The sequence below is a fragment of the Mycobacterium sp. BMJ-28 genome, assembly GCF_054404835.1.
In genome coordinates this window covers 3966879-4079473 of the sequence record NZ_CM136783.1, presented here as the reverse complement: position 1 = coordinate 4079473, position 112595 = coordinate 3966879, and the positions used below count along the sequence as shown (strand labels likewise).

The following is a 112595-nucleotide window of genomic DNA, read 5'->3' as shown; positions in this document are numbered from 1 at the left end:
GTGCGCAAACATCACGGCGACACGCTGTTGTACCTCCACGAGACGATCAACCTCGGGTCGGGACGCAGTGACGAGTTCACCGACCGATTCAACGACGTGTATCACCCGATGATGTCGGAGCTGGATGCGCGACTGTTCGCCCTCTGGGAAACGACGCCGTACAACGGTAATTGGCCGCAGGTGACCGTCATCTGGGAGATCGACGCCTTCGCCGACTACGCCCGGATCGGCCGTGAGCAGGCCCGCGGCGGCAGTCAGCACGGTGCGGCCACCACGTGGTCGCGGTATCTGGCCGGTATCGGTGCCCGGGGGGAGGGCCGAATCATGTACCCGGGCCCCTCCAACAGGACCCTCGCCGAGCTCACCGAGGCGGATTTCACTGCGGGACTGGTGATTCAGGAGATCATGCAGACCAAGCCCGGCAAGCAGGACGACTACATCCGGGAGTTGGAACGGCTGTACGTGCCGTGGTCGGAGAGCACGGGCAAGCGCTGGCTCGGTTCGTTCACCACCACGTTCCGGTTCAACGAGGTGATCCACTACTGGGCACTCGACGGTGACTGGGACTGCTTCGACAACCACTACCCGTCCTGGACCGAACACCCGCCCGCCGAGATCGTCACCTGGATGAGCGTGGCCCCGGCATTGCGCGACGGGTGGGAGGATTCGATCCTCGCGGCCCTGCCACCGTCTCCACTGCAATGACCGAATTCAGTTACGACCCGTTCGATCCGGCAGTGATGGCAGACCCGTTGCCGTACTACCGGGTGCTGCGCGACGAACACCCGGTGTACTACCTGCCGGAGTGGGACACCTATGCGCTGTCCCGGTTCGCCGATATCTGGGACGTGCTCGCCGTCAACGACGGCACCTTCGTCGCATCGGAGGGAACCCTGCCCGCGGCAACGGTTCTGACGAAACACAACGACGGCCCGGTGCCCGACCCGGCGCTGCATCCGATGCCGTTCCACGCCAACTTCGACACCCCGCTGTATGAACAGGTGCGGCGCTGCACGTCGGCACCGTTGCGCCCACGCGCCGTCAGCGGCCTGGCCGACCGGATCCGGACGCTGGCCAACGAACGCCTCGACGCGCTGCTGCCGCTGGGCACCTTCGACCTCACCCAGGACTACGGCGGGATCGTCGCGGCGTCGGTGGTATGCGAACTCCTCGGCCTGCCAACCGAACTGGCCGCCGACGTGCTCGCCACGGTGAACGCCGGCAGCCTGGCCCAACCCGGCAGTGGGGTCGAGGTGGCCACCGCACGGCCCGGCTACCTGGAGTACCTGACACCTGTGGTGGCGGCCCGGCGAGCCGGGCGCGGCGAACCGCTGGCGATCGCCGACGCGCTGCTCAATCACCGGCTACCCGATGGTTCCGCGTTCAGCGACATGGAAGCCGCCGTGCAGATGCTCGGCGTCTTCATCGGTGGCACCGAGACCGTGCCCAAGATCGTTGCGCACGGGCTGTGGGAACTGCACCGCCGTCCCGAACAGCTGGCCGCGGTGCGCGCCGACCCGGCAGCCAACGTGCACCGAGCCCGGGAGGAGATGATCCGTTATTGCGCACCGGCGCAGTGGTTCGCCCGCACCGTGCGCAAGCCGTACACCGTGGCAGGCACCACCATCAACCCCGGACAGCGCATCATCACCCTGCTGGCCTCGGCGGCCAGGGACGATCGCGAGTACCACGATCCCGATGTCTTCCAATGGGATCGCCCGATCGAGCGGATCCTGGCGTTCGGGCGTGGCATGCACTTCTGCCTCGGGGTGCATCTGGCCCGCCTCGAGATCGGCATCATGGTGACCGAATGGCTCAACAGAGTCGGTGAATACCGGATTCTCGAAGATGCCGCCCTGCGTCCGCCATCCAGCTTTCAATGGGGCTGGAACAACATTCCGGTGGAGGTGGGCTGACATGTGGGGATACCGACTTGTCGCGCCCTATACGTTCGAACGGATCGACCTCCCGGAACCCGCGGCCCCGGGGACCGGCCAGGTGCTGTTGCGGTTCCTGGCCGCCGGAATCTGCGGCAGCGACCTGCCCGGCTTCCGGGGCACCCAGGGCAAGCTGCCCGGCGACACCGGATGCCGTGCCGCCGAGATGGACGGATTTCCGGTCCACGAAATCGTCGGGGAGGTGCTGGCCAGCGCGCACCCGGCGCACCAACCGGGCGACCGGGTGGTGGGCTGGGCTTCGGGATTCGACGGACTGATGGCGCAGGTGGTCGCCGACGGCGACGGATTGGCCTGCTATGACCCGGCTCTGGCACCGCAACACGCAATCGGGCTACAGCCGCTGGCCTGCGTGCTGTATGCCGCCGAGCAACTCGGCGATCTCAGCGGCAAACGCGTCGCGGTGATCGGGCAGGGTTCGATCGGGCTGCTGTTCTGCTATGTGGCCAAGGCCTTCGGCGCCGCACACGTCACCGGGGTGGACCCCGTCGACAGGTCCGGGCTGGCCGCACCGTTCGGGGTCGACACCATGGTGCGGGCCACCAGTGACCGGTGGGTCCGGCATCTGGACCCCGCCGCCCGGCCCGATATCGTCATCGAAGCGGTCGGCCATCAGGTGGCCACCCTCGGTCACGCGGTGCAGGCGGTCGGATTCGGGGGCACGGTGTTCTATTTCGGCGTCCCCGACGACGACAGCTACCCGATCAGCATGCGGACCATGTTGCGCAACAATCTCACCCTGAAATCCGGTGTGACGCTGGATCGCCGGCGCGTACTTGCCGAGGCCGACGCGTTCGCTCGCGAGCACCCAGACCTGCTACCGGCCTACCTCACCCACACGTTCGCCGTCGACGATGTGCAGGCCGCGTTCGAGCTGGCCTGCAGGCCGGAGCCGACGCGGGTGAAGATCGCGATCGTGCCATGAATTCCAGACTCCAGGACGCCTTGGCAGCCCACGATCACCTCTGGGGCGGCTGGGTGGTGGGACCCACCATCGCGGGCCCGGAAGAATTCGCCGACGCCGGCTACGACTACGTCGGATTCGACGCCCAGCACGGCTATCTGGACGACGCCGACATCGCCCTGCTGCTGCGCCGGCTCGAACACGTGCCCATCGCGACCGCGGTGCGGCTGCCCTCGGCGGACCCGGCGCCGATCGGCCGGGTGCTGGACGCCGGTGCCGACGCCGTGATCATCGCGATGGTGGAGTCGCCCGAGCAGGCCGCGGCCGCCGTGGCCGCCACCCGCTATGCGCCGGCCGGGGTGCGCAGTTTCGGGCCGCTGCGCGCCGGCCTCGGCCACGACACCGCCGTGCTGCAAGCGCGAGCCGGCGTCTACGTGATGATCGAGACGGCACGCGGGGTGGCGGCCCTGGGCGACATCTGCGCCGTGCCCGGTGTCACGGGTGTCTACGTCGGGCCCGCCGACCTGGCCATCTCGATGGGGGTCGGCCCGGCGCAGATGTGGACCCACCCCGAGGTGACGGCGGCGATCACCGCCATCCAGCGGGGCGCCGCCGCGGCCGGCCTGATCACCGGCGTGCACGCCGGAACGGGCGCACGCGGAAAAGCCATGGCACAGCTGGGTTTCCGGATGATCACCCTGGCCTCGGAATCACAGGCCCTGCGCCGCGGCGCGGCAGCGCATCTGGCCGATGCGCGCGACGGCGAACACCCCACCGAACAGCCAGGAGGATATGCATGACCGCGACACCGGTGGCGCTGGTGACCGGGGCGGCCCGCGGCCAGGGCGCGGCCATCGTCGCGCGCCTGCACGCAGCCGGATTCCGCATCGTGGCCTGCGACGTCCTCGCCGACGAACTGCGGTCCAGTACGGCGCAATTCGGTGACGCGGTGATCAGCGTCGCGCTGGATGTCACGTCCGAGCCGCAGTGGGCGGCAGCGGTGGCGACGGCCGTCGAGCGTTTCGGCATGTTGACGACACTGGTAAACAACGCCGGTGTGCTGCACCGGGCGGCGTTGACCGAGGAGACCGCCGAGGGTTTCGAGGGCAGTTGGCGGGTGAACTGCCTGGGTCCGTTCCTGGGCATCCAGGCCGCGCTGGCGGCGCTCAAAGCAGGCGGAAGCACGATGGGCGCGTCGATCGTCAACACCTGCAGCACCAGTGCCATCCGGCCGTTTCCGCATCACACCGCCTACGGATCGGCCAAGTGGGCGCTGCGTGGCCTCACCCAGGCCACCGCCGTCGAACTCGCGCCATCCGGCATCCGGGTCAATGCGGTCTTTCCCGGCCCGGTGGCCACCCCGATGCTCGACGACCGCACTCAGGAGCGGCTGGCGGCCCACGGCAGGCTGGGAACCGCCGCGGAGATCGCCGACGCGGTCGCATTCCTGGTGTCGGCCCAGGCCTCGTTCATCACCGGCTCCGAACTCGTCGTCGACGGCGGCCAGATCCTGAAGATCGGCTGAGGTCGATGACTCTCTCGATCGGCATCATCGGTGCGGGACCCGGCGGACTAGCGCTGGGAATCTTCTTGCGTAAAGCGGGATTCGAGAACTTCACCATCTTCGACCGGGAGGACGGCGTCGGCGGTACCTGGCGGATCAACACCTATCCCGGGCTGGCCTGCGATGTGAAGTCACACCTGTACTCGTTCTCCTTCGAGCTGAATCCGGACTGGTCGCGACTGTGGTCCGGGCAGTCGGAGATCCTGGCCTACTTCGAAGAATGCGCGCGGCGCCACCGTCTCGAGCCGCACCTGCGGCTGGGCACCGAAATCGTCTCGGCCACCTGGAATCCCGGTATCTCGGCCTGGACGGTGACCACCGCCACCGGCGAACAACACACCTTCGATGTGGTGGTATCGGCGATCGGGCTGTTCACCCAGCCGTTGATGCCCGCGCTGACCGAGGAAGAACCCTTCACCGGCACTGTCATGCACACCGCGCGGTGGGATCACAACGTGGCCCTCGACGGCGCCCGGGTCGCGGTGCTGGGCACCGGATCCACCGCTTCGCAAGTGGTTCCGGAGCTGGCCAAGGTGGCCGACAAGGTGTACTCGGTGCAGCGCTCGGCCACCTGGATCCTGCCCAAACCCGACCGGCCCTACACCGCGCGGGAACGGTGGGTGTTCCGGCACATACCACTGGCCAAGAAGATCTACCGGACCCGGCTGTGGCTGCGCAGCGAGGCCAATATCTCGGTGATCGAGGATGGCAGCGACAAGACCCAGGAGTTCCGGGCGCTTGCGCTGAACCTGCTGGAAAGCACCGTGGCCGACGAAGATCTGCGCCGCCGGCTCACCCCGGATCATCCGCTCGGCTGCAAACGACTGGTGTTCTCCTCCGATTTCGTCCCCACCCTCACCCGGCCCAATGTCGAAGTCGTTGCGGGCCCTGCCACTTCGCTGCGGTCGCGATCACTGGTCACCGCGGACGGCCGCGAACTCGACGTCGACGTCGTGGTGTGCGCCACCGGGTACGCCGCCGCGGACTACCTCGGCCAGATCGAGGTCACCGGCGAAGACGGAAAAACCCTGCGGGACACCTGGAGTGACGGTGCCTACGCGTATCTGGGCATGGCCGTGCCCGGCTTCCCGAACTTCTTCATGTTGTACGGCCCCAACACCAACGTCGGGTCCAACAGTGTCATCTTCATGCTGGAGGCCCAGGCGCGCTATATCGTGGCCGCCCTGCGCCACCTGCGGCGCAGGCGCAAGAACTACGTGGCGGTGCGGCCGCAGGCGATGGACGAGTTCGTGCGCCAGGTCGACGGCTGGATGCAGGGCACGGTCTGGCTGACCAGGTGCAACAGCTACTTCCGCGCCCCCAACGGCCGGGTGGTCACGCAGTGGCCCCGCAGTGCCAGGGCATTCTGGAGAATGACCCGGCGGTTCGACGCCGCGCCGTACTCGTTCGACGGCCCGCGCTGATGGATATCGCCGGCCGTCTCGACCCGGGGCTGCGCCACCTGGCCGCATTGCGGACGGATCTGTCCAGCGAGGCGCTATCCCGGGCGCGGGCGTCCCTGGATGCGCGGCGCCGGGATTCGGCCCGCGGCGTGGACACCTCCGGCGTGCAGATCACCGAGGAATTCGCGGGAACCATCCCACTGCGGATCTACCGCGCCGGCGCGCCCGTGGTGCTGTATTTCCACAGCGGAGCGTTCGTGCTGGGCAATCTGGACACCGAACACCGCCAGTGCGTCGAATGGGCGCGCCGCGCCTCGGTCACCGTCGTCTCGGTGGATTACCGGCTGTCCCCGGAACATCCGTACCCGGCCGCCCTCGACGACGCCGTCGCCGCACTGGATTGGGTGGTCGAGCACGGCGCAGCCCTCGGCATCGACGGCAGCCGGGTCGCGGTGGCGGGCAGCAGCGCCGGCGGATCTCTCGCGGCCCGGCTGGCGCAATGGGCCGCCGACGGCACGGTGGCACCGCTGGTGTTCCAGCTGTTGCACCAGCCGGTGCTGGACAACCGGCACACCCCGTCCAAGGACGAGTTCGACACCACACCCGGATTCGACGGTCCGGCAGCGGCATTGATGTGGCGGCATTACCTGGCCGGCGAGCCGGTGCCCGCCGGTGCAGCGCCGGGCCGCCGCGACGAACTGGTCGGGCTGGCGCCCGCCTTGATCACCTGCTCGGAGTTGGACCCACTGCGCGACGAGGCCGTCGACTACGCCCTGCGGCTGATGTGGGCCGGTGTGTCGACCGAGTTGCATGTGTTCGCGGGGACGTGTCACGGCTTCGATTCCCTCGCCCCGGACTGGGAGACCAGCGCGCAACTTGTCGCGATGCAGGCGGCGGCGCTACGCCGCGCCCTGTACGGCTAACTCCCGCGCGACGGCGGCGTGATAAGCGTCGATATGCGCCGGATTGACGATCCGGAAGAAGCCGTCGGACATCGGGGCGTCCCGATAGGCCTCGATGGTCATGGTGCGCTTGAACAAGGTGAGGTCGGCTCCGGGGCGGCTGAAGTGATACTCGATGGTCATCCGGCCGTCGAATCCCGTCTCGCCGGCGCTGTCCTGCGACAGCCGGCCCACCGAACTGAAGACCCACATTCGCGCCCTGGTGGCGATCGCCAGCTGCCAGGTGAAGGTGCGGTCGGCGTGCGGATGCGATTCCTGCCAGGTGTCACCGACTTCGAGCACCCCGGTGCCGGGCAGTCCGCTGATCCGCGGGGCGTTCGGGTACGTCTTGGTCCAATTGGCCGGGTTGGTGACGAAGTCGTACACGGTTTCCGCGCAATGGTGCAACAAGGTCTCCGAGCTGGTGGTCACGATGCCCATGGGCGCACCTCTTTCGTCGGTCGGGGGTAGGTCAGGCGTGGCAGCCGCAGTCGGCTGCCGAGCCCGCGGGCAGCTCGGCCAGCACCTCGGTGCGGGTCTCGTCGAAACTCAGCATCCCGCGGATCGGGGTGGACTCCGGCAGTGGGTCGTCGTAGCTCCAGGCGATATCGGCGACGGTCACCTCGTCGATGTGGGCCGACCAGTAGGTGGCGTATCCCTTGTAGTTGCAATAGCTGGTGGTGGCCGAACGGGCCAGCAGCTCGGTGTGCACCAGCGCGGGATCGACGTAGAGCCGCGGGGCCAGCGCGGTCTCGAACAGTGCGACGGTGTCGGTGGTATCCACCAGCACGGTGCCGGCCACGCTGACCCGAAGGCCGCGATGGCCGGGCCGGCAATCCACCCGGTGATAGGGGTTGGGTGGGTAGTGCACCAGGGTGCGGCCCTCCTCCAACCAGGTGTCGACCCCGTCCCAGGGGACGTGCACGTAATCCGGATGCTCGGGCACCGCTTCGGTGGGCAGACCGGCGACCTCGGCCGCCGGGAATGCGTACCGCAGCGGCTGATCGCGGCGGTGCACCAGGAGCGCATTCTCGGTGTCAATGACGCTGCGGCCGTTGACCAAAGCCTGCACCCTGCGCGGGTGCGGCTCGATGAACACCGCACCGTCCGGCAGCGGGGGATGGGCCCATCCAGCCGGGTCCCTGCCCAACGGGCCGCGTCCGGCGTACAGGCTCATGGCTACTCCCGTGGTTCGGCGCTGTCACCCACAGAGCTTTACAGAAAGCGATGAAAATGTCACGCTGTTGGCATGCCTCGAATGCCCAGGGCCCAGCCATTTCACTTCGAGATCGACCGCGGAGTGGGCGTGCGCGCCTCCGCGACGACGCTGCTGTCCTATGAGCTGACGGTGTTCGCCCAGGATTCGCAGGACGCGGTGCGCCACGCCGGTGGCTGGATGTGCGACCGGGTCCGGGCCGGCTGGAAGGTCACCGTGGTGCTGCCGCGGGACGCCGACAATCGCGCCCTGGACATCCTCGGCGTCCGCACCTGCACCGCCGCAGCCGGATTCGAGGATCTGGTGGGCGCTCCGGCGCTGGCGGTTTCGGCGCACCTGTTCGCCACCGATATGCGGCTGCGGCGCTCGGTGTTGCGTGCGCTGGAACGCGGCAGCGCGGAGGTGACCCTGTGGGGCGACGCCGACGGGCACCGGCAGGCCGGACCGGTCACCGACGTCCGGTATCCGCTCAGCCCGGCGGCGCGCGCGTTCAAGACCCAGGCCCTGCTGGCGGCCTGCGTTGGGTCGGGGTCGGTGGCCGGCACCGAACACTTCCACAGCTGCGCCCCGTGGTACCCGCTGGACGGTCCCGACCTGATATCGGCTGGCTAGCTTTAGTATTCGGGGATGACCGAACTGCTCGACCGGCTGATCTCGGCCGTCGGCGCCCCGTATGTCAGCACCGATCCAGAGGTGCTCGCCGGACGCACCGTCGACCACACCGGGCGTTACCGGGGCGAGGCTCAGGCCTTGGTGCGTCCCGGTGACGCCGCCGAGGTCGCGGCCGTACTGGCGGCTTGCCGGGCGGCCGGCGCCTGCGTCACCGTGCAAGGGGGTCGGACGTCATTGGTGGCCGGCACCGTCCCCGAACACGACGATGTGCTGCTGTCCACCGAGCGGCTGACCTTCCTCGGCGAGGTCGACGTGCCGGAACGTCGGGTGACCGTGGGCGCAGGGGTCACCCTGGCCGCGGTGCAACGCGCGGCCACCGCGGCCGGGCTGGTCTTCGGGGTGGACCTGGCGGCCCGCGATTCGGCCACCGTCGGCGGCATGGCGTCGACGAATGCCGGCGGCTTGCGGACCGTGCGGTACGGCAACATGGGCGAGCAGGTGCTCGGGCTGCAGGTGGCCCTGCCCGACGGCAGCGTGCTCGCCCGGCACAGCCAGGTGCGCGCCGACAACACCGGGTATGACCTGATCGCACTGCTGGTCGGCGCCGAAGGCACCCTCGGTGTGCTCACCGAACTGGATCTGCGGCTGCATCCGGCGCCGGCGCACCGGGTCACCGCGATCGCTGGTTTCGACGACCTGGCGGCCCTCGTCGAAGCGGGCCGCGCGTTCCGCGACGCCGAGGGAATCGCGGCGCTGGAACTGCTCGATGCCCGCGCGGCCGCACTGACCGCCGAGCATCTCGGCATCGGCGCGCCGGTTGACGGTGCGTGGCTGCTGCTGATCGAGCTGGCCGCGGCCGGCGATCCCACCGAGCGGCTGGCCGAACTGCTCGACGTGCCAGGGCTGCGCGGGGAACCCGCAGTCGGCATGGACACCCTTGCCCAGCAACGGCTTTGGCAGGTCCGTGAGTCGGTGGCCGAGATTCTCGGTGTGTACGGGCCGCCGCTGAAATTCGATGTGTCGCTGCCGCTGCACGCGATCGCCGATTTCGCCGCGGCCGCCGACGCCGTGGTGGCCGAACACGCTCCCGACGCCATCCCGGTGCTGTTCGGCCATATCGGGGAGGGCAATCTGCACCTGAACCTGGTGCGCTGCGCACTCCGCGGAGAACAGGAGCGCGACCTTTATTCGGCGATGATGGCCCTGATCGCCGCGCACGGCGGCAACGTGTCCTCCGAGCACGGTGTCGGCAGCCGGAAACGCGATTATCTGTCCATGTCGCGCACCGACGCCGATATCGCGGTGATGCGCGCGGTGAAGTCGGCTTTCGATCCCACCGGATTTCTCAACCCGGCGGTGCTTTTTCGCTGACGGTCAGCGGTACCAGCCCGAGCGGCGGGCCCACCAGTCGCGGGCCACCACGCCCAGGATGGCGACGGCGAACAGGATCAGGAACACATCCTCGACGTGACCGACGTGATTACCCCGCAACATGCCCAGCAGGAAGATGGCGGACAGAATGCCGCCGATGTGAATCCAGGTGTGGTTTTCCTTCGACCAGCCCCACGCGGCGGACGGCACATCTTCCACGTCGACACCGCTGTGTCGCTCGACCTCGGTGTTGGCCACGGTTGCTCCTCGTCGGTCCGGACTTTCTGGTTGGCCATTCTGGCACACCCGTGCGATCTCGCCCGACCGGCCGCCGGTTGTGGGTACTTTCCCAAGATGGCAGGCCGTCGCGTCAAATCCGTAGAACAGTCCATCGCCGACACCGACGAACCCACCACCCGGCTGCGCAAGGACCTCACCTGGTGGGATCTCACGGTGTTCGGGGTGTCGGTCGTCGTCGGCGCCGGCATCTTCACCGTCACCGCGTCCACCGCGGCCAACATCACCGGGCCGGCCATCTCGGTGTCGTTTCTCATCGCGGCGCTCACCTGCGGCCTGGCCGCGCTGTGCTACGCCGAGTTCGCCTCGACGGTGCCGGTGGCCGGTAGCGCGTACACGTTCTCCTACGCGACCTTCGGCGAATTCGTCGCCTGGATCATCGGCTGGGACCTGGTCCTGGAATTCGCCATCGGCGCCGCCGTGGTCGCCAAGGGCTGGTCCAGTTACCTGGGCACCGTGTTCGGGTTCACCGGCGCCACCGTCGAGGTCGGGTCGCTGACGCTGGACTGGGGTGCGCTGCTGATCGTCGCCGTGGTGGCCACCCTGCTGGTCTTCGGCACCAAGTTGTCCTCGCATGTCAGCGCCGTCGTCACCGCCATCAAGGTGGCCGTCGTGCTGCTGGTGGTGATCGTCGGGGCGTTCTACCTCAAAGGTTCCAACTACACGCCGTTCATCCCGCCCCAGGAATCCGGCGGCGCGGCCGAAGGCGGCCTGGACCAGTCGGTCTTCTCATTGCTCACCGGCGCCGCCGGCAGCCACTACGGCCTGTACGGGGTGCTGGCCGGGGCCTCCATCGTGTTCTTCGCCTTCATCGGTTTCGACGTGGTGGCCACCACCGCGGAGGAGACCAGGGAACCGCAGCGCGACGTCGCCAAGGGCATCCTCGCGTCCCTGGCCGTGGTCACCCTGCTCTACATCGCGGTGTCGGTGGTGCTGTCCGGGATGGCGTCGTACCTCGACCTCAAACAGGCCGGCGCGGGGCACCCCAATCTGGCCACCGCCTTCGAACTCAACGGTGTGCACTGGGCGGCCAAGGTGATCTCGATCGGCGCACTGGCCGGGCTCACCACCGTGGTGATGGTGCTGCTGCTCGGGCTCTCCCGGGTGCTGTTCGCGATGTCCAGGGACGGGCTGTTACCGCGGGAGCTGGCCCGCACCGGCCCGCGCGGCACCCCGGTGCGGGTCACGGTGCTGGTGGCGGGGCTCACCGCGGTGGCCGCGTCGGTGTTCCCGATCGGCAAGCTCGAAGAAATGGTCAACGTGGGCACGCTGTTCGCCTTCATCCTGGTCTCGGCGGGGGTGATCGTGCTCCGCCGCAGCCGGCCCGATCTGCGGCGTGGGTTCCGGGTCCCATGGGTGCCCGTGCTACCCCTGGCCGCCATCGCGGCCTGCGCCTGGCTGATGCTCAACCTCACCGGTCTGACCTGGCTGCGGTTCGGTGTCTGGATGGCCCTGGGCGTGGTGGTCTACCTGGCGTACGGCCGCAGGCATTCGGTGCTCGGCCAACGCCAAGAGGTGCTGCGCTGATGCAGTTCTGGAGCGGCACCGCGTTCATGGACACCGCGGCGGCGCTGGGGTTGGCCCCGCTGCTCGACGATGCCGGTTTCGACGGACTGATCAGCGCCGACCATCTGGTCTATCCCCGCGACCTGAAGTCCGAATACCCCTCGCCACAAGGCGTTCCACCGTGGCAACCGGAGACCGCGTGGCCGGACTCGTGGGTGTTGATCGGCGCGATGGCGGCGTTGACCACCCGGCTGAGATTCTCCAACGCGATCTACGTCGCGCCGTCGCGACCCCTGGTCCAGGTCGCCAAACTGGTGGCCACCGCATCGGTGATCGCCGGCGGCCGGGTGTCGCTGGCCGTCGGCGCCGGGTGGATGCGTGAGGAGTTCGAGCTGCTCGGTCAGGACTTCGACACCCGCGGAGCACGGCTGGACGAGATGATTCCCGCCCTGCGCGAATTGTGGCGCGGCGGATGGGTGTCCTGGCACGGCGAGCACTACCGGGTGCCCGAGCTGATGCTCGAACCGCACCCACCCGCACCGGTGCCGATCCTGTGCGGCGGCGAGTCCGAGGCCGCGCTGCGCCGGGCCGCCCGGCTGTGCGATGGGTGGGTCGGTACCGCCTACCCGCTCGACGAGGCGGTGCGATATGTCGACCGGCTGACGGCGTTGCGTCGCGAGTACGGCCGCGAGAACGAGCCGTTCGAGATCATGCTGGCCCTGCTCGAGGTGCCCACGCTGGACGTGTTCCAGCGGGCGGAGGAGGCCGGGATCACCGCGGTGATGTGCGCACCCTGGTTCGGGTCTGATGACAGATCGGGCGCGATCGCCAGGTTCGCCGACGAGGTCATCACCAAGATGCGCTGACACCGTGGGCCGTGAAACATTGTGTTCGTGACGTACCCCCGCGACATGGTCGGCTACGGGCCGCACCCGCCCGACCCGCAGTGGCCCGGCGGGGCCAGGATCGCCGTCCAGTTCGTGCTCAATTACGAGGAGGGCGCCGAGAACTCCGTGCTGCACGGTGACGCCGGCTCGGAGACCTTCCTGTCCGATGTCGTCGGCGCGCAGGCTTTCCCCAACCGGCATCTGAGTGTGGAATCGCTCTACGAGTACGGCTCGCGGGCCGGGTTGTGGCGGGTACTGCGGACCTTCGAACGACGCGGCCTGCCGCTGACCGTGTTCGGGGTGGCGATGGCGCTGGCCCGCAATCCCGAGGCGGTGGCGGCCTTCACCGCGCGCGGCGACGAGATTGCGTGCCATGGATTGCGTTGGGTCAGTTACCAACTGGCCGATATCGACACCGAACGCGAACACCTGCTCGAAGCGGTGGCGCTGATGACCGAACTGACGGGCGCACCGCCGCTGGGCTGGTACACCGGTCGCGACTCGCCGCAGACCCGGCAGTTGGTCGTCGAACACGGTGGCTTCCTGTACGACTCGGACTCCTACGCCGACGACCTGCCGTACTGGACGCAGGTCGGCGGCACGGATCACCTGGTGGTGCCCTACACCCTGGACACCAATGACATGAAGTACGTGTCGACCAGTGGATTCCCCAGCGGCACAGAATTTTTCACCTACCTGCGGGACGCCTTCGATGTGTTGTACGCCGAGGGTGAGGCCGGTGCGCCGAAGATGCTGTCGGTGGGTCTGCACTGTCGACTGGTGGGCCGGCCCGCCCGGATCGCCGCGCTGGAACGGTTCCTCGACCATGTCCAGGGCCACGACAAGGTGTGGGTCACCCGCCGTGTCGACATCGCCCGGCATTGGATCGAACACTTTCCGGCTCAGTGATTGAAGATGACGAACAAGCCGGTGATCTTGTCGTCGGCCACCACGAAGTAGTTGGTGAGTATCACCTCGTCGGGCAGGTTGGTCTTGTCGAAGTCGCCGTCGTAGCGGCCCCGCACCACCGTCACCCCGGGCAGTACGACGGCGTCGGTGACGGCGATCGTGATGTGGTCGCCGACGATCTCGTCGGTCACCCAGGCGGTGATCGCCTCGGTTCCCCAGATCTCGCGATGGTTGTCGTTGACGAGTGCGCCGTCGGCGAACGTGGCCATCACGCGGTCGATGTCGAACGCATTGACCGCGCTGAGGTGTTCGGCGATGAGAGCGGGTAGTTGTGTTGTCATGCCGCCAGCGTCGGGTGTGCGGCAACGGGAGGGTCAAGTGACCGGCGCGGTGTTGACCCTCCCGTAGGGGGAGGCCGCAGACTGGCCGCATGCCTGACTCCTCCGACACGGTATCCATCGGTGATTTCTCCCGGATGACGCAGTTGAGCGTCAAAACCCTTCGCCACTATCACGACATCGGGCTGATGGCGCCCAGCCATGTCGACCCCGGCACCGGCTACCGGTACTACTCGTACGACCAGTTGCCCACCGCCGCGGTGGTGCGCCGGCTGCGCGCGCTGGACATGTCGATCGCCGACGTGAAGGCGGTGCTGGCGGCCGAACCCGCGGGCCGAAATGTCCTGATCGGTACCCATCTGCAGCGGTTGGAGGCGCAGCTGGCAGACACCAGAGCGGCGGTCGACGCGCTGCGCGACATCCTCGACCCGCCGCGGGGTGGGTGGAATCTGGAGCATCGCAGCGTGCCCACGACGGGTGCGGTGGCCGTGCACGACAACGTGGACCGCGACGACCTGCCGACCTGGTGGGAGGGCGCCGTCGCCGAACTCCAGGCAACCGTGCGCACCCAGCGCCTGACCCAGACCGGGCCGCCCGGAGCCCTGTTCGGTTTCGAGATCTTCGACCGGGACCACGGACCGGCGACCGTGTTCATCCCGGCGACCGGACCGGTCCGGCCGGTCGGCCGGGTAACCGAATACATCGTCCCGGCAGCCGAACTGCTGGTCGTTCGCCACGACGGACCGCACGACGACGTGGACCTCGCCTACACCGAACTGGGCAGCTACGCGACCCGGCACGAGATCAGCGTCGACGGCCCGCTGCGCGAGTATTACCAGCGGTTCGCCTGGGACACCCCGGATGCGGCGCAGTGGCGGACCGACCTGTGCTGGCCGATCTTCCGGTCCGACCGCGGCGGCCGGCGATGACCGCCGAGGCACGCCGGGCCGTGGTGACCGGCGCGACCAAGGGCACCGGTGCCGCGGTGGTCGATTGGTTGCAGCAACGAGGCATCGCGGTGACCGCCGTGGCGCGGAACCGGCCGGTGACCGTCGCCGCCGAGCACTTCGTCGCCGCGGACCTGACCACACCCGAGGGCGCGGACCTCGTCGCCGACGAGGTCCGCAGCCGGGGCGGGGCGGACATCCTGATCCACGTTGCCGGCGGTTCCAGCGCCCCCGCGGGAGGGTTCGCCCAACTCGGCGAAGCGGATTGGGCCCTTGAGCTGCAACTCAACCTGCTCGCCGCCGTCCGGCTGGACCGGGCGCTGCTACCGGCAATGATCGCCGGTGGCAGTGGGGCGGTGGTGCACGTGGGATCCATCCAGAGCCGGGTGCCGCTCTACGACGGCACTCTCGGCTACGCGGCGGCCAAGGCCGCGCTGCGCGCCTACAGCAAGGGGCTGGCGAACGAGCTGGCGCCCAAGGGGATCAGGGTCAACACCGTGTCGCCGGGTTTCATCCGCACCGATGCCGCCGACGCACTGGTGGCCCGCATCGCCGCGGCCGAAGACGGCGACCGCGGCGCCGCATTGCAATCGCTGATGGCCGCGCTCGGCGGCATACCGCTGGGCCGGCCCGCCCATCCCGCCGAGGTCGCCGAGGTCATCGGCTTCCTGGTGTCCGATGCCGCCGGTTCCGTCGTCGGCGCCGATATCGTCGTCGACGGCGGGACCGTACGCACGGTGTGAGGTCACCGATCCTCGAACCGGAACACCGCCAGCCGCCCGGCCAGCGCCTCGAACTCCGCCGGTGTGCCTTCGACGACCAGCCCGGAACGCTTGGCGAATCCGACACCGACCGGCACCTTCTCGGCGAAGGCGCGCAGCACCGGCCGGGACTGTTCGGCGGTCAGTTCGACGATGCGTACCCGGCGGGCGCGCCGGCCCCTGGTCAGCACCCCGGCACCGGCGGCGCGCGCATTGGCAGCCCAGTCCGCACCCGGGTACCCGGCCACCGTGTACAGCGCGCCGTCATGCCGAAACGGTGTCATCGGGGTGGCCCGCGGTCGGCCCGATCTGCGGCCGGGCACCGTGAGCACCTGGGAGGGGCCGGCCGGCACCCCCAGCCTGCCCAGGACGACCACCAGTTTGTTCATCGATTTCAGCCACCTCGGCGGTGTGGGGTCAGACATGCTCGGCTCCTTGGTATTCCGCGAACATGGCGCGGTTCTCGGTGACCCACTGCGCGAAGGTGGTGGCGGGCCGGCCGAGGATCCGTGCCACGTCGTCGGTGACCGGTGCCGGCCGTCCCACCCCGGCCTCGAGCAGACCGATATAGGCATCGGCGAACGTGGCGGGAAACCCGATGGCGGCGAAGCGTTCCCGCACCGCGTCGGGAGGCAGTTCCGCGTAACTCAGGTCGCGGCCCAACACGGTGCCGATCGTGTCGACCAGTTCGGTGTTGGTGAGCGATTGCGGCCCGGTCAGCGGGATCCGCTGCCCGGTCAGCTCGTCGGTCAGCAGGGCCCTGGCCGCCACCGCGGCGATATCGGTCTCGGCGATCACGGCGGTGGCCGCCTGCGCATACGGTCCGCGCACCACGTCGCCGGCCCGGATCTGACCCGACCACATGCCGGCGAAATTCGAGGCGAACACGGTGGGCCGCAGGCTCACCCACTCCAGGCCCGAGCCCACCGCGAGCTGTTCGCACTCGCGGTTGCGATCCCCGCGCACCCGGGACGGCTGGCGCGCGTCGTCGTCATCGGCGTTGATCGCCGACAGCGCCACCAGTTTGCGCACCCCGGCGGCCCGGGCCAGCTCCACGGTGGCCTCGAGTTCGCCGATGAGTGCGCGCGAGTTGAGGAACACCGCATCGGCTCCGGGCAGCCCCGCCGCGGCGGTGGGCACCGCGCTCACCCGGGACGTACCGGCCCAAGCCGAGCGACTCACGGCACGGACCGCCACCCCGGCGTCGATCAGATGGTTGACGAGTGGGCGGCCGATGTTGCCGGTCGCCCCGGTGACCAGAATTGTTTTCATGCCGACAAGGACGGGGCGACCCTGGCCAAAAGTTACCGTAACTTTTCCCGGCGCGAGATCGTCATAACACCATGACCGACTCCATCGACACCGCGTGGCGCGACCATCACGCTTACCTGGTGAACCTCGCCTATCAGATGCTCGGCGATGTCGGTGAAGCCGAAGACCTTGCGCAGGAGGCCTTCCTGCGGCTGTCCCGCAGCGCGGACGCCATCGACGATCCGCGGGCCTGGTTGACGGTGGTGACCGGCCGGCTGTGCCTGGATCTGCTGCGCTCGGCACGGGTGCGCAGGGAACGTCCGGCCGATGCCGGTCTGCTGGAGGCAGGCGGTGGCGCGCCCGATCCGGCCGACCGGATCACCCTCGATGACGAGGTCAGTAGGGCACTGCTGAGGGTGCTGAGCACGCTCAGTCCGGGGGAGCGGGTGGCCTTCGTGCTGCACGACGCGTTCGGTATCCCGTTCGAGGAAATCGCCGAGACGGTGGGCCGGCCGGTCGGCACCTGCCGGCAGCTGGCCCGGCGGGCCAGGGCGAAGATCGCCGGCTCGCGACCCCGGCTGGGCGAGGTGACCCGGGCCGAACACCGGCGTGTCACCGAGGCTTTCATCACCGCCTGCGCCAACGGTGACCTGGCCGCGTTGACCTCGGTGCTGGACCCCGAAGTGTGGGGAGTGGGCACGGTGCTGGCCGACCCACCCGTGCCCGACCAGGTCAACCACGGCCCGCACGAAGTCGCGGTGAACCTGCTGCGCTACCTGGGGCCGGGTGCCACCGTGGTGTCCGCCGCCGAGCCGGTGCTGCTGGGCTTCGACCGCGGCCGGCTGTTCGCCGTGGTGGTGCTGACCTTCCGCGACGATCGCGTGCTGAAGATCGAAGCGACCGCCGACCCTTCGGCGCGTCGATGGTAGCCGGGGCACGAACGGCGCCCCGTGCGCTGCGGGGGCTTGCGCCGCGGGACGCCGCTCGTGAGTTCCGTTGGGGTGCAGACGGTTACGCCGGGGGCATCAGCACCGTGTCGATCATGTACACCGTGGCGTTGGCGGTCTTGACGCCACCGCACACCAACCCGGCGTCGTTCACCTTGAGCTCCGGGCCGGACCCGGTCACGGTCACGGTGCCGCCCTGCAGGGTCTTGTGCTGCCCGGTCACCTGTGCGGGACCGGCCTGCCCTTCGACCACGTGATAGGTCAGGATCTTGGTCAGCAGGCCCGAATCGGTCTTGAGCTTGTCCAGGGTGGCCGGATCGATCTTGGCGAAAGCGGCATCGGTCGGCGCGAACACCGTGAGTCCGGGGTTGCTGTCCAGCGTGTCGACGAGGTTGACGTTCGGGTTGAGCTTGCCGGACAACGCCGCGGTCAGGGTCGTGAGCATGGGATTGTTCGAGGCCGCCACGGCAACCGGATCGCGCCCCATACCGGTGACCGAACCCGGTCCGCCGGGCACCTGCTCGGCATAGGCGGCGCAGCCTGCGCCCACCGGGCCGTCGGCGGGGGCCATCGATGGCGACGCCGGTGACGTCATCGCCATGCTGGTGCTGGTCTGCGGTGCGGCGGACGCGTTGGTGGACGAATCCTTCGAACAGGCAATGCCTCCGAGGAGGGCGACCGCCGAAAGTCCGATCACCGCGAGTGTCTGCGATTGGGCTTTGTTCATCACTGTCAATACTCGAATCTGTCGGGGAGCGGTCTTTTGGGGTCGCCCTCACGGATGTATTCGGTGCGATCCGCGTCACGGATGGGTGGCCGGCCAACCCGACTCCGGGGCGTCCATCCGGCGCCGGTCCCGCCGCCGGCCGTTCGTCGCGGCACAATGGTGCGGTGACCAATGAGCGTGTGCGGGTTCTGCTGCTGGGCAGCACCGGGTCGATCGGTACCCAGGCGCTCGACGTCATCGCCGCCAATCCGGACCGCTTCGAGGTGGTCGGATTGGCCGCCGGTGGCGGCAACGCCGACCTGCTGGCCCGCCAGGCCGCCGAGACCGGTGTGCGCAACGTCGCCGTCGCCGACCCGGACGCCACCATCGAGGCCGCCTACCGCGGGCCCGACGCCGCCACCCAGATCGTGGCGGATACCGAGGCCGACGTGGTGCTCAACGCCCTGGTCGGTGCGCTCGGCCTGAAACCGACCCTGGCGGCCCTGCACAGCGGGGCCCGGCTGGCGCTGGCCAACAAGGAGTCCCTGGTCGCCGGGGGGCCGCTGGTACTGGCGGCCGCCGCACCCGGGCAGATCGTGCCGGTGGACTCCGAGCATTCGGCGCTGGCGCAGTGCCTGCGCGGCGGCAGCGCCGACGAGGTGGCCGCCCTGGTGCTGACCGCCTCCGGTGGCCCGTTCCGCGGCTGGACCGCCGAGGCGCTCGAAAGTGTCACCCCGGAACAGGCGGGCGCGCACCCGACCTGGTCGATGGGCCCGATGAACACGCTGAACTCGGCCTCGCTGGTCAACAAGGGGCTGGAGCTGATCGAGACGCATTTGCTGTTCGGTATCGACTACGACCGCATCGAGGTGGTGGTGCACCCGCAGTCCATCGTGCATTCGATGGTGACGTTCACCGACGGCTCCACGCTGGCCCAGGCCAGTCCGCCCGACATGAGACTGCCGATCGCGCTGGCGCTGGGCTGGCCGGACCGGGTGCCCGCGGCGGCCCCGGCGTGCGACTGGACCACCGCGTCGACCTGGACGTTCGAGCCGCTGGACGCCGAGGTGTTCCCTGCCGTGGAACTGGCACGCGAGGCCGGCCGGCGGGGTGGCAGCCTCACCGCGGTCTACAACGCGGCCAATGAGGAGGCCGCCGCGGCCTTCCTCGCCGGCCGTATCGCTTTCCCCTCGATCGTGCGAACTGTTGCCGACGTGCTGCACGCCGCAGACCAGTGGGCCGCCACACCCGCTACCGTGGAAGAAGTACTCGACGCGCAGGACTGGGCCAGGGCCGCAGCCCGGCGCCTCATCCTCACCGAACCGACGCAGGAGGTCACCGCAGCCCGATGATGTTTGCTATCGGCATCGCGTTGTTCGCGCTGGCCATTCTCGTCTCGGTGGCCCTGCACGAGTGCGGTCACATGTGGGTGGCCCGCGCCACCGGAATGAAGGTGCGCCGCTATTTCGTCGGCTTCGGTCCCACGCTGTGGTCGACCATGCGGCCGAACCGGCTCGGTTACACCGAGTACGGCGTCAAAGCCGTCCCGTTGGGTGGTTTCTGCGATATCGCCGGCATGACCTCGGTGGAGCCGTTGGCCCCCGACGAGGAGCGCCATGCGATGTACCGGCAGAAGGTGTGGAAGCGCGTTGCCGTGCTGTTCGCCGGCCCCGGGATGAACTTCCTCATCGGTCTGGTGCTCATCTACGCCATCGCCGTCATCTGGGGCCTGCCCAACCTGCATCCGCCCACCACCGCCATCGTCGGGCAAACCGCCTGTGTGGCACCACAAGTCAGTAAAGACGGGGACAACCCGTTCGGGCCGTGCCCGGATCCGGGGCCCGGCCCCGCCGCACGGGCAGGGATCGCACCCGGCGACACCATCGTCAAGGTGAACGGCACCGACGTGTCCACCTTCGCCGATATGGCCGCCGCCATCCGCAAGCTGTCCGGCCCGGTGCCGGTGGTCTACGAGCGCAACGGTGAGCGGATCGCCACCGTCGTCGACGTGGCTCGGACGCAGCGCTACGCCGACAAGGACGCGGCGAACACCGTGACCGTCGGCGCCATCGGGGTGAGCGCGGCCGCGCCGCCCGGGCCCACGCAGTACAACCCGCTGACCGCGGTCCCGGCCACCTTCTCGTTCACCGGTGACCTCGCCGTCGAGCTCGGCAAGTCGCTCGCCAAGATCCCCACCAAGGTCGGGGCCCTGGTGCACGCCATCGGTGGTGGTGAACGTGACCCGGAGACACCGATCAGCGTGGTGGGCGCCAGCATCATCGGTGGCGACACCGTCGACCACGGGCTGTGGGTGGCGTTCTGGTTCTTCCTGGCCCAGATGAACTTCGTGCTGGGCGCGGTGAACCTGATTCCGCTGTTGCCCTTCGACGGCGGGCATATCGCCATCGCGGTGTTCGAGAAGATCCGCAACATGATCCGCGCCGCGCGCCGCGTCGACGCGGCCGCACCGGTGAACTACCTCAAATTGATGCCCGCCACCTACGTCGTGCTGGTGGTGGTCGTCGGATACATGTTGTTGACCGTCACCGCCGACCTGGTCAATCCCATCAGACTTTTCCAATAGGAGACCATCGTGACTTCCATCGGCCTGGGTATCCCAGCCCCGCCGCCGCCGACCCTGGCGCCGCGCCGCAAGACGCGTCAGCTCATGGTGCGCGACGTCGGAGTGGGCAGCGAGTACCCCATCGCGGTGCAGTCGATGTGCACCACCAAAACCCACGATGTGAACGCCACGCTGCAGCAGATCGCCGAGCTGACCGCGTCGGGCTGTGACATCGTCCGGGTGGCGTGCCCGCGCCAGGAGGACGCCGACGCGCTTTCGGTGATCGCGAAGAAGGCGAACATCCCCGTCATCGCCGATATCCACTTCCAGCCCAAGTACATCTTCGCGGCGATCGACGCCGGCTGTGCGGCGGTGCGGGTGAATCCCGGCAACATCAAAGAGTTCGACGGCCGCGTCAAGGAGGTCGCGAAGGCGGCCGCCGCCGCACACATCCCGATCCGGATCGGGGTGAACGCCGGCTCGCTGGACAAACGGATGATGGAGAAGTACGGCAAGGCCACGCCGGAGGCGCTGGTGGAGTCGGCGCTGTGGGAGGCCTCGTTGTTCGAGGAGCACGGTTTCGGCGATATCAAGATCAGCGTCAAGCACAACGACCCGGTGATCATGGTCGAGGCCTACGAACAACTGGCCGCCCAGTGCGACTATCCGCTGCACCTCGGCGTCACCGAGGCCGGGCCGGCCTTCCAGGGCACCATCAAGTCCGCCGTCGCGTTCGGCGCGCTGCTCTCGCGCGGCATCGGCGACACCATCCGGGTGTCGCTGTCGGCCCCGCCGGTCGAAGAGGTCAAGGTGGGCACCCAGATCCTGGAGTCGCTCAACCTGCGCCCACGCGGACTGGAAATCGTGTCCTGCCCGTCCTGCGGGCGCGCCCAGGTCGACGTCTACACCCTCGCCAACGAGGTTTCCGCCGGCCTCGAGGGGCTCGACGTGCCGTTGCGGGTCGCCGTGATGGGTTGCGTGGTGAACGGCCCCGGCGAAGCCCGCGAGGCCGACCTTGGCGTCGCCTCCGGAAACGGTAAGGGCCAGATCTTCGTCAAGGGTGAAGTGGTCAAGACCGTGCCGGAGGCGCAGATCGTGGAAACGCTCATCGAGGAGGCCATGCGCATAGCGGCCGAGTTGACCCCGGACGCAAGTGCCAGCGGTTCGCCCGTCGTGACCGTAAGCTGAAGTCTGGCGCTGTGAGCGGGGTCACCCCGGTCAGGTTCGCCGCTCGGTTCGGGTTCGTCCAGAAAGAATCTCTATGTCGGCTCCGCCGCTGTACCGCCTCACCGATGAACGCCGTGTCTCGGTGGTGCGCGACCTCGGCCAGGTGCGCGAGGTCCTCGACGAGGACCCGGTCGGTTCCTGCATGGTGGCGTGCCGGGTGCTCGACTACGGTATCGACCCCAGCGCCATCGGCGGGGAGTTGTGGACGCGGCGCCAGGCCAGCGAATCACTCTGTTACGCAGGGGCCAATCTGATACCGCTGCGTGGCGGGCCCGACGATCTGGCCGCGTTCGCCGATAAGGCGCTCAGTGCGCCGCGCCGATGTTCCTCGCTGGTCGGCCGGTCCGAACTGGTGCTGCCGTTGTGGCGGCGGCTGGAGGCGGGCTGGGGCGCGGCGCGCGATGTGCGCGACGAACAACCGCTGATGGCGCTGTCGTCTGCGCCGCTGTGTGCCCTCGACCCCGCGGTGCGCCCGGTGCGGATGGAGGAACTGGACGCCTACCTGGTGGCCGCCATCGAGATGTTCATCGGCGAGGTCGGAATCGACCCGCGGATGGGCGACGGCGGGCGCGGTTACCGGCGCCGGGTGGCCGGCTTGATCGCCGCGGGCCGGGCCTGGGCGCGGTTCGAGGACGGCCAGGTGGTCTTCAAGGCCGAGGTCGGTTCGCAGTCCCCGACAGTGGGCCAGATCCAGGGTGTCTGGGTGCATCCGGACTTCCGCGGCCGCGGCCTCGGCGCGGCGGGCACCGCGACGCTGGCCGAGGCCGTGCTGCGCGGCGGGCGGACCGCCAGCCTCTATGTCAACGGTTACAACCATGTCGCCCGCGGCGCCTACGCCAAGATCGGCTTCACCCAAGTGGGCACGTTCGCCACCGTGCTGCTGGACTGAACGCCCCGATCTCGCAGTATCACGGCCGGGTCACGGTGCGCCTCCACCCACGACGGTCGCCATACTTTTAACATTTGCCTCAATGGCAACAATTTCCTCATCAGTCTCGCGGGTCGGTGCTGCCGTCATGGCCGTCGTCGCGACCGCCGCCATGCTGAGCGCGTGCACACCCAAGCCGAACGGCCCGGAGCCGACCGCCGAGTCGTTCTTCGCCGCGCTTGCCGCCGGAAATACCACGGCGGCAGCCGATTTGGCCGATCATCCGGCCCAGGCGCAGGCCGCGCTCAACGAGGCGTGGTCGGGCCTGCAGGCCAGCAGGCTGGACACCCAGATTCTGGGCTCCAAGTACGCCGAGGACACCGGCACCATCAAATACCGGTACAGCTGGCACCTGCCCAAGGATCGGGTGTGGACCTACGACGGCGAACTCAACATGATCCGCGAGGAAGGGCGCTGGCAGGTGCGTTGGAGCGCCACCGGTCTGCATCCGCAGCTGGGGGAGAACCAGACCCTGGCGCTGCGCGCCGATCCGCCGCGACGGGCCTCGGTCAACGAACGCGGTGGCTCCGACGTGCTGATCCCGGGGTATCTGTACCACTACACGCTCGACGCCAGGGTGGCCGGCGCCGATCTGATGCCGACCGCCCGCGCGGTGGTGGACGCGCTGCGGCCGTTCGACAACACCCTGGACCCGCAGCGCTTGGCCGAAGAGGCGAGCTCGGCGACCAAGCCGATGGACCTCATCACGCTGCGCAAGGACGACAACGACCGGGTGTCGGCCGCGATCGGCAAGCGCCCGGGCGTGGTGATCACCCCACAGCCCGAGATGATGCCGACCGACCCGCGGTTCGCCCCGGCCATCGTCTCGGAAGTGAAAAAGGCGGTGGCCGCCGACCTGGTGGGCCAGGCCGGCTGGCGGGTGGTCACCGTTAACCAGAACGGGGTGGATCTCGACGTCCTCAACGAGGTCCCCGGAAATCCGGCGCCCTCGGTGACGATCAGCCTGGACCGCGCGGTGCAGAACTCGGCACAGGACGCGGTGAACATGGTCGGCAAGAAGGCGATGATCGTGGCGATCAAACCCTCGACGGGCGAGATCCTCGCGGTGGCGCAGAATCCCGCCGCCGACGCCGACGGGCCGACCGCCACCATGGGTCTGTACCCGCCGGGATCGACGTTCAAGATCGTCACCGCGGGCGCGGCGATCGAACGCGACATGGCGACCCCGAACACGCTGCTCGGCTGCCCCGGCACCCTGGACATCGGGCATCGCACCGTCACCAACTACAACGCCTTCGATCTGGGCACCGTGCCGATGTCGCGGGCCTTCGCCAACTCCTGCAACACCACCTTCGCCGAACTGGCCAGCACCATGCCGCCGCGCGGCCTGACCCAGGCCGCCGCCCAGTACGGTCTCGGTTCGGATTTCGTGGTGGACGGGATCCCGACGGTCACCGGGTCGGTGCCCCCGACGGTGGACCTGGCCGAGCGGACCGAGGACGGTTTCGGTCAGGGCAAGGTGCTCGCCAGCCCGTTCGGGATGGCGCTGGTGGCGGCCACCGTCGCGGCCGGGAAAACACCTGTGCCACAACTGATTCTGGGACGCCAGACGCAGATCAGCGGTCCCGCGCCGCAGATCTCACCCAAGATGCTGGATGCGGTACGGCCGATGATGCGGCTGGTGGTGACCAACGGCACCGCCAAGGAACTCAACGGGCTCGGTGATGTCCGCGGGAAGACCGGCGAGGCCGAGTTCAACGGCGGATCGCACGCCTGGTTCGCCGGTTACCGCGGTGACCTGGCGTTCGCGGCGCTGATCGTCGGCGGCGGCAGCTCGGAGTACGCGGTCCGGATGTGCCGGGACATGCTCAACGGCCTGCCGCCGGACTACCTGGCTTGAGCTCTGGCTTGAGCTGGGTAGCCTGACAGGTAACCATGACAGGCATCGACGATCACGCGGCGCTGCGCGTCTCCGACGCCGACCGCAACGGCACGCTGCGGCGGCTGCACAATGCGGTGGCCCTCGGGCTGATCGACATCGGCGAGTTCGAGGAACGCTCGGCCCTGGTGTCCCGTGCCCGGCTGTACACCGATCTCGACGCGCTGGTGGGCGATTTGCCCGGGCCGGGCGCCATCGTCACCTCGGCGGCCGACCGGGTGGAACTGCGCGGGGTGATGGGTTCGCTGAAACGCCAGGGGGAGTGGGTGGTGCCCACCCGGCTGGCCCTGCACCGCCGCGTGGGTTCGGTGGACCTCGACCTGACCCAGGCGCGCTTCGCCGGCCCGATCATCGTGGTGGAGCTCGATCTCAAGTTCGGCGGGCTGGACATCCGGCTGCCCGGGGGCGCCAGCGCGTCCATCGACGATGTCGAGGTGGTGGTGGGCAGCGCCAACGACCATCGCCGCGATGCGCCCGCAGAAGGCACCCCGCACATCATCCTGACCGGGAAAGTGGTCTGCGGGTCGGTGGACATCCGGGGGCCCCGGCGGTCCTGGGTACCGCCCCGGCTGCGTCAGGTCAACGGGGTTCGAGGACCGCGAAAGTAAGCGTGGCCCGGGCGGCCAGCCGGTCCCTGTCGACGTCGATCACGTCGACCGCGGTGACGATCAACCGCCGGCCGGCCCGCACGATGGTCGCCTCGGCGCGGGCCGTGCCCATCACCGGCGCCAGGAAGTGGATGTTCAGGTCGGCGGTCGTGACGTCGTGGCCCACGCCGGTATGCCGACCGGCGAGCATCCCGGCGGCGATGTCGATCAGGGTGGCGACCAGGCCGCCCTGCAGCGCACCGCGCACGTTCGCCAGATCGGGACGATTGGTCATCTCCAGGACCAACCGATCGGCGGTCGCCTCGACCTCGCGGTAGTCGAGCCGGTTCAGCAGATGCTCTTCGCTCATCGCCGTACGGTAACACCATTACCGCTGGTGAAAGACGTGTACCCGGTGCTGCAGCGGACCAGTGGCCCGGCGATTAGGCTGAACGGATGTCTGTCCGCTCCGCCCTGCAGCCCGGTGAGCTGTCCCCGACCCTGCCCGTGCCGAAATCCATCCCACGCCCGGAGTACGCGTGGCGGCCGACCGTGGTCGAGGGCCACGAACCATGGGTGCAGACCCCAGAGGTGATCGAGAAAATGCGGGTGGCCGGACGCATCGCGGCCGGCGCGCTGGCCGAGGCGGGCAAGGCGGTGGCCCCCGGCGTCACCACCGATCACCTGGACCGGGTGGCCCATGAGTACATGCTCGACCACGGCGCCTATCCGTCCACCCTGGGTTACAAGGGCTTCCCGAAGTCGTGCTGCACCTCCTTGAACGAGGTGATCTGCCACGGTATCCCGGACTCGACGGTGATCGAGGACGGCGACATCGTCAACATCGACGTGACCGCCTATATCGACGGTGTGCACGGCGACACCAATGCCACCTTCCTGGCCGGCGACGTGTCCGATGAGCACCGCCTACTGGTGGAGCGCACCCACGAGGCGACCATGCGGGCCATCAAGGCGGTCAAACCAGGCCGGCAGCTCTCGGTGGTGGGCCGGGTCATCGAGGCTTATGCAAACCGGTTCGGCTACAACGTCGTTCGCGATTTCACCGGCCACGGAATCGGCACCACGTTCCACAACGGCCTGGTGGTGCTGCATTACGATCAACCGGCCGTGGAGACGGTACTGGAGCCGGGGATGACCTTCACCATCGAACCGATGATCAACCTGGGCTCACTGGACTACGAGATCTGGGACGACGGCTGGACGGTGGCCACCAGCGATCGCAAGTGGACCGCACAGTTCGAGCACACCCTGGTGGTCACCGCCGACGGCGCCGACATCCTGACCCTGGTGTGAGCGCCGGCGGCGCCCTGCTGGTGGCAGGCACCACCTCGGATGCCGGCAAGTCCATGGTCGTCGCCGGACTGTGCCGGTTGTTGGCCCGCAACGGAACACGCGTCGCACCGTTCAAGGCGCAGAACATGAGCAACAACTCCGCCGTCACCGTCGAAGGCGGTGAGATCGGCCGCGCCCAGGCCATGCAGGCGGCCGCCGCGGGCCTGGCGCCCAGCATCCGGTTCAACCCGATCCTGCTCAAACCGGGCAGCGACCGCACCTCACAACTGGTGGTGCGAGGACAGGTCGCGGGCACCATGGCGGCCGGGGACTACTTCACCCGGCGCACCGAGCTGGCCGGGGTGGTGGCCGGCGAATTGGCCTCGTTGCGAAGCGAATTCGATGCAGTGATCTGCGAGGGCGCGGGCTCACCCGCCGAGATCAACCTGCGCGCCAGCGATCTGGCCAACATGGGCCTCGCGCGCGCCGCCGGCCTGGCCGTGCTGCTGGTCGGCGATATCGACCGCGGCGGTCTGCTGGCCCATTTGTTCGGCACGGTCGCGGTGCTGGAGCCCGAAGACCAGAAACTCATCAGCGGCTTCCTGGTCAACAAGTTCCGCGGCGACCCCGCGCTGCTGGCGCCCGGGCTGGATCAGCTGCAGACGCTCAGCGGGCGGCCCACTTTCGGAGTGGTCCCGCACCTCGACTCGCTGTGGTTGGACACCGAGGATTCGCTGTCCGTGACCGCCGGCAGCACGCTGGGCGAACCGGCCGCGCCACGCGGGTCGGACTGGTTGCGCGTGGCGGTGGTCCGGCTGCCGCGGATTTCCAATTCCACCGATGTGGAGGCGCTGGCCTGCGAACCCGGGGTGCTGGTGCGCTGGGTCGCCGACCCCGCCGACATCGCCGACGCCGACGTGGTGGTGCTACCCGGCAGCAAGGCCACGGTGTCGGACCTGGGTTGGTTGCGCGAACGCGGGCTGGCCGCGGCAGTGGCGACGCACGCCGCGGCGGGACGCCCGGTGCTCGGGGTGTGCGGGGGTTTCCAGATGTTGTGCCGCCGGATCGAGGACGACGTGGAGTCGCACGCCGGTGCGGTGGACGGCCTCGGCCTGTTGGACGCCGACATCGTCTTCGCGCCGGCGAAGACGTTGCGGCACTGGGAGTCCCCGCTGCACGGATATGAGATCCACCATGGCCAGGTGCGCCGGTCCGGGGCGCAGGACTGGTTGGGGGTGGGGATCCGCAGCGGCGCGGTGTTCGGCACACATTGGCACGGGCTGCTGGACAACGATGACGTGCGCCGTGGCTGGCTGACCGAGGCCGCCGCCGCGGCGGGCCGCACCGGGTTCGTGGTCGCCGGCGACACCGACGTACGTGGTCGCCGCGACCGGCAACTGGACCTGATGGCCGACGCCCTCGCCGCGCACGTCGACCTCGATGCGGTGTTCGCACTGCTGGACGGGCCCCCGGCGCGGGCCGTCATCGCCACGGCGATCACCGGCTGACCGCCCGCCCAGTTCGGCTGGTCCCGGCACCGGGTCGTCACCGGGACGAGCCGTCGGTAGCCTGAGCCGATGATCGCGCGGCTGGTGCTTGCGGCGACGGCGGTGACGCTGGCCGGCTGCGCGCACGTGGTCGGGGGAACACCGGCCTGGCCCGGAGCCCGGCTGGAGAAGGTGGTGCTGACCGCCGCGGACTTCCCGGCCGGCGTGCTGTACGACCGCCTGGTCGAACAGGCCGGCGACCCCGATGGCGCCGGTGGACCGCCGGCGATGCTGTCCACTCCCGAGGGCTGCAGCGACGGGTTCACCCGGGTGATCGCCGCGTCGGCCGAGCGCGGGCCCGGCAGCGCCGCCAAGTACGCGGTGACCTACGACGGGGCCAGAATGGTCGTCACGGTGCTGAGCTGGCAACTGGATCTGGACGCGATCGCGGCAACCGCGCAGCGCTGTGCGCGCTACCAGACATTCTTCGACCGGGCGTCGCCCGGTATCCCGATCACCACCACCGGGCTGCGCACCGACCGCCCCGCGGCGCTGGTCTACGAGCAGACCATGCAGCTCGGCGCGGAGCGCAGCAGTGTCTACTTCTCGTTCGAAAACCTCGGCCCCACGGCGGTTTTCGCCGTGGCCTTCCCCACGCCGGACCCGGCCGTGACGGCGAAAGCCACCCTGCCCAAGACCTTTCTGGAGGTCGTCGGCAAACAAGCGAACCGCATCGGCGAAGGCTGACGGCCCGGTTACAGACCGGCCAAAACGGCACCGCCGAATCGGTTCATGTCCTAGCGTGACGCAATGTCTTCGACCATGGTGACCGTCGACGGGGTGCCCGTCGCCGTCGAAGTGGCGGGTCCGGACAAGGGCGGGGTGGTGGTGCTGCTCGGCGCCGCCCAACCAGGCGCGCGCGCCTACGACGCCGTGTGCCAGCGGTTGCACACCGCCTCACTGCGGACCATCGTGATCTACCCCGACCCACGGCTGACGGCGAACGGGGTGGTCGGGGTGCTCGATGCCCTCGGCGTCCGGTGGGGACTGCTGGTGGGCGACCGCCTCGGCGGCGAATTGGCGTGGGAACTGGCGGCCACCCGGCTGGACCGGTTCATCGGGCTGGTGGTGATCGACCGCGGGCATCCCCGGGTGGCCGACCACGCCGGGGTGGTCCGCGACGAGCGCTGTCCGCCGGTGGAGATGAACACCACGATGCTGGTGAGCAACGCCGCCGCGCGGGCGGTCGGACAGGCCAGCCAGCGGTACGTCTACGGCGAGTACCGGCTGGTGGAGCTGCTCAGCCGGCGCGCCGCGGGGGAGTCCACCGCCCAGGTCGCGGCCGAAATCGTGCTGCGGACCAGCACCTGGTGAGTCACCGTCGTCACCGCTCCGACGTCCGCTACGCGTCGTCGGTGACCAGCGTGTCCCCGCTGGCATCCACCTGCTTCACCGGGCCGGTGAACCAGTGCTTCACCGATGCATGCCAGTAGATGTAGAGCAGCACCAGCACGGCGCCGACCAGGATCGGGGTGTAGTTGACGAACTTCCACTCGAAGCCGGCATCCCATGGCGCACCACCGACCGAGGTGGGGAACATCGCGATGATCGACGTGATGACGATCTCGGCCAGGGCCAGCGGTGCCATCCATTTGTGGTGCCCGCGCAGGTTCCACTTGCCCAGCGGGAAGTCGTCGCCGGCCTTCCAGCGGTAGTAGATCGGCACGGCGAAGCACAGGTACAGCCCGACCACGCCGATCGACACCACGGCGAAGAATGCGACCGGTACCGGTGCGCCGTTGATATCCACCTTGACCAGCGCGGGCAGGGTGAGGATCGCGGCGATGCCGGCGGTCACCATCACCGCGTTGGCAGGCACCCGCTTGGCGTTGACCTTGGACCACAGTTGATGACCGGGAACGGCGCGGTCCCGGCTGAACGCGAACAACATCCGTGAGGCGCTGGTCTGGCAGGCGGTGGTGCAGAACAATTGGCCCGCCGTGGAGATCAGCAGCACGATGCCGACCCACTTGGCGTCCATCGCCTGGGTGAAGATGGTGGCCACCGCGCCGCCGCCCGCGGTCACCCCGTCGACGTCCTGCACGGCGAACAGGAAGGTCAACAGCAGCACCCAGCCGCCGATCGCGGAGTAGAAGATCGAGCGCCAAATGCCTTTGGCCGCACCGTCGGCCGCGCTCTTGGTCTCCTCGGACAAGTGGGCCGACGCGTCGTAACCGGTGATGGTGTACTGGGTCAAGATCGCCGACATCGGCAGCACGAAGAACAGGAACGCCAATCCCGAGGTGGACCCACCGAAGAAGCCGGTGTTGTTGACCGTGGTGGCGAACACCGTGGAGAAGCTGGCGTGCTGTTCGGGGATGAGCCACAGGATGGCGATCACCGCCGCCGCGCCGATCACGTGCCACCACACCGAGATGTTGTTGATGACGGCCAGCAGGTGCGACGAGAAGATGTTGATCGTCGCGACGATCACCAGGATCACCAGGAACATGACGAACACCCTGGTCAGGCTGTAACCGTCGGCCCAGGTCTGGCTGAAGGTGCTCAATGTGAGATCCAGGAAGGTGGCACTGCCGTAGGCCACCGAGGCCAGGATGGCGATCAGGCCGACCAGATTGAGCCAGCCGGTGTAATAGCCGGCCTTGGGGCCGCCCAGTTTGGCTGCCCACCAATAGATCCCGCCGGAGGTCGGATAGGCCGACACCAGTTCGGACATGCACAGCCCGATCATCAGGATGAACACCGAGATGATCGGCCAGCCCCACGCGATGGCGGCCGGGCCGCCGTTGTTCCAGCCGAGGCCGAACGAGGTGAAACAGCCGGCCAGGATGGAGATGATCGAGAACGAGATGGCGAAGTTGGAGAACCCCGACCAGGACCGGTGCAGCTCCTGGGTGTACCCGAGACTGGCGAGATGCCGTTCGTCGTCATCGAGCAGTTCGTGGCCTTCTGGCACGGTCTTCTCCTTCTCGGCGGCCCCCGGATCTAGGGGCAGAATAGGCCGCTATTGGTCTGCTGTCCTACCTTTGGGATGACGGATGTGTAAATGTGTAGGTGAATGACCGTCGATGACAACGCACCTACGGTGATCACCCGGCGGTAATGGTTGACTTCTCGGCGTAGAGAGGATCTCGCATGCTGACGCAGTTCGAGCTGGAGCGGCTGGTGGCAGACGGCGAGATCGACACCGTCATCGTGGCGTTCACCGACATGCAGGGCAGGCTCACCGGTAAACGGGTGTCGGCCCGGCTGTTCGTCGAGGAGGTCGCCGCGCATGGCGCCGAATGCTGCAACTACCTGCTGGCCGTCGACGTCGACATGAACACCGTCGACGGTTACACCGTGTCCAGCTGGGAAACCGGTTACGGCGACATGGTGATGACCGCAGATTTCAGCACCCTGCGGCTGCTGCCCTGGCTGCCCGGCACCGCGCTGGTGATCGCCGACCTGTCTTGGACCGACGGTCGTCCCGTTGTCCAGGCCCCACGCAGCATCCTGCGCAAGCAGCTCGACCGGCTCGCCGACCGGGGCCTGGCCGCCTTCGTCGGCACCGAACTGGAATTCATGGTGTTCGACGACAGTTATCGGGCCGCGTGGGCCGCCGACTACCGCGGGCTGACACCGGCCACCGACTACAACGTCGACTACGCAATGCTGGCCTCGACCCGGATGGAGCCGCTGCTGCGCGACATCCGGCGCGGGATGGACGGTGCGGGGATGTACTGCGAAGGCGTGAAGGGCGAGTGCAACCTCGGGCAGCAGGAGATCGCGTTCCGCTACGCCGACGCGCTGGTCACCTGCGACAACCACACCATCTACAAGAACGGTGCCAAGGAGATCGCCGACCAGCACGGCAAGTCGCTGACCTTCATGGCGAAATACGATGAGCGCGAAGGCAACAGCTGCCATATCCACATCTCACTGCGCGGTACCGACGGTGCGGCGGTGTTCGCCGATGCGGGCGAACCGCTCGGCATGTCCGCCATGTTCCGCAGTTTCGTGGCCGGCCAGTTGGCCACGCTGCGCGAACTCGCATTGTTCTATGCGCCGAATATCAACTCCTACAAGCGTTTCGCAGATGGCAGCTTCGCGCCCACCGCAGTCGCGTGGGGGATGGACAACCGCACCTGCGCGCTGCGGGTGGTCGGGCACGGGCACGGGATGCGGGTGGAATGCCGCGCACCCGGTGGCGATGTGAACCAGTATCTGGCCGTCGCCGCACTGATCGCCGGCGGCCTGCACGGCATCGAGCAGGGCCTGCAACTCGGCGACGCGTGCACCGGTAATGCCTACAGCGGTGGGGCGCAACGCCTGCCGACCACGCTGGCCGAGGCGGCCGACCTGTTCGCGGGCTCCGCGGTGGCCCGGTCGGCATTCGGCGAGGACGTCGTCGACCACTACCTCAACAACGCACGTGTCGAATTGGCGGCCTTCAACGGGGCCGTCACGGATTGGGAGAGGAGGCGTGGCTTTGAGCGGCTCTGAGGCCCCGGTCATCGGGCTCACCACGTATCTGCAGCAGGCGCAGACCGGGGTGTGGGATGTGCAGGCCAGCTTCCTGCCCGCCATCTATCTGCACGGCGTCAACCGGGCCGGTGGCACGGCGGTCCTGTTGCCGCCGCAGCCCGCCGCCACGGCGGTCGCCGAGCGGGTGCTCGACGGCATCGACGGGCTGGTGATCACCGGTGGCCGTGACGTCAACCCGGAAAGCTATGGCCAGCAGCGGCATCCGAACACCGACGAGCCGGCCGATCCCCGTGACGAATGGGAGTTCGCGCTGCTGGAGGTGGCGCTGCGGCGCGGGATCCCGGTGCTCGGCATCTGCCGGGGTGCCCAGGTGCTCAACGTGGCCCTGGGCGGCACCCTGCACCAGCACCTGCCCGATGTGCTGGGCCACACCAGGCACCAGCAGGGCAACGCGGTGTTCTCCACCTCCAGCGTGCACACCGTGCCGGGCACCCGGCTGGCCGGGCTGGTCGGGGAGTCCTCGGATGCGCAGTGCTACCACCACCAGGCCATCGACCGGCTCGGTGACGGGTTGGTCATCAGCGCCCAGGACACCGCCGACGGAGTGATCGAGGGTGTCGAGTTGCCCGGTGATCAGTTCGTGCTGGCGGTGCAGTGGCATCCCGAGGAACGCCTGGACGATCTGCGACTGTTCGCGGGCCTGGTGCAGGCCGCCGCCAGCTATGCGACGGAGAGGGTGTCGTGAGCACTTCGGCGGTGATCAATCCGGCGACGGAGGAACTGCTGCGCTCGGTCGAGTTGTTCGACGAGGCCGCGGTCGACGACGCGGTGGCGCGGGCGGTCGCCGCCCAGCGCCGCTGGGCCCGGCTGGCGCCCGCCGAACGGGCCGCCGGACTGCGCGCCTTCGCCGCGGCGGTGGACGCGCATACCGACGAACTCGCCGCGCTCGAGGTGGCCAACTCGGGGCACCCGATCGGCCAGGCCGAATGGGAGGCCGGGCACGTGCGCGACGTGCTGACCTACTACTCGGCCAGCCCGGAACGGCTGTCCGGCAAGCAGATCCCGGTCGCCGGCGGACTCGACGTCACCTTCCACGAGCCGCTGGGCGTGGTCGGCGTCATCACCCCGTGGAACTTCCCGATGACCATCGCGGCGTGGGGGTTCGCCCCGGCGCTGGCCGCGGGCAACGCGGTGCTGCTCAAACCTGCCGAGTGGACGCCGCTCACCTCCATCCGGTTGGGCCGACTGGCCGTCGAGGCCGGCCTGGACCCCGACCTGTTCCAGGTGCTGCCGGGAGCCGGGCCGGTGGTGGGGCAGCGCTTCGTCACCCACCCCGATGTGCGCAAGGTGGTGTTCACCGGGTCCACCCGGGTCGGCACTCAGGTGATGGCGGGCGCGGCCGCGCAGGTCAAACGCGTCACCCTGGAACTGGGCGGCAAGAGTGCCAACATCGTCTTCGACGACTGCGATCTGGAACGCGCCGCCGCCACCGCGCCCTACGGTGTCTTCGACAACGCCGGGCAGGACTGCTGCGCCCGCAGCCGGATCCTGGTGCAGCGCAACGTATACGACCGGTTCATGGAACTGTTCGAACCCGCGGTCAAGGGTGTGGTGGTCGGCGACCCGACCGCGCGCGACACCGAGATGGGCCCGCTGGTGTCCAAGGCGCACTGGGAGTCGGTGTCGGCATACGTCCCGCACGACGCGCCGGTGGCCTTCCGCGGGTCGGCGCCGGCGGGACCCGGATACTGGTTCGCGCCCACGGTGCTGACGCCGGGACGCACCGACCGGACCGTCACCGAGGAGATCTTCGGGCCGGTGGTGACGGTGCTGCCGTTCGAGGACGAGGCCGACGCCGTCGCACTGGCCAACGCCACCGCCTACGGGCTGTCCGGGTCGATCTGGACAGATAACGTGTCGCGGGCGCTGCGGGTGTCGCGTGCGGTCGAAGCGGGCAACCTGAGCGTCAACTCGCACTCGTCGGTGCGCTACAGCACACCGTTCGGCGGGTTCAAACAATCCGGCCTCGGCCGGGAACTCGGCCCCGACGCACCGTTGTCCTTCACCGAGACCAAGAACGTCTTTATTGCGATTGGAGAAATCTAGATGGACCTGACCCAGCGACTGAAGGACAAGGTCGCCGTGATCACCGGCGGTGCCAGCGGCATCGGGCTGGCAACGGCCAGGCGAATGCAGGCCGAGGGCGCGGTCGTGGTGATCGGTGACGTCGACCCGGTGACCGGCCAGGCCGTCGCCGACGAGCTGAACGTCAGCTTCGTGCAGGTCGACGTCTCGGATGAGGACGCGGTGGATCACTTGTTCGACACCGCTTTCCAGGTGCACGGCGGCGTCGACATCGCCTTCAACAACGCCGGGATCAGTCCCCCCGAGGACGACCTGATCGAGAACACCGAACTCCCGGCCTGGCAGCGGGTGCAGGACATCAACCTCAAGAGCGTGTACCTGTGCTGCCGGGCCGCGCTGCGGCACATGGTCCCGGCGCAGAAGGGTTCCATCATCAACACGGCATCGTTCGTCGCGGTGATGGGTTCGGCCACCTCGCAGATCTCCTACACGGCGTCCAAGGGCGGGGTGCTGGCGATGTCGCGCGAGCTCGGTGTGCAGTTCGCCCGCCAGGGCATCCGGGTCAATGCGCTGTGCCCCGGGCCGGTGAACACCCCGTTGCTGCAGGAACTGTTCGCCAAGGATCCCGAGCGTGCCGCGCGCCGGCTGGTGCACGTGCCGGTCGGCCGGTTCGCCGAACCCGAGGAACTGGCCGCCGCGGTCGCTTTCCTGGCCAGCGACGACGCGTCGTTCATCACCGGTTCGACGTTCCTGGTCGACGGTGGCATCAGCGGCCACTACGTCACCCCGCTGTAGGTTCGACCACGATGTCCGAGCCCCCGATCGCCCCTCGCGTGCGCACCGCGCCGGATCCGCCGAATGCCAGTGCGGCACTGCTGCGCCCGATCCGGCTCGGCAATGCCTTCGAGGACACCGTCGGCCGGCTGCTGGAGACCATTCGGTTGGGTGTGCTGGAGCCGGGCGAGTCGCTGCCGCCGGAACGGGAACTGGCCACCCGGCTCGGGGTCAGCCGTGACACCGTGCGCGAGGCCATCAAATCTCTGGCCGATGCCGGCTATCTGGTGTCCAAGCGGGGCCGCTACGGCGGCACCTTCCTGGCCACCGAGATGCCGGCGTTGCCGACCGGCGCCGACGGACCGGGAATCACCCGCGCCGAAATCGACGACGCGGTGCGGCTGCGGGAGATCCTGGAGGTCGGCGCCGCCCGGATGGCGGCCGGGCGCACGCTGACCGCAACCGAACGGGAAGGACTGTGGTCCCGGTGCAACGACGTGCGTGGGGCGGACCCCGACGACTACCGGCGGTTGGACTCCCGGCTGCACCTGGCCATCGCCGAAGCGGCCGGATCGCCGTCGCTGGTGCCGCTGGTGGCGCAGAACCGGATGCGGATCAACGCCCTGCTGGATCAGATCCCGCTGCTGTCACGCAACATCTCGCACTCCGACGAGCAGCACGAGGCCATCGTGATGGCGATCCTGGCGGGGGACGCCGAGGGCGCCGCGGCGGCGATGGCGGCGCACGTCGCCGGGTCGGCCGCCCTTCTGCACGGCTTCCTGGACTGACGGCCGGTCGCTACGATCGGCGGGATGACCGAACCTGCGGATCCCGATGTCGCCACCTGGGCGCGCCGGTTCGATCTGCTGTCCGATCCGCACCGGCTGGAGATCCTGCTGTCCCTGCACCGGGCGCCGGGCATCTGCGTCGGTGATCTCGCGGCCACGCTGGGACGGTCGGAAAATGCGGTGTCCCAAGCGCTTCGCGTGCTGCGTGATCAGGGTTGGGTGTCCAGCACCCGGGTCGGCCGGCTGGCGGCCTACCGGCTCGACGACGATGTCGTGCACGACCTGCTGCACTGGATCGGCGCCAGGCACGGCTGATCATCTGTTCATATGGACAGATGTCGGCCCGCCGCATACGCTGCGGTGATGCCATCGCGATTCGAGCGCGCCGACTGGATCTCCGTCGCAGCCATCGGCGGTGTCGTACTTGCGTTGCATGTTTTCGGTTGGGGCGTACTGATTTTCGGTGTCGTTCCACAGCACATGACGCTCGGCTCGGCGGGTGTGTTCGGGGTGGGCCTTGGGGTCACGGCGTACCTGCTCGGCGCCCGGCACGCGTTCGATGCCGACCACATCGCCGTCGTCGACAACACCACCCGCAAACTGGTGGGCGAGGGCACCCGGTCGCTGTCGGCGGGATTCTGGTTCTCGCTCGGGCATTCCAGCGTGGTGTTCGGCCTGGCCCTGCTGCTCGCGCTCGGGGTGCGGGCCGTCGCAGGCCCGGTCACCGACGACGGCTCACCGATGCTGCAGACCCTCGGCCTGATCGGGTCGGTGGTCGCCGGAACGTTCCTCATCCTGATCGGGCTGACCAACCTGTTCGCCGCGGTGGGCATCGCGAAGGTGTTCCGGGCCATGCGCACAGGCGAATTCGACGAGCGCGAACTCGAGCGCCAACTGCACAACCGCGGTGTGCTGGCACGCCTGGTGAGCCGGGTGATGCACCGGGTCGACAAGCCGTGGCACCTGTACCCGGTGGGCTTCCTGATGGGTCTGGGGTTCGACACCGCCACCCAGGTGGCGCTGCTGGTGCTGGCGGCCGGAACGGCGGCGTTCACCCTGCCCTGGTACGCCGTGCTGGTGCTGCCGGTGCTGTTCGCCGCGGGGATGAGCTTGTTCGACAGTCTGGACGGCATCTTCATGGCCCGCGCCTATGGCTGGGCGTTCCTCAAACCGATCCGCAAGGTGTACTACAACCTGACCGTCACGGTGCTGTCGGTGCTGGTGGCACTGGTCATCGGGGTGATCGTGCTGGCGGGCCTGCTGGTGGACCGGCTCGGCATCACCTCCGGGCCGTTGACCATGATCGGTTCGGCCGATCTGGAATTCGTCGGGTTCGCGATCGCCGGCATGTTCGTGCTGACCTGGGTCATCGCGTTGGGTGTCTGGCGGTTCGGCCGGATCGAGGAGCGCTGGGAGGCCCCGGCAGTATAACTTGTTGTTCGACAAGTAAATGCCGAGGGGTGTCCATGACCGAATCGCCGGCCCGCCGCACCCAGGAGGAGCGCCGCGGCGAGGCCGAACGCAGGCTGATCACCGCCGCTGCCGAACTGGTCGCCGAGATCGGTCCGGCGCGGGTGACGCTGGCCTTGGTGGGGGAGCGCGCCGGCTACAGCCGCGGCCTGGCCACCCACCATTTCGGCTCCAAGAGCGCGTTGATGGAACGCGTCGTCGACGAGGTGGGCCGCCAGTTCCGGGCGGCCCTGCGCGCCCAGCACCAGTCCGGCGACCCCGTCGCCGAACTGCGCGGTTTCATCGGGTACTTCCTCGACGTGGTGGCCGATATGCGCCCGATCAACCGTGCCCGCCTGGCGTTGTGGGCCCAGGCTGCCACCAACCAGTCCGACGAGTTCCGGCCCGCGATGCGCGCCGTGGACCGCGAATTCCGCGACGGTATCGAAGCGCGACTGCGCGCGGCCGCGGTGACCGAGCCGGGCAGTCTGGCCACCCTCATCGTCGCCATGCTGCGCGGCGTGGCGCTGCAGTCCCTCCTGGACGCCGAGGTGGACTTGGCGGCGGCGCGCAGCGAGATCGAGCGGCTGCTGGCGCCCCGGCTGCGACCCTGATCTACAGCAGGCCCAACAGGGCGTTCTCGATGACCTCCGGCAGCGCCGGATGTATCCAATACTGCTGGGTGGCAACCGCTTTGGCGGGCTGGCCGAAACTCATCGCCTGGATCAGCGGCTGGATGATCGACGACGCCTGATAGCCCAGGATGTGCGCACCCAGGATCCGGCCGGTGCCGCGTTCGGCGATCACCTTCGCGATGCCGGTGGTGTCCTCCATAGCCCAGCCGTACGCGGTGTCGCCGTAGTTCTGCACCTTGACCACGATGTCGTGGCCCGCCTCGCGGGCCTGCGCCTCGGTCAGCCCGACCATCGCCACCTGCGGGTCGGTGAACACCGCCGAGGGCACGAAGCGGTGATCGCTGGCCACCATGGCAGCGGTGTCGTCCCAGTCGAGCAGCAGATTGTGTCGCACCACCCGCATCTCGTGGTTGGCCACGTGCTTGAGCTGATAGTCCGAGGACACGTCCCCGAGCGCGAAGACGTTGCGCGCCGTGGTGCGCTGGTACTCGTCGACGACGACGCGGCCGTCCTCGACGGTGACGCCGGCCTTCTCGGCGTCCAACAGGTCGCCGTTGGGCACCCGGCCGGTGGCCACCAGCAGTACATCGGTGTCGATCTCGGACCCGTCGTCGAGCTCGAGCACCGTGCGGCCGGCCTCGGTCCGCGACCCGGTGACGTTGACGTGCGTGCGCAGGTCCCACCGCGCCGTACCCAGATCGGTGAACCGGTGGCAGATCGTCTCATCGCAGTGGGTGAGCAGACCGGCGCCGCGCACCACGACGGTCACCCGCACACCGAGCGCTGAGAACACATGGGCGAACTCGGCCGCCACGAAACCGCCGCCCACGATCACCAGATGCTCGGGCAGTTCGGCGATCCGCATGATGGTGTCGCTGGTGTGGTACGCGACACCGCAGTCGTGGATGGCCGGGGGCACCGAGGCGCGCGATCCGGCGGCGATCACCACCCGGTCGGAACTGAACTCGTCGCCGTCCTCGGTGCGCAGCAGGTACCGGCCGTCCCGCACCCCGGTGAATCTGGTGTGGCTGCCGTAGACGTCGATATTGGGCAGGCCGCGCTTGTACGCCTCACCGCCGGCCGCGATCTTGTCGATCCGCTCGGCGAACACCCGGTCCACGATGTCGGACCAACGCACCCCGTCGATGTGGGCATCGATGCCCAGCCGTGCCGCCTCGCGGATGGTGTGGGCGACCTCGGCGGCGTAGACGAACATCTTGGTCGGGATGCAGCCCACGTTCAGGCATGTCCCGCCGAAGGTGCCCTGCTCGCAGAGGGCGATGCGCATGTCGCCGTAGCGGGCATCGACGCCGGTGTCGGGGATGCTGTTGCCCGAGCCGGTACCGATGATCGTCAGATCGTAATGCTGCACGCGTTTGCGCCCTATCCCGATTGTGTTGTGAATGAATGAGGTTCGCTGTTGAGGTACCAGTCCAGCCAGGCGTCGAGTTCACCGTAGGCGGCCGCGCGCGGTCCGGCCAGCGACAGGAACACATCATGCTTGGCGTCGGTGATGGGCACGATCGTGGTGCGGTTGCCGACGCAGCCGGCCCAGCGCGCGATCTGGCTGACGTCGAGCACGGCGTCACCGCGCTGGATCGCATCGGGATCCGCGGACTCGGGCACGCTGTGTCCCGACCGCAGGATCAGCGCAGGCACCCCGACATCCAGGCCGCGGTGCAACCGGGCCTGGGCGCGGCGGATCGCGTTGATCCAGCCGAACGTCACCGGGAACCCGCCCAGCGGTTTCCACTCCAGGTCGTAGTCGAACTCGCCGGCGTAGTCGCGGTGCAGGGTGGTGCCGTAGCCACCGGAGGTCGTCGGCCTGCGGATCACCTGCATCCTGCGTAACCGGGCCAGCGCGATCAGCGCGGCGGAGGTCGGCGCGGCCCGCAGGATGGCAGGCCCGTGCAGATCGAACCACGGGCTGTTGAGCACCAGGCCCCTGATCCGTCCCAGGGCGCCGCGCCGGCGTAACCGGTCCAGCCACAGGGTGACGACGAGTCCGCCGGCCGAGTGCCCGTAGACCAGCACCTCGGCCGCATCGATGTGGTCCAGGGCGGCCTGCAGTGCGGCGTCGTAGCGGGCCAGGTCGGTGGTGAAATGCGGGGTCTGCCCGTCGCGCCGGGACCGCCCACATTTGGGCAGGTCCAGGGCGAAGACCGGGAATCCGCGGGCGGCGAAACGGTCGGCCAGTTCGGTGTGGAAGAAATAGTCGGTGAACCCGTGTACCACCAGCACCGCACGCGAGCGCGCGCTGTCCCGCTCGCGGTGCACCAGGGTGGCGAACAGGTCGCCTTCGCCGTCCGGGTCGGTGCCCAGCGGGAGGACCAGCTGCCGGTAACCGGGCAGGACGTCGGGCTCCCATTGCGGCTGCGAATGGCCCTGCGATGCCGTCACGGCTCGACTCTAGCTGCGTGGTGACGGAAAGCACCGGCACGGGGCGTCACCCGGCGAACCCGTCGCGATAACCTGAGTAACAGAAGAACCGTCGCGTACCACCTGCGGCGGGCCGTGCGATACGAAGGACCAGCCAACGGTGTCTGACCCCAAGGTAGCCAAGACCGACGTCGTGCTCGTCGGCGCCGGAATCATGAGCGCCACCCTCGGCGCGCTGCTGCGACTGGTCGAGCCGGACTGGTCGATCACGCTGATCGAACGCCTCGACGGTGCGGCCGCCGAGAGCAGCGATCCGTGGAACAACGCCGGCACCGGCCACTCGGCGCTGTGCGAGCTGAACTACACCCCGCAGAACTCCGACGGCACCATCGACATCGCCAAGGCCGTCACCGTCAACGAGCAGTTCCAGGTGTCCCGCCAGTTCTGGGCGTATGCGGTCGAGAACGGCGTGCTGCCCGACGTCCGCAACTTCCTCAACCCGATCCCGCACGTCAGCTTCGTGCACGGTGCCCAGCACATCGGCTACCTCAAGGCCCGCCACCAAGCGCTGGTCGGCAACCCGCTGTTCGCGTCGATGGAGTTCATCGATGACGCCGACGAGTTCGCCCGCCGGCTGCCGCTGATGGCGGCCAAGCGCGACTTCTCCGAACCGGTCGCGCTGAACTGGACACAGTCGGGCACCGACGTGGACTTCGGCTCGCTGTCGCGTCAGCTCATCGGGTACGGCGCCGCGCACGGGATGGACACCCTGTTCGGCCACGAGGTGCGCAACCTGCGCAAGGAATCCGACGGCACCTGGACCGTCAGCTACGTCAACCGGCGCACCGGGGCGAAGTACAAGACCAACGCCAAGTTCGTCTTCGTCGGTGCGGGCGGCGGCGCGCTGCCGCTGCTGCAGAAGGCCGGCATCCCGGAGGCCAAGGGATTCGGCGGATTCCCGGTCGGTGGCGCGTTCCTGCGTACCAACAATCCGGAGCTGACCGCCGGGCACCAGGCCAAGGTGTACGGCCAGCCCCCGCTGGGTGCGCCACCGATGTCGGTGCCGCACTTGGACACCCGCGTCATCAACGGCAAATCGTGGTTGCTGTTCGGCCCGTTCGCCGGCTGGACGCCGAAATTCCTCAAGCAGGGCAAGTTCACCGACCTGCCGCTGTCGGTCAAGCCGAACAATCTGGCCTCGATGCTGGGTGTCGGGCTCACCGAGATGAGCCTGCTGAACTATCTGATCGGGCAGCTTCTGCTGAGCGAGGCCGACCGGGTCGAGACGCTGCGCGAATTCGCGCCCAGCGCACGCGATTCCGACTGGGAACTCGATATCGCCGGCCAGCGCGTGCAGGTGATCCGGCGCAAGGGTGCCGGCGGCGTGCTGGAGTTCGGCACCACGGTGCTCTCGGCGGCCGACGGCTCCATCGCTGGTCTGCTCGGCGCCTCCCCGGGTGCGTCGACGGCGGTGCCGGCCATGTTCGACGTGATGGAGCGCTGCTTCGCCGACCGGTACCAGTCGTGGTTGCCCAAGCTCAAGGAGATGGTGCCGTCGTTGGGTACCAAGTTGTCCGGCGAGCCCGGCCTGTTCCGCGAGGTATGGGACCACGGCACCAAGGTGCTCCAACTCGACACGCCCGCATCAGTGTGACGGCGGCCCGCCGGTGACGGTCGTATCGCGCCGGAGCTGGGCGCAGGATCTCGACGCCGCGACCCTCTACGAGCTGCTCAAACTGCGGGTCGAGGTGTTCGTCGTGGAGCAGGCCTGTCCTTACCCGGAGCTCGACGGCCGCGACCTGCTGGCCGAGACGCGGCACTTCTGGCTGGAAAGCAATGACGGACAAGTCATCTCGACGTTGCGGTTGATGGAGGAGCACCCCGCCGGCGAGAAGGTGTTCCGGATCGGCCGGGTCTGCACCAAACGCGCCGCGCGCGGTAACGGACACACCGCCCGGCTGCTGCAGGCCGCGCTCGCGGAGGTCGGCGACCATCCGTGCCGCATCGATGCCCAGACCTATCTGCAGGACATGTACGGCGCGCACGGATTCGTCCGCGACGGTGACGAATTCCTCGAAGACGGCATTCCGCACGTGCCGATGATCAGACCGGGATCGGGAGCGGGACAGCAGTGACGACGAGCACGGCGAACTATCCGTTCAGTGCGCTGGTCGGCCATGACCGGCTGCGCCTGGCACTGATCCTGTGCGCGGTGCGCCCGGACATCGGCGGGGTGCTGATCCGGGGCGAGAAGGGCACCGCGAAATCGACCGCGGTGCGCGCACTGGCCACGGTGCTGGCCCAGGTCGACGACGCGGCCCAGCTGGTCGAGTTGCCGATCGGGGCCACCGAGGACCGGGTGGTCGGATCGCTGGATCTGCAGCGCGTGCTGCGCGACGGTGAGCAGGCCTTCCAGCCGGGCCTGCTGGCCCGCGCCCACGGCGGCGTGCTCTACGTCGACGAGGTCAATCTGCTGCACGACCATCTGGTCGACGTATTGCTGGACGCCGCCGCGATGGGCCGGGTGCACATCGAACGCGACGGCATCTCGCACAGCCATGACGCGCGATTCGTCTTGGTGGGCACCATGAATCCGGAAGAAGGTGAGCTGCGCCCGCAGCTGCTGGACCGATTCGGGCTGACCGTCGATGTGGCCGCCTCGCGCGATGTGGACGTCCGGGTGCAGGTGATCCGCCAGCGACTCGCCTACGAGGCCGACCCGGCCGGGTTCGCCGGCCGCTACGCCGGCGCGGACGCCGAACTGGCCCACCGGATCGCCGCGGCCCGCGTCGCACTGGCCGAAGTGGAGTTGCCGGACAACGAATTACGGCGGATCGCCACGCTCTGCGCGGCTTTCGACGTGGACGGGATGCGGGCCGATCTGGTGCTGGCCCGCACGGCGGTGGCGCACGCGGCATGGCGGGGCAGCACGACCGTGGAAGAACAGGACATCCGGATCGCCGCCGAACTGGCGCTGCCGCATCGCCGCCGCCGCGATCCGTTCGACGATCCCGGGCTGGATCAGGACCGTCTCGACGAGGCCATGGCCGCGGCGGGGGAGTCGGAGAACGAGCCCGAACCCGAGCCGGACCCCGACCCCGACCCGCCGGGTGGGCAACGTGGCGACTCCTCGGATGGCCCGGAAGGGTCCACGCCGCAACAGAACTCCGGATCCGGTGGCACCCGGCCGAGCGCTCCGCCGGCAGCCACCTTCCGCACCCGGGCGCTGGTAGTCCCCGGCGTCGGCGAAGGCGCACCGGGTCGACGGTCGCGCGCTCGCAACCGTTCGGGCAGCACCGTGGCCGCCACCGATGTCGCCGGCGAGGGACACGGCGTGCACGTCTTCGCCTCGGTGCTGGCCGCGGTGGGTAACCAGCGCCGGCCAGGGCCGCCGCGGATCGGTCCCGACGACGTCCGGCGGGCGGTGCGCGAAGGTCGGGAGGCGAACTTGGTGATCTTCGTCGTCGACGCCTCCGGGTCCATGGCCGCGCGGGACCGGATGTCCGCGGTCAGCGGGGCCACCCTGTCCCTGCTGCGCGATGCCTATCAGCGCCGGGACAAGGTGGCGGTGATCACCTTCCGGCAGGACCGGGCCGAGCTGCTGCTGCCCCCGACCTCGTCGGTGTACATCGCCGGGCGCCGCCTGGCCCGCTTCGACACCGGCGGGAAGACGCCGCTGGCGCAGGGCCTGCTGGCCGCGCGCGATGTGGTGTTGCGGGAGAAGGCCCGGGACCGCGGCCGGCGCCCGCTGCTGGTGGTGCTCACCGACGGGCGCGCCACCGGCGGCGCCGACCCGCTGGGCCGCACCGCGATCGCGGCCCGGCTGCTGGTGGCCGAAGGCGCCGCCGCCGTCGTGGTGGATTGCGAGACCTCCTATGTACGGCTGGGGCTGGCGGCCACGCTGGCCGACCAACTGGGAGCGCCCGCGGTACGCCTGAGCCAGTTGCAGGCCGGTGAGTTGACCTCACTGGTCAAATCGGCGGCGTAAAGGACCCGAGGGAGAAGTGCCATGCCACAAGGACAACCACTCACCGTCCCGGATGACGGCCTGACCACCAAGGCACGGCGCAATGCCCCCCTGCTGGCCGTGCACACCGGCCCGGGCAAAGGAAAGTCGACCGCCGCGTTCGGCATGGCGCTGCGCGCCTGGAATCAGGGCTTCGATATCGCGGTGTTCCAGTTCGTCAAGAGCGCGAAGTGGAAAGTGGGCGAGGAGAGCGCCTTTCAGGCGCTGGGCCGGCTGCACGACGAACACGGTGTGGGGGGTCCCGTGCAATGGCACAAGATGGGCTCCGGCTGGTCGTGGACCCGAAAACAAGGCAGCGAGGTCGACCATGCCGAGACCGCGCGGGACGGCTGGGCCGAGATCCGCACTCGGCTCGCGGATGAGCGGCACGACTTCTACGTGCTCGACGAGTTCACCTATCCGCTGAAGTGGGGCTGGGTCGACACCGATGAGGTGGTCGAGGTGCTGGCGAACCGGCCCGGCAACCAGCACGTGGTGATCACCGGACGCGACGCACCGCAGCGACTGCTGGACGCCGCCGACCTGGTCACCGAGATGACCAAGATCAAGCACCCGATGGATGCCGGCCGCAAGGGCCAGCGCGGTATCGAGTGGTAAGCATGGTGACTGCGGTGACTCCTGCGGTCATCATCGCCGCCCCCGCCTCCGGCAGTGGCAAGACCACGGTGGCAACGGGTCTGATGGGTGCCCTGCGCCGGGCCGGGCACCGCGTCGCGCCGTTCAAGGTGGGACCCGACTTCATCGACCCCGGTTACCACGCGCTGGCTGCCGGGGTGCCCGGCCGCAACCTGGACCCGGTGCTGGTCGGGGAGCATCTGATCGGCCCGCTGTACCGACACGGCAGCGCGGGCGCCGACATCGCCGTGGTCGAGGGGGTGATGGGCCTGTTCGACGGGCGGATCTCGGCAGACCCGGGTCCCGCCCGCGGGTCCACCGCCCACGTCGCGGGTCTGCTCGGCGCGCCAGTGGTGCTGGTCGTCGACGCCCGAGGTCAGAGTCAGAGCATTGCCGCGCTGCTGCACGGCTTTTCGACGTTCGACAACGCACTTCGGTTCGCCGGAGTGATCCTCAACAGGGTCGGGTCCGCGCGCCACGAACAAGTGCTGCGGCAGGCCTGCGAGCATGCCGGCATCCCGGTATTGGGGGCCATCCCGCGCGCCGCCGAACTGGAGGTCCCGTCCCGTCATCTCGGACTGGTGACCGCGGTCGAACACGGCCGGCGCGCCACGACCGCCGTGGCGGCCATGGCCGAGTTGGTCGCCAGGCACGTCGACGTCGCCGCCGTCGCCGCCGCGGCCGGTACCGGAGTGACCGCCGCACCGTGGAGCCCCGAGGTGGCAGCACCGGCGCGCGGTGTGACGGTGGCGCTGGCGGCGGGCCGGGCCTTCAGTTTCGGCTATGCCGAACACCGCGAACTCTTGGTGGCGGCCGGCGCCGAGGTCGTCGACTTCGACCCGCTGGCCCAGGATTTGCCCACCGCGGCCACCGCAGTGGTGATTCCGGGCGGCTTCCCCGAACAGTTCACCGCGGAGTTGTCGGCCAACGCGACGGTGCGCGCCCAGATCCGGGCGCTGGCCGCCGCCGGCGCCCCGGTGCATGCCGAATGCGCCGGCCTCACCTATCTGGTCGACGACCTCGACGGTGTGCCGATGTGCGGTGTGCTGGCGGGTTCGGCGCGGTTCACCGAGCGGCTGACGCTCGGTTACCGCGACGCGGTGGCGGTGGCGGACTCCGCGCTGCACCGCGTCGGGGAACGTGTGACCGGCCACGAATTCCACCGCACTGCAGTCACTTTCGCCACCGAATATGCCCAGGCTTGGGCGTTCGCCGGTGGTGCCGCCGGCCGGGTCGCCGACGGCGCGGTACACCGCGGCGTCCATGCCGGTTATCTGCACACCCATCCGGCCGCGCATCCGCAGGCCATCGCCCGGTTCGTGACGGCGGCGGGAACCTTTAAGCTCGCGGGGTGAATTCTGCGGACACGAGGAGCAATGTGGGTTCAGAGAACGCCTACCTCGTCGGTCTGCGCCTGGAAGGGCGCAAAGTTGTCGTGGTGGGCGGTGGCAGCGTGGCCCAGCGCCGGTTGCCGCTGCTGCTGGCCGTCGGTGCGGACGTACACGTGGTCACCCGGGCCGCCACGCCGGCGGTGGAAGCCATGGAGCCCATCACCCTGACGCTGCGGGACTTCGTCGACGCCGATCTGGACGGCGCCTGGTACGTGCTGGCCGCCACCGACGATCCGGATGTCAACGCCGCCATCGTCGAAGGCGCCGAGCGGCGCCGCATCTTCTGTGTGCGTGCCGACGCCGCGCGCGACGGCACCGCGGTCACCCCGGCGTCGTTCGAATTCGATGGGCTGTCGGTCGGCGTGCTCGCCGGCGGCCAGCACCGCCGTTCGGCGGCCATCCGCACGGCCATCCACGAGGCGCTGGCGAGCGGGGTGATCACCGGGCAGGGGCCGGACACCGTGCACGAAGGGGTGGCGCTGGTCGGTGGGGGACCGGGCGACCCGGAACTGATCACCGTGCGGGGCCGGCGGCTGCTGGCCCACGCCGACGTGGTGGTGGCCGACCGGCTGGCCCCGCCGGAGCTGCTCGCCGAACTGGCGCCGCACGTCGAGGTGATCGACGCCGCGAAGATCCCGTACGGCCGGGCGATGGCGCAGGAGGCCATCAACAACGTCCTCATCGAGCGGGCCAAGGCCGGCAAGTTCGTGGTGCGGCTCAAGGGCGGCGACCCGTTCGTGTTCGCCCGGGGTTATGAGGAAGTGCTCGCCTGCACGGAGGCCGGGATTCCGGTCACCGTGGTGCCCGGTGTGACCAGTGCCATAGCCGTGCCCGCGCTGGCCGGCACGCCGGTCACGCACCGGGCCGTCAACCACGAGTTCGTGGTAGTCAGTGGCCATGTTGCGCCCGACCATCCCGAATCGTTAGTGAATTGGAATGCGCTGGCGCAGATGACGGGCACCATCGTGCTGCTGATGGCGGTCGAGCGCATCGAACTTTTCGCCGACGTCCTGCTGGCGGGCGGCCGACCTGCTGATACGCCGGTGCTGGTGGTGCAGCACGGGACGACGGCATCTCAGCGGACCGTGCATGCGGCTCTCGCGGACGTCGCCGAGACCGTCCGCAGTGAGGGAATCCGGCCGCCGGCGATCATCGTGATCGGCGCTGTGGCGGGCTTCGGCAGTTAAAGGATTCTTAAGATTACTGTAAGGTAACCCGTATGACGGCTCTCAACGACGCAGAGCGGGCGCGCGGAAACAGCCGCGCGCTGCCTGTTCGCATCGAGCAAGACGGGGTGCAGCGCGGCGGCCGGCTTCCGGCCTGGCTGCCGTCCTGGAATTTCATCGCCGCGGTCATCGCGATCGGTGGCATGCAGCTGCTGGCCACCATGGACAGCACGGTCGCGATCGTCGCGCTGCCCAAGATCCAAGACGAACTGGGCCTGTCGGACGCCGGTCGCAGCTGGGTGATCACCGCCTACGTGCTGACCTTCGGCGGCCTGATGTTGCTGGGCGGTCGCCTCGGCGACACCATCGGGCGCAAGCGCACCTTCATCGTCGGTGTGGCGCTGTTCACCATCGCCTCCGTGCTGTGCGGTGTGGCCTGGGACGAGGCCACGCTGGTCATCGCCCGCCTGCTGCAGGGTGTCGGCTCGGCCATCGCCTCACCGACCGGCCTGGCCCTGGTCGCGACGACCTTCCCGAAGGGTCCCGCCCGTAACGCCGCGACCGCGGTGTTCGCCGCCATGACGGGTGTCGGCTCGGTCATGGGTCTGGTGGTCGGCGGGGCGCTCACCGAATGGTCGTGGCGGCTGGCCTTCCTGGTCAACATCCCCATCGGCCTGGTGATGCTCTACCTGGCGCACAAAACGCTCCAAGAGACCGACCGGGCCCGGATGAAGCTGGATGCCGCCGGCGCCATCCTGGCCACCCTGGCGTGCACCGCCGCGGTGTTCGGCTTCTCGATGGGCCCCGAGCAAGGATGGTTGTCACCGCTCACCCTGGCCTCCGGCGCGGGTGCGGTGCTGTTCGGGTTCGCCTTCTTCTACGTGGAGCGGTCCGCGGCGAACCCCGTCGTGCCGTTCTCACTGTTCCGCGATCGCAACCGGGTCGCCACCCTGGCCGCGGTGTTCCTGGCCGGCGGCGTGATGTTCACCCTGACCGTGCTGATCGGTCTGTACGTCCAGGACATCATGGGCTACAGCGCGCTCAAGGCGGGTATCGGCTTCATCCCGTTCGTCATCGCCCTCGGTATCGGGCTCGGGGTGTCCTCCGTGCTGGTGTCCAGGTTCGCGCCGCGCTGGCTGGTCATCTCCGGTGGCGTCCTCGTGCTCGGCGCGATGATCTACGGCTCGACGCTCAACGCCGGCATCCCATATTTCCCGAACCTGGTGCTGCCCATCACGATCGGCGGCTTCGGGATCGGCATGATCGTGGTGCCGCTGACCGTCTCGGCCATCGCGGGCGTCGGTTTCGACGAGATCGGCCCCGTCTCGGCCATCGCGCTGATGCTGCAGAACCTCGGCGGGCCGGTCGTGCTGGCGATCATCCAGGCCGTCATCACCTCGCGCACCCTCTACCTGGGCGGTACCACCGGCCCGGTGAAGAACATGGATGCCGCGCAACACCACGCGCTGGACCAGGGCTACACCTACGGCCTGCTGTGGGTGGCCGCGGTGGCCGTCCTGGTGGGCGCGGTCGCGCTGTTCATCCGCTACACGGCCGAAGAGGTCGCCCACGCGCAGGAAGTCAAGGACGCCCTCGATGCCGGAGAGCTGGACTGACGGTCAGCCGTCTCACAGCCGGGTGTCCTAGCCTGACCCGGTGACCCGGACGCCCGCACCCACCGAATGACGGTGTGGCACTTCCTGGGTGGCCTCGCATTGACCCACGGCGCATTGCCGCATCTGCTCGAGGTCGCCACGCTGATCTTGGTGGTGCTCGCCGCGGTGCGCCGCGCCCGCGGGCTGATGATCGTCATCGCCGCGGGCTGCGGTCTGGCCCTGACGGCTGCGGCGCACTCCTATATCGCCGCCATCGGAATTGCCGGTGATCCCGCGCCGCGGCCGCTGTGGCTGTGGATCGCGCTGACCGGATTCTGTGGTGTCATCGCCGTGCTGGGCTGGCGGCGGGCCCGCTGGTGGCGGCGTCTGGTGTCGGTCGCCGCGGTACCGGCCTGCGCACTGTGCGCGGTGCTGATGGTCAACGTCTGGGTCGGGTATTTCCCCACCGTGGACAGTGCGTGGAACCGGCTGACGATTCCCGCGGTACCCGATCAGGCCGACCGGATGACGGTCACCGAATTGCAGTTGGCGCACGCGCATCCGGGGCACGGGGTGGTGCTGCCGGTGACGATCAGCGCGGCGGCGTCCAAGTTCGCCCACCGCGACGAACTGGTCTATCTGCCGCCGGCGTGGTTCGCCAGCAATCCGCCGCCCCGACTGCCCACGGTGATGATGATCGGCGCCCAGCTGAACACGCCTGCGGACTGGTTACGCGCCGGTGATGCGGCCACCACGATCGATGCCTTCGCGACCGACCACGGCGGAACGGCGCCGGTCTTCGTCTTCGTCGATCCCACCGGGAGCTTCGACAACGACACCGAATGCGTCAACGGCCCGCGTGGCAATGCCTCGCTGCATCTGACCAAAGATGTTGTGCCCTATATGATCTCGAACTTCGGGGTGAGTCCGGACCGAAGCAGGTGGGGCATCATGGGCTGGTCGATGGGCGGTACCTGCGCGGTGGAGTTGAGTGTGCGGCGCCCGGAGTTGTTCAGCGCCTTCGTCGATATCGCCGGTGACCTCGGCCCGAATTCGGGCACCCGGCAACAATCCATCGACCGGCTGTTCGGCGGCGACCCGGCCGCATGGGCCGAATTCGATCCGGCGACGGTGATGGCCCATCACGGCCGGTACACCGATCTGTCCGCGCTGTACGTGGTGCCCGACGGCGGCGCCGGACACGACCGGTCGGCCAATCCAGAGGGCCAGGACGTCGCGGCGAGCACGCTGAGCACCCTCGGTCACCGGTACGGCATCGACGCCACCGTGCAGACCTGGCCGGGTCACCACGACTGGTCGTTCGCATCCCAGGCGTTCGCGGCGACGTTGCCGTGGCTGGCGGGCCGGCTCGGCGTCCCGGCCGCGCCGAACCCCGGTGCCCACGCCGCCTGACCGGATCGTCCCGGTGCCCGGTGCGTGCCGCAGGTAGGGTCGGTTGGCATGCCAGCGTCCGACCCCGCGGCGAGCCGCGCATCGGAGTCCAGCGTCACGCGCCTGTCGGACCGGGTGACCGGCGTGGCGATCGTGGCGATCACCGGCATGCAGCTGATGTCGACACTGGACGGCACCATCGTCATCGTCGCGCTGCCCCGGATGCAGGCCGAGCTGGGCATGTCCGACGCGGCCAAGAGCTGGGTGATCACCGCCTACGTGCTGACCTTCGGTGGTCTGCTGCTGCTGGGCGGCCGGCTCGGCGACGCGATCGGGCACAAGCGGGCCTTCATCTCCGGCGTCGGCATCTTCACCATCGCCTCGCTGGTGTGCGGGCTGGCCACCGAGCCGTACACGCTGATCGCCGCGCGCGCGGTGCAGGGTGTCGGGGCGGCGGTGGCCGCACCGACCGGCCTGGCGCTGATCGCCACCACCTACGCCGTCGGGCATGCCCGTAATCAGGCGCTGGCGGTGTCGGCGGCGATGCAGGGGCTCGGTTCGGTACTGGGACTGGTGCTCGGCGGCGCGCTGACCGGGCTGTCCTGGCGGCTGGCTTTCCTGGTCAATGTGCCCATCGGCATCGTCATCATCTGGATCGCGGTGACCCGGCTGGCCGAGACCAACCACGTCCGGCTCAAGCTCGACGTCACGGGCGCGCTGCTGGCCACGCTGGCCTGCACCTGCGGGGTGCTGGTGTTCACCCAGGGGCCGCCGCTGGGCTGGACCGACCCGTGGGTGATCGGCGCCGCCGTGGGCGCCGTGGTGTTCTTCATCGCCTTCCTGCTCGACGAGCGCGGCGCAGACAACCCGCTGGTCCCACTGTCGATGTTCGACAACCGCAACCGGGTGGCGTCCTTCGCCGCCTACTTCCTGGCCGGCGGCGTCATGCTGACCCTCAGCGTGATGATCGGGCTGCTGGTGCAGGACGTGCTCGGGTACTCGCCGTTGCGGGCCGGCATCTGCTTCATGCCCTTCGCGCTGGCCTTCGTGATCGGCAACGTGGTGGCCACCCGGCTGGCCCCGCGGGTCGCGCCTCGGTGGGTGATCATCGGCGGCGGGCTACTGGTGCTGACGGCCATGCTCTTCGGCTCCACCCTGGACCGATCCATCCCGTACTTTCCCGATCTGTTCGTGCCCGTGGTGGTGGGCGGCGCCGGCATCGGCGTCATCTCGGTGATCCTGCCGCTGTGCACTCTGGCCAAGGTCGGCCCGCAGGAGATCGGCCCGGTGTCCTCGGTGACGCTGATGGTCTACAACCTGGGCGGCCCCCTGGTGCTGGTGGTGGTCCAGGCGGTGCAGACCTCACGCACCCTCTACCTCGGTGGCACCACCGGACCGGTCACCGGTATGACACCGGCGCAACTGGATGCGCTGGGCTCCGGCTACACCTACTCGTTGCTGTGGGTGGCCGCGATCGCCGTGCTGGTCGGGGTGGCCGCCCTGTTCATCGGATTCTCGGCACGCGATATCGCCCAGGCGCAGCACACCAAGGAAGCGGTCGACGCCGGCGAGCTGTGAACGCCCCGCGGCGTCGGAGCCCGTCGTTACCCTGGCCGCATGAGGGATGAGCTGCCCACCCGTCAGCAGATCTCGGATGCGGTCGGCGCGCTGGGTTGGCGCCTGGTGCTCGGCGCGATTCACACCGAGGTGCGGGTGCCGTCGCTGAGCCGCGCCGTCGCTGAGCCGCGCCGCCGCGGTCGCGGACGCGGTGGCGGCGGTGGCCGCCGACGCCGGCCAGGACCGGCTCGGCATCGACGTCCGGGCCGACCGGGCGGTGCTGCGGGTGCGTTCGGCGGTCGGGGTCACCGGGGCCGACCTCGGGCTGGCCCGGGCGATCTCGGCGGCGCTGACCGTCGAGGGCCTGGCCACCACACCCGGCGCGGTGTCCGTGCAGGCGATCGAGATCGCGATCGACGCGCTGGACATCCCGGCGGTCCGGCCGTTCTGGAAGGCCGTGACCGGCTATGTCGACGAGTCCGGGTGCTCGGATCTCAGCGCCGGACTCGTCGATCCGACCGGGCGCGGGCCGGCGCTGTGGTTCCAGCAGATGGACGCACCCCGGGGGGAACGCAATCGCATCCATCTCGACGTCGACGTGCCCCACGACCAGGCCGCCGCGCGCATCGAGGCGGCCCTGGCCGCCGGTGGCACGCTGCTCAGCGCGCGGTGTGCGCCGGCCTTCTGGGTGCTGGCCGATGCCGAGGGCAACGAGGTGTGCGTCTGCACCTGGCAGGGGCGCGATTAAGCTGGCCCGCTGTGATCACCCGGATGTCCGAACTGTTCCTGCGCACGTTGCGCGACGATCCCGCCGATGCCGAGGTGCCCAGCCACAAGCTGCTCATCCGGGCCGGTTACGTCCGCCCGATCGGGCCGGGGCTGTACAGCTGGCTGCCGCTGGGGCTGAGGGTGCTGCGCAAGATCGAGGGCATCGTCCGGCAGGAGATGAATGCCATCGGCGGCCAGGAGATCCTGTTCCCGGCGCTGCTGCCGCGCGCCCCGTACGAGACCACCAACCGGTGGACGGAGTACGGCGACAACCTCTTTCGGCTGAAGGACCGTCGTGGCAACGACTACCTGCTCGGCCCCACCCACGAGGAACTTTTCACCCTGACCGTCAAAGGTGAGTACTCGTCCTACAAGGACTTCCCGTTACGGCTGTACCAAATCCAGACCAAGTACCGCGATGAGGCGCGGCCCCGCGCCGGCATCCTGCGCGGTCGCGAGTTCGTGATGAAGGACTCGTATTCCTTCGATGTCGACGACGACGGTCTCAAGACCGCCTATCACGCGCACCGGGAGGCCTACCAGCGCATCTTCGGCCGCCTCGGCATCGACTACGTGATCGTCTCGGCGGTGTCCGGTGCGATGGGCGGCAGCGCCTCGGAGGAATTCCTGGCCGAGAGCCCGATCGGCGAGGACACCTTCGTGCGCTGCGTGGAGTCCGGGTACGCGGCCAATGTGGAGGCCGTCATCACCGCTGTCCCGGAATCGCGGCCGATCGACGGTCTGCCCGAAGCCGTCGTGCACGACACGCCCGACACCCCGACGATCGCCACCCTGGTCGACTGGGCCAACACCGCACTGCCCGGTACCACCACCGCGGCCGACACCCTGAAGAACGTACTGCTCAAGGTGCGCGAGCCGGGCGGGGACTGGGAACTGCTGGCCATCGGCGTGCCTGGGGACCGGGAGGTCGACGACAAGCGCCTGGGCGCCGCGCTGGAACCGGCCGAGTACGCGCTGCTCGAGGAGGCCGATTTCCGGGCCAACCCTTTCCTGGTGAAGGGGTACATCGGACCGATTGGGTTGCAGGCCAACGGGGTTCGCTACCTGGTGGACCCGCGGGTGGTGGACGGCACGGCCTGGATCACCGGCGCCGACGCGCCGAACAAGCACGTGGTGGGTCTGGTCGCCGGACGCGATTTCACCCCGGACGGCACCATCGAGGCCGCGGAGGTGCGCGACGGTGACGCGTCACCGGATGGTGCCGGCGTGCTGACCTCGGCGCGCGGTATCGAGATCGGTCACATCTTCCAGCTCGGCCGCAAGTATGCCGACGCCTTCACCGCCGATGTGCTCGACGAGAACGGCAAGCCGGTCCGCCTGACGATGGGTTCCTACGGTATCGGCGTGTCCCGGCTGGTCGCGGTGATCGCCGAGCAGAACCACGACGAAATCGGCCTGCGCTGGCCGGCGCCGGTGTCGCCGTTCGACGCGCACGTGGTGATCGCCAACAAGGACGCGGCGGCTCGCACGGGCGCCGGTGAGCTGGCCACCGAACTGGATCGGCTCGGTGTCGAGGTTCTGCTCGATGACCGCACGGCCTCGCCCGGGGTCAAGTTCAAGGACGCCGAACTGCTCGGGGTGCCGTGGATCGTGGTGGTGGGTCGCGGCTGGGCCGATGGCGTGGTCGAACTGCGCAACCGCTTCACCGGGGAGACCAGGGAGATCGCGGTGGACGGGGCGTCGGCGCAGATCGCGGGTCTGCTCGCCGGGTAGTGGCGGCTACTCGGTGCCGCCGGGGAAGGCGAGCGTGACCGGGGCGGCGCCCAGCACCCGGCTCCACCGTGCGGCCAGCACCGCGCACTGGGTCAGCGCGGTCACAGCGAAGGTGCGGTCCTGCGCGGTGCCTGCCTGTTCGAGCACCGCCCGCCATGCCACCGCCGCGTCTTCCTCCATCCGGACCGCCAGCTGGGCGGCCTGGGTGGGGTCCGAGACCTCCAGTGGCAGCTGGTAACCGACCGCCGCCAGCGGGGCCGGTACCGACCGCGCACCGAGCAGGGCGATCGCCTGCTCGCGCCGCTCGCGGTGCTGGGCCATCGCGTCGGCCACCAGGTCGTTCTCGTCAGGGGTGGAATGGGCCGACACCACGCCGTAGCCGTAGATGACACCGTGCTCGGTGGCCACCGCGTCGAACAGCGCGCCGCCGGCGGGGTCGGTGGGCCGGTTGGGGTCCGGGCGCGACGGTGCCGGCTGCGGCGAGGTCATCGGGCCTGCCCCGGGTCGGCGAGTGCCACCTGGTAGGAGGCCGTGCAGGCCGCCGCGATCGAACCGAGCAGCCCCGCCCGGTAACCCGAGAGTCGTACCGCGAGCGCAGCGGCGCTGTCGGCCGATTGATGCAGGGCCGCGGTCACATCGGCGACGGTGGGCGCGGGCGGCGGCGCCGGGGTGGCGGAGGCCGCCGACGACGGCGATGCCGGTGGCGGCGAGGTGGGCGCCGCGCCGCCGGTGAGCCGGGTGATCTCGTCCGACAACGCCCTGGCATGTGCGGCGCGTTCGGAGGCGACGGTCGTCAGGACGGGCGCTATCTGGGGCCGCGCGGTGGTGGCGGCCTGCCCGGCCAGCCGGCTGTCGGTGTGTGCGCGTTCGAATTGCGCTACCAGATCGGCGAGTTCGGGTGGCGGGGGAGCGGGCGCACACGCCACCGCCGAACCGAGCACGGTCAGGGCCATGCCGGCGGGGAGTGCCGAGACCAACAACCGCCGGCGAGTGATCGTGGGCAAAGCTCTCGGCACGCCCACATCCTGCCATGGGGTGCCGGGTGGATCGTTGCCCTGCGGTTCGTTTGGCCAAAGCGGCGGCGCGCCTGGCGTATCGTTTGGTAACTGATTCCCGGGTCAGCCCACCTGTGAACATGTCCGCACAACTCAAGATGAGGAGCTCGCCGTGGCGCCGGATGCCCCGCTGCTGCCGACGCAGAAGCAAGTGCACGAGCTACTTGGCGGTGAGTTCGCGCGTGCCGGTTACGAAATCGAAGACGTCGTCGTCAACGCGTCGGCGCGGCCGCCCAGAATCACGGTGGTCGCCGACGGCGACTCGGGGCTGACCCTGGACGCGGTCGCCACCCTGTCCCAGTCCGCCTCCGAGCTGCTCGACGTCCTGGACAGTGCCGAGACCGCGCCGTACGTGCTGGAGATCACATCGCGCGGGGTCGATCGACCGCTGACCGAGGAGAAGCACTTCCGGCGGGCACGTGCCCGCAAGGTGGAGGTGGTGCTGGCCGACGGTGGCACTGTCACGGGGCGGATCGGCCACACCGGCGGTGGTGTCGTGCATCTGGTGATCGCCGACAAGGGCAAGCTCTCGGAGCGATGCGTGAAATTATCCGAAATCGTCAAAGCTGTTGTGCAAGTTGAATTCTCGCCACCCAATCAACGTGAATTGGATCTGGTGGAGCAGTCTGGAAAGGGGAGCGACGCATGAACATAGACATGGCGGCGCTGCATGCCATCGAGGCAGACAAGGGCATCTCGGTAGATATCGTCGTCGAGACCATCAAGTCGGCGTTGTTGACGGCCTATCGGCATACCGAGGGGCATGAGGCCGACGCGCGTATCGACGTCGACCGAAAAACCGGAGTGGTCCAGGTGATCGCCCGCGAGACGGACGACGACGGCAACCTCATCAACGAATGGGACGACACCCCAGAGGGATTCGGGCGTATCGCGGCCACCACCGCGCGTCAGGTGATCCTGCAGCGGCTGCGGGATGCCGAGAACGAGCGGATGTACGGCGAGTTCGCGGCCCACGAAGGCGATATCGTCGCCGGCGTCGTGCAGCGCGACGCCAGGGAGAACACCCGCGGCAACGTGGTGGTCCGCGTCGGCACCGAGGCCAAGGGATCCGACGGGATGATCCGTCCGGCCGAGCAGGTGCCCGGTGAACGCTATGAGCACGGCGACCGGCTGCGGTGCTACGTGATCGGGGTCAGCCGCGGTGCACGAGAACCCAAGATCGAGCTGTCGCGCACCCACCCGAACCTGGTGCGCAAGCTGTTCGCACTGGAGGTCCCCGAGATCGCCGACAATTCCGTCGAGATCGTCGCGGTGGCGCGGGAGGCCGGGCACCGTTCCAAGATTGCGGTCGCGTCGAAGGTGTCCGGGCTGAACGCCAAAGGCGCCTGTATCGGCCCGATGGGCCAGCGGGTGCGCAATGTGATGAGCGAGTTGTCCGGCGAGAAGATCGACATCATCGATTTCGACCCGGATCCGTCGCGGTTCGTGGCGAACGCGCTGTCGCCGGCCAAGGTGGTGTCGGTCACCGTCATCGACGAGACCACCCGGGCGGCACGCGTGGTGGTGCCGGACTTCCAGCTGTCGCTGGCCATCGGCAAGGAGGGCCAGAACGCCCGGCTCGCGGCGCGGCTGACCGGCTGGCGGATCGACATCCGCAGCGATGCGGCCGAGCCAGGGACCGCGTGATCGGGGGTCCGGCGGCCGGACCCCGACACGCGATTCTGTCTGCGCGAACGGTGACGGTAGACTGAGCCGTGATCCAGCGCGAGACTCCGGTTTCCCAGCCTCGTGCGCACCGCAGCCCTCACGGACCGGTGCGGACGTGTGTGGGATGCCGGAAGCGAGAGTTGGCCGTCGATCTGCTTCGGCTGGCCGCTGTCCTCGACGGGCCCGGCCATTACGCCGTAACCGTCGATCCAGCGGGTAGCCTGCCGGGGCGGGGTGCGTGGTTGCATCCCGACCAGCAGTGCCTCGAAGCGGCGATCCGGCGGCGGGCGTTCGTTCGAGCGTTACGGATCACCGGTTCACCGGCAATTTCCGCGGTGGTCGAGTACGTCGAAGGAATTCGGACACCCGACCTCCACGGTCAAGAGAACAGGTAGCGAAGAACATGAGCACACCGTGAAGTCCCGATGACCATGCGTCATAGCTAAACCCGAGGCGCGGCCTACCCACCGCTGTCGCCTCCAGATGAGGAGATGTAGTGGCAGGTAAGGCCCGTGTACACGAGTTGGCAAAGGAACTCGGTGTTACCAGTAAGGAAGTGCTCGCCCGGCTCAGCGATCAGGGCGAATTCGTCAAGTCGGCATCGTCGACGGTAGAAGCCCCGGTGGCTCGCCGGCTGCGTGAATCGTTCGGTGGCGGCAAGCCCGCCAAGCCGGCGCCCGCCGCAAAGCCGGCAACCTCCGGCTCCGCTCCCGTGCCCGGACCCCGGCCGGCGACGCCCAAGCCTGCGGTCCCCGCACCGGCGGCTCAGGCGCCGGCGGCCCCCGCTCCGGCGGAAGCTCCCGCACCCGCTCCGGCGGCCGAGGCACCGGCCGCGCAGCGCCCGGGTCCCCGGCCCGGTCCGGCGGCTCCGGCCCCGGCCCCGGCTCCTGCCGCGCCGGCGGATCCGGCACCCGCCGCTCCGGCTGCACCCGCCGCGTCGGCTGCCCCGGCCGCGCCCGCCGAATCCCGTCCCGGTCCGCGTCCCGGCCCCAAGCCGGCACCGAGGGCACCCCGGGTCGGCAACAACCCCTTCTCGTCCCAACAGCCGGTGGAGCGTCCGGCCCCGCGACCGCAGGCCGGTCCCGGCGGTCCGCGCCCCGGCCCAGGTGCCGGTGGTCCCCGTCCGGGCGCGCCGCGTCCCGGCGGTGCTTCGCCCGGCAACATGCCCCCTCGTCCGCCCGGCGCCCGGCCAGGTGCAACGGGTCGCCCCGGCGGTCCGCGTCCAGGCCCCGGCGGCGGTCCGCGCCCCGGTCAGGGTGCTCGGCCCGGCGGTGGCGGCGGTAATTACCGCGGCGGTGGCACCGGCACCGGTGCAGGCGCCGGTGGTGGCGCAGCAGCTGGCGGTTTCCGCGGTCGTCCCGGCGGCGGTGGTCCGGCAGGCGGTGGCGGCGGTGGCCGTCCCGGTCAGCGCGGCGGTGCCGCGGGTGCCTTCGGCCGGCCCGGCGGCGCGGTCCGTCGCGGCCGCAAGTCGAAGCGGGCCAAACGCGCCGAGTACGAGAACATGCAGGCCCCGGTCGTCGGTGGGGTGCGGTTGCCGCACGGCAACGGCGAAACCATCCGGCTGGCCCGCGGTGCGTCGCTGAGCGATTTCGCCGACAAGATCAACGCCAACCCGGCATCGCTGGTGCAGGCGCTGTTCAACCTGGGCGAGATGGTCACCGCCACCCAGTCCGTGGGTGACGAGACTCTCGAGCTGCTCGGCAACGAGATGAACTACGTCGTGCAGGTGGTGTCCCCGGAGGACGAGGACCGCGAGCTGCTGCAGTCGTTCGACCTCACCTACGGCGAGGACGAGGGCGGCGAGGAGGACCTCGAGTTCCGTCCGCCGGTCGTCACGGTCATGGGTCACGTCGACCACGGCAAGACCCGACTGCTCGACACGATTCGCCAGGCCAACGTCCGGGAGGGCGAGGCCGGCGGCATCACCCAGCACATCGGCGCCTACCAGGTGCTGACGGAACTGGACGGCAACGAGCGGCTGGTCACCTTCATCGACACCCCCGGTCACGAGGCGTTCACCGCCATGCGTGCCCGCGGTGCGAAGGCCACCGATATCGCGATCCTGGTGGTCGCCGCCGACGACGGCGTCATGCCGCAGACGGTGGAGGCCATCAACCACGCGCAGGCGGCCGACGTGCCGATCGTCGTGGCGGTCAACAAGATCGACAAGGAAGGCGCCGACCCGGCCAAGATCCGGGCGCAGCTCACCGAGTACAACCTCGTCGCAGAGGAGTACGGCGGCGACACCATGTTCGTCGACATCTCGGCCAAGCAGGGCACCAATATCGACGCGCTGCTCGAAGCGGTGCTGTTGACGGCGGACGCCTCGCTGGACCTGCGGGCCAACCCGGACATGGAGGCCCAGGGTGTCGCGATCGAGGCTCACCTCGACCGTGGCCGTGGTCCCGTGGCGACCGTGCTCATCCAGCGCGGCACCCTGCGGGTCGGCGACTCGATCGTCGCCGGCGACGCCTACGGGCGCGTTCGGCGCATGGTCGACGAGCACGGTGAGGACGTCGTGGAGGCGCTGCCGTCGCGGCCCGTCCAGGTCATCGGTTTCACGTCGGTGCCGGGTGCAGGCGACAACCTGCTCGTCGTCGACGAGGATCGCATCGCCCGCCAGATCGCCGACCGGCGCAGCGCGCGCAAGCGCAACGCACTGGCCGCACGCAGCCGCAAGCGGATCAGCCTGGAAGACCTGGATTCGGCGCTGAAGGAAACCAGCCAGCTGAACCTGATCCTCAAGGGCGACAACTCCGGCACCGTCGAGGCGCTGGAGGAAGCCCTGCTGGGCATCGAGATCGACGACGAGGTGGAACTGCGCGTCATCGACCGCGGTGTCGGTGGCGTCACCGAGACCAACGTCAACCTGGCGTCGGCTTCGGACGCGATCATCATCGGGTTCAACGTCCGCGCCGAGGGCAAGGCCACCGAACTGGCCAACCGCGAGGGTGTGGAGATCCGGTACTACTCGGTGATCTACCAGGCGATCGACGAGATCCAGGCCGCGCTGAAGGGCATGCTCAAGCCGGTCTACGAAGAGCGCGAACTGGGCCGTGCCGAGATCCGCGCGATCTTCCGGTCGTCGAAGGTCGGCAACATCGCCGGCTGCCTCGTCACCTCGGGCATCATGCGGCGTAACGCCAAGGCCCGCCTGATCCGCGACAACGTCGTGGTCGCCGAGACCGTCACCATCTCCTCGCTGAAGCGCGAGAAGGACGATGCCACGGAGGTGCGCGACGGCTACGAATGTGGTCTGACGCTGACCTACAACGACATCAAGGAAGGCGACGTCATCGAGGCCTACGAACTGGTCGAGAAGGCGCGGGTCTAAATGGCTGATCCCGCCCGCGCCAAACGGCTCGCCAAGCGGATCTCCACGATCGTCGCCTCGGCCATCGAGTACGAGATCAAGGATCCGCGACTGACGGGTGTGACGATCACGGACGCGAAGGTGACCGCGGACCTGCACGACGCCACGCTGTACTACACGGTGCTGGGGTCGACGCTGGAGGACGAGCCGGACTACGCAGGTGCGGCCGCGGCGCTGGAAAGCGCCAAGGGTGTGCTGCGGTCCAAGGTGGGCGCCGGCACCGGGGTGCGGTTCACCCCGACGCTGGCGTTCGCCCGGGACACGGTGCCCGATGCCGCGAACCGGATGGAGGAGCTGCTGTCCCGGGTCCGGGCGGCCGACGCCGACTTGGCCCGGGTCAGGGAGGGTGCCGTGCCGGCAGGGGACGCCGACCCGTACCGTGTGACTGGGGTGGAGGACGACCGTACGACCAGCACGGCTGAGGACACCAGTGACGACGACCGACCCGAGGACTGAGGTAGCGCTCACCGGCGCGCGGGTCGACGCGCACGGCGCTGCCCAGCTGTGCGCCGCCGCCCGCTCGATCGTCGTGGTGTGTCACGTCTATCCGGACGCCGACACCATCGGGGCCGGGCTGGGGCTCGCCCAGGTTGCGGCGCGGGCCGGTAAGGACGTCCAGGTCGGCTTCGCCACCCCGGCGGAGCTGCCGGAATCGCTGCACAGCCTGCCCGGGGTCGACCTGCTGGTCGCCCCGGACCGACTGCGCCGCGACGCCGACCTGATCGTCACGGTGGACATCCCCAGCCTGAACCGGCTCGGCAGTCTGCAAGAGCTCGCCGACGGTAAACGCGCGGTGCTGGTGATCGACCACCACGCGTCCAACGCACTGTTCGGCACGGCCAACTACGTCGACTCGTCGGCCGACTCCACCACCATGATGGTGGCCGAACTGCTGGACGCCTGGGGCAAGCCGATCGACGGCCCGGTCGCGCATTGCCTGTACGCCGGACTGACCACCGACACCGGTTCGTTCCGATGGGCCAGTGGGCGGGCGCACCGGCTGGCCGAACGACTGTTGGACCTCGGCGTGGACAATGCCGCGATCAGCCGCACCCTGATGGACACCCATCCCTTCGAATGGCTGCCGCTGCTGTCCCGGGTGCTGGGCTCGGCCCAGTTGTTACCCGATGCCGCCGGCGGTCTCGGTCTGGTGTATGCCGTGGTGCCGCACCAGGAATGGGCCAGGGCTCGCTCCGAGGAGGTGGAGAGCATCGTCGACATCGTGCGCACCACCGCCGAGGCGGAGGTGGCCGCGGTGTTCAAGGAGACCGCGCCCGGGCAGTGGTCGGTCTCGATGCGATCCAAGTCGCTCGACATCTCCCGGGTGGCCGGTGAATTCGGCGGTGGCGGTCACCGCCAGGCCGCCGGCTACACGGCCACCGGCACCTCCGACCAGGTGGCCGCCGCACTACGCGACATCCTGGGCTAACCGACTTGGCTGACGAACCCGTCACCGCCCGGCGGATCGCCGGCCTGGCGCTGCCCGCGCTGGGTGTGCTGGCCGCAGAGCCGGTCTATCTGCTGTTCGATATCGCCGTCGTCGGGCGGCTCGGGGCGCTGAGCCTGGCCGGGCTGGCGATCGGCGGTCTGGTGCTGTCGCTGGTCAGTTCGCAGCTGACATTCCTGTCCTATGGGACGACGGCGCGTTCGGCCCGCTTCTTCGGCGTTGCGGACCGGCGCGCCGCGGCGGGCGAGGGTGTGCAGGCCACCTGGCTGGCTCTTGGCCTCGGTCTGTTGGTGGTGCTCGCCGTCGAAATTCTCGCGGTGCCGCTGCTCGACGCCATCACCGGGGGCGGCCAGATCGCGGCAGCGGCCCTGCCGTGGTTGCGCATCGCCATCCTGGGCGCGCCCGCGATCATGGTGTCGATGGCCGGCAACGGGTGGCTGCGCGGAGTCCAGGACACCGCCCGGCCGCTGCGTTATGTGCTTGTCGGCTTTGGTCTTTCGGCGTTGCTGTGTCCGACCTTGGTGTACGGCTGGGCGGGCGCGCCGCGGCTCGGGCTGGCCGGCTCGGCGGTCGCCAACCTGGTGGGGCAATGGCTGGCCGCCGGATTGTTCCTGCGGGCCCTGCTGGTGGAGCAGGTGCCGCTGCGGGTGCAGCCCGCGCTCTTGCGCGCCCAGCTGGTGATGGGTCGTGACCTGGCGTTGCGCACCCTGGCGTTCCAGGCCTGTTTCGTCTCGGCGGGAGCGGTGGCAGCGCGATTCGGTGCGGCCGCAGTGGCCGCGCATCAGGTGGTCCTGCAGTTGTGGAATTTCCTTGCCCTGGTGCTGGATTCGCTGGCGATCGCGGCCCAGTCCCTGGTCGGTGCGGCGCTGGGGGCCGGGCACCTGGCGGCCGCCAAGTCGGTGGCCTGGCGGGTCACCATCTTCTCCACGGCGGCCGCCGCGCTGTTCGCGCTGGTGTTCGCCGCCGGCTCGGCGGTGCTGCCCAGCCTGTTCACCTCCGATGCTGCGGTGCTCGACGAGATCGCCGTGCCGTGGTGGTTCCTGGTGGGGCAGTTGACCGTAGCCGGCATCGTCTTCGCCCTCGATGGGGTGCTGCTGGGTGCCGGTGACGCCCGATTCATGCGCAATGCCACCTTGCTGAGCGCGCTGATCGGTTTCCTGCCGCTGATCTGGCTGTCGCTGGCCTTCGGTTGGGGCCTGGTCGGTATCTGGTCGGGCCTGTCCCTGTTCATGGTCTTGCGGTTGGCCTTTGTCGGCTGGCGCGCATTCTCGGGACGTTGGCTGGTGGCCGGTACCGGCTGAACCCGATCAGTAGGCGGTGCCGGTGCTGTCGCCGTCCGCTGCCAGCAGGGCCCGTGACCCGGACACACCCAACCGGGTGGCACCGGCGGCGATCATCGCGCGGGCTTGCTGGAGTGTGCGTACCCCACCCGAAGCCTTCACGGCCAGTCCGGCGTCGGCCACCGTGCGATACATCAGTTGCACGGCATGGACGGTGGCACCGCCGGACGGATGGAATCCGGTCGAGGTCTTGACGAAGTCGGCGCCCGCGGCGACCGCCGCCCGGCAGGCACCGACGATCTCGTCATCGGTCAGCGCAGCCGACTCGATGATCACCTTGAGCACCGCCGGGGCGGGTGCGGCCGCGCGCACCGCGGCGATATCGGCTTGCACCAGGTCGAAATCACCGGCTTTGGCGGCGCCGATGTCGATGACCATGTCGATCTCGTCGGCGCCGTCGCGCACGGCTGCGGCGGCTTCGGCGGCCTTGACCGCCGACGTGTGCTTACCGCTCGGGAAGCCGCACACCGCAGCCACTTTCAGCCCGGCGGGCACGTCGATCGGCAACATCGAAGGGGATACGCACACCGAGTATGTCTTCAGCTCGGCGGCCTCGGCGACGAGGGCGGCCACATCGGCGGCGGTGGCTTCGGGCTTGAGCAGCGTGTGGTCGATGGTGGCCGCGACATCGGTGGTGTCGATGGTGGAGGTGCTCATCGGTTTCCTTTGTTCTCGTGGTTGCGCCGGTCAGCCCGCGCTCTTGGACTGCCGGTCGAGCAGGTAGTTCATGATCAGTGCCGCGATCAGGATCAAACCGGTGACGAGCATCTGGAAGAACGAGCTGAGCCCCAGCAGGTTGAACAGATTACGCAGCACCGACAGCAGCAGCACCGCGATGAAAGTGCCCAGCACGCCGCCCTTTCCGCCGAACAGGCTGGTGCCGCCGAGCACCACCGCGGCAATGGCGTCGAGTTCTAGGCCGGTGTTGGCGGTGGGCTGGCCGATGGTCAGCCGGGCGGTCAGCAGCACGCCGGTCAGGGCCGCCAGGCCGCCGCAGATGACATACGCCGCGGTGGTGATGCGCTGGACTGGCAGTCCGGACAGCCGGGCCGCGTGCGGATTGCTGCCGACGGCGTAGATGTGCTCACCGAACGTGGTGCGGCGCAACACGAAACCGACGACCACGGCGGTGACCACGAAGATGATTCCCACCACCGGAATCCCGGCCACCGACCCCGCGCCGAGAAACCGCAGCCCCATCGGGATGTCGGCGGTGGTGGGGGTGCCGTTGGTGGTCAGATAGGTGACGCCGCGGATGCTCTGCATACCCGCGAGGGTCACCATGAAGGCAGGCAGCGCCAGGTAGGCACTCAGTCCACCCATCACGCCGCCCAGCACCAGGCCGGACCCGATCGCCAGAGCCATCGCGACGGGCCACGGCATTCCCGCGCCGATGAAGATCGCCACCAGCATCCCCGACAGCGCCGCGACGCTACCGACCGACAGATCGATACCGGAGGTCAGGATGACCACGGTCATGCCGATCGCCACGATGCCGGTGAGGCTGGACTGCTGCAACAGGTTCGCCAGATTCTGGCTGGTCAAGAACTGCGGGGCGGACACCGACGCCACCACGAACAGGGCGAGGAAGATGAACAGCAGATTGAACCGGATGATGACGTTGCGCCGGCGGGCATTGGCCGCCGGTGCGGTGCCGGGTTCGGAGGACGCGGATCGGTCCATCAGGTCAGTCATGGGTGGTTTCGTTTCTTCCGGTGACGATGCAGCGGGCGATCGCCGCTGCCGGGGTGGTTGCCGGCTGGTAGTCCGCGACGTTGCGGCCTTCGTGCATGACCCAGATCCGATCGCAATTCTCGGTCAGCTCGCTGAGTTCGCTGGAGGCCATCAGGATGCCGACGCCGGAGTCGGCCAGCGCGTGGACCTGTTCGAACAGTTCGGCTTTGGCCCCGATGTCCAGGCCGCGGGTGGGCTCGTCGAGCAGCAGCAGGTCGACACCGCGGGCCATCCATTTGGCCAGCACGACCTTCTGCTGGTTGCCGCCCGAGAGCTGACCGACGGGCTGTCCGACGTCGGCGAACTTGACTCCGAGCCGGTGCAGTGCCGGTTCACACACCGCACGAGCCCGGGTCACCGGGTTGACCCGCAACGGTTCCAGTGCGGCGATCGCGGCATTGCGCAGGATCGACTGTTCCAGGAAGAGCCCCTGGCGTTTGCGGTCTTCGGGTACCAGTCCGATGCCCAGGCCGACCGCGGTGCGCGGGGTGAGCGACCCGATCTGGCGATCGGCGAGGGTCATGTCGAGATGACCTCGCCGATCACCGAAAAGTGTGGCGAGCAAGGTGGATCGGCCCGATCCGCCGAGCCCGGCCAGCCCGACGATCTCGCCGCGCCCGACGCCGATGTCGTGGACGTCGATCAGGCCGGGCACCACCGCCTTGCGTACCTGCAGCAACGGCTCGGTCTTTCGGCGGTGCTGCCGTGCGGGCCGCGAGGCCATGGAGCGCCCGATCATCGCCTGGACGAGTTGCTCCTTGGAGACCGAGGCGATGTCGAACACGCCGACTGTCGCGCCGTCACGCATGACGGTCGCCCGGTCCCCGATGTGTTTGACCTCATCCAGGCGGTGCGAGATGTAGATGACCGCCTTTCCGGCGGCAGCGAGTTCGCGGATCACCCGGAACACCGCGGCCAGGTCGTGTTCGGTCAGGGTGGCGCTGGGTTCATCCATCACCACCATCCGAGCGTCGGTGGTCAGCGCCTTGGCGATCGCGGTGAGCTGCTGGTCGGATACCGAGAGTTGCCCGACGATGCTGGACGGGGCGAACGTTGCGCCCACTCGCTCGATCGCCTTGGCGGCCAGCCGGTCTCGTTGCCCGCGGGCCACGAAGGGTCCGCGGCGGGGTTCGTGGCCGAGGAACAGATTCTGGGCCACGGTCAGGTCGGGTACCAGATCGAGTTCCTGGTAGATGGTGTTGATCCCGGCCCGCACGCCGTCGAGCGGGGACGCGAAGGTGACCTGTTCGTCCCCGAGGGTGATGGTCCCGGCGTCCGGCGTGTACGAGCCCGAGAGGATCTTCATCAGGGTGCTTTTTCCCGCGCCGTTCTCCCCGAGCAGGCAGTGCACCTCGCCGCGGGCGACCTCCAGATCGGCACCGTTGCAGGCCCGGGTACCGGGGAAGGTCTTGACGATGCCGGACATCCTCAGTGCGGTGCTCACGTCACGCCTCCATCGCCGCGGCGGTGCGTTGTCGCTCGAGAACGCTTGTCGCGGTGGGTTCGTCGGTGATCAGTACGGCGCACAGGTTGCTGCGTAGCGCGGCGTGCACCACGGGTACCTTGTGGTGGCCCGCCGCGACGGCGATCGCACAATGAGCGTTCCTGACGTCATCGAGCCCGAGTCCGACAGTGCGGCTGTCGATTCCGGGGTGGGCGATGGTGCCGGTATCGGTGATGTAATGCGCCAGCACGTCACCGCACGCGCCGCGGCGCTCCAGTTCACCCAGCTCCTCGGCGGTGACGGCGCCGGATTCCACCAGCACCGAGCGTGGCCCGAGGGCGCCCAGTGAGAACAGCAGGGCGTCGGCCCGGCGTGCGCCGCTGAGGACGTCGACGACGAATCCCTCGGTGTACAGCGCGTCGCGGGTCTCGATCCGCTCGACGATCGCGGGGACCGGCAGCAGGGTGGCCCGGCCGTTGCCGCTGTGGGCGATGCCGGTGGCGATGTTCGCCGCGGTGGTGGGACGCACCGATCGGCTGACTCCGCCGTTGGCCTGGATCACCTCGATGCCGCTGGTCCATCCTGCCGGCAGCACAGCGGCGATGTGCTGCAGGGTGTTTCCCCACGACACCGCCAGGGTGGTGATCCACGAGGCGTTGGCCTTGAGGTAACCGACGGCGGCGGCGGCGATGTGGTGATCGGAGTCCGGTGTCTCGGGCCCGGGGACCACGATGCAATCGCGCAGCCCGAATTCGCTGCGCAGGGCAACCTCGAGGTGGGCGCGCCGAGCCTGTGGGTGCACGATCTTGATCTGCACGATGCCGACGTCGCGGGCCTCGTCGAGCAGCCGGCCCACCTTCCATCGGGTCAGGTGCAGCTCATGGCCGATGTCCTCCTGAGTCCGCCCATGCTCGTAATAACACTGCGCGACGTGCAGCAGGAGTTCGGAGTGGCTTCTGTCGTCCGGTGCGGGCATCAGCGGGTCATCTCGATGGGCGCGGATACCGCGGGAGTTCCCGCGGACGGGCGGGCGCTGTCCTGCATGAACTGTTGCAGCATCGCCGTGAGGCGTCGGTAGTCGGCATACGTGTGCTGGTACACCGGAACCCGTTGCCGGTCCGGTTCGAGCACCCGCACCTTGGGGGCGAACAACCGGGATCCTTGCACCAGCGATCGGGTCACCCCGGCACCGGTGGCCGCGATGGCCGCACACGCCCGCAGTGTCAGGTTCGCTCCGACGACGAACTCGGCCGGGCGGCCCAGGACGTCCACGGTGACCTGCTGCCACAACGGGTTTCGTTCGATGCCGCCCGAGAAGACCAGGCGCCGGCAGGACACCCCTGCGAGTTCGAAGGAGTCGATCACGGCGCGGGTGCCGCAGGCCACCGCTTCGACCATGGCGCGGTAGAGTTCGGCCTTCGTCGTCCCGAGCGAGAGTCCGATGACGGCGCCGCGCAGTCTGGCGTCGCGATAGGGCGTGCGGTTGCCCATGAAATAGTCCAGTGCGCGCAGGCCGTGCCGCGCCGGGTCCACCGCGGTGGCCTCCTCGATCAGCCCCGGCAGCTCGGCGCGGGGCACTCCCATGATCGACTCGCCGGTCCACTTGAGCACCGAGCCACTGGTGACCTGCCCCCCTTCCACCAGCCATTTGCCCTGGTGCAGGGCGTGCGGGTACGGCCCCCAGATCTCGTGGGTGTCGGTGGGATCGTCGACCTCGGCGATGATCGCCGAGGAGGTGCCCGACACGAGGGACACCAGGCCGTCCAGTTCGTCGCCGCAGGACAGCAATGAGACGTGCGCATCGATCCCACCGACCGCCACCACGGGACGGCCGGAGATACCGAGATCGGCTGCGGCCGCCGCAGACACGGTCCCTGCCACGCCACCGACCTCGACGATGCGGTCGGGCAGCTTCGCTGCCAGGTCGTCGATGCCCAGTGCGGCGTACAACTCGGTGGGGAACCGCCGCCCGATGGTGTCGTAGTTGTACTTGCACACCGCGTTCATCTGCGAGCCCACCCACTGCCCGGTGAGGCGGAAGGTGACGTAGTCCACCGCTTCGACGATCCGGTCGGCCCGGCGATAGCTGTCCGGGTCGTTGCTCCGCAGCCACATCGCCTTGGGCACAAGCCATTCCGCGGCATCCGAGCCGCCCGACCAGTCCAGCACCGGGAATTCTGCCGCCATTTTGGCGGTGCGCTCGGATTCGGCGCTGCTGCGGCAGTCCATCCACAGGATGGCAGGTCGCAGCGGCGCGCCGGCGGCGTCCACGACAGCCACGGTGGATGCCGTGGTGGCCGCTGCGATCGCGACGACATCACCGGCGCGCCGGCACTCGTCGGTGCTCAACAGTTCGCGGGTGGCCGCCGTGATGGCCTGCCACCAATCCCGTGGATCTTGTTCCGCCCAGCCCGGTCTGGGAAATCGGGTCGGATAGGTCCGGTGCGCCTCGCCCAGCACCTGCCCGTCTTCGGTGAAGGCGCCCACCCGGGCGCCTTCGGTTCCCAGGTCGATCGACAGCAGAATTCCCATGGATCAGTCCTCGTTGGGCAGGAACAGCACCTTCGACGAGAAGATCGACCGTTCGCCGAGTTGGTGCATGGTCTGCGGTAGCGCGGACAGCGGAAGTTCATGGGTGATCATGAATTCCCATTTCAATTGTCCGGTGGACATCAGCTGCGCCGAGGTGCGCCACTCGTCGCCGGGGAACGGGGCGGAGAACGAATTCCAGGACCCGTGCAGGCTGGCCTCCAACCGCATGAACTGGTTGAAGGTGTCCTTGCCCAGCGGGACCGGGGCGTGCGGGATGCCGATGAACACGGCGTGTCCATGTGGTCCGGTCAGATTGGCCGCCATATCGGCGGTGGCGGGCACGCCGGCGGACTCCAGCACGATGTCGAACCCGCGCCCGCCCAGGGCCCGGGCTTCCTCGGCGTCCTGGACCGCGGCCGTGGCGCCGGCTTCCCTGGCCATCGCGGCTTTCTCCTCACTCAGGTCGACGGTGACGACTTCGGTGGCCCCGTGCAGCCGTGCCCACTGGACCGCGAAAAGGCCGATCGGCCCTGCGCCGATGACCAGCACGCGGTGACCGGCGCGCAGTCCGGTCTTCCACAGTCCGTGCAGCGCGATGGCGGCCGGGTCGATCATGGCGGCGGCTCGCGGGTCGATGCCCGGGGGCATCTTCAGCAGGTTGCCCACCGGTGACACCACGTACTGCGCGTAGGCGCCGTCGCAGCGGCTACCGAAGTAGTCGTAGTTCTCGCACAGCCCGAACGCACCTTTGAGGCAGAAATCGCACGCGCGGCACGGGATGAGCGGGGGCACCGAGACGAGTTCGCCGATGTGGAAGCCGGTGACCCCGGACCCGAGTTCGGCGATCCAGCCGGAGAATTCGTGGCCGCAGATGATCGGCATGACGTAGCCGCCGTTGCGCAGCATCCGTGGGATGTCCGATCCGCAGACCCCGCAGGCCGCGACCTTGAGCAGAACCTGTCCGGGCCCTGGGCTGGGTACCGCGACGTCCTGCACCCGGATATCGCCGGGTGCGTGCATCACCGCGGCGGTCATCGTCTGGGGGATGGCGTGGGCACCGGCCAGGTCGCGGGTGGGTGCTTCGGTGGTCATGGGTGTGCGTCTCCTGAGCGTCGAGGTGGCGAAAGTCGTTGCGGGTCAGGCCGGTGGGGCGGGCGCCTTGGCGAAGGTGCTGTCGCCGACGAGTGCCGCGGCGTTCGTCTTGTCGACCAAACCCGTTCCGGCATCGATGAATTCGGGTACCGACTGACCCTTGGCCACCTTGACGGCGGTCTGCACCGCCAGTTGTCCCTCGATGTTGGGATCGTTGAGTGCGGTGGCCACGTACTGCTTGCCGTCGGCGATGGCGCGGACGGCCTCCATCAGCCCGTCGACGCCGAACACCAGGACGTCGCGGCGGTTGTTCTCGTCGAGCACCTGCAGCGCACCCAGTGCCATGTCGTCGTTCTGGGCGTATACCGCCTTGACGTCGGGGTGCGCCTGCAACAGGTCCTGCATCGCGGTGACCGCGGTGGACCGGATGTAATTGCTGTACGGGCCGTCGATCACGGTGATGTTCGGGTGGCCGGCCACTGCTGCGGCGAAACCGTCATGCCGATCGCGGGCGACAGCGCCGCCGGCATCGCCCTGGATCTCGATGATCTTGCCGCCCGCGGCGCCGAGTGCGGCCACGGCCGCCTCGCCGACCGTCTGGCCCATCGCCTTGTTGTCGCGTCCCACGAACGCGGCCGCGCCGCTCTGGACGGGACGGTCGACGGTGACCACCTTGATGCCGGCCGCGGATGCGGCGGCGATCGAGGGCGCGATGCCCTTGGGGTCGACGGGGTTGATCACCAGGACGTTGATGCCGCGGGTGATGAGGTCCTGGACGTCGTTGTTCTGCTTGGTGACATCGCCGTTGGCGTCGGCGAAGAACAACTGGTTGCCGTCCCGTTCGGCGGCCTGCTTGGCCGCGTCGGTGAGGGCGACGTAGAACGGGCTCTGCTGAGTCGCCTGGCTGAACCCGATCTTCACGGGTCCGTCGCCTGCCGCGTTGCCGCCGGTGGCGCCCTTGTCGCCGGGCATCGTGCAGGCGGTGGATCCGATCGCCATCGTGGCGGCGATCGACAATCCCGCCACAACCCTTGCCAGTCTCATTGCAACTCCTAACGTGTGCCGCGTGACGGCCATCACGTTAGGAAGCGCAAAGTGACGACGTCAACAGATGCGCATGTTTTTGCTCATATGAGCAGAGGTTACGGCCGGACCTGTGCGCGTCCCCGTTCGAACACCGACGCCCGATTGGCAGCGATATCGTCGCCGGAAGTGTCGGCCATCCAGGCCCGGGCCGACTCGGCCTCGATCCAGAGTCCGGCCTGGGTCTGCTCGGCGTCGATGCGGTGATACGAATCCAGAAGGGCGCGAACGGCTTTCTGATTGTTGCCGACGATCGCAGCGGCGATCCTGCGGGCGGCGGGCAGCAGATCCTCATGCGGTACCACCTCGGTGACCAGGCCGGCCCGCAGCGCGTCGGTGGCCGAGAGGTAGTCGCCGGTCAAGCTCATTCGCCGGGCCAGGCCCACGCCGACCTTCTGCGGGAGGCGCACCGAAAGACCCCAGGTGGGGAGCAGGCCGACGCGCGCGTGCGTATCGGCGAAACGCGCGTGCTCGGAGGCGATGAGGATGTCGCAGTACAGCGCCATCTCCAGGCCGCCGGTGACCGCGGCGCCGTTGATCGCCCCGATGACGGGTTTGGTCAGCGGCGGCCACTTGGGGGAGATGTCGGGCAGTTCGGTGGTGTCGCCGAGCTCCTTGAGGTCCAGGCCCGCGCAAAACACCGGATCGGCACCGGTCAGGATCACCACGTCGACGTCGTCGTCGGCCTCGGCGGCGCGCAGCGCGGCGTAGAACGTGGTGCGCAGCTCGGCCGACAGCGCGTTGCGCGCCTGCGGGCGGTTGTACGTGAGGGTCCGGATCCGGTCGGTGGTGTCGACGAGCAGAACGTCGGGAGAAGTCATGCGGTTGAACCTATCGTGGAGGCATGTGCCGAAACATCACCGAGTTGCGCGGTCTGGAACCGGCTGCCACCGCCGAGGAGATCGAGGCGGCATCGCGCCAGTTCATCCGCAAGGTCAGCGGTATCACCCGGCCCACCGCGGCCAATGAAGAGGCGTTCGAGGCGGCCGTTGCGGAGGTCACCGAGATCACCACCCGGTTGCTCGAGCAGTTGCCGCCACGGCGTCAGCCGCCCAAGACCATCCCGCCGCTGCGCCGGCCCGAGGTGCGGGCCCGCCTGGCGGCCAAGTGAATTCACCCGCGCTCAAAGAGTGGAGCGCGGCGGTGTGGGCGCTGCTGGACGGCCGCCAGACCATTCTGCTGCGCAAAGGCGGTATCCACGAGAAGCGGTTCTCGCTGGGGCCGGGGGAGGCGGCGGCGCCCTTCTTGTTGTTCCCGACGATTGCGCACAGCCACGCCGAGCGGGTGCGCGCCGAACACCACGATCTGCTGGACGCCGGGCAGGACAGCACCGAGGAGGCCGTGGTGTTGCGGGCCGGGGCCACCGTGGTGGCCGCGGTCGAGGTGATCCGCCCCGAGGCCATCGACGCCATCGCCGATCTGCACATCTGGACCGCGGAATCGGTGCGGGCCGACCGATTGGATTTCCGGCCCAGGCACCGGTTGACGGTGCTGGTGCTGCAGGCGCACCCACTGGTGCGGCCGGTCCGGCTGCCCAGGGTGCCCGCCTACGGGGGCTGCGCGAGCTGGGTGCAGTTGCCCGCACAACCGACCTTCGGCCCGCCGGTGCACGACGGCGACACCCTGGCCGCGGTCGCGGACCGGGTGCGCGACTCAGTCGGCTGATGGTGGGGCGTCACCCGCGGGCAGGATCAGCCGGGAGCGCCCGTCGTGGGTCAGGGTGTGGGTGGCCGGACGCAGGGTCTGACCGGTTTCGGTGGGTTCGCCGGTGCCCAGATTGCGGGCGAACCGGGGATGTGAACCGCCGGCCACCATCACCCGGATCCGGGACCCCGCGCCGAACCGGTGCGCAATCGCGTCCAGTTCGATGCGCACGGTGTCCTCGGAATTGCTTGTGTACCTGCGGAATCCATCTGTGACATTGTGCGAGCGGCCGGTGTCGTCGACCTCGCTGACCCGGACCAACACGTCGTGATGCGGGTTGTCGCTGTGGTGTGCCAACTCGATCACCGGGACGCCCACCGAGTACACATCCGCGTCCAGCGGCGGGCCGGTGAAGGTGAGTACATCGGCCCGGGTGGCCAGTGCGGTGTCGTCGCGGTAGCCGCCCGCCACGGAGAGCAGCCGGCCGCCGATGGTCGGGGTGGGATGGGCCGGGTGATAGGTGAACGTCGAGGTCAGCCCGCCGTGACCCGGTGTGTCGGTCAGGGCGCCGGCGGCCTGCAGGTACAGCGAGTGGTGCGCGGTGGCGGGCGGCCAGTCCGGCAGATCGACCCAGCCGTCCCCTGGGGCGCCGCCGTTGATGTGCACCCGCACCGGGCTTCGCGATGCGCCTGGCCGGCCCGCCAGATGGGTGCCCAGCCAGTCCAGCGTCTCGCGCACGACAACGGATGCCCCCTTCTGCATCACCTGGGTGTGGGTCCAGGAGCCGACGGTCAGCGCGGTGGGGACGCTGCGCTCGCGCAGCCGCCGGTATTGGTCCAGCGTCTGATCCAGGAACAGGTCCTGCCAGCCGCTGATCAACAGAACCGGGATGTCCACCCGGTCCAGCGCCTCGGTCACGGCCAGTCTGGCCCACGGCTCGGGGTCCTCGTCGGGCGGCTGCAACCAGGACTCGTACCAGGGGGCACCGTCGCCGAGCAGTCGGCGCCCGGCCGCGCCGACCGGCAGGTCCATCGTCGCGGCCTCCACCCGCCGGCCCGCCCGGGCCTGCCGCACGACCGCCCGCATCAGGTTCGGGTCCTCCTGCCGGGACACCATATGGCTCCAGCCGAGGAAGTCGTTGAGTGAGAAGGAGCCGGTGCCCCACGAGGAGCGGGCGAAATCGTGTGGGCCGACGCTGATCACCGCGGCGACCAGTTCCGGCGGTGGGTCGGTGAGCAGCGCCCACTGGGTGAAGCCCAGATAGGACAGTCCGATGGTGGCGAACGTCCCGGTGAACCAGGGTTGTTCACGCAACCAGGCCGCCGTGTCGGCGCCGTCGGAGACCTCGTTGACCATCGGGACGAAATCGCCGCCCGACCCGAACGTGCCACGCACGCTTTGGAATACGACGTGGTAACCGCGGGTGGCGTAGATACCTGCGAACAGGACGGTGAACGGGAACCGCCGGCCGTACGGCGCACGCACCAGCAGGGTGCCCGCCGGCGTGGCGGTCAGCGGCCGATAGTGGTCGGCGAGCAGTTCCACCCCGTCGCGCATGGGTACCGGGACCGCCCGGTGCACCGCGTAATCGCAGGTCGGAGGCGGAAGATGCAGCGCGCGGCCAAGGACCCGGCGGGCCACCCGGGATATTTTGGAGCTCACCTAACAAACACTACCGGCGGATTCGCGGGTCAGAATTTGTAATACGGGACCAGTTCGTTGGCGCGCTGCAGATTGGTCTGCAGGCAGTCCGGTCGGTCCGGTGATTCGATCGGCGAGTAGAACATCGACTGCTGGAGCACGCCATAGCTGGTCTTGAACGCGATCATGCAGGTGATCCACCACCGGTCGTTCCAGTCGGTGGGCTTCATGATCCAGAACTGGGCGGCCCGGTGGCCGCCGATGTTGAGCTCGATGGCGTCGGCGGGCAGGCTCTGCTCGAAGGTCCGCCAGACGAACGCCTCGACGGCCATCTGGTAGTTGCCGGCGTCGTAATGGCAGCGCAGGCCGTCCTCGGGGGTGGGCGGCGTGAACGCCAGCCCGAGGCGCTGCACGACATCGAGCGGGATGTCGCGGCACGGGTCGAACGGGGACGGGTCGGTGGTCTCGATGACCGGCCACTTGATGGTGGTGGACACATTGGTCAACGGCATGTCGGCGGCGCGGACCTGCATCGGAGCGCCGGCCGGGTTGGCCTGCCACACCACGATCACCGCCGCCACAAGCGCACACAGCGCCGACAGCAGACGCAGTTTGGCGGCCATCACACTCCCTCGTACATCTCAGGACGTCACAGGACTCTCGTGAGCCCCACTCAAGCACTGCGGGGGAGTGTACAAGGACCGAACCGCCGCCAGGACAGGAAACAAGAACAGGTTCTAGTTGCTCGTGCCGTGGCACCGTGGCACCGCAAGTAGGCTGGACCGTTGTGTCCGAGACGTCACGAGATCAGCGCCGGCCGGTGTTGTGGGCCATCAGCGACCTGCACACCGGTCACACCGGAAACAAGCCGGTCACCGAATCGCTCTACCCGTCCTCCCCGGAGGACTGGCTGATCGTCGCCGGTGATGTCGGTGAACGCACCGACGAGATCCGCTGGGCGCTGGATCTGCTGCGCAAACGGTTCGCCAAGGTGATCTGGGTGCCCGGCAACCACGAGCTGTGGACCACCAACAAGGACCCGATGCAGATATTCGGGCAGTCCCGGTACGACTACCTGGTGACCATGTGTGACGAGATGGGCATCGTCACCCCGGAGCATCCCTTCCCGGTGTGGAACGAGGAGGGCGGCCCGGCCACCATCGTGCCGATGTTCCTGCTCTACGACTACACGTTCCTGCCGGAGGGCACCGCGACCAAGGCCGAAGGCCTCGCCGTGGCCCGGGAACGCAACGTGGTCGGCACCGACGAATTCCTGCTGTCCGCCGAGCCCTTCGCCACCCGCGATGCCTGGTGCCGGGACCGGGTGGCCAAGACGCGCAAGCGGCTGGAAGAGCTGGACTGGATGAACCCGACCGTGCTGGTCAACCATTTCCCGCTGGTGCGCGAACCGTGCGACGCGATGTTCTATCCCGAGTTCGCGCTGTGGTGCGGCACCACCGCCACCGCCGACTGGCACACCCGGTACAACGCCATCTGCTCGGTCTACGGCCACCTGCACATCCCGCGCACCACCTGGTACGACGGTGTGCGGTTCGAGGAGGTCTCGGTCGGTTATCCGCGGGAATGGCGGCGCCGCAAGCCGTATCGATGGCTACGCCAGATCCTGCCCGACCCGAAATACACCCCGGGTTATCTCAACGAGTTCGGCGGTCACTTCGAGATCACCGCCGAGATGCGCGACAACGCACAGAAGATGCAGGAGCGGGTCAAAGCGCGGCGGGGGTACTGACGGTGGGACTGTTGAGCGCGGTGCTGCCCGAGATCGTGGTGTCGGCCGAAACCTACGACGACCCGCCGGGTCTGATGCCGCTGCCGGAGGAGGAGCCGCTGGTTGCGCGTTCGGTGGCCAAGCGCCGCAACGAGTTCGTCACCGTGCGGTACTGCGCGCGGCAGGCACTCGGCCGGTTGGGGGTGGCGCCGGTGCCGATTCTCAAGGGTGACAAGGGTGAACCGTGCTGGCCCGACGGCGTGGTCGGCAGTTTGACGCACTGCGACGGGTTCCGCGGGGCGGTGGTCGGCCGCAGCGGCGACGTGCGCTCGCTGGGGATCGACGCCGAACCGCACGACGTGCTGCCCAAGGGTGTGCTGGACGCGATCAGCCTGCCTGCCGAACGTGTCGCACTCGGCGCGCTGCCGGGTGGACTGCACTGGGACCGGATTCTGTTCTGCGCCAAGGAAGCCACCTACAAGGCGTGGTTCCCGCTGACGCACCGCTGGCTCGGGTTCGAGGACGCACACATCACGTTGACACCCGATCCCTCCGGTGTGGCCGGCACCTTCGAGTCCAGGATCCTGATCGATCCGGCCGCCGAGTCGGGCCCGCCCCTGACGGCGCTGGCCGGTCGCTGGTCGGTGGCTTCCGGCGGTGGTGCGAAGTCGATTGTGCTGACGGCGATCACGCTGTGAGCACCGATCCCGGTCTGGTGATCGTCGACAAACCCGCCGGCCTCACCAGTCACGACGTGGTGGGCCGCTGCCGGCGACTGTTCGGCACCCGCAAAGTGGGACATGCCGGGACGCTCGACCCGATGGCCACCGGCGTGCTGGTGGTGGGTATCGAGCGGGCCACCAAGATCCTCGGACTGCTGATCACCACCGACAAGTCCTACGCCGCGACGATCCGGCTCGGCCGGACGACTTCCACCGATGATGCCGAAGGCGAAGTGCTGCAGGATGTTTCCGCTGCGCATCTGACCGATGCGCAGATCGAGGCGGCGGTGGCGGGTCTGCGCGGCGATATCGACCAGGTGCCGTCGGCGGTCAGCGCCATCAAGGTCGGGGGACAGCGGGCGTACAAGCTGGCCCGTGAGGGGCAGGCCGTCGAACTGGCTGCCCGCCCGGTGCGCATCCACCGCTTCGACGTGCTGGCGGCGCGTCGGTGCGACGACTTCGTCGATGTCGACGTCGAGGTGGACTGCTCCTCGGGTACCTACATCCGGGCGCTGGCCCGTGACGCCGGGGCCGCGCTGGGGGTCGGCGGGCATCTGACCGCGCTGCGGCGCACCAGGGTCGGCCGTTACGGACTCGACGAAGCCCGCACCCTCGACGAACTGGCCGAGGCCGCGCGCTTGTCCTACACCCTGGACGAGGCGTGCCTGTTGGGGTTCGGCCGCCGCGATCTCACCGAGGAGCAGGCCATCGACGCCGGCCACGGGCGGCCACTGCCCCCGGCGGGTATCGACGGGCTGTACGCGGCCACGGCCCCCGACGGGAGGGTGATCGCGCTGCTGCAAGACGGCCCGTCGCGCACCAAATCCGTCGTCGTGCTGCGCCCGGCCACCTTGTGACCTCACCACCGGCCCCACCTACCGCACTGGTCCGGCGGTGTGTGGTCATTTCTGCTTCGTGATCGATTCGAGACCAGGACCACAAGAATTCATGGGAACCGCGGTCGTGCGGGTTGCGTTGTTACAGATATGACCATGCAGCTGCTTGCCTATCCCGCCGAGTGGTTCGGATACACCGTCGAGGCGGGCACGGGTGGACGGCGTGCGGCGCCCAGACGCGATGGCGCGCGGATCTTCTCCCACCGCGAACGCGAGGTGGCGATCGGACACATCGACGCCTCCCAGCACCTGACCGCATCCCCGGCGGTGGTGTGGCAGGTACTCACCGATCCCCGCACCTGGGACCAGTGGTTCGCGGTCCACGACACCTGGGTTACCGAGCCGCCCGCCGCGCTGAAGGTCGGGACGCGGCTGAGTGCCACCCTGAGCATGCTCGGCGTCACCAGCACCCTGGACTGGGTGGTCGAGAACATCGAAGACGGCGCCCGGATCGAATTGGCGGCCACCGGACTCGAAGGGTTGTCGGTGCGGCTGATGTTCCGTGTCTCGCCCGCGGGTTCGGGATCCTGGATCACGGTGAGCGGACAGTTCAGCGGCGCTCTGATCAGCCCGGCGATACTGGACACCGTCGAGGCCGACGGTGTGCGTCAGCTGGTCGAGAGCCTGCTGAGCCTGGATGTCCAGGCGCAGGCGGCCCAGGCCCGCGAGGCCGCAGCCCGGCCGCAGTTGCGGCTGGTGCACGCGGTCCGCTGATCGGACCTCAGGGGACCACCCAGATCGCTTGCGCTGCAGGGCTTCCCAAATCGACGGTGCCGTCCGCGCCGCCGTCGTGGGATTCGATGCCGACCGAGATCATGCCGGCGAAATCGCGCCGGGCCAGCACCCGTAACCGCGAGTCCAGGCTGATGCCCACCGTATCGAAATAACGCAGCATCTCGGGATCGGCGTCGGAGATGCGTGCGACCGTCCCGGTGTCACCGTCGTTGCAGTCCGACAGCTGGCGGGCCGGCGGTGTCGGCACCATGCCGTCGGCGGCCGGGATCGGATCGCCGTGCGGATCCCGGGTGGGGTAACCCAGCTTCGCGTCGATCCGGTCCAGCATCCGGTCCGAGACCGCGTGTTCGAGGATCTCGGCTTCGTCGTGCACCTCGTCCCAGCCGTAGCCGAGCTCGCGCACCAGGAACGTCTCCATCAGCCGGTGCCGGCGGACCATCGCCAGCGCAGCGCGCCGCCCGGCCGCGGTCAGCGTGACCGCGCCGTACTTCTCGTGGTCGACAAGACCCTGGTCGGCGAGTTTGCGAATCGATTCCGACGCCGTGCTGGCCGACACGCCGATCCGTTCGGCGAGCAATTTGGTGCTCACCTTCTCCCTGGACCACTCCTGTGCGGTCCAGATGACTTTCAGGTAGTCCTGCGCAACCGTCGTCAGGTCTTGCGGGTTGCCGTTGGGACTCACACTGAAGAAGTTTAGGCAATCTTCACCTGATCCGGGGATCCAGCGCAGACGCCCGCGCGCCCGCGCCGTAGGCTTGCGCTGTGCAACGGTGGCGGGGCCGGGAAGACATCCCCACGGACTGGGGCCGATGTGTCGTCACGATCGGCGTGTTCGACGGCGTCCATCGGGGACACGCCGAACTGATCAATCACGCGGTCAAATCGGGCCGCTCGCGCGGCGTGCCGACCGTACTCATGACCTTCGACCCGCATCCGATGGAAGTGGTGTTCCCCGGCAGCCATCCGGCACAGCTGACCACCCTGACCCGGCGCGCCGAGCTGGTGGAGGAAACCGGTGTCGACGTCTTCCTGGTGATGCCGTTCACCGCGGACTTCATGAAACTGACCCCGGAGCGCTATATCCACGAGCTGCTGGTGGAAAGCCTGCATGTCGTCGAGGTCGTGGTGGGGGAGAACTTCACATTCGGCAAGAAGGCGGCGGGCAACGTCAATCTGCTTCGCAAGGCGGGTGAGCGGTTCGGTTTCGCCGTCGAAGGGATGTCTCTGGTGGCCGAGCATCATCGCGAGGAGAGCGTGACGTTCTCGTCGACCTACATCCGCTCCTGCGTCGATGCCGGTGACGTGGTGGCGGCCGCGGAGGCGCTGGGCCGGCCCCACCGGGTGGAGGGCGTGGTGGTGCGCGGCGACGGGCGCGGCCGGGTACTCGGCTTCCCGACCGCCAATGTCGCGCCGCCCATGCACTCGGCCATCCCGGCCGACGGTGTCTATGCGGCCTGGTTCACCGTGCTCGGCCACGGCCCGGTGGTCGGCACCGTCACCCCCGGGCAGCGCTATCAGGCCGCGGTGTCGGTGGGCACCAACCCGACCTTCTCCGGCCGCACCCGCACGGTCGAGGCGTTCGTGTTGGACACCGAGGCCGACCTGTACGGCCAGCATGTGGCGGTCGACTTCGTGGCGCGCATCCGCGGTCAGGAGAAGTTCGACTCCATCGATGATCTGGTGGTCGCCATGCAGGGCGATACCGCCCGTGCCCGCACGATTCTCGCTGCGCAGTGAGGTGCTGCTAAACTTCCCGGCGACCCAGCGTGTGCTGCAGTTCGCGGCGGCCGCGCTTTAGATGTTCCTCGCGGACCTATTTGATGGAGTTGTTTTCGTGGCGCTCACTGCCGAACAGAAAAAAGAAATCCTCGGCCAGTACGGCCTGCATGACACCGACACCGGTTCGCCGGAAGCTCAGGTGGCCCTGCTGACCAAGCGGATCTCCGACCTCACCGAACACCTCAAGCTGCACAAGCACGACCACCACTCGCGGCGGGGGCTGCTGCTGCTGGTGGGCCGTCGGCGCCGGTTGCTCAAGTACGTTGCTCAGGTCGACGTCGAGCGCTACCGGTCGCTGATCGAGCGCCTCGGCCTGCGTCGCTGACACCGGGGTCCGCGGCCGTGCTGGCCGCGTTCGCTCTGCTGGGGGGACTGGCCACCGGCTGTTCGTCGGCTGCGGCCGCGGATCTACGGGCCGGTGACTGTCTCAAAGTGGGGGGTCCTCCGGACCGCCCGGAGGCCATCAAGGCCCAGTGTGGAAGCGCGGCGTCGAATTACAAGGTGGTCGCCACCGTCGCCACCGGCGACCAGTGTCCCTCCGACGTCGACTCGTACTACTCCATGCACAGCACGTTCGGCGACGGCGGCAGCACCATCTGCATGGACATCGACTGGGTGGCCGGCGGTTGCATGAGCATCGACCCGGACCACGGACGCGATCCTGTCCGGGTGGACTGTGGCGACACCGCGCAGCCGCATCGCCAGCGTGCCACCCAGATCATGCGGGGCGTCTCCAATGTCGATCAGTGCGGCAGCGGAGTGGGTTACCCGTACGACCAACGTGAGTTCACCGTGTGCGTCGAGGACGTCTCTTGACAGGGCGTGCCAGTCGCGATTTCGTCCCGGTGTAACATGGGGGTGTTTTAGGCCACTGTGCCTCGAGACTTGGTGCGGTTCGCGTGTTTCCGCGCGCACCGTTCCTGCGCGTCACCGCCGTCCGAGGGATCGGACGGTCTTCGGTAGTGGCTGCCGGGAGTTCCTCCCGGCCGCTTCGATCGACGGCCGTAGCCGCATCCGGGACGGGACCTGATTTCGCTGGCGCGCGAAACAGTTGAATACCCGAGCAAGAGAGGCTGTACGGACACATATGTCTGCAGTTGAAACCGACGAAGGCGTGTTTGAATCCACCGCCGTCATCGACAACGGGAGCTTCGGCACCCGCACCATCCGCTTCGAGACCGGCCGGCTGGCCCAGCAGGCCGCCGGTGCCGTCGTCGCCTACCTCGACGACGAGACCATGCTGCTGAGCGCGACCACGGCCAGCAAGTCCCCGAAAGACCATTTCGACTTCTTCCCGCTGACCATCGATGTCGAGGAGCGGATGTACGCCGCGGGCCGTATCCCCGGCTCGTTCTTCCGCCGTGAGGGCCGCCCGTCCACCGACGCGATCCTCACCTGTCGTCTGATCGACCGGCCGCTGCGCCCGACCTTCGTGTCCGGCCTGCGCAACGAGATCCAGGTCGTCGTCACCATCCTGAGCCTGGATCCCAAGGATCTGTACGACGTGCTCGCCATCAACGCCGCGTCGGCGTCCACGCAGATCTCCGGCCTGCCGTTCTCCGGCCCGGTCGGCGGCGTGCGCGTCGCGCTGATCTCCACCGAGGAGAACAAGGCCGGCCAGTGGGTGGCGTTCCCGACCGTCGACCAGCTCGAGACCGCCGTGTTCGACATGGTCGTCGCGGGCCGCAAGGCAGGTGACGACGTCGCGATCATGATGGTCGAGGCCGAGGCGACCGACAACGTCATCGATCTCGTCGCCGGTGGCGCGGGCGCCCCCACCGAGGCCGTGGTGGCCGAGGGCCTGGAGGCCGCCAAGCCGTTCATCGCCGCGCTGTGCACCGCGCAGGAAGAACTGCACGCGGCCGCCGGTAAGGAGACCGCGGAGTACCCGCTGTTCCCCGATTACCAGGACGACGTCTACGCCCAGGTCTCCGCGGTGGCCACCGAGGCGCTGTCGCAGGCGCTGACCATCGCAGGCAAGGCCGAGCGCGACGAGCGCACCGACGAGATCAAGGGTGAGGTGCTCGAGCGCCTCACCGATCAGTTCGCCGGTCGGGAGAAGGAGATCGGTGCCGCTTACCGATCGCTGACCAAGAAGCTTGTGCGCCAGCGCATCCTGACCGATCACTTCCGCATCGACGGCCGTGGCGTCACCGATATCCGCGCTCTGTCCGCCGAGGTCGCCATCATTCCGCGGGCGCACGGCAGCGCACTGTTCGAGCGCGGCGAGACCCAGATCATGGGCGTCACCACCCTCGACATGGTCAAGATGGCCCAGCAGATCGACTCGCTGGGACCCGAGACGTCGAAGCGCTACATGCACCATTACAACTTCCCGCCGTACTCGACCGGTGAGACCGGCCGGGTCGGTTCGCCCAAGCGCCGCGAGATCGGTCACGGCGCGCTGGCCGAGCGGGCCCTGATGCCGGTGCTGCCGAGCGTCGAGGAGTTCCCCTACGCCATCCGCCAGGTGTCGGAAGCGTTGAGCTCCAACGGTTCTACCTCGATGGGCTCGGTCTGCGCCTCGACGCTGTCACTGCTGAACGCCGGTGTGCCGCTGAAGGCCCCGGTTGCCGGTATCGCCATGGGTCTGGTCTCTGATGACGTGGATGGGGAGACCCGCTACGTCACCTTGACCGACATCCTGGGCGCCGAGGATGCGTTCGGCGACATGGACTTCAAGTGCGCAGGCACCAAGGACTTCGTCACCGCGTTGCAGCTGGACACGAAGCTCGACGGCATCCCGTCCAAGGTGCTGGCCGGTGCGCTGGCCCAGGCCAAGGACGCGCGTATCACCATCCTGGAGGTGATGGCCGAGGCCATCGACGAGCCCGACGAGATGAGCCCGTACGCGCCGCGCATCACCACGATCAAGGTGCCGGTCGACAAGATCGGTGAGGTGATCGGGCCCAAGGGCAAGATGATCAACTCGATCACCGAGCAGACGGGTGCGTCGATCTCCATCGAGGACGACGGCACGGTCTTCGTCGGCGCCTCCAACGGCGAGTCCGCGCAGGCCGCGATCGACATGATCAACGCGATCGCCAACCCGCAGCTGCCCAAGGTCGGCGAGCGGTTCCTCGGCACGGTCGTCAAGACCACCGACTTCGGCGCCTTCGTGTCGCTGCTGCCGGGTCGCGACGGGCTGGTGCACATCAGCAAGCTGGGCCGCGGCAAGCGGATCGCCAAGGTCGAGGACGTGGTCAAGGTCGGCGACAAGCTGCGCGTCGAGATCGCCGATATCGACAACCGCGGCAAGATCTCGCTGGTGCTGGTTGCCGAAGACGAGGCCGCCGAGGCACCCGCCGACGCTCCCGCGCCCGCGGATACCGATGCCGCGACCGCTGACGCCTAAACCCGCATTGCGCCGCGGTACCGGCGGCGAAGACACCTCCGAGGCAGTGCGGGTCACCGCACTGCCCGGGGGGTTGCGGGTGGTCACCGAGTTCATCCCGTCGGTGCATTCCGCGTCGGTCGGGGTGTGGGTCGGTGTCGGATCGCGCGACGAGGGGCCCTCGGTGGCCGGCGCCGCGCACTTCCTGGAACACCTGCTGTTCAAGTCGACGCCGACCCGCTCTGCGGTCGACATCGCGCAGTCGGTGGACGCGGTGGGTGGCGAGCTCAACGCCTTCACCGCCCGCGAGCACACCTGCTACTACGCGCACGTGCTGGACACCGATCTGGAGCTCGCGGTGGACCTGGTGGCCGACGTGGTGCTGCGCGGCCGCTGCGCCGCGGAGGATGTCGAAGTCGAGCGCGATGTCGTGCTGGAAGAGATCGCGATGCGCGACGACGACCCGGAGGACACCCTCGGGGACGTCTTCCTGTCGGCGATGTTCGGCGATCATCCGATCGGCCGTCCGGTGATCGGCAGCACGGAGTCCATCGAGTCGATGACCCGCGCGCAGCTGCATTCCTTCCATGTCCGCCGGTACACCCCGGAGCGCATGGTGCTCGCGGTGGCGGGCAATATCGAACACAAGCATGTCGTCGCCCTTGCCCGTGAGTACTTCGGTCCGCACCTGGTGGCCGGCCGCAGCCCGGTCGCCCATCGCAAAGGCGCCGGGCGGGTACCGGGGCAACCGGGTCTGCTGGTGGTCAACCGCGACTCCGAGCAGAGCCACGTGCTGGCCGGGGTGCGCACGCCCGGACGGTACTGGGAACATCGGTGGGCGCTGTCGGTGCTCAACAGTGCGCTCGGCGGCGGATTGAGTTCCCGTCTGTTCCAGCAGATCCGGGAGACCCGGGGACTGGCGTACTCGGTGTACTCGACCATCGACACGTTCGCCGACGCCGGTGCGCTGTCGGTGTACGCGGCATGCCTGCCCGAACGCTTCGACGAGGTGGTGCGATTGGCCACCGATGTGTTCGCCGACGTGGCCCGGGACGGCATCACCGAGGCCGAATGCCGGATCGCCAAGGGTTCGTTGCGCGGCGGGCTGGTGCTGGGTCTGGAGGATTCGGGTTCGCGGATGCACCGGATGGGCCGTAGTGAGCTCAACCATGGTGCACACCGCACCATCGCGCAGACGCTGGAGCAGATCGACGCCGTGACCCTCGACGAGGTGAACACGGTGGCCCGAAATCTGCTGGCCAGACCGCTCGGTGCCGCAGTGCTGGGCCCGCACAAGACGAAACGCTCACTACCGCAACGTCTCCGGCAGATCGCCGGCTGATCGGTAGAGTCGGGAACATGCGATTGTCCCGACGAACTGTCCTGATCGGTGGTCTGACGCTTGCCGCGGCGGCGGGTGCCGCGGGACCTGCGCTGGCCGAGCCTGCGCCACCGGTGGCTGCGCTCGACGAGCGGATCGGCGCGCTGGAGCGACGCCACAACGCGCGGGTCGGACTATGGGCGGTCAACCTCGAATCGGGTGCGCCGCTGGAACATCGGGCCGACGAGTCGTTCGCGATGTGTTCCACGTTCAAGGCCTACGCCGCGGGCCGGGTGCTCGAGCAGGTCGGGCACGGTGAACTATCGCTGGATGCCACCGAATTCGTCGACCCGTCCCATGTCGTCGCGAACTCCCCGGTGAGCGGACCCAGGGCGGGCACCTCGATGACGTTGGCCGAACTGTGCCAGGCCGCATTGCAGCGCAGTGACAACACCGCGGCGAACCTGCTGCTCAAACGGCTCGGCGGTCCGTCGGAAATCACGGCGTACGCCCGCAGCATCGGTGACGAACGCACCCGGCTGGACCGCTGGGAGACGGAGCTGAACTCGGCGATTCCCGGTGACCCGCGGGACACCAGCACCCCGGCGGCGCTGGCCGGCGGATACCGCGCGCTGCTGGCAGGTGATGCGCTCGATCCGCCCCAGCGCCAACTGCTCGACGATTGGATGCGGGCGAACCAGACGTCGAGCGTGCGTCCCGGTCTGCCCGCCGACTGGACCACGGCGGACAAGACCGGCAGCGGCGACTACGGCAGCACCAACGACGTCGGTATCGCCTATGGGCCCGACGGCCAGCGGTTGCTGCTGGCGGTCATGACGCGGTCGGCCACCGATGATCCGAAGGCGCAGGCGTTGCGGCCGTTGATCGGTGAGCTCACGACGCTGGTCGTGCCGCACCTGCTGAGCCCGAACCTGCCTTGAAATACACATCGCCCGGCCGGAAGTTCCAGCCGGGCGATGGTGGGGGACTGGCTTACGCCAGGACGGTCTCGGGTGCGGTGGACGGCAGGCCCAGGTCCAGGGCCACCTGCTCGGACAGCAGCGCGCCTTCGTGGGTGGACAGGCCCTTGGCCAGCGCCGGGTCCCCGGCACACGCCGCGCGCCAGCCCTTGTCGGCCAGTTTGAGCACGTAGGGCATGGTGGCGTTGGTCAGCGCGAAGGTCGAGGTGCGCGGCACCGCGCCGGGCATGTTGGCCACGCAGTAGAACACGGTGTCGTGCACCGCGAAGGTCGGGTCGTCGTGGGTGGTGGGCCGCGAATCCTCGAAGCAGCCGCCCTGGTCGATCGCGATGTCGACCAGCACCGCACCCGACTTCATGTGCGCGACAGTCGCATTGGTGACCAGCTTGGGCGCCTTGGCGCCGGGCACCAGCACCGCACCGATCACCAGGTCGGCCTGCTTGACCGCGTCTTCGAGGTCCAGGCTGGACGAGTACCGGGTCTCGATGGCGCCGCCGTACTCGGCGTCGATCTTGCGCAGCGTGTTGACGTTGAGGTCGAAGACGGTGACATGGGCTCCCATGCCCCAGGCCACCGCGGCGGCGTTGTCGCCGGCCATACCGCCGCCGATGACCACGACCTTGGCCGGCGCGACGCCGGGGACGCCGCCCATCAGGACGCCGCGACCGCCCTGGGTGCGCATCAGGTGATAGGCACCCACCTGGGCGGCCAGCCGGCCTGCGACCTCACTCATCGGGGCCAGCAGCGGAAGGGCGCCATCGGCGGTCTGCACGGTCTCGTACGCGATCGAGGTGGTACCCGAGGCCAGCAGGGCATCGGTGCACGGCCTGGACGCGGCCAGGTGCAGGTAGGTGAACAGGGTCTGGCCCTTGCGCAGCCGGCCGTACTCGGCCTCGATGGGTTCCTTGACCTTCAGCAGCAGATCGGCCTCGGCCCACACCTGATCGGCGGTGGCGACGATCTGGGCGCCGACGGCCTTGTAGTCACTGTCGGACAGCGCCGAGCCTTCGCCGGCGCCGGCCTGGATGAGCACGTCGTGGCCGCGGCGGGTCAGCTCGGCCACCCCGGCCGGGGTGATGGCGACGCGGAACTCGTTGTTCTTGATCTCTGTCGGGATGCCGACGCGCATTTCTGCTCCTGTGTGGACCGGTGGATTCGGTGGATGCTGTCACTAATTGTGAAGAACCTTCGGTTCATGAGCAATGATTCTGATGGTAATTCGCTACGATCGCGGGATGCCTGAACAATCGACACCGCCACGCGCGCGTCCGGCCCCCGGACCGAAGGATGTTCGGCCCGCTGAACTCGACGACATCGACCGGCGCATGCTGCTGGCCCTGCACGACGACGCCCGCATCTCCAACAGTGCCCTCGCCGAGGCCGTCGGCATCGCGCCGTCGACCTGTCACGGTCGCCTGCGCCGCCTGCAGGACGTCGGGGTGATCCGCGGCTTCTACACCGATATCGATCCGGCCGCGGTGGGCCTGGCCCTGCAGGCGATGATCTCGGTGAGCCTGCAATCCCACGCACGTGGCCGGATCCGCGACTTCATCGCCCAGATCCGCAAGCGCCCGCAGGTGATGGATGTGTACTTCTTGGCGGGCGGTGAGGATTTCATCCTGCATGTGGCCGCCCGGGACACCGACGACCTGCGCGCCTTCGTGGTGGAGAACCTCAACGCCGACGCCGACGTGGCCGGTACCCAGACCTCGCTGATCTTCGAGCATCTGCGTGGCGCGTCACCGCTGTGAGCGCCGACCCGCTCAGCTGTTGACGAGTTCGGGGTGGAACTTGGCCACCATCCGGCGGATGCCCTCGCGCCAATCCACCGCCGTGCCGCCGACCAGTTCGTGCATCCGGGTCGGATCGGTCGGGCCACCACGCAAAGCCTGTTCGGTCTCTTCGAACACCGGCTCGCTGCCGACGAGCTCGCCGATGTAGGCGCACCACTCCTGCAGGCTCACCGTCTGATCGCCACACCAGTTGACCGTCGTCGCGGGCACCGAGGCGGCGGCGAGCATCTTCGGCAGCGTCGCGATGATGTCGTCCTCGTGAATCGGGTTGTAGCGCGCTGGGCCACCGGGTGGGACCGGGATGGGCATGCCCGACCGCATCATCTCCATCTGATAGAACGGCCAGCCGCCGTTGTCGCCGTAGGGCACGTTGAGTCGCGCGATGACCGTCGGCACCCCGAGGGCACGAGCCATGGTCCGAGCCACCACCTCGCCGGCGATCTTGGAGATCGAATAGGTCGGAAGCAGCGACTTGTGGTTGTCGCCGAGCGCCGTCGTCTCGGAGCGCGGTTCGTCATCCGGCGGGTCGTACACCGCGGCCGACGAACAGTGCAGGAACGCCGTGGCGTCGGCGCAATGCGCCATCAGCAGCCCGACCGATTCGGCGTTGGCCCCCAGGTCCTTGTCCCACCGTCCGCTCTTGGCGACCGCGAGATTGAGCACGTAGTCGAAATCGGACGGGACGCCACTGAAGTCGCCCGAGGCCAGGTTGACCGTCTGGCAGCGAATTCCCGCGCGTTCCAAGTTCTCCCGGGCCGCGGTGTCGGTGAAACGAGCGATACCCCACACCTCGTTCTCGGCCGCCAGCGACAACGCAACGGGTGCCGCAACCTGTCCGGTCACGCCGGTAATGAGGATCTTCGAGCCGCGCATGGCCAGATGCTACTCGGCGCGCCCCCCGCGGCGAGCAGCAATGGACCAAGGTGCGTGAGTCCACGGTGCGGGCACCGCAGTAGTCTTTCCCCATGCGAGTTGCAGTACTGGGTGCCAAGGGCAAAGTCGGTGCGACGATGGTCGCGGCCGTGCGGGATGCCGCCGACCTGGAGCTGTCGGCCGAGGTCGACGCCGGTGATGCGCTGACCACGTTGACCGACAGCCGCACCGAGGTGGTCATCGACTTCACCCACCCCGACGTGGTGATGGACAATCTGAAGTTCTTGATCGACAACGGAATTCACGCAGTGGTCGGCACCACCGGTTTCACCGAGGAGCGCATCGCGGCGGTGCGGTCCTGGCTCGGGGCCGCACCAGGGGTGTCGGTGCTCATCGCGCCGAACTTCGCCATCGGTGCCGTGCTCACCATGCATTTCGCCAAGCAGGCCGCGCGGCATTTCGAGTCCGTCGAGGTGATCGAGCTGCACCATCCGCACAAGGCCGACGCGCCGTCGGGCACCGCCGCGCGTACCGCCAAGCTGATCGCCGAAGCGCGAAAAGGATTGCCGCCCAGCCCCGATGCCACCAGCACTGGGCTGGAGGGCGCGCGCGGGGCCGATGTGGACGGGATCCGCGTGCACTCCATCCGGCTGGCCGGGCTGGTCGCCCATCAGGAGGTGTTGTTCGGCACCACGGGGGAGACGCTGACCATCCGCCACGACAGTCTGGACCGCACCTCGTTCGTGCCGGGCGTGCTGCTCGGCGTGCGCAAGGTCGCCCAGCACCCGGGCCTGACCATCGGCATCGAACCGCTGCTGGACCTGTAATGGCGGGCGACGGTGTGCGCAGCCTGCGCATCCAGCTGCTGATCGGCTTCATGTGCGTCGCGATGGTCGTGTACTTCGTCATGCTCGGCCGGATCGCGTTGGCGTTCCTCGCGTCCGGTGAGTGGGCGGCCATCGGCCTGGGCGTGGCCCTGCTGCTGCTGCCTCTGGTCGGGGCGTGGGCGATGGTGAGCACATTGCGGGCCGGGTTCGCGCATCAGCGGCTGGCCCGACTGGCCCGCGAGAGCGGAATGGAGCTCGACGTGAGCGCATTGCCGCGGATGCCGTCGGGCCGGATCGACCGGGACGCGGCGGACGGGCTGTTCGAGACGGTGCGTGCGGAACTGGAGACCGACCGGGACAGCTGGGTGCGCTGGTACCGGCTGGCCCGCGCCTACGACTATGCCGGTGACCGGACCCGGGCCCGCGAGACGATGCGCAAAGCGGTCGATATGGAACGTGCATGAAGCTGCTGGTCGTGCACCACACCCCGTCACCGCATTGCCAGGAGATGTTCGAGGCGGTGCTCTCGGGTGCGACCGCCCCCGAGATCGATGGTGTCGAGGTGGTGCGTCGGCCGGCGCTGACCGTGTCGCCGGTGGAGATGCTGGAGGTCGACGGCTACTTGCTGGGTAGCCCGGTCAATCTGGGTTACCTCAGCGGCGCGCTCAAGCATGCCTTCGATCAGTCGTATTACCAGATCCTCGATTCGACGCGGGGCAGGCCGTTCGGAGTGTGGTTGCACGGCAATGAGGGCACCGAGGGTGCCGAACGTGCCATCACCGGCATCACCGCAGGATTGGGGTGGGTCAAAGCCGCCGAGTACGTGCTGGCTTCGGGTAAACCCGGTAAGGCCGACCTGGAGGCGTGCTGGAACCTCGGCGCGACGGTGGCCGCTCAGTTGATGGACTGAGCCATCGCTCGGTAACCCTCGCGGACGCTGGGATGGCGCGGCGACCAGCCGGTGGCCGCCCGGAACCGCGCATTGCTGACCCGCAGTGACCGCGTCATCGAGGTGAACCGGTCTCCCAGCAGCAGTGCGGCCCGCCCGGGGCCGCGCAACCACGCTCGGGCGCCCACCGCCGACGCCATCGCCTGCACATTCTCACTCGCGGTGACGGGCTCGTCGTCGACGATGTTGTACGTCCCGCCCTCGCATGCCAGTGCGGCGAGCACTGCCGCCGCGGCGTCGTCCAGATGGATGGAGGAAACGTAGCTGTCCGGCCTGCCGGCCTGAAATCCGAAGTGGCGCCGCGCCATCGACATCAGCTGTTCGCTGTGGGCCGCACCGGGACCGTAGAAGATCCCGAAGCGCAGCACGACGCCGGTGCGATCGAACCGGCGGGCGTTGGCCTCGGCTGCGTGGTTGCCGGTGGCGATGAAATAGCGGTCCGTCGGCCAACTCTCGTCGATCCAGCGGTCGGCGCCGTCGCGATAGATCATCACCACCGACTCCTGGACGAGCCGGCCGACCCCGGCGGACAGGGCCGCGTCGGCCACTGCGGCCGATCCCTCGCTGCGGATCCGGTGGCATTCCCTCCAAGCCGATTTGAGCAGGAACCGCTGTGTTGGGGGGAGCGCGGAGGCGAGGTTGAGCACGGCGTCGTGGCCGGTGAACGCCCCGGTGAGGGCGGCCCGGTCGAACAGCGACACCCGAGCGGGGGCGGCGCCCTGAGCGCGCAGCACCGCGGCTGTGGCCTCGGTTCGGGCCAGCGCCGTGACGGTGTGCCCGGCCGCCACCAGGGCCGGCACCACATGGCTGCCGATGGCCCCGGTGCCCCCGGTCACGAACACACGCATCACCGGACACCGAACGTCATCGGCACCGAAAGGGGTCCGCGGATGGCGGGGGTGTCCCGCCAACTCGCAGGGCCGGTGAGACCGGGGCGACGGGACAGGATCTTGGGTAGCGCGAGCGAGAGCTCGAGCTGCGCGAGCGCGCCGCCCAGGCAGTAGTGCGCGCCGTACCCGAAGGACAGTGCGGCCGGGCCGACGCGGTCGAGCCGGAACCGGTGCGGCTCTTCGAATACGGCGGGGTCCCGGTTGGCGGCGGCGATCGCGACCAGGGTGCTCTGGCCGGCGGCGATATGAGTTCCGGCCAGCTCATGATCGGAGGTGGCGGTGCGCACGGTGGACTGCACGGGTGCGTCGAGCCGGATCAGTTCGGCGACCAGCGCCGGGTCGTGCGGATCGATGCCGTCGGCGAGGCGAGCACCGGCCGAGTCCGGGCGCAGCAGCGTCACCATCGCGGCGCCCAGCAGATTCGCGGTGGTTTCGTGGCCGGCCACCGCGATCAGGATTGCCGACATCACGACTTCGTCGAGGGACAGACCGGGGTCGCCGGCGATGAAACTGAACAGGTCATCGCCGGGATGCGCACGCCGGTCGGCCGCGATGGGCAGGAATGCGGCCATCAGCATGGCCGAAGCGGAGGCACCCGCGGCCATTTCGTCCGGGTCGGCCAGCGTGCCGAGCATCCGGATGATGACGGGGGAGACTTCGCGCAGCAGCGCGGCGGCGCCGGCGTCGAGATCCAGCCAGGCGCTAACCACCGCGATCGGCAGCGGCAGGGCGACCTCGGCCATGAAGTCGAAGTCGGCGTGGTCGTCGATCTCGCCGATCAGGGTGTCGGTGATCGCTTCGACCCCGGTGCCCAGCTCCGCGATGAACGATCGGGTGAACACGTCGCGGACCGAGCCACGCAGTCGTTGATGCTCGGCTCCGTCGGCGAAAAGCATTGATCTGCGCGAGAATTCACGACTGACGGGATCCGAGGACGCCAGCGCCAGTGCGTTGGCGAACGGATCGCTGGTCCAGCCGATACCGCCGAGCACCTCGCGGGCGGCGGAGTAACTCAGCACCAACCAGGCCTGCGCCTGCTCGTTCCAGACGACGTCGCCGTCGGCGCGCTGCGCCTCGTAGAACGGGTACGGATCGGCGGCGTCCCACGGTAGGCGGGCGCCGGTGACATCAGCGCTGGTCATGACGCTCCAGACCGAACGGCAGGCCGCGCTCCTTGACCCAGGCGACGTGGCGGCGGCCGAGATCACTGATGGGTTCGGCCACGCCGTCCATATCGTCGACCGAGCCGCGGGCGTGGAAGGTGGCGCGCAAGGCGGTGAAGATCGCGTTCATCGACAGGTTGAGCCGGGAGAAGAACACGAAATCCGGCGGTACCGACATCCTGCGCATCGGGTGATCCGCGGCGCGCACGTCGATGAGGAACTCGATGGCCCGCGCGGAGGCCTCCTCGGTGTATGCGGCGGGTTGGGGTCCGAGCAATTCGTGAATGATCCCCGCGTACCACTCGAAGGCCTCATCCGCGGTGAGCGTCGAATCTGCCAGGAAGAAGCCACTTTCGACCATCGAAGTGCGTAGCTCGTCTTTACGGCGGTTCATCGCCGCCTGCAACATGGTGACGATCATCTGGCGGGTGTGTTCGGTGAGCACCTTCACGCATCCGAAATCGAGGAAACCGACGGTCCCGTCGGTGCCGAAGCGATAGTTGCCCGGGTGCGGGTCGGCGTGGAACAGGTTCGCGTGCCGGTAGGAACCGGTGAGGAACCGGCTGATCACCTCGGCCCACACGTCCTTGAGTTCCTGATCGGCGTCTTGGGCTGCGGCCCAATCCAATCCATCCAGGTAGGTCATGGTCAGCACGCGGTCGGCAGAGGCTTCGGGGATCACCTCCGGCACCCGGATGAACGGGTGCCCGCGGTACAGCTCACCGAATGCTGCGATGTGGGCGGCTTCCTGGCGGTAGTCGAGCTCCTCGGAGATGCGCGCCGAGATCTCGGCGGCGGCCTCACCGATATCGGGCAGCGCCGCTCCCAGCGTGCCCGCCGCACCGGCGGCGAACCGGAAGACGGTGGAGAGCAATTCGGTATTGGAGAGGTCATCGCGGATGGCCTGTGCCACGCCGGGGTACTGAATCTTGACCGCGACCTGACGGCCGTCGTGCAGCACCGCGCGGTGCACCTGCCCGATGGACGCGGCGGCCATCGGTAGGCTGCTGAATTCGGCGAACAGCTCACCCACCGGCCGGCCGAGTTCGGTTTCCAGCATTCTGCGCGCCAGCGCGGGATCCATCGGCGGGGCATCGGCCTGCAAGCGGGTCAGTGCCCGCTGATACGGCGTGAGCTCACCGGCGCCGACGGCCGCCGCGTCCACCATCGACATCAGCTGTCCTGCCTTCATCAACACACCTTTGGAGTGGCCGAGCAGTTCGACGTAGCGCTCGGCGGTGCGCTCGTGAAATCGCTCCACCGCGCCGGTGTCGCCGGCGCGTTCCCGCAACGAGGCCACCACGCGGCCACCGGCGGCGCGCGCGGTGAACCCCGCGACGGGCATGGTGCGGCGGATCCGGCCGCCCGGTACCGCGCGATCGCCACCGGGCATCAGGGTCCTCCTCGGAGCAGGCTTGCTATAGTGATCTCATACCAAATATATGTACTCACTTATGGATGGTCACGGGTGGAGATATCGACTAAGGAACGCCTGGTCAACGAGGCCATGCGGCTGTTCGGCGAGCAGGGTTACCGCGCGACGAGCATCAACCAGATCGAGAAGGCGGCCGGCCTGGTGCCCGGTTGCGGCGCGCTCTACAACCACTTCAAATCCAAGGAAGCACTGCTCACCGCGGGCATCGACCGCCATCTCGACCGGCGCCGGGCGATGCGCGACATCAGCGCTCTCTTCGCCGGGCAGGGCGAGCTGCGCACCGAGCTGACGCTGCTGTGCCGCTACCTGCTCGGGGTGCTGGACCGGGAGAGCGAATTCCTCCAGGTCGCCGCGCGCGCCCCGGCCACGGAATCCGCCCGGGTGCAGGACGCGTACGCCGCACTCGTGGACGGCCTGTACGCCGAACTCGGGGACTGGATCACCGCATGCGCGCCGAGTCTCGGGGTCGCGGAGACCAGGCGGATCGCCGCCTTCGGGGTCAACGCGCTACTGGGCAAGCGGGTCACCCGCATCGTGTTCCGCGCGCCGCACGTCGACACCCCGGATGAAGACTTCGTCGCCGAATGGACGGCCATGCTGGCCGACCGGATCGAGGCACGGCGATAGGCTGCGCCCAGTCGACATTGGAGGAACGGATATGCCCGGGATCGCTGAACTCGCCCTCGGCGCCGCGCCGATCGCCGGCGGGGCCATGCTGGGTGTGATCGCCGGCAACCTGAAGCCACCCGATGTCCGGGCGCTCATCGCCAAGGACCTCGACCTGCTCGAGCGGATCCCGCCGGAGCAGGTGGACCGCCGGGAAAGGCTGCAGGCCAGCATCGACGTGCGTATCGACGAGCTGATCACCGCCGCCGAACGCAGCCGCGAGATCCGCGAGGCGGCCATCTCCTATCGCGGGAACTGGCGCGACATCGTGGTGTTCCTCTGTGCGGTGTTGTTCACCATCGTCTGGTGGAACGTCAGCCACAGCCGGGCCAACTGGCTGGTGATGTTCATCGCGATGATCGTGGTGTCCGTGGCCGCCGGTATCTACGCGGGTCGCGGTGTCATGCGGGCGGTGCGGACATTCCTGCACCGCCACGACGACGATCAGTAGTGGAAGGTGTCCGACGGGGCGGGGACGTGATCCGGGTCGTCGCCGAAGTCGGATTCGTGAATGCCGTACGCCTTGGCCAGATCGAGGATCTTGCCGGCGCGGGCGATCCGGGGCAGATCCGAGCCGTTGCGGATCTCACCGCCGTCACGCTGGAACTCGGCGAAAAACTCTCGGGCCCAGCTGATTTCCTCCTGTGACGGGGAAAGGCCCTCGTTCACGGTGGCGCACTGCTCGGGGGTCAGGCAGATCTTGCCCGTCATCCCGAACTCCGCCGACACCGCGGTGGCTTCGCTGAGCTTGCGTGCGCTGGATCCGACGGTGGGCCCGTCGATGGCGCTGGGCAGCTGGGCGGCCTTGGCGGCGATGGTGAACCGGGACCGTGCGTAGGCCAGCGTGGCCGGGTTGTCCCCGAAGCCGGTGTCGCGACGGAAGTCACCGATGCCGAACGCGAGCCGGAAGGTGCCCTTGGCGGCCGCGATCTCGGTGATGCGCTCCAGGCCGCGCGCCGTCTCGACCAGCGCGACGATCGGCACATCGGGCAGCCGTTTGGCGGTCTCGGTCACGTGATCGACCGATTCGACCATGGCGAGCATGACGCCGCCGACCGCGGTGCCGCTGAGCATCTCCAGGTCATCGGCCCACCACGGCGTGCCGAACCCGTTGATCCGGACCCAGTCGGTGTTGCCCTCGCCGAGCCAGCGCACCACGTTGGCGCGCGCCGATTCCTTGTCCTTGGGCGCGACGGCGTCCTCGATGTCGAGGATGACGATATCGGCCCGCGACCTGGCCGCCGGGGCGAAGCGCTCGTACTGCGCACCGTTCACCAGCAGCCAACTGCGCGCCAGTACCGGGTCGATGCGGAATCCGGGTTCGGCGGAATCGGGTTCGAAGGTGCTGGCCTGGTCGTACACGCCGTCAATGGTCGCTTACCGGCTAGGCGTGGCCCAACGCGGCCCCGAATTCGCGCACGGTGGCCTCCCAGTGCCGCTGCGCGGCGTGCTCGTCGTAGACGGTGAGATGATCCGGCACCGCGAAACCGTGCGCGGCCGAGTAGAACTCGATGGCGTGCTCGACGGCCGCGCCGGACAGGGCGTCCGCCAGGCGCTTGGCGTCGTCCTCGGTGAACGACGCGTCGTTCTCGGCGGCCGCGACGTAGACCACGGCCTGGATCTTGTCGGCCAGCAGGTGCGGGCTGTCCGGATCGTCGGCGACCGCCAGTCTGCCGCCGTGAAAGGACAGCGCGGCCGCCACCCGTTCGGGCACCCGGGTGGCGACGATCAGCGACGCCCGGCCGCCCATGCAGTAGCCGGTGGTGCCGAACTTCTCGCCGGTGACATCCGGCCGCGCAGCCAGGTAGTCGAAGAACGCCTGCGCGTCGGCGGCGAAGACCTCCGGGGTGAGGGTGCCCATCAGCTCGAAGAGTTCCTTGCGCTGCTCCGGGTCGGTGAACACGGTGTTCAGGTTGAAGGGTCCCCATCCGGGAGTGCGGTAGTAGACGTCGGGCACCAGCACGACGTAACCGTGGCCGGCCAGCTTGGCGGCCATCTCGTCGAACGTCGGCCGCAGCCCGCCGGCGTCGGGGAACATGACGACCGCGGGCCAGGGGCCGGTCCCGTCGGGTGTGGCGACGGTGACTTGGCAGGTGCCGTCAGCGGTGGTGATGGTGTCAGAGGTGGTCGGCATGTTGTCCGTTTTACCCCAGCGCGGCAGACGTAAGCTGTGGGCGTGCCTATTGCGACCCCCTATGAGGATCTGCTTCGTCTGGTGCTGGAGCGGGGCACTCCGAAATCGGATCGCACCGGCACCGGGACGCGCAGCCTGTTCGGGCATCAGATGCGCTACGACCTGAACGCCGGCTTCCCGCTGATCACCACCAAGAAGGTGCACACCAAGTCCATCGTCTACGAGCTGCTGTGGTTCTTGCGCGGCGATTCCAATGTGCGTTGGCTGCAGGATCACGGCGTCACGATCTGGGACGAATGGGCTTCCGAGACAGGTGATCTGGGCCCGGTGTACGGGGTGCAGTGGCGGTCCTGGCCGACACCGTCGGGTGAGCACGTCGACCAGATCAGCAATGCGCTGGACCTGCTCAAGCGTGATCCCGACAGCCGCCGCAACATCGTGTCGGCCTGGAACGTCGGGGAGATCCCGCAGATGGCGCTGCCGCCGTGCCACGCGTTCTTCCAGTTCTACGTCGCCGACGGCAGGCTCTCCTGCCAGCTGTACCAGCGCAGCGCCGACCTGTTCCTCGGCGTGCCGTTCAACATCGCCAGCTACGCGCTGCTCACCCACATGATGGCGGCCCAGGCCGGGCTGGCTGTGGGGGAGTTCGTCTGGACCGGTGGGGACTGCCACATCTACGACAATCACGTCGAGCAGGTCACCCTGCAACTCTCCCGCGCACCGCGGGCATATCCGGAACTTGTTTTGGCCCAGCGTGATTCGATCTTCGATTACACCTACGACGATATCGAGATCAAGGACTACGATCCGCATCCGGGGATCAAGGCCCCGGTGGCGGTGTGAGTGTTGGGCTGATCTGGGCTCAGTCCGTCTCCGGGGTGATCGGTCGCGACAACGGCATCCCGTGGCGCGTGCCCGAGGACCAGGCCCGGTTCAAGGAGCTCACTCTGGGACAGCCGGTGGTGATGGGCCGGCTGACCTGGGAGTCGCTACCGGCCAAGGTGCGCCCGCTACCCGGACGCCGCAATATCGTGGTGACCCGCGATCCCGGCTACCTGGCCGAAGGGGCGCAGGTGGTCACCGAGCTGCCGGCCGACCTGGACGGCTGGGTGATCGGCGGGGCCCAGTTGTACGCGCTGGCGCTGCCGGTGGCCGACCGCTGCGAGGTCACCGAGATCGACGTCGACGTGGACGGCGATGCGTTCGCCCCGGTGCTCGACGACTCTTGGTCGGCGCACTGCGGTGACTGGCTGACCAGCGGTTCCGGGCTGCGGTACCGGTTCTGCAGCTATCGCCGGCGGTGCTGACCCAGTTGTCGGTGGCATGGGGAACGATGGACCCGTGCCTTCTCTGACCGTTGCGCAGGCCCGCCGTACCGCCGTTGCCGCGCAGGGCTTTCACGAATCGCGGCCCGCGGGTGCTGCCAGCCGCGCGCATCTGAAGCGGTTGATCTCAAGGATCCAGGTGCTGCAGCTGGATTCGGTGTCGGTGGCCGTGCGTGCCCACTACGCACCGGTGTTCAGCCGGCTGGGCCCCTATGACCGAGACATCCTCGACCGCGCCGCCTGGAGCCACCGCGCGAAGGCGCCCCGACTGCTGGTCGAGTACTGGGCGCATGAGGCGGCGCTGATGGCGGTCGAGGATTGGCCGCTGTTGCGCTGGCGGATGCGGGAGTACACCCACGGCCGGTGGGGCACCGAGATCGTGCGCAACAACGGTCAGCTGGTCGATGACGTGATCGCGGCCGTCGACGTGCTGGGGCCGTGTACCGCAGGCCAGATCGAGGCGCATCTGGAATCCGAACCCAGGGGCCGCAAGGGTCCGTGGTGGGATCGCAGCGACACCAAGTGGGTGGCCGAGGCGCTGTTCGCCGCGGGCAGGCTGACCACCGCAACCCGGGTGGGCTTCGCGCGGCACTATGACCTGACGGAGAAAGTGCTGCCCGCGCACGTGGTCGAGCGTCAGGTGGACGACGACGAAGCTCTGCGCGAGTTGGTGTTACGCGCGGCGTCGGCGCTCGGGGTGGGCACCGAGGCCGACATCCGTGACTATTTTCGGCTCGGGGCCAAACAGGTGAAACCGGCGCTGGCCGCGCTGGTCGCCGACGGCTCGCTGGAGGCCGTCACGATCGACGGGGTGCCGGCCTACCTGCGGGCCGGCCAGAAGGTACCGCGCCTGGACCGGGGGACGGCGTTGCTGTGCCCGTTCGATCCGCTGATCTTCTTCCGTCCGCGGGTGCAGCGGTTGTTCGGTTTCCACTATCGGATCGAGATCTACACTCCGGCGCCCAAACGCCAGTTCGGTTACTACGTATGGCCTTTCCTGCTCGACGGTGAATTGGTCGGCCGGGTGGACCTCAAGCGCACCGACGGTGCGCTGCACGTGGTGGGCGCGTTCACCGAGGATGGCCAGGACCGGTCCCGGGTGGCACCGGCCCTGGCGGCCGAATTACAGGCGATGGCGTCCTGGCTGGGCGTGGGCAACGTGATGGTGGGGGATCGCGGGGACCTAGTGCGGGAGTTACGCCGCTGGGCGTAGGCGCCGAAAGCGAAGCGATGTTCAGCGACGCGCGAAGCGCACGTTGCGTGCGGGGCGGCGCCTCTACCTATGGCTTCGTGACAACTTCTATCAGCTCACCAGAGATGGTTACGAGGGATTGAGTCGTGCCATCGGCCGCGACGAACTCCACTTCGTACGCATCGACAGCCTCCCCACCCGAGTATCTCGAGTAGTCCATCACGACTGTACCTCTGGATCCGGCCGGCAGATTGTGTTCGGGAAGCGGTTGCAGCAGTCGCACGATGTCGTACTCCTGAGGTTTCGACATAGAGGACGCTCACCTTCCGGTCGGAATGGCTGTGACCAACCGCACGACGCCATCATTGTTTCGTATCCATGCGAATGTCACATCTATGGTCTTCCCGTTCGCGCCTGTGACAGGGATGACCTCGTTGTACTTTGTGCCGAACTGAGTAACTCCGGTTTCAACAGCTCTACTCTCGTCGAAAACGATTTGCTTTGCTAGGTCAGGTGCATTCTCTCGAGTGAATCCGAGCGCCCGCTCGAACCAAGCTGCTTTCGGGCCGCCGATCTCGTGATCGGGATTAAGCAGATATCTCTCAAGCTTGTCTCTAACGCTGGCTTGTGACAGGTTGGCGGCTTCGGTGCCTTCCGCCACTCTGCCGGCTCTGCCGGCATTCTCGGCCGCGAAGATTACTGGGCGAGCCTGTAATAGCGGTGCCATTTCAGACAGCGATCTGGCTGCCGCGCCTGCGGCACTCACCGCAGGCATCGCGGACAACTCTGCCGCGAGCCGGAAGTCGCGAATGATTGTGGCGATCTTCGATCCAGTGGCAGTCAGTCGAGCCACATCCACCACCTTGGAAACAGCCTCACTGGCACCTGCGGTGAATGGGATCAGCACGGCCGCAACGAGTTCTGTCACTGCGATCGTTGTGCCGAGCACGACCATTTCGTGGATGATCTTGGAATGTGCGTCATCGATGGTCTGTGCATAATCAGCGCATACCTTCGACGCGTCATCACAACTATCCGCAACCGCGTCCATCTGATCGCGTTCCATCGTGCAGTTCTTAATCAAGTTTGGAAACTCGGGCGATCTCTGATCCATCAACGGCGCGATGGCGCCCATCGAACTCGTCCCGCCATTAACTAGTTGCGCCGCGGTTCGCAGGGCCTTACTGGCAGTTGTCCATGCTTCGGCGGCTGTACGGAGCTTGTCCTGATGGCCGTTCGGCCAGAGCTCGCCTTCGACATAGGCGGCAATGGTGTGCCACCACTCGGGGACGTCACCATGTCCCCCCTCTGCGGAAGCGATCGACGGTTTGGCATAGGTGCGGACGCCGATCGGCGGCATCTGGAGAACTGCCTCATTGCTGATGGCCGACTGTCCATCGGCATTGAGATGGTTGACTCCGGTCGCATAGAGGAGGTCGTAGCACTGCCCTGCACCTAGGACGACTGAGGTGGCGGCGTCGATGAGATTGGTGGCCAGCGGATCGTACTTTTCAGCCCAGCTGTGCGCGCCCGTATCGGTGCCCGCCATCCCTGCGCATCCACTAAGGGCGCTTGCAAGGCCCGTTGTTGCGGATCCAGCGGCTGACTGCACGGACCCATAGACGCGTGCTGCACTCAGGACGACCTCGGGGTCAACATCCAGCGTCATGCCGCCTGCTCATCTTCGGCGCATGTCGAGATCACGGCCACATCTTGGAGTTTGCTTCTCCAACCGCGGTGTAGTTGCGGTGTGCCACGATTGCCGCGGTCCGCAACTCACAAAGCGCTGATCGCATACTCACAGCGGCGGCCATCCACTCTTGATGACGTGCCTGTTGAGACGCCGCGGCGGCGCCGGACCAACTACTGTGCAGGTCTTGTGTTCGCGCATCAACCTCTGCGGCAATCGATTCAGCTCGCTGCTCGAAGCGTGACAATCTCTCGAGGAAAGCCAGAAGCTCATCGAGCTCGACACGGTAGTGCACTAGAGTTCGATGCCCATCGCGGCGGACTCGATCATGCTCGCCGAGTGGGAATCGTCTTCGCCGTAGCACCCCGCGGCGTAACCGAGGCTACGCGACGACTCGGCAAGGACTTCGATGATTTTGGTGGCGCTTTGATGCCACTCATCCCAAGCTGGCCCGAATGCTGTAGCAGCTACACCGGACCAGCTGTGAGAAAGGTTGTCCCACTCCCATGTCAGACGTGCCAACTCCTCTCGTAAATCTTCAGCGTGTGCACTGATTGCACGCGCTGAATCAAAGAGATGGTCCGTATTTACCCGCAGTTCTTCCGCCATGGCCCCCGACACCCGATCCATATCGTTAGTCACCCCGTCCGGGATTCTAAACGGGCTTGACTCATCACGCCGACAGCACGAGCGTCGGGGGCGTCTTGATGCTCATTGAGCGCGGTGGTTGTAATCCATCGGCGGTGGGGGAGCCTCCGCTCTGGGGGCGCTGTGTCTATGCGGGCGACGCCTTCCGTCCCCGGAACACGTTGATCCCGAACACGATTGCGCCGATCGCCAGCCAGACGAGACCGCCGATCTTGGCCAGTGGGTCGGCGTTGAACAGCACGTAGCCGATGATCAGGAAACCCACCGCGGGGACCACCAGGTGCAGCAGGTAGTTCTTGGACTTCTGCCGCACCAGGTAGTACCAGGCCACCGAGATGTGCAGTAGGCAGAAGCCGAACAGGGCGCCGAAGTTCACCAGCGAGGAGATCAGCCCGATCTGGCCCACGAAGAACAGCACCAGCACCAGGCTCAGTGCGCTCACCACCAGGATCGCCGCGAACGGCACCTTGCGGGAGCTCACGACCGACAGGAACGCCGGCAGCTGGCGATCGCGGCTCATCGAGAACAGCAGTCGACTGGTGGCGGCCTGGGCGGCCATGGCGTTGGCGAAGCCCACGGCGAGCACATTGACCACGAAGAAGGCATTCATCCAGCCGGTGTTGGAAGCCGCCTGCACCAGCAGGAAGAAGGCGTTGCCGACCTGGTCGTCACTGAAGGACTCGCGGCCACCGGCGAGCAGGCTGGCCAGCCAGGTCTGGACGATGAACAGGGATGCCACGATGAACAGGGCGATGATCATGGCCCGGCCCGCCGGGTTGCGCTTACCGGTGGATTCCTCTGCCAGCGTGGAGATCCCGTCGAATCCGAGGAAGCTCAGCACGGCGATGGACAACGCCCCCGCGAGCAGGGGTGCGCTGATGGCGCCGGAGTCCCAGATGGGGGTGGTGCTCCACCCGACGTCAGGCAGGGACTGACCGTTGATGGCGCGCACCGCGATGACGACGAACAGCACCAGGAACACCAGCTCGACGGCCAGAAACAGCCGGTTCGCCAGTTTCAGCGAGCCGATGCCGAGCAGGTTGATGGCGGTGTTGACCACCACGAAGATGACGGCCCACAACCAGCGCGGGGTGCCCGGGAACAGGCCGATCATGGATTCCGCGGCGAACACGTAGAGCAGGGTGGGAATCAGCAGGTAGTCCAGCAGGATGGCCCACCCGGCGAAGAAGCCGAGTCCGGGGTGGACACCACGGCCCACGTAGGCGAATACCGAGCCCGCCAATGGGAAAGACTTGGCCATCTGCGCATACGCCAGCGCGGTGAACACCATGGCGACCAGGCCGATGAGGTAGACCAGCGGCACCATGCCCGCGGCGCTGTTGTAGACGGTGCCGAAGATGGTCCACGGCGCGATGGGCACCATGAACACCAGGCCGTACACGACCAGGTCGAGCGTCGAGATGGACCGGTTGAGTTCCTGTGTGTAGCCGAATGATTCGAGACGGCGTTGCCCCTCACCGGTGGTGAGGTGGGCGTCGGTGGTGGCCATGGGTGTCCTGTCGGGTCGGTCGATGGTGGGGTCAGACGCGGGCATCGGCGGCCGAATCGTGCAGAGCCAGGAAATCCGCGATCACCGCGCGGAACTCCTCGGGTTTCTCCAAATGTGTGCAATGGCTGGTGTCGGGGAAGACGTGACTGCGGACGTCGGCGATGTGCTCGACGTAGGGCTGCCACGTCGCGGGGGTTGCTTCGTCGAACTCGCCGGCGATGACGAGCACCGGCGCGGTGATCGACGGCAACCGCTCGATGACGGTCCAGTCGCGCAGGGTGCCGATGACATGAAATTCGTTGGGCCCGTTCATGGTGTGGTAAACGGTGGGTTCGGCCTCCATTTGCGCCTCGCTGTCGGTGAAGTCCTTGGGCATCGGCACCACCCGGCATACATGGCGCCGGTAGAACTCATTGGTGGCGGCCAGGTACTCGGGGTGTGTGACGGTGCCGGCTGCCTCGTGCTGCTCCAGTGCGGACAGGGTCGCCGGGGGCAGCTGGGCCCGCAGCTCGGCGGCGCCCTCGACCCACAGCTGCATCGATGCCGGGGAATTGCAGATGGACAGCGATGCCAGACCGTCGGGCCGGCGGACGGCGATCTCGGCGCCGAGCATGCCTCCCCAGGACTGGCCCAGCACGTGGTAGCGCTCGATGCCCAGCGCGGTTCGAACGGTGTGGAACTCCTCGACGAACAGCTCGGCGGTCCAGAAGTCGGCGGGCGCGTCCGGCAGATGGGTGCTGTGACCGCAGCCGAGCTGGTCGTAATGGATGACGGTGCGGCCGGTCTCGTCGGCGAGTTCGGCGATGTTGGCGACGTAGTTGTGCGCCATTCCGGGCCCGCCGTGCAGCACGAACAGCGGCGTCGCGTCCGGCCGGGCGATTTCTGGCGTGGTGATCTGCACCCAGGTCTGGTGGTCGCGGAACTGGATCGTGCTGGTCGAGCGTGGCATGGTGGCCAGCATGAGTCCGTAATGGTCTCACTGCAAGACCATTAATCAGCTTTTAACATTTGGCATCGATACTGTGAGCGGCGAGCGGAAGGGGGCGCGGTGACACAGCTGTCCGGATCTGGCGTGCCCAGCCTGCTCGATCGCGAGCTCGAATTTTCCTCGCGGGTCGACGAAATCACCGACCGGTTGGTGACGGCCATCGCAATCGGCGAGTACCTGCCCGGGGCCCGGCTACCGGCCGAACGGGAACTGGCGGCATCGCTGCGGGTCGGCCGGATGACGGTTCGGGCGGCGCTGGCCCGGCTGGTCGAACGCGGACTGGTGCAGACCAGACGCGGCCGCGGCGGTGGTTCCTACGTTCTGCAGCAGTGGCCGGACTCCTCGACCGAGGCGGTCGGTCGCACATTGACGATGCGGGTCGCCGAACTGCGGGATCGCTGTGATGCGATCTGCCGGATCCACGGTGCTGTGTGCCGGGCGGCGGCCGAGAGCCGCACCGACGCTGATGTCGCGCTGCTGCGCGAGCGGTTGGCGGCCTACCGGGACGCGGAGAGCGGATTGGCGGCGCAGCAGGCCGACAGCGCGCTGCACCTGGCCATCATGGACGCCGCGCACAATGCCGTGCTCAAACAGGTCCTACTGGAGCTGGAGGCATCGGTGAGCATCGGTGCACCCGCGCACGTGTGGGGTGAACCGGCGAGCATGCGAAAGATGGAACTTCGCGCGCTGGCCGAACATGAGCAACTCATCGACGCGATCACCGACGGCCGCGGTGAGGAGGCCGAGGCCCTGGCTCGCGGGCATGTCGCGATCGACTTCGAGAACATCTCCACGGCCATGCGTCGGGCCGGGGTGTTGGCGGAGTAACGCGCCATGATCACCCGCGCGGCGGATGATCAGGAGTTCGTCCGCCGGCCGTGACATCCGAGGCCAGCCGCCACACGATGGTCATGACGAGACCGATTGCAGCGAGTACCGCACCGATGATTCCGAAGATGAGCCAAGCCAGCATGCGTCTTCCTCTGACGCTGGAGCCCTCGATCACCGCCGCCGCTCGGGTTGACTTCGTGCTGAATGGATTTCGTGCGATCCGACACCGCCGCTCACGAAGAATCCGTGTCCATGCGCAGTGCCCTCTGCGGTGTGTATACATCCATGTTTCCCCCGTGGATCGTCACTGACACGAGCCTACGAGGAGTGCGACGACCCTATCGTCACCAATTTCTCCCGACGGTCCCGACGGCCGTAACGGTGGACCGCGCCCATCGGGACCGCGCACTCAACTCAACGGAATCTCGTTGCCGTCCTTGGATTCCTGATACTGCACGGACAGCACCGCATACCGGTCCTCGATCAACTGGCGGCGGGCCAGCAGCTCGGTGCGCAGCGGCTCGTCCTCGGCGGCCACCAAGTCGGGTATGGAGTAGGCCCTCCAGAACGCGTTGGTGCGCCGGTAGCCGCCGGGCGCCAGCCCGAACACCTCGTGCAGAATCCGGAGATCGTGCGGGATGGCGAAGGCATCCCGGGAATCCTCGTGGCTGAAGAAGTAATAGAAGTTGTCGAAACCGGCCCAGGTGATCGCCGACATGCACATCGTGCACGGTTCATGGGTGGACAGGAAAAGCAGCTCGGCGGTCGGCGGACGCTGGGCAAGCTCGTAGAACTGCTTGAGCGTGTGCACCTCGCCGTGCCACAGCGGGCTGGTGGTCTCGGCATTGGTCCCGGCGATCACCAGGGACAAGTCGTCCTTACGCAGGATCGCCGCGCCGAACACCTTGTTCCCGGCGCTCACACCCCGTTCGGTCAGCGGCAGGACATCGAGATCGATCACGTCGAGCAGTCGGCGGGCAAGGCTCATGCGCGACCCTAACGCCGCGTCGCCGGCCCCGCAGGGCCGGCGACCGGCCGTGACCGACCCCGGGGTGCATAAATCGGACCTACCACCGGGTAATCTTGCCTGCGTGAGCACCACCGGAATCGACGTCAGCGCACGCCTGGGCACCGTACTGACTGCCATGGTGACGCCGTTCGGCCCGGACGGCTCGCTTGATCTGGCTGGTGCGAAGAAGGTGGCCAAGCATCTGGTCGACTCCGGATGCGATGGCCTGGTGATTTCCGGAACCACCGGCGAGTCGCCCACCACGACCGATGACGAGAAGATCGCGCTGCTCGAGGCCGTCTTGGCCGAGGTGGGGGACCGCGCCCGGATCATCGCGGGTGCGGGCACCTACGACACTGCGCACAGCGTGCATCTGGCCAAGGCCAGCGCCGCCGCCGGCGCGCACGGTCTGCTCGTGGTCACGCCCTACTATTCGCGGCCGACGCAGCGCGGGCTGGTGGCGCATTTCAGCGCGGTCGCCGACGCCACCGACCTTCCCGTCGTCCTCTACGACATCCCGCCGCGATCGGTGGTGCCCATCGAGTGGGACACCATCCGCACGCTGGCGGCGCACCCCAACATCGTCGCGGTCAAGGACGCCAAGGGCGACCTGCACGGCGGCGGGCAGATCATCGCCGAAACCGGCATCAGCTATTACTCCGGCGACGACGCGCTGAACCTGCCGTGGCTGGCGATGGGCGCCATCGGCTTCATCAGCGTCTGGGGCCACGTAGCCGCCGCACAGCTGCGAGAGATGTTGTCCGCCTTCAATTCCGGCGACATCGCCACCGCGCGAAAGATCAATGCCGGGCTCGGCCCGCTGGGTGAGGCGCAGGCCAGGCTTGGTGGGGTGACGCTGTCGAAGGAGAGTCTGCGACTGCTCGGCCTCGAGGTCGGTGATCCGCGGCTACCTCAGGTACCGGCCGACGCGGGCGAAATCGACCAGCTGGCCACGGATCTGCGAGCCGCCGGCGTGCTGCGATGACGGCCGAACTGACGCCGCCGGGGCCGCTGGTTCCGGGCGGACTGCGGGTGACCGCGCTGGGCGGCATCGGCGAAATCGGGCGAAACATGACCGTTTTCGAACATCTGGGCCGGTTGCTGATCATCGACTGTGGTGTGCTGTTCCCCAACCACGACGAGCCCGGTGTCGACCTGATCCTGCCGGATATCCGGCACGTCGAGAACCGCCTGGACGAGATCGATGCCGTCGTGATCACCCATGCGCACGAGGATCACATCGGGGCCATCCCGCATCTGCTGAAGTTGCGGCGCGACATTCCGATCGTCGGCTCGAAGTTCACGTTGGCGTTGATCGCCGAGAAGTGCCGTGAGCATCGCATCAAACCGGTGTTCATCGAGGTCGCCGAGGGACAGCGCACCACCCACGGGGTGTTCGAATGCCAGTACTTTGCGGTGAATCACTCGATTCCCGGTTGCCTGGCCGTCGCCCTGCACACCGGTGCGGGAACCGTGCTGGCCACCGGTGACATCAAACTGGATCAGATGCCCCTGGACGGGCGGCCAACCGACCTGCCCGGCATGTCGCGGCTCGGTGATGCGGGCGTCGACCTGTTCCTGTGCGACTCGACGAATTCCGAGCATCCCGGCGTCAGCCCGTCGGAGAGCGAGATCGGACCGACGCTGCACCGGCTGATCCGCGGCGCCGACGGCCGGGTGATCGTGGCGTGCTTCGCCTCCAACGTGGATCGCGTGCAGCAGATCATCGATGCCGCAGTAGCTTTGGGCCGCAGTGTGTCGTTCGTCGGCCGGTCCATGGTGCGCAACATGGGGATCGCCCGTGACCTCGGATTCCTGAAGGTCGAGGACTCCAGCGTCGTCGACATCGCCGCGGCCGAACTGTTGCCCGCAGATCGGGTCGTGCTGATCACCACCGGCACCCAGGGCGAGCCGATGGCCGCACTGTCGCGGATGTCGCGTGGGGAACACCGCAGCATCACGCTGACCGCCGGGGACCTGATCATCCTGTCGTCGTCGCTGATCCCCGGCAACGAGGAGGCGGTGTACGGCGTGATCGACTCGCTGTCCAAGATCGGTGCCCGCGTCGTCACGAATGCTCAAGCGCGTGTGCACGTCACCGGCCACGCCTACGCCGGTGAGCTGATGTTCCTCTACAACGGGGTGCGGCCGCGCAATGTGATGCCGGTGCACGGCACGTGGCGCCACCTGCGCGCCAACTCCAAGCTGGCGGTGCTCAGTGGGGTGCCGGAGGAGAACGTCATGCTGGCCGAGAACGGTGTCAGCGTGGACCTGGTCAACGGCGTGGCCTCGATTGCGGGTGCCGTGCCGGTGGGCAAGATGTTCGTCGACGGACTGATCACCGGCGATGTCGGTGAATCCGTCGTCGGCGAGCGACTCACGCTCGCTTCCGGTTTCATCGCCGTGACGGTGGTCGTGCATAGGGGGACCGGCAAGCCGGCGGCGCCCGCCCAACTGCATTCACGAGGCTTCTCCGAGGATCCGAAGGCATTGGAACCGGCCGCGCTCAAGGTGCAGCAGGCGCTGGAAACCCTTGCCGCGGAGAAGGTCACCGATGTGCCGCGCATCGCCCAGGCCGTGCGGCGCGCCGTCGGCAAGTGGGTGGGCGAGGTGTACCGGCGCCAGCCGATGATCGTGCCGACGGTCGTCGAGATCTAGTCACGCACGCACCGCGACGGCCGCCCACTCGATGGGAGACGCGACGAGCTTGCGTCCCGTCGGCCGGATGTAGGTGTCGCGGTAGTAGCTCGGGCCGGCCTGCTCTATCAGCCGCCAACCGTATGCCTGCAGGATCTCCTCCACCTGCTCGGGGACAAACCCTGACTTCCACACTTGGCGGCGCTGCCGAAATCGGCGGTAGAGCGAATGGGCGCCATAGAGATTGGTGCCGTCGATGAAGTCCTGCCGGATATAGGTGAAGATCAGCCGGCTCCCGGGCGCCACGGCCCGCAACTGTTCAAAAGTGGCGTGCAGCGCCTCGGGGGTGAGGTACTGCGTGACGCCCTCCCAGATCAGCAAGGTATGGCCGGTATCGTGAAATCCATTGTCGGACAGGGCCGTCATCACGGTCTCCCGTTCGAAGTCGACGCTGCACAGGTGCACCGAGGCGGGAATCTCCCCGAGTACTCGTTGGACGGCCGCGGTCTTGCGGTCGATGTTGATCTGCTGATCGACCTCGAACACCGGCATATCGCTGTATCGGGCGATCCGGTAGGGCCGGGTGTCCAGGCCCGAACCGAGGATGACAACGGTGTCGAATTCGGTGACCGGATCGGAGATGCGTTCGTCGATATAGCGTTTGCGGCAGGCGATGCTGGTCCAGGTGCCCGGCGCGGAACGGTCCGACGCGGCCATCAGCGCACGACGCAACATGCCGAGCCGGGTCAACCACACCACTGTCCGCAAGCCTCTCGGCAGGAACGACGCGGCGAGGTCGTCGTCGACAAGACGATGCTGTGGCGGCTCGTTGTGTTCGATCGCTACGAGGACCATCGGCCCGAAAGCCGTTTGTGCCTCCGCATTCCGTGTCATTGGCCCCCCTCGTGCAAGCGCTCAGCGCTTGTTGACGTAACCCGCATCCACCGGCAGCGCCACCCCGGTGACATAACGGGCCGCGTCCGACACCAACCAGTACACCGCATTGGCGATGTCTTCGGGTTCCAGTGTCTGCACCGGCAGTGCGTTGCTCATATCGGGCCCACGGAACGTCTGCTGTGCCATGCCCTCCAGCCACGACCGGGTGAATTCGTTGTCGATCATCGGAGTGTTCACCCCGGCAGGGTGTACCGAGTTGACCCGAATGTTGAACTGTGCCAGGAAATTCGCGTACACGCGCATCAACCCGACGATGCCGTGTTTGGCGGCGGCGTAGCCGACCGATCCGCCGACGGGTGAACCGAGACCGACCAGCCCGGCCACCGAGCTGGTCAGCACGATCGCGCCGCCGTTGCCGAATTTGATCATCGGCTTCATAGCGACATCGACGGTGTGGTACACGCCCGTGAGGTTGACATCGAGGACGTCCTGCCACGCGTGCTCGTCGGCCATCGGCGCGATCCCCGCGTTGGCGATCACGATGTCGAGCCGATCCCCGAGAACCTCGGTGCCGGCGCGTAAGGCGGTCTTGAGTGAATCCCGGTCGCGGACATCGGCGCGCAGGGCCACGATTCGTCCGCCCGCCTCTTCCACGAGTTTGACGGTCGCGGTCATGTCGTCGGGGGTGGCCAGTGGGTAGGGCACCGAGGCGATCTGATCGCACAGGTCGACCGCGATGATGTCCGCGCCTTCGGCGGCCAGTTTCTGCGCGTGCGCGCGACCCTGGCCACGCGCGGCGCCGGTGATGAAAGCGACCTTGCCGGTCAGGGAACCCATACGTGTCCTACCGCAACTTGCCCTTGGCGGGATCACCGGCAACCACGGGCGCCAGCATCTTGATGTCCGGGGCACCGTCGAGATGCTCGCCGACCGCGCCGAACAGCGCCCCGATCGCCGGTGCGGTGCTGTGGGTCTTCAACGCCTCCTCGTCGGCCCATTGCTCGACGAAGACGAAGGTGCCGTTGGCCTCGTGCAGGGAGTACAGCTCGCAGCCGGGCTCGGCATGGACCGCCTCGATCGCGGTCTTGGCGGCGTCGCGGACGAGGTCGACGGACTCGGGCTTGGCGGTCAGGGTGGCGACGACGACAACTGGCATGGGGCGGGCTCCTCGGTGGGTGTGACCGGACAGTTGTCTAGCCTACCTAGCTGACATGGCGGCGGTCACCGCGCATTTGTGCACGTTATTGCGCATTGATAGGCAATCGAGACGCATTTGTGACTGGTGTGGCAGATGTTGAAACTGAGGTGTTTGCGACTAGGCTGGCAGGCATGGCCAACAAGACCGCAGCCAGGTCTGCGACCCGTTCGACCAGGTCAAAGGCGGGTTCGGCGAGCAGTGCACGCGGGGGAGCCAAACCCGCGCGCCCCGCTGCACCCCGCAAGAAGCCCGGCAGGCCCGCACCGCGCCGGACCGCGTCACCGCTGTCCTCTGCCGGGGCGGCGGTGGGCCGTGGCACCCGGGCCGGTTGGCTGATGCTCGCCAAGGGCGCCGGGACGACGGCTCGCTCGGTCGGACGCGCCCGCGATCTGGAACCGGGGCATCGCCGCGACGGCATTGCCCTGGCTTTGCTCGGTATCGCGGTGATCGTCGCGGCGAGTTCATGGTTCGACGCCGCGCGGCCTGTCGGCGGCTGGGTCGATGTCGCCGTCCGCACCGTCATCGGTGGCGCGGTGGTGCTGGTGCCGCTCATCCTCGGTGTGCTCGCCGTGGTGCTGATGCGCACCGAACCAGATCCGGATGCGCGGCCCCGGCTGATTCTCGGCTCGGTGATGATCGCGCTGCCGGTGCTCGGCGTCTGGCACATCTGGTCGGGCGCACCGCAGGATCCCGAAGCGCGCCGCCACGCGGCCGGTTTCGTGGGCTTCGCCATCGGTGGGCCGCTGTCGGACGGGCTCACGGTGTGGATCGCCACGCCGCTGCTGGTGATCGGTGTGATGTTCGGCCTGCTGCTGGTGACCGGTACCACCATCAGGGAGCTACCCGACACTTTGCGGGATATGTTCCGCACCAGAGCTTTTGACGACGATGACTATGACGACGAGTACTACGATGACGATCCGGCCGCGCCGGCCGGTCGAGGCGATGAGTTCGCCGATGACTTCTCGGACGGCTACTACGACGACCCCGCCGGCTACGGCGACGGCGACGGGCAGACCTGGCCGACCGCTGAGCTGCCCCGGCCGGC

The 112595-nt window shown here is 68.3% G+C and carries 118 protein-coding genes (1 of these 118 only partly in view); 76 read left to right on the top strand and 42 right to left on the bottom strand.

Annotated elements, in window-relative coordinates:
• From ACXPWS_RS20270 to ACXPWS_RS20240, 7 genes are read left to right on the top strand one after another with little or no spacing between them, the layout of a single operon-like run.
• A complete protein-coding gene (locus ACXPWS_RS20270; RefSeq protein WP_458708374.1) occupies positions 1–705 on the top strand; it encodes an NIPSNAP family protein in 705 nt (234 codons plus the stop codon).
• Positions 702–1916, top strand: coding sequence for a cytochrome P450 (locus ACXPWS_RS20265; RefSeq protein WP_458708373.1), 1215 nt, complete (start codon positions 702–704; stop codon positions 1914–1916). Before ACXPWS_RS20270 ends, ACXPWS_RS20265 begins: the two co-directional genes overlap by 4 nt.
• Position 1917: 1 nt before the next feature.
• Positions 1918–2880 carry a zinc-binding dehydrogenase gene (locus tag ACXPWS_RS20260; protein WP_458708372.1) on the top strand — a complete coding sequence of 321 codons (963 nt, stop codon included), beginning with the start codon at positions 1918–1920 and terminating at the stop codon, positions 2878–2880.
• Positions 2877–3659 carry an HpcH/HpaI aldolase family protein gene (locus ACXPWS_RS20255; RefSeq protein WP_458708371.1) on the top strand — a complete coding sequence of 261 codons (783 nt, stop codon included), beginning with the start codon at positions 2877–2879 and terminating at the stop codon, positions 3657–3659. Before ACXPWS_RS20260 ends, ACXPWS_RS20255 begins: the two co-directional genes overlap by 4 nt.
• Positions 3656–4384, top strand: a complete 729-nt coding sequence (locus tag ACXPWS_RS20250) for an SDR family NAD(P)-dependent oxidoreductase (protein ID WP_458708370.1) — start codon at positions 3656–3658, stop codon at positions 4382–4384. The genes ACXPWS_RS20255 and ACXPWS_RS20250 overlap by 4 nt, the downstream gene beginning before the upstream one ends.
• 5 nt (positions 4385–4389) lie before the next feature.
• Positions 4390–5847, top strand: a complete 1458-nt coding sequence (locus tag ACXPWS_RS20245; RefSeq protein ID WP_458708369.1) for a flavin-containing monooxygenase — start codon at positions 4390–4392, stop codon at positions 5845–5847.
• Positions 5847–6749: an alpha/beta hydrolase gene (locus tag ACXPWS_RS20240; protein WP_458708368.1), complete on the top strand. Its 903-nt coding sequence runs from the start codon at positions 5847–5849 to the stop codon at positions 6747–6749. The genes ACXPWS_RS20245 and ACXPWS_RS20240 overlap by 1 nt, the downstream gene beginning before the upstream one ends.
• Here ACXPWS_RS20240 and ACXPWS_RS20235 read toward each other — a convergent pair.
• Positions 6726–7208: an SRPBCC family protein gene (locus ACXPWS_RS20235; RefSeq protein WP_458708367.1), complete on the bottom strand. Its 483-nt coding sequence runs from the start codon at positions 7206–7208 to the stop codon at positions 6726–6728. The genes ACXPWS_RS20240 and ACXPWS_RS20235 overlap by 24 nt on opposite strands.
• 31 nt (positions 7209–7239) lie before the next feature.
• Positions 7240–7944 carry a DUF427 domain-containing protein gene (locus ACXPWS_RS20230; protein WP_458708366.1) on the bottom strand — a complete coding sequence of 235 codons (705 nt, stop codon included), beginning with the start codon at positions 7942–7944 and terminating at the stop codon, positions 7240–7242.
• Positions 7945–8025: 81 nt separating this feature from the next.
• Here ACXPWS_RS20230 and ACXPWS_RS20225 point away from each other — a divergent pair, with 81 nt between their 5' ends.
• Positions 8026–8595 carry a hypothetical protein gene (locus tag ACXPWS_RS20225; protein WP_458708365.1) on the top strand — a complete coding sequence of 190 codons (570 nt, stop codon included), beginning with the start codon at positions 8026–8028 and terminating at the stop codon, positions 8593–8595.
• Between the two features lie 15 nt (positions 8596–8610).
• Entirely contained in the window at positions 8611–9966 is a 1356-nt protein-coding gene (locus ACXPWS_RS20220) for an FAD-binding oxidoreductase (RefSeq protein ID WP_458708364.1), read from the top strand.
• A gap of 3 nt (positions 9967–9969) precedes the next feature.
• On the opposite strand, the gene ACXPWS_RS20215 is transcribed toward ACXPWS_RS20220, so the two are convergent.
• A complete protein-coding gene (locus ACXPWS_RS20215; RefSeq protein ID WP_458708363.1) occupies positions 9970–10224 on the bottom strand; it encodes a DUF2631 domain-containing protein in 255 nt (84 codons plus the stop codon).
• Positions 10225–10320: 96 nt separating this feature from the next.
• On the opposite strand from ACXPWS_RS20215, the gene ACXPWS_RS20210 reads away from it, so the two are divergent.
• The 3 genes from ACXPWS_RS20210 to puuE are packed head-to-tail and all read left to right on the top strand — an operon-like array spanning position 10321 to position 13565.
• On the top strand, positions 10321–11790 hold the full coding sequence (locus ACXPWS_RS20210) for an amino acid permease (RefSeq protein ID WP_458708362.1): 1470 nt from the start codon (positions 10321–10323) through the stop codon (positions 11788–11790).
• Positions 11790–12635: a TIGR03619 family F420-dependent LLM class oxidoreductase gene (locus tag ACXPWS_RS20205; RefSeq protein WP_458708361.1), complete on the top strand. Its 846-nt coding sequence runs from the start codon at positions 11790–11792 to the stop codon at positions 12633–12635. The genes ACXPWS_RS20210 and ACXPWS_RS20205 overlap by 1 nt, the downstream gene beginning before the upstream one ends.
• 45 nt (positions 12636–12680) lie before the next feature.
• Positions 12681–13565 carry an allantoinase PuuE gene (gene puuE / locus ACXPWS_RS20200; RefSeq protein WP_458713618.1) on the top strand — a complete coding sequence of 295 codons (885 nt, stop codon included), beginning with the start codon at positions 12681–12683 and terminating at the stop codon, positions 13563–13565.
• On the opposite strand, the gene ACXPWS_RS20195 is transcribed toward puuE, so the two are convergent.
• A complete protein-coding gene (locus tag ACXPWS_RS20195) occupies positions 13559–13906 on the bottom strand; it encodes a nuclear transport factor 2 family protein (protein ID WP_458708360.1) in 348 nt (115 codons plus the stop codon). The two genes, puuE and ACXPWS_RS20195, sit on opposite strands and share 7 nt — an antisense overlap.
• A gap of 89 nt (positions 13907–13995) precedes the next feature.
• Between ACXPWS_RS20195 and ACXPWS_RS20190 the strand changes: the two genes are divergently transcribed.
• Complete coding sequence (locus tag ACXPWS_RS20190) at positions 13996–14832, top strand: MerR family transcriptional regulator (RefSeq protein ID WP_458708359.1); 837 nt, start codon at positions 13996–13998, stop codon at positions 14830–14832.
• Positions 14829–15593 carry an SDR family oxidoreductase gene (locus ACXPWS_RS20185; protein ID WP_458708358.1) on the top strand — a complete coding sequence of 255 codons (765 nt, stop codon included), beginning with the start codon at positions 14829–14831 and terminating at the stop codon, positions 15591–15593. The genes ACXPWS_RS20190 and ACXPWS_RS20185 overlap by 4 nt, the downstream gene beginning before the upstream one ends.
• Before the next feature lie 2 nt (positions 15594–15595).
• On the opposite strand, the gene ACXPWS_RS20180 is transcribed toward ACXPWS_RS20185, so the two are convergent.
• Together ACXPWS_RS20180 and ACXPWS_RS20175 are read right to left on the bottom strand one after the other, a co-directional pair.
• Positions 15596–16036 (bottom strand): nitroreductase family deazaflavin-dependent oxidoreductase, encoded by a 441-nt coding sequence (locus ACXPWS_RS20180; protein WP_458708357.1) that lies wholly within the window; start codon positions 16034–16036, stop codon positions 15596–15598.
• Positions 16029–16883, bottom strand: a complete 855-nt coding sequence (locus ACXPWS_RS20175; protein WP_458708356.1) for an NmrA family NAD(P)-binding protein — start codon at positions 16881–16883, stop codon at positions 16029–16031. Before ACXPWS_RS20175 ends, ACXPWS_RS20180 begins: the two co-directional genes overlap by 8 nt.
• 71 nt (positions 16884–16954) lie before the next feature.
• Between ACXPWS_RS20175 and sigI the strand changes: the two genes are divergently transcribed.
• Positions 16955–17791, top strand: a complete 837-nt coding sequence (gene sigI, locus ACXPWS_RS20170) for an RNA polymerase sigma factor SigI (RefSeq protein ID WP_458708355.1) — start codon at positions 16955–16957, stop codon at positions 17789–17791.
• An 82-nt stretch (positions 17792–17873) separates the two neighbouring features.
• Here sigI and ACXPWS_RS20165 read toward each other — a convergent pair whose 3' ends face one another.
• Positions 17874–18536: a fasciclin domain-containing protein gene (locus ACXPWS_RS20165; protein WP_458708354.1), complete on the bottom strand. Its 663-nt coding sequence runs from the start codon at positions 18534–18536 to the stop codon at positions 17874–17876.
• Between the two features lie 164 nt (positions 18537–18700).
• Here ACXPWS_RS20165 and dxr point away from each other — a divergent pair, with 164 nt between their 5' ends.
• The 6 genes from dxr (at position 18701) to ACXPWS_RS20135 (ending at position 25741) form a co-directional block, all read left to right on the top strand.
• Positions 18701–19867: a 1-deoxy-D-xylulose-5-phosphate reductoisomerase gene (gene dxr, locus ACXPWS_RS20160; RefSeq protein ID WP_458708353.1), complete on the top strand. Its 1167-nt coding sequence runs from the start codon at positions 18701–18703 to the stop codon at positions 19865–19867.
• Positions 19864–21099: a M50 family metallopeptidase gene (locus tag ACXPWS_RS20155; protein ID WP_458708352.1), complete on the top strand. Its 1236-nt coding sequence runs from the start codon at positions 19864–19866 to the stop codon at positions 21097–21099. The genes dxr and ACXPWS_RS20155 overlap by 4 nt, the downstream gene beginning before the upstream one ends.
• 9 nt (positions 21100–21108) lie before the next feature.
• Positions 21109–22266 carry a flavodoxin-dependent (E)-4-hydroxy-3-methylbut-2-enyl-diphosphate synthase gene (gene ispG / locus ACXPWS_RS20150; RefSeq protein WP_458708351.1) on the top strand — a complete coding sequence of 386 codons (1158 nt, stop codon included), beginning with the start codon at positions 21109–21111 and terminating at the stop codon, positions 22264–22266.
• Between the two features lie 73 nt (positions 22267–22339).
• The gene (locus ACXPWS_RS20145) at positions 22340–23194 is read left to right on the top strand and encodes a GNAT family N-acetyltransferase (RefSeq protein ID WP_458708350.1); all 855 of its coding nucleotides are present in this window, start codon (positions 22340–22342) and stop codon (positions 23192–23194) included.
• 82 nt (positions 23195–23276) lie between these two features.
• Complete coding sequence (locus tag ACXPWS_RS20140) at positions 23277–25094, top strand: penicillin-binding transpeptidase domain-containing protein (protein ID WP_458708349.1); 1818 nt, start codon at positions 23277–23279, stop codon at positions 25092–25094.
• Between the two features lie 35 nt (positions 25095–25129).
• Positions 25130–25741 carry a DUF1707 SHOCT-like domain-containing protein gene (locus tag ACXPWS_RS20135; protein WP_458708348.1) on the top strand — a complete coding sequence of 204 codons (612 nt, stop codon included), beginning with the start codon at positions 25130–25132 and terminating at the stop codon, positions 25739–25741.
• Here the strand turns inward: ACXPWS_RS20135 and ACXPWS_RS20130 are convergent.
• A complete protein-coding gene (locus tag ACXPWS_RS20130; RefSeq protein WP_458708347.1) occupies positions 25713–26090 on the bottom strand; it encodes a PaaI family thioesterase in 378 nt (125 codons plus the stop codon). The genes ACXPWS_RS20135 and ACXPWS_RS20130 overlap by 29 nt on opposite strands.
• An 86-nt stretch (positions 26091–26176) precedes the next feature.
• Here ACXPWS_RS20130 and map point away from each other — a divergent pair, with 86 nt between their 5' ends.
• From map to ACXPWS_RS20110, 4 genes are all read left to right on the top strand, one after another.
• The gene (gene map / locus ACXPWS_RS20125) at positions 26177–27034 is read left to right on the top strand and encodes a type I methionyl aminopeptidase (RefSeq protein ID WP_458708346.1); all 858 of its coding nucleotides are present in this window, start codon (positions 26177–26179) and stop codon (positions 27032–27034) included.
• Between the two features lie 53 nt (positions 27035–27087).
• On the top strand, positions 27088–28521 hold the full coding sequence (locus ACXPWS_RS20120; RefSeq protein ID WP_458713617.1) for a cobyric acid synthase: 1434 nt from the start codon (positions 27088–27090) through the stop codon (positions 28519–28521).
• 69 nt (positions 28522–28590) lie between these two features.
• On the top strand, positions 28591–29247 hold the full coding sequence (locus ACXPWS_RS20115; RefSeq protein ID WP_458708345.1) for a hypothetical protein: 657 nt from the start codon (positions 28591–28593) through the stop codon (positions 29245–29247).
• Between the two features lie 63 nt (positions 29248–29310).
• Positions 29311–29874, top strand: coding sequence for an alpha/beta fold hydrolase (locus ACXPWS_RS20110; RefSeq protein WP_458708344.1), 564 nt, complete (start codon positions 29311–29313; stop codon positions 29872–29874).
• Positions 29875–29902: 28 nt separating this feature from the next.
• Here ACXPWS_RS20110 and ACXPWS_RS20105 read toward each other — a convergent pair whose 3' ends face one another.
• A complete protein-coding gene (locus ACXPWS_RS20105) occupies positions 29903–31477 on the bottom strand; it encodes an amino acid permease (RefSeq protein ID WP_458708343.1) in 1575 nt (524 codons plus the stop codon).
• A gap of 179 nt (positions 31478–31656) precedes the next feature.
• On the opposite strand from ACXPWS_RS20105, the gene ACXPWS_RS20100 reads away from it, so the two are divergent.
• The 8 genes from ACXPWS_RS20100 to ACXPWS_RS20065 are packed head-to-tail and all read left to right on the top strand — an operon-like array spanning position 31657 to position 38698.
• On the top strand, positions 31657–33006 hold the full coding sequence (locus ACXPWS_RS20100) for a glutamine synthetase family protein (RefSeq protein WP_458708342.1): 1350 nt from the start codon (positions 31657–31659) through the stop codon (positions 33004–33006).
• On the top strand, positions 32993–33733 hold the full coding sequence (locus ACXPWS_RS20095) for a gamma-glutamyl-gamma-aminobutyrate hydrolase family protein (protein ID WP_458708341.1): 741 nt from the start codon (positions 32993–32995) through the stop codon (positions 33731–33733). Before ACXPWS_RS20100 ends, ACXPWS_RS20095 begins: the two co-directional genes overlap by 14 nt.
• Positions 33730–35094: an aldehyde dehydrogenase family protein gene (locus ACXPWS_RS20090; RefSeq protein WP_458708340.1), complete on the top strand. Its 1365-nt coding sequence runs from the start codon at positions 33730–33732 to the stop codon at positions 35092–35094. Before ACXPWS_RS20095 ends, ACXPWS_RS20090 begins: the two co-directional genes overlap by 4 nt.
• Positions 35095–35868, top strand: a complete 774-nt coding sequence (locus tag ACXPWS_RS20085) for a 3-oxoacyl-ACP reductase (protein ID WP_458708339.1) — start codon at positions 35095–35097, stop codon at positions 35866–35868.
• An 11-nt stretch (positions 35869–35879) separates the two neighbouring features.
• Positions 35880–36635, top strand: a complete 756-nt coding sequence (locus ACXPWS_RS20080) for a FadR/GntR family transcriptional regulator (protein WP_458708338.1) — start codon at positions 35880–35882, stop codon at positions 36633–36635.
• A gap of 24 nt (positions 36636–36659) precedes the next feature.
• Entirely contained in the window at positions 36660–36950 is a 291-nt protein-coding gene (locus ACXPWS_RS20075; protein ID WP_458708337.1) for an ArsR/SmtB family transcription factor, read from the top strand.
• Positions 36951–36998: 48 nt separating this feature from the next.
• Positions 36999–38066, top strand: coding sequence for a Nickel transporter NicT (nicT, locus tag ACXPWS_RS20070; protein ID WP_458708336.1), 1068 nt, complete (start codon positions 36999–37001; stop codon positions 38064–38066).
• Positions 38067–38101: 35 nt separating this feature from the next.
• Positions 38102–38698 carry a TetR/AcrR family transcriptional regulator gene (locus ACXPWS_RS20065; protein WP_458708335.1) on the top strand — a complete coding sequence of 199 codons (597 nt, stop codon included), beginning with the start codon at positions 38102–38104 and terminating at the stop codon, positions 38696–38698.
• Between the two features lies 1 nt (position 38699).
• On the opposite strand, the gene mtr is transcribed toward ACXPWS_RS20065, so the two are convergent.
• Together mtr and ACXPWS_RS20055 are read right to left on the bottom strand one after the other, a co-directional pair.
• Entirely contained in the window at positions 38700–40091 is a 1392-nt protein-coding gene (gene mtr / locus ACXPWS_RS20060; RefSeq protein ID WP_458708334.1) for a mycothione reductase, read from the bottom strand.
• Positions 40092–40102: 11 nt separating this feature from the next.
• Entirely contained in the window at positions 40103–41119 is a 1017-nt protein-coding gene (locus tag ACXPWS_RS20055; RefSeq protein WP_458708333.1) for an alpha/beta hydrolase, read from the bottom strand.
• A gap of 193 nt (positions 41120–41312) precedes the next feature.
• Between ACXPWS_RS20055 and mqo the strand changes: the two genes are divergently transcribed.
• The 11 genes from mqo (at position 41313) to ACXPWS_RS20000 (ending at position 55343) form a co-directional block, all read left to right on the top strand.
• A complete protein-coding gene (mqo, locus tag ACXPWS_RS20050; RefSeq protein ID WP_458713616.1) occupies positions 41313–42752 on the top strand; it encodes a malate dehydrogenase (quinone) in 1440 nt (479 codons plus the stop codon).
• A gap of 13 nt (positions 42753–42765) precedes the next feature.
• Positions 42766–43233 carry a GNAT family N-acetyltransferase gene (locus ACXPWS_RS20045; protein ID WP_458708332.1) on the top strand — a complete coding sequence of 156 codons (468 nt, stop codon included), beginning with the start codon at positions 42766–42768 and terminating at the stop codon, positions 43231–43233.
• Positions 43230–45086, top strand: coding sequence for a magnesium chelatase subunit D family protein (locus tag ACXPWS_RS20040; protein ID WP_458708331.1), 1857 nt, complete (start codon positions 43230–43232; stop codon positions 45084–45086). The genes ACXPWS_RS20045 and ACXPWS_RS20040 overlap by 4 nt, the downstream gene beginning before the upstream one ends.
• A gap of 21 nt (positions 45087–45107) precedes the next feature.
• A complete protein-coding gene (cobO, locus tag ACXPWS_RS20035; RefSeq protein WP_458708330.1) occupies positions 45108–45722 on the top strand; it encodes a cob(I)yrinic acid a,c-diamide adenosyltransferase in 615 nt (204 codons plus the stop codon).
• Positions 45723–45724: 2 nt separating this feature from the next.
• Positions 45725–47095, top strand: coding sequence for a cobyrinate a,c-diamide synthase (locus ACXPWS_RS20030; protein WP_458708329.1), 1371 nt, complete (start codon positions 45725–45727; stop codon positions 47093–47095).
• 23 nt (positions 47096–47118) lie between these two features.
• Positions 47119–48318 carry a uroporphyrinogen-III C-methyltransferase gene (gene cobA, locus ACXPWS_RS20025; RefSeq protein ID WP_458708328.1) on the top strand — a complete coding sequence of 400 codons (1200 nt, stop codon included), beginning with the start codon at positions 47119–47121 and terminating at the stop codon, positions 48316–48318.
• Positions 48319–48350: 32 nt separating this feature from the next.
• Positions 48351–49913 (top strand): MFS transporter, encoded by a 1563-nt coding sequence (locus tag ACXPWS_RS20020; RefSeq protein ID WP_458708327.1) that lies wholly within the window; start codon positions 48351–48353, stop codon positions 49911–49913.
• 72 nt (positions 49914–49985) lie between these two features.
• Positions 49986–51305: an alpha/beta hydrolase gene (locus ACXPWS_RS20015; protein ID WP_458713615.1), complete on the top strand. Its 1320-nt coding sequence runs from the start codon at positions 49986–49988 to the stop codon at positions 51303–51305.
• Between the two features lie 48 nt (positions 51306–51353).
• Positions 51354–52862, top strand: coding sequence for an MFS transporter (locus ACXPWS_RS20010; protein WP_458708326.1), 1509 nt, complete (start codon positions 51354–51356; stop codon positions 52860–52862).
• 199 nt (positions 52863–53061) lie between these two features.
• Positions 53062–53589 carry a VOC family protein gene (locus tag ACXPWS_RS20005; protein WP_458708325.1) on the top strand — a complete coding sequence of 176 codons (528 nt, stop codon included), beginning with the start codon at positions 53062–53064 and terminating at the stop codon, positions 53587–53589.
• Between the two features lie 11 nt (positions 53590–53600).
• Entirely contained in the window at positions 53601–55343 is a 1743-nt protein-coding gene (locus ACXPWS_RS20000; protein WP_458708324.1) for a proline--tRNA ligase, read from the top strand.
• Between the two features lie 6 nt (positions 55344–55349).
• On the opposite strand, the gene ACXPWS_RS19995 is transcribed toward ACXPWS_RS20000, so the two are convergent.
• A complete protein-coding gene (locus tag ACXPWS_RS19995) occupies positions 55350–55832 on the bottom strand; it encodes a ferritin-like domain-containing protein (protein WP_458708323.1) in 483 nt (160 codons plus the stop codon).
• Positions 55829–56359, bottom strand: a complete 531-nt coding sequence (locus ACXPWS_RS19990) for a hypothetical protein (RefSeq protein ID WP_458708322.1) — start codon at positions 56357–56359, stop codon at positions 55829–55831. The genes ACXPWS_RS19995 and ACXPWS_RS19990 overlap by 4 nt, the downstream gene beginning before the upstream one ends.
• Before the next feature lie 151 nt (positions 56360–56510).
• Here ACXPWS_RS19990 and rimP point away from each other — a divergent pair, with 151 nt between their 5' ends.
• The 7 genes from rimP to ACXPWS_RS19955 all read left to right on the top strand — a co-directional run bounded on the left by rimP (position 56511) and on the right by ACXPWS_RS19955 (position 64187).
• Entirely contained in the window at positions 56511–57047 is a 537-nt protein-coding gene (gene rimP / locus ACXPWS_RS19985) for a ribosome maturation factor RimP (RefSeq protein ID WP_458708321.1), read from the top strand.
• Positions 57044–58045 carry a transcription termination factor NusA gene (gene nusA, locus ACXPWS_RS19980; RefSeq protein WP_458708320.1) on the top strand — a complete coding sequence of 334 codons (1002 nt, stop codon included), beginning with the start codon at positions 57044–57046 and terminating at the stop codon, positions 58043–58045. The genes rimP and nusA overlap by 4 nt, the downstream gene beginning before the upstream one ends.
• Before the next feature lie 68 nt (positions 58046–58113).
• Entirely contained in the window at positions 58114–58461 is a 348-nt protein-coding gene (locus tag ACXPWS_RS19975) for a YlxR family protein (protein ID WP_458708319.1), read from the top strand.
• A 101-nt stretch (positions 58462–58562) separates the two neighbouring features.
• A complete protein-coding gene (infB, locus tag ACXPWS_RS19970; protein WP_458708318.1) occupies positions 58563–61400 on the top strand; it encodes a translation initiation factor IF-2 in 2838 nt (945 codons plus the stop codon).
• Positions 61401–61895, top strand: a complete 495-nt coding sequence (rbfA, locus tag ACXPWS_RS19965) for a 30S ribosome-binding factor RbfA (protein WP_458708317.1) — start codon at positions 61401–61403, stop codon at positions 61893–61895.
• Positions 61870–62868 carry a DHH family phosphoesterase gene (locus tag ACXPWS_RS19960; protein WP_458708316.1) on the top strand — a complete coding sequence of 333 codons (999 nt, stop codon included), beginning with the start codon at positions 61870–61872 and terminating at the stop codon, positions 62866–62868. The genes rbfA and ACXPWS_RS19960 overlap by 26 nt, the downstream gene beginning before the upstream one ends.
• 5 nt (positions 62869–62873) lie before the next feature.
• Positions 62874–64187 carry an MATE family efflux transporter gene (locus tag ACXPWS_RS19955; RefSeq protein ID WP_458708315.1) on the top strand — a complete coding sequence of 438 codons (1314 nt, stop codon included), beginning with the start codon at positions 62874–62876 and terminating at the stop codon, positions 64185–64187.
• 6 nt (positions 64188–64193) lie between these two features.
• Here ACXPWS_RS19955 and deoC read toward each other — a convergent pair whose 3' ends face one another.
• From deoC to ACXPWS_RS19915, 8 genes are all read right to left on the bottom strand, one after another.
• On the bottom strand, positions 64194–64883 hold the full coding sequence (deoC, locus tag ACXPWS_RS19950; protein WP_458708314.1) for a deoxyribose-phosphate aldolase: 690 nt from the start codon (positions 64881–64883) through the stop codon (positions 64194–64196).
• Between the two features lie 30 nt (positions 64884–64913).
• Complete coding sequence (locus ACXPWS_RS19945; RefSeq protein ID WP_458708313.1) at positions 64914–65921, bottom strand: ABC transporter permease; 1008 nt, start codon at positions 65919–65921, stop codon at positions 64914–64916.
• Positions 65914–67404, bottom strand: a complete 1491-nt coding sequence (locus ACXPWS_RS19940) for a sugar ABC transporter ATP-binding protein (RefSeq protein ID WP_458708312.1) — start codon at positions 67402–67404, stop codon at positions 65914–65916. The genes ACXPWS_RS19945 and ACXPWS_RS19940 overlap by 8 nt, the downstream gene beginning before the upstream one ends.
• Position 67405: 1 nt before the next feature.
• Positions 67406–68380, bottom strand: a complete 975-nt coding sequence (locus ACXPWS_RS19935; protein WP_458708311.1) for a sugar-binding transcriptional regulator — start codon at positions 68378–68380, stop codon at positions 67406–67408.
• Complete coding sequence (locus tag ACXPWS_RS19930) at positions 68380–69936, bottom strand: FGGY family carbohydrate kinase (protein ID WP_458708310.1); 1557 nt, start codon at positions 69934–69936, stop codon at positions 68380–68382. The genes ACXPWS_RS19935 and ACXPWS_RS19930 overlap by 1 nt, the downstream gene beginning before the upstream one ends.
• A 3-nt stretch (positions 69937–69939) precedes the next feature.
• A complete protein-coding gene (locus ACXPWS_RS19925) occupies positions 69940–71028 on the bottom strand; it encodes a galactitol-1-phosphate 5-dehydrogenase (protein WP_458708309.1) in 1089 nt (362 codons plus the stop codon).
• Positions 71029–71073: 45 nt separating this feature from the next.
• On the bottom strand, positions 71074–72072 hold the full coding sequence (locus tag ACXPWS_RS19920; RefSeq protein WP_458708308.1) for a substrate-binding domain-containing protein: 999 nt from the start codon (positions 72070–72072) through the stop codon (positions 71074–71076).
• A gap of 98 nt (positions 72073–72170) precedes the next feature.
• Positions 72171–72932, bottom strand: a complete 762-nt coding sequence (locus ACXPWS_RS19915; protein WP_458708307.1) for an enoyl-CoA hydratase — start codon at positions 72930–72932, stop codon at positions 72171–72173.
• Positions 72933–72955: 23 nt separating this feature from the next.
• On the opposite strand from ACXPWS_RS19915, the gene ACXPWS_RS19910 reads away from it, so the two are divergent.
• Positions 72956–73222 carry a DUF2277 family protein gene (locus ACXPWS_RS19910; RefSeq protein WP_458708306.1) on the top strand — a complete coding sequence of 89 codons (267 nt, stop codon included), beginning with the start codon at positions 72956–72958 and terminating at the stop codon, positions 73220–73222.
• Positions 73219–73776 (top strand): DUF1802 family protein, encoded by a 558-nt coding sequence (locus ACXPWS_RS19905; protein WP_458708305.1) that lies wholly within the window; start codon positions 73219–73221, stop codon positions 73774–73776. Before ACXPWS_RS19910 ends, ACXPWS_RS19905 begins: the two co-directional genes overlap by 4 nt.
• On the opposite strand, the gene ACXPWS_RS19900 is transcribed toward ACXPWS_RS19905, so the two are convergent.
• Positions 73765–75417, bottom strand: coding sequence for a CocE/NonD family hydrolase (locus ACXPWS_RS19900; protein WP_458708304.1), 1653 nt, complete (start codon positions 75415–75417; stop codon positions 73765–73767). The two genes, ACXPWS_RS19905 and ACXPWS_RS19900, sit on opposite strands and share 12 nt — an antisense overlap.
• A 29-nt stretch (positions 75418–75446) precedes the next feature.
• On the bottom strand, positions 75447–76019 hold the full coding sequence (locus tag ACXPWS_RS19895; RefSeq protein ID WP_458708303.1) for a DUF3558 domain-containing protein: 573 nt from the start codon (positions 76017–76019) through the stop codon (positions 75447–75449).
• A 164-nt stretch (positions 76020–76183) separates the two neighbouring features.
• Between ACXPWS_RS19895 and ACXPWS_RS19890 the strand changes: the two genes are divergently transcribed.
• The 4 genes from ACXPWS_RS19890 to ACXPWS_RS19875 all read left to right on the top strand — a co-directional run bounded on the left by ACXPWS_RS19890 (position 76184) and on the right by ACXPWS_RS19875 (position 79457).
• Positions 76184–77146 (top strand): metallophosphoesterase family protein, encoded by a 963-nt coding sequence (locus tag ACXPWS_RS19890; RefSeq protein WP_458708302.1) that lies wholly within the window; start codon positions 76184–76186, stop codon positions 77144–77146.
• Complete coding sequence (gene pptT, locus ACXPWS_RS19885) at positions 77143–77823, top strand: 4'-phosphopantetheinyl transferase PptT (protein WP_458713614.1); 681 nt, start codon at positions 77143–77145, stop codon at positions 77821–77823. The genes ACXPWS_RS19890 and pptT overlap by 4 nt, the downstream gene beginning before the upstream one ends.
• On the top strand, positions 77820–78704 hold the full coding sequence (gene truB / locus ACXPWS_RS19880) for a tRNA pseudouridine(55) synthase TruB (protein ID WP_458708301.1): 885 nt from the start codon (positions 77820–77822) through the stop codon (positions 78702–78704). The genes pptT and truB overlap by 4 nt, the downstream gene beginning before the upstream one ends.
• Before the next feature lie 135 nt (positions 78705–78839).
• Entirely contained in the window at positions 78840–79457 is a 618-nt protein-coding gene (locus tag ACXPWS_RS19875) for a type II toxin-antitoxin system Rv0910 family toxin (protein WP_458708300.1), read from the top strand.
• A 7-nt stretch (positions 79458–79464) separates the two neighbouring features.
• Here ACXPWS_RS19875 and mntR read toward each other — a convergent pair whose 3' ends face one another.
• Positions 79465–80160 carry a manganese-binding transcriptional regulator MntR gene (mntR, locus tag ACXPWS_RS19870; protein ID WP_458708299.1) on the bottom strand — a complete coding sequence of 232 codons (696 nt, stop codon included), beginning with the start codon at positions 80158–80160 and terminating at the stop codon, positions 79465–79467.
• Positions 80161–80240: 80 nt separating this feature from the next.
• Between mntR and ACXPWS_RS19865 the strand changes: the two genes are divergently transcribed.
• The 6 genes from ACXPWS_RS19865 (at position 80241) to bla (ending at position 86853) form a co-directional block, all read left to right on the top strand.
• Positions 80241–81215 carry a bifunctional riboflavin kinase/FAD synthetase gene (locus ACXPWS_RS19865; protein ID WP_458708298.1) on the top strand — a complete coding sequence of 325 codons (975 nt, stop codon included), beginning with the start codon at positions 80241–80243 and terminating at the stop codon, positions 81213–81215.
• A 97-nt stretch (positions 81216–81312) separates the two neighbouring features.
• Positions 81313–81582 (top strand): 30S ribosomal protein S15, encoded by a 270-nt coding sequence (rpsO, locus tag ACXPWS_RS19860; protein ID WP_024454057.1) that lies wholly within the window; start codon positions 81313–81315, stop codon positions 81580–81582.
• Positions 81579–82073: an LppU family putative lipoprotein gene (gene lppU, locus ACXPWS_RS19855; protein WP_458713613.1), complete on the top strand. Its 495-nt coding sequence runs from the start codon at positions 81579–81581 to the stop codon at positions 82071–82073. Before rpsO ends, lppU begins: the two co-directional genes overlap by 4 nt.
• 271 nt (positions 82074–82344) lie before the next feature.
• Complete coding sequence (locus ACXPWS_RS19850) at positions 82345–84612, top strand: polyribonucleotide nucleotidyltransferase (RefSeq protein WP_458708297.1); 2268 nt, start codon at positions 82345–82347, stop codon at positions 84610–84612.
• Positions 84590–85933 (top strand): M16 family metallopeptidase, encoded by a 1344-nt coding sequence (locus ACXPWS_RS19845; protein ID WP_458708296.1) that lies wholly within the window; start codon positions 84590–84592, stop codon positions 85931–85933. Before ACXPWS_RS19850 ends, ACXPWS_RS19845 begins: the two co-directional genes overlap by 23 nt.
• A gap of 17 nt (positions 85934–85950) precedes the next feature.
• Complete coding sequence (bla, locus tag ACXPWS_RS19840) at positions 85951–86853, top strand: class A beta-lactamase (RefSeq protein WP_458708295.1); 903 nt, start codon at positions 85951–85953, stop codon at positions 86851–86853.
• A 52-nt stretch (positions 86854–86905) separates the two neighbouring features.
• On the opposite strand, the gene ald is transcribed toward bla, so the two are convergent.
• Positions 86906–88021, bottom strand: coding sequence for an alanine dehydrogenase (gene ald / locus ACXPWS_RS19835; protein ID WP_458708294.1), 1116 nt, complete (start codon positions 88019–88021; stop codon positions 86906–86908).
• A gap of 106 nt (positions 88022–88127) precedes the next feature.
• Between ald and aldR the strand changes: the two genes are divergently transcribed.
• The gene (gene aldR / locus ACXPWS_RS19830) at positions 88128–88643 is read left to right on the top strand and encodes an HTH-type transcriptional regulator AldR (RefSeq protein ID WP_458708293.1); all 516 of its coding nucleotides are present in this window, start codon (positions 88128–88130) and stop codon (positions 88641–88643) included.
• A 12-nt stretch (positions 88644–88655) separates the two neighbouring features.
• Here aldR and ACXPWS_RS19825 read toward each other — a convergent pair whose 3' ends face one another.
• Positions 88656–89558, bottom strand: coding sequence for an NAD-dependent epimerase/dehydratase family protein (locus ACXPWS_RS19825; RefSeq protein WP_458708292.1), 903 nt, complete (start codon positions 89556–89558; stop codon positions 88656–88658).
• 92 nt (positions 89559–89650) lie between these two features.
• On the opposite strand from ACXPWS_RS19825, the gene dapB reads away from it, so the two are divergent.
• Genes dapB through ACXPWS_RS19810 form a run of 3 tightly spaced genes read left to right on the top strand, consistent with a single transcriptional unit; the run spans position 89651 to position 91295 of the window.
• Positions 89651–90385 (top strand): 4-hydroxy-tetrahydrodipicolinate reductase, encoded by a 735-nt coding sequence (dapB, locus tag ACXPWS_RS19820; protein ID WP_458708291.1) that lies wholly within the window; start codon positions 89651–89653, stop codon positions 90383–90385.
• Positions 90385–90849: a hypothetical protein gene (locus ACXPWS_RS19815; RefSeq protein ID WP_458708290.1), complete on the top strand. Its 465-nt coding sequence runs from the start codon at positions 90385–90387 to the stop codon at positions 90847–90849. The genes dapB and ACXPWS_RS19815 overlap by 1 nt, the downstream gene beginning before the upstream one ends.
• On the top strand, positions 90846–91295 hold the full coding sequence (locus ACXPWS_RS19810; protein WP_458708289.1) for a flavodoxin family protein: 450 nt from the start codon (positions 90846–90848) through the stop codon (positions 91293–91295). Before ACXPWS_RS19815 ends, ACXPWS_RS19810 begins: the two co-directional genes overlap by 4 nt.
• Here the strand turns inward: ACXPWS_RS19810 and ACXPWS_RS19805 are convergent.
• The 3 genes from ACXPWS_RS19805 to ACXPWS_RS19795 are packed head-to-tail and all read right to left on the bottom strand — an operon-like array spanning position 91280 to position 94780.
• The gene (locus ACXPWS_RS19805) at positions 91280–92182 is read right to left on the bottom strand and encodes an NAD-dependent epimerase/dehydratase family protein (protein ID WP_458708288.1); all 903 of its coding nucleotides are present in this window, start codon (positions 92180–92182) and stop codon (positions 91280–91282) included. The two genes, ACXPWS_RS19810 and ACXPWS_RS19805, sit on opposite strands and share 16 nt — an antisense overlap.
• Positions 92182–93366, bottom strand: coding sequence for a cytochrome P450 (locus ACXPWS_RS19800; protein WP_458708287.1), 1185 nt, complete (start codon positions 93364–93366; stop codon positions 92182–92184). The genes ACXPWS_RS19805 and ACXPWS_RS19800 overlap by 1 nt, the downstream gene beginning before the upstream one ends.
• The gene (locus tag ACXPWS_RS19795; protein WP_458708286.1) at positions 93353–94780 is read right to left on the bottom strand and encodes an ABC1 kinase family protein; all 1428 of its coding nucleotides are present in this window, start codon (positions 94778–94780) and stop codon (positions 93353–93355) included. Before ACXPWS_RS19795 ends, ACXPWS_RS19800 begins: the two co-directional genes overlap by 14 nt.
• A gap of 114 nt (positions 94781–94894) precedes the next feature.
• On the opposite strand from ACXPWS_RS19795, the gene ACXPWS_RS19790 reads away from it, so the two are divergent.
• Both ACXPWS_RS19790 and ACXPWS_RS19785 read left to right on the top strand, forming a co-directional pair.
• Positions 94895–95449, top strand: a complete 555-nt coding sequence (locus ACXPWS_RS19790) for a TetR/AcrR family transcriptional regulator (RefSeq protein ID WP_458713612.1) — start codon at positions 94895–94897, stop codon at positions 95447–95449.
• A gap of 31 nt (positions 95450–95480) precedes the next feature.
• Positions 95481–95939, top strand: a complete 459-nt coding sequence (locus tag ACXPWS_RS19785; RefSeq protein WP_458708285.1) for a hypothetical protein — start codon at positions 95481–95483, stop codon at positions 95937–95939.
• Here ACXPWS_RS19785 and ACXPWS_RS19780 read toward each other — a convergent pair.
• Both ACXPWS_RS19780 and ACXPWS_RS19775 read right to left on the bottom strand, forming a co-directional pair.
• On the bottom strand, positions 95933–96850 hold the full coding sequence (locus ACXPWS_RS19780) for an HpcH/HpaI aldolase/citrate lyase family protein (protein WP_458708284.1): 918 nt from the start codon (positions 96848–96850) through the stop codon (positions 95933–95935). The genes ACXPWS_RS19785 and ACXPWS_RS19780 overlap by 7 nt on opposite strands.
• A gap of 22 nt (positions 96851–96872) precedes the next feature.
• A complete protein-coding gene (locus ACXPWS_RS19775; protein ID WP_458708283.1) occupies positions 96873–97622 on the bottom strand; it encodes a dienelactone hydrolase family protein in 750 nt (249 codons plus the stop codon).
• Positions 97623–97664: 42 nt separating this feature from the next.
• Here ACXPWS_RS19775 and ACXPWS_RS19770 point away from each other — a divergent pair, with 42 nt between their 5' ends.
• From ACXPWS_RS19770 to ACXPWS_RS19760, 3 genes are read left to right on the top strand one after another with little or no spacing between them, the layout of a single operon-like run.
• The gene (locus ACXPWS_RS19770; RefSeq protein ID WP_458708282.1) at positions 97665–98465 is read left to right on the top strand and encodes a thymidylate synthase; all 801 of its coding nucleotides are present in this window, start codon (positions 97665–97667) and stop codon (positions 98463–98465) included.
• Positions 98462–98929, top strand: coding sequence for a dihydrofolate reductase (locus ACXPWS_RS19765; protein ID WP_458708281.1), 468 nt, complete (start codon positions 98462–98464; stop codon positions 98927–98929). The genes ACXPWS_RS19770 and ACXPWS_RS19765 overlap by 4 nt, the downstream gene beginning before the upstream one ends.
• Positions 98930–98963: 34 nt before the next feature.
• Positions 98964–100160 carry a winged helix-turn-helix domain-containing protein gene (locus ACXPWS_RS19760; protein ID WP_458708280.1) on the top strand — a complete coding sequence of 399 codons (1197 nt, stop codon included), beginning with the start codon at positions 98964–98966 and terminating at the stop codon, positions 100158–100160.
• Between the two features lie 67 nt (positions 100161–100227).
• On the opposite strand, the gene ACXPWS_RS19755 is transcribed toward ACXPWS_RS19760, so the two are convergent.
• From ACXPWS_RS19755 to ACXPWS_RS19730, 6 genes are all read right to left on the bottom strand, one after another.
• Positions 100228–100449 carry a DUF4926 domain-containing protein gene (locus ACXPWS_RS19755; protein WP_458708279.1) on the bottom strand — a complete coding sequence of 74 codons (222 nt, stop codon included), beginning with the start codon at positions 100447–100449 and terminating at the stop codon, positions 100228–100230.
• A gap of 9 nt (positions 100450–100458) precedes the next feature.
• Positions 100459–101688: a WXG100-like domain-containing protein gene (locus ACXPWS_RS19750; protein WP_458708278.1), complete on the bottom strand. Its 1230-nt coding sequence runs from the start codon at positions 101686–101688 to the stop codon at positions 100459–100461.
• A 151-nt stretch (positions 101689–101839) separates the two neighbouring features.
• Complete coding sequence (locus tag ACXPWS_RS19745; RefSeq protein WP_458708277.1) at positions 101840–102124, bottom strand: WXG100 family type VII secretion target; 285 nt, start codon at positions 102122–102124, stop codon at positions 101840–101842.
• Positions 102124–102471, bottom strand: coding sequence for a WXG100 family type VII secretion target (locus tag ACXPWS_RS19740; RefSeq protein ID WP_458708276.1), 348 nt, complete (start codon positions 102469–102471; stop codon positions 102124–102126). Before ACXPWS_RS19740 ends, ACXPWS_RS19745 begins: the two co-directional genes overlap by 1 nt.
• Positions 102472–102604: 133 nt before the next feature.
• Positions 102605–104032: an APC family permease gene (locus ACXPWS_RS19735; RefSeq protein ID WP_458708275.1), complete on the bottom strand. Its 1428-nt coding sequence runs from the start codon at positions 104030–104032 to the stop codon at positions 102605–102607.
• Complete coding sequence (locus ACXPWS_RS19730; RefSeq protein WP_458708274.1) at positions 104019–104936, bottom strand: proline iminopeptidase-family hydrolase; 918 nt, start codon at positions 104934–104936, stop codon at positions 104019–104021. Before ACXPWS_RS19730 ends, ACXPWS_RS19735 begins: the two co-directional genes overlap by 14 nt.
• A 99-nt stretch (positions 104937–105035) precedes the next feature.
• Between ACXPWS_RS19730 and ACXPWS_RS19725 the strand changes: the two genes are divergently transcribed.
• Positions 105036–105803: a FadR/GntR family transcriptional regulator gene (locus ACXPWS_RS19725; RefSeq protein WP_458708273.1), complete on the top strand. Its 768-nt coding sequence runs from the start codon at positions 105036–105038 to the stop codon at positions 105801–105803.
• A 10-nt stretch (positions 105804–105813) separates the two neighbouring features.
• Here ACXPWS_RS19725 and ACXPWS_RS19720 read toward each other — a convergent pair whose 3' ends face one another.
• Both ACXPWS_RS19720 and ACXPWS_RS19715 read right to left on the bottom strand, forming a co-directional pair.
• Entirely contained in the window at positions 105814–105948 is a 135-nt protein-coding gene (locus tag ACXPWS_RS19720) for a hypothetical protein (RefSeq protein ID WP_458708272.1), read from the bottom strand.
• A 267-nt stretch (positions 105949–106215) separates the two neighbouring features.
• On the bottom strand, positions 106216–106794 hold the full coding sequence (locus tag ACXPWS_RS19715; RefSeq protein WP_458708271.1) for a tRNA-specific adenosine deaminase: 579 nt from the start codon (positions 106792–106794) through the stop codon (positions 106216–106218).
• Positions 106795–106897: 103 nt separating this feature from the next.
• Here ACXPWS_RS19715 and dapA point away from each other — a divergent pair, with 103 nt between their 5' ends.
• Together dapA and ACXPWS_RS19705 are read left to right on the top strand one after the other, a co-directional pair.
• Positions 106898–107800: a 4-hydroxy-tetrahydrodipicolinate synthase gene (gene dapA, locus ACXPWS_RS19710; protein ID WP_458708270.1), complete on the top strand. Its 903-nt coding sequence runs from the start codon at positions 106898–106900 to the stop codon at positions 107798–107800.
• A complete protein-coding gene (locus tag ACXPWS_RS19705) occupies positions 107797–109473 on the top strand; it encodes a ribonuclease J (RefSeq protein ID WP_458708269.1) in 1677 nt (558 codons plus the stop codon). The genes dapA and ACXPWS_RS19705 overlap by 4 nt, the downstream gene beginning before the upstream one ends.
• Here ACXPWS_RS19705 and ACXPWS_RS19700 read toward each other — a convergent pair whose 3' ends face one another.
• From ACXPWS_RS19700 to ACXPWS_RS19690, 3 genes are read right to left on the bottom strand one after another with little or no spacing between them, the layout of a single operon-like run.
• Positions 109474–110346 (bottom strand): SAM-dependent methyltransferase, encoded by an 873-nt coding sequence (locus ACXPWS_RS19700; RefSeq protein WP_458708268.1) that lies wholly within the window; start codon positions 110344–110346, stop codon positions 109474–109476. It abuts the gene before it with no gap.
• A gap of 21 nt (positions 110347–110367) precedes the next feature.
• Positions 110368–111186, bottom strand: coding sequence for a mycofactocin-coupled SDR family oxidoreductase (locus ACXPWS_RS19695; RefSeq protein WP_458708267.1), 819 nt, complete (start codon positions 111184–111186; stop codon positions 110368–110370).
• Positions 111187–111193: 7 nt separating this feature from the next.
• On the bottom strand, positions 111194–111505 hold the full coding sequence (locus ACXPWS_RS19690) for a putative quinol monooxygenase (protein ID WP_458708266.1): 312 nt from the start codon (positions 111503–111505) through the stop codon (positions 111194–111196).
• Positions 111506–111678: 173 nt separating this feature from the next.
• On the opposite strand from ACXPWS_RS19690, the gene ACXPWS_RS19685 reads away from it, so the two are divergent.
• Positions 111679–112595, top strand: partial view of an FtsK/SpoIIIE family DNA translocase gene (locus ACXPWS_RS19685; RefSeq protein ID WP_458708265.1) — the beginning only. Its footprint extends 1666 nt past the window's final position; only the first 917 of its 2583 coding nucleotides appear in the window; it begins with the start codon at positions 111679–111681; its stop codon lies beyond the right edge, outside the window.

Bases quoted from the DNA above. Each gene is read 5' to 3' on its own strand.
- ACXPWS_RS20265 (WP_458708373.1), top strand. From the start codon at position 702: ATGACCGAATTCAGTTACGACCCGTTCGATCCGGCAGTGATGGCAGAC.
- ACXPWS_RS20260 (WP_458708372.1), top strand. From the start codon at position 1,918: ATGTGGGGATACCGACTTGTCGCGCCCTATACGTTCGAACGGATCGAC.
- ACXPWS_RS20255 (WP_458708371.1), top strand. From the start codon at position 2,877: ATGAATTCCAGACTCCAGGACGCCTTGGCAGCCCACGATCACCTCTGG.
- ACXPWS_RS20250 (WP_458708370.1), top strand. From the start codon at position 3,656: ATGACCGCGACACCGGTGGCGCTGGTGACCGGGGCGGCCCGCGGCCAG.
- ACXPWS_RS20245 (WP_458708369.1), top strand. From the start codon at position 4,390: ATGACTCTCTCGATCGGCATCATCGGTGCGGGACCCGGCGGACTAGCG.
- ACXPWS_RS20240 (WP_458708368.1), top strand. From the start codon at position 5,847: ATGGATATCGCCGGCCGTCTCGACCCGGGGCTGCGCCACCTGGCCGCA.
- ACXPWS_RS20235 (WP_458708367.1), bottom strand. From the start codon at position 7,208: ATGGGCATCGTGACCACCAGCTCGGAGACCTTGTTGCACCATTGCGCG.
- ACXPWS_RS20230 (WP_458708366.1), bottom strand. From the start codon at position 7,944: ATGAGCCTGTACGCCGGACGCGGCCCGTTGGGCAGGGACCCGGCTGGA.
- ACXPWS_RS20225 (WP_458708365.1), top strand. From the start codon at position 8,026: ATGCCCAGGGCCCAGCCATTTCACTTCGAGATCGACCGCGGAGTGGGC.
- ACXPWS_RS20220 (WP_458708364.1), top strand. From the start codon at position 8,611: ATGACCGAACTGCTCGACCGGCTGATCTCGGCCGTCGGCGCCCCGTAT.
- ACXPWS_RS20210 (WP_458708362.1), top strand. From the start codon at position 10,321: ATGGCAGGCCGTCGCGTCAAATCCGTAGAACAGTCCATCGCCGACACC.
- ACXPWS_RS20205 (WP_458708361.1), top strand. From the start codon at position 11,790: ATGCAGTTCTGGAGCGGCACCGCGTTCATGGACACCGCGGCGGCGCTG.
- puuE (WP_458713618.1), top strand. From the start codon at position 12,681: ATGGTCGGCTACGGGCCGCACCCGCCCGACCCGCAGTGGCCCGGCGGG.
- ACXPWS_RS20195 (WP_458708360.1), bottom strand. From the start codon at position 13,906: ATGACAACACAACTACCCGCTCTCATCGCCGAACACCTCAGCGCGGTC.
- ACXPWS_RS20190 (WP_458708359.1), top strand. From the start codon at position 13,996: ATGCCTGACTCCTCCGACACGGTATCCATCGGTGATTTCTCCCGGATG.
- ACXPWS_RS20185 (WP_458708358.1), top strand. From the start codon at position 14,829: ATGACCGCCGAGGCACGCCGGGCCGTGGTGACCGGCGCGACCAAGGGC.
- ACXPWS_RS20180 (WP_458708357.1), bottom strand. From the start codon at position 16,036: ATGTCTGACCCCACACCGCCGAGGTGGCTGAAATCGATGAACAAACTG.
- ACXPWS_RS20175 (WP_458708356.1), bottom strand. From the start codon at position 16,883: ATGAAAACAATTCTGGTCACCGGGGCGACCGGCAACATCGGCCGCCCA.
- sigI (WP_458708355.1), top strand. From the start codon at position 16,955: ATGACCGACTCCATCGACACCGCGTGGCGCGACCATCACGCTTACCTG.
- ACXPWS_RS20165 (WP_458708354.1), bottom strand. From the start codon at position 18,536: ATGAACAAAGCCCAATCGCAGACACTCGCGGTGATCGGACTTTCGGCG.
- ACXPWS_RS20155 (WP_458708352.1), top strand. From the start codon at position 19,864: ATGATGTTTGCTATCGGCATCGCGTTGTTCGCGCTGGCCATTCTCGTC.
- ACXPWS_RS20145 (WP_458708350.1), top strand. From the start codon at position 22,340: ATGTCGGCTCCGCCGCTGTACCGCCTCACCGATGAACGCCGTGTCTCG.
- ACXPWS_RS20140 (WP_458708349.1), top strand. From the start codon at position 23,277: ATGGCAACAATTTCCTCATCAGTCTCGCGGGTCGGTGCTGCCGTCATG.
- ACXPWS_RS20135 (WP_458708348.1), top strand. From the start codon at position 25,130: ATGACAGGCATCGACGATCACGCGGCGCTGCGCGTCTCCGACGCCGAC.
- ACXPWS_RS20130 (WP_458708347.1), bottom strand. From the start codon at position 26,090: ATGAGCGAAGAGCATCTGCTGAACCGGCTCGACTACCGCGAGGTCGAG.
- map (WP_458708346.1), top strand. From the start codon at position 26,177: ATGTCTGTCCGCTCCGCCCTGCAGCCCGGTGAGCTGTCCCCGACCCTG.
- ACXPWS_RS20120 (WP_458713617.1), top strand. From the start codon at position 27,088: ATGGTCGTCGCCGGACTGTGCCGGTTGTTGGCCCGCAACGGAACACGC.
- ACXPWS_RS20115 (WP_458708345.1), top strand. From the start codon at position 28,591: ATGATCGCGCGGCTGGTGCTTGCGGCGACGGCGGTGACGCTGGCCGGC.
- ACXPWS_RS20110 (WP_458708344.1), top strand. From the start codon at position 29,311: ATGTCTTCGACCATGGTGACCGTCGACGGGGTGCCCGTCGCCGTCGAA.
- ACXPWS_RS20100 (WP_458708342.1), top strand. From the start codon at position 31,657: ATGCTGACGCAGTTCGAGCTGGAGCGGCTGGTGGCAGACGGCGAGATC.
- ACXPWS_RS20085 (WP_458708339.1), top strand. From the start codon at position 35,095: ATGGACCTGACCCAGCGACTGAAGGACAAGGTCGCCGTGATCACCGGC.
- ACXPWS_RS20080 (WP_458708338.1), top strand. From the start codon at position 35,880: ATGTCCGAGCCCCCGATCGCCCCTCGCGTGCGCACCGCGCCGGATCCG.
- ACXPWS_RS20075 (WP_458708337.1), top strand. From the start codon at position 36,660: ATGACCGAACCTGCGGATCCCGATGTCGCCACCTGGGCGCGCCGGTTC.
- nicT (WP_458708336.1), top strand. From the start codon at position 36,999: ATGCCATCGCGATTCGAGCGCGCCGACTGGATCTCCGTCGCAGCCATC.
- ACXPWS_RS20065 (WP_458708335.1), top strand. From the start codon at position 38,102: ATGACCGAATCGCCGGCCCGCCGCACCCAGGAGGAGCGCCGCGGCGAG.
- mqo (WP_458713616.1), top strand. From the start codon at position 41,313: ATGAGCGCCACCCTCGGCGCGCTGCTGCGACTGGTCGAGCCGGACTGG.
- cobO (WP_458708330.1), top strand. From the start codon at position 45,108: ATGCCACAAGGACAACCACTCACCGTCCCGGATGACGGCCTGACCACC.
- ACXPWS_RS20030 (WP_458708329.1), top strand. From the start codon at position 45,725: ATGGTGACTGCGGTGACTCCTGCGGTCATCATCGCCGCCCCCGCCTCC.
- ACXPWS_RS20020 (WP_458708327.1), top strand. From the start codon at position 48,351: ATGACGGCTCTCAACGACGCAGAGCGGGCGCGCGGAAACAGCCGCGCG.
- ACXPWS_RS20010 (WP_458708326.1), top strand. From the start codon at position 51,354: ATGCCAGCGTCCGACCCCGCGGCGAGCCGCGCATCGGAGTCCAGCGTC.
- ACXPWS_RS19995 (WP_458708323.1), bottom strand. From the start codon at position 55,832: ATGACCTCGCCGCAGCCGGCACCGTCGCGCCCGGACCCCAACCGGCCC.
- nusA (WP_458708320.1), top strand. From the start codon at position 57,044: ATGAACATAGACATGGCGGCGCTGCATGCCATCGAGGCAGACAAGGGC.
- rbfA (WP_458708317.1), top strand. From the start codon at position 61,401: ATGGCTGATCCCGCCCGCGCCAAACGGCTCGCCAAGCGGATCTCCACG.
- deoC (WP_458708314.1), bottom strand. From the start codon at position 64,883: ATGAGCACCTCCACCATCGACACCACCGATGTCGCGGCCACCATCGAC.
- ACXPWS_RS19945 (WP_458708313.1), bottom strand. From the start codon at position 65,921: ATGACTGACCTGATGGACCGATCCGCGTCCTCCGAACCCGGCACCGCA.
- ACXPWS_RS19935 (WP_458708311.1), bottom strand. From the start codon at position 68,380: ATGCCCGCACCGGACGACAGAAGCCACTCCGAACTCCTGCTGCACGTC.
- ACXPWS_RS19930 (WP_458708310.1), bottom strand. From the start codon at position 69,936: ATGGGAATTCTGCTGTCGATCGACCTGGGAACCGAAGGCGCCCGGGTG.
- ACXPWS_RS19925 (WP_458708309.1), bottom strand. From the start codon at position 71,028: ATGACCACCGAAGCACCCACCCGCGACCTGGCCGGTGCCCACGCCATC.
- ACXPWS_RS19920 (WP_458708308.1), bottom strand. From the start codon at position 72,072: ATGAGACTGGCAAGGGTTGTGGCGGGATTGTCGATCGCCGCCACGATG.
- ACXPWS_RS19915 (WP_458708307.1), bottom strand. From the start codon at position 72,932: ATGACTTCTCCCGACGTTCTGCTCGTCGACACCACCGACCGGATCCGG.
- ACXPWS_RS19910 (WP_458708306.1), top strand. From the start codon at position 72,956: ATGTGCCGAAACATCACCGAGTTGCGCGGTCTGGAACCGGCTGCCACC.
- ACXPWS_RS19895 (WP_458708303.1), bottom strand. From the start codon at position 76,019: ATGGCCGCCAAACTGCGTCTGCTGTCGGCGCTGTGTGCGCTTGTGGCG.
- ACXPWS_RS19875 (WP_458708300.1), top strand. From the start codon at position 78,840: ATGCAGCTGCTTGCCTATCCCGCCGAGTGGTTCGGATACACCGTCGAG.
- ACXPWS_RS19850 (WP_458708297.1), top strand. From the start codon at position 82,345: ATGTCTGCAGTTGAAACCGACGAAGGCGTGTTTGAATCCACCGCCGTC.
- ACXPWS_RS19845 (WP_458708296.1), top strand. From the start codon at position 84,590: ATGCCGCGACCGCTGACGCCTAAACCCGCATTGCGCCGCGGTACCGGC.
- bla (WP_458708295.1), top strand. From the start codon at position 85,951: ATGCGATTGTCCCGACGAACTGTCCTGATCGGTGGTCTGACGCTTGCC.
- ald (WP_458708294.1), bottom strand. From the start codon at position 88,021: ATGCGCGTCGGCATCCCGACAGAGATCAAGAACAACGAGTTCCGCGTC.
- aldR (WP_458708293.1), top strand. From the start codon at position 88,128: ATGCCTGAACAATCGACACCGCCACGCGCGCGTCCGGCCCCCGGACCG.
- ACXPWS_RS19825 (WP_458708292.1), bottom strand. From the start codon at position 89,558: ATGCGCGGCTCGAAGATCCTCATTACCGGCGTGACCGGACAGGTTGCG.
- dapB (WP_458708291.1), top strand. From the start codon at position 89,651: ATGCGAGTTGCAGTACTGGGTGCCAAGGGCAAAGTCGGTGCGACGATG.
- ACXPWS_RS19815 (WP_458708290.1), top strand. From the start codon at position 90,385: ATGGCGGGCGACGGTGTGCGCAGCCTGCGCATCCAGCTGCTGATCGGC.
- ACXPWS_RS19810 (WP_458708289.1), top strand. From the start codon at position 90,846: ATGAAGCTGCTGGTCGTGCACCACACCCCGTCACCGCATTGCCAGGAG.
- ACXPWS_RS19805 (WP_458708288.1), bottom strand. From the start codon at position 92,182: ATGCGTGTGTTCGTGACCGGGGGCACCGGGGCCATCGGCAGCCATGTG.
- ACXPWS_RS19800 (WP_458708287.1), bottom strand. From the start codon at position 93,366: ATGACCAGCGCTGATGTCACCGGCGCCCGCCTACCGTGGGACGCCGCC.
- ACXPWS_RS19795 (WP_458708286.1), bottom strand. From the start codon at position 94,780: ATGCCCGGTGGCGATCGCGCGGTACCGGGCGGCCGGATCCGCCGCACC.
- ACXPWS_RS19790 (WP_458713612.1), top strand. From the start codon at position 94,895: ATGCGGCTGTTCGGCGAGCAGGGTTACCGCGCGACGAGCATCAACCAG.
- ACXPWS_RS19785 (WP_458708285.1), top strand. From the start codon at position 95,481: ATGCCCGGGATCGCTGAACTCGCCCTCGGCGCCGCGCCGATCGCCGGC.
- ACXPWS_RS19775 (WP_458708283.1), bottom strand. From the start codon at position 97,622: ATGCCGACCACCTCTGACACCATCACCACCGCTGACGGCACCTGCCAA.
- ACXPWS_RS19755 (WP_458708279.1), bottom strand. From the start codon at position 100,449: ATGTCGAAACCTCAGGAGTACGACATCGTGCGACTGCTGCAACCGCTT.
- ACXPWS_RS19750 (WP_458708278.1), bottom strand. From the start codon at position 101,688: ATGGCGGGCACCGATACGGGCGCGCACAGCTGGGCTGAAAAGTACGAT.
- ACXPWS_RS19735 (WP_458708275.1), bottom strand. From the start codon at position 104,032: ATGCCCGCGTCTGACCCCACCATCGACCGACCCGACAGGACACCCATG.
- ACXPWS_RS19730 (WP_458708274.1), bottom strand. From the start codon at position 104,936: ATGCCACGCTCGACCAGCACGATCCAGTTCCGCGACCACCAGACCTGG.
- ACXPWS_RS19720 (WP_458708272.1), bottom strand. From the start codon at position 105,948: ATGCTGGCTTGGCTCATCTTCGGAATCATCGGTGCGGTACTCGCTGCA.
- ACXPWS_RS19715 (WP_458708271.1), bottom strand. From the start codon at position 106,794: ATGAGCCTTGCCCGCCGACTGCTCGACGTGATCGATCTCGATGTCCTG.
- ACXPWS_RS19705 (WP_458708269.1), top strand. From the start codon at position 107,797: ATGACGGCCGAACTGACGCCGCCGGGGCCGCTGGTTCCGGGCGGACTG.
- ACXPWS_RS19700 (WP_458708268.1), bottom strand. From the start codon at position 110,346: ATGACACGGAATGCGGAGGCACAAACGGCTTTCGGGCCGATGGTCCTC.
- ACXPWS_RS19695 (WP_458708267.1), bottom strand. From the start codon at position 111,186: ATGGGTTCCCTGACCGGCAAGGTCGCTTTCATCACCGGCGCCGCGCGT.
- ACXPWS_RS19690 (WP_458708266.1), bottom strand. From the start codon at position 111,505: ATGCCAGTTGTCGTCGTCGCCACCCTGACCGCCAAGCCCGAGTCCGTC.